The 115,343-nt window shown below is 46.9% G+C and carries 89 protein-coding genes and 2 tRNA genes (2 of these 91 cut by a window edge); 36 read left to right on the forward strand and 55 right to left on the reverse strand.

The genetic code is table 11. From position 1 onward, the window contains the following. Positions 1 to 376, forward strand: the end of a protein-coding gene (locus V7S65_RS25800; RefSeq protein WP_079473593.1) for an ArnT family glycosyltransferase. The gene continues 1,247 nt to the left of window position 1, outside the view; 376 of the gene's 1,623 nt are visible here — the last part of the coding sequence; its start codon lies off the left edge, out of view; it ends in the stop codon at positions 374 to 376. 78 nt (positions 377 to 454) lie between these two features. Here V7S65_RS25800 and V7S65_RS25805 read toward each other — a convergent pair whose 3' ends face one another. After that, the gene (locus V7S65_RS25805; RefSeq protein ID WP_079473592.1) at positions 455 to 1,183 is read right to left on the reverse strand and encodes a superoxide dismutase; all 729 of its coding nucleotides are present in this window, start codon (positions 1,181 to 1,183) and stop codon (positions 455 to 457) included. Between the two features lie 449 nt (positions 1,184 to 1,632). On the opposite strand from V7S65_RS25805, the gene V7S65_RS25810 reads away from it, so the two are divergent. From V7S65_RS25810 to V7S65_RS25835, 6 genes are all read left to right on the forward strand, one after another. Continuing rightward, positions 1,633 to 2,730 (forward strand): Rv1355c family protein, encoded by a 1,098-nt coding sequence (locus tag V7S65_RS25810; RefSeq protein WP_079473591.1) that lies wholly within the window; start codon positions 1,633 to 1,635, stop codon positions 2,728 to 2,730. Between the two features lie 86 nt (positions 2,731 to 2,816). Next, on the forward strand, positions 2,817 to 3,467 hold the full coding sequence (locus tag V7S65_RS25815) for a hypothetical protein (RefSeq protein ID WP_227024684.1): 651 nt from the start codon (positions 2,817 to 2,819) through the stop codon (positions 3,465 to 3,467). Between the two features lie 69 nt (positions 3,468 to 3,536). After that, complete coding sequence (locus tag V7S65_RS25820; RefSeq protein ID WP_336389049.1) at positions 3,537 to 5,687, forward strand: sensor histidine kinase; 2,151 nt, start codon at positions 3,537 to 3,539, stop codon at positions 5,685 to 5,687. 20 nt (positions 5,688 to 5,707) lie between these two features. Then, positions 5,708 to 6,805 carry a sensor histidine kinase gene (locus tag V7S65_RS25825; RefSeq protein ID WP_079473588.1) on the forward strand — a complete coding sequence of 366 codons (1,098 nt, stop codon included), beginning with the start codon at positions 5,708 to 5,710 and terminating at the stop codon, positions 6,803 to 6,805. Next, on the forward strand, positions 6,789 to 7,208 hold the full coding sequence (locus V7S65_RS25830) for a response regulator (RefSeq protein ID WP_159454505.1): 420 nt from the start codon (positions 6,789 to 6,791) through the stop codon (positions 7,206 to 7,208). The genes V7S65_RS25825 and V7S65_RS25830 overlap by 17 nt, the downstream gene beginning before the upstream one ends. 56 nt (positions 7,209 to 7,264) lie before the next feature. Beyond that, positions 7,265 to 7,337 (forward strand) — tRNA-Ala (locus V7S65_RS25835). 53 nt (positions 7,338 to 7,390) lie between these two features. On the opposite strand, the gene V7S65_RS25840 is transcribed toward V7S65_RS25835, so the two are convergent. The 5 genes from V7S65_RS25840 to V7S65_RS25860 form a co-directional block, all read right to left on the reverse strand. Continuing rightward, the gene (locus tag V7S65_RS25840) at positions 7,391 to 8,674 is read right to left on the reverse strand and encodes a hybrid sensor histidine kinase/response regulator (RefSeq protein WP_111579951.1); all 1,284 of its coding nucleotides are present in this window, start codon (positions 8,672 to 8,674) and stop codon (positions 7,391 to 7,393) included. Positions 8,675 to 8,753: 79 nt separating this feature from the next. Then, on the reverse strand, positions 8,754 to 9,326 hold the full coding sequence (locus tag V7S65_RS25845) for a chemotaxis protein CheB (RefSeq protein WP_111579950.1): 573 nt from the start codon (positions 9,324 to 9,326) through the stop codon (positions 8,754 to 8,756). 19 nt (positions 9,327 to 9,345) lie between these two features. After that, the gene (locus V7S65_RS25850; RefSeq protein WP_227024683.1) at positions 9,346 to 10,173 is read right to left on the reverse strand and encodes a CheR family methyltransferase; all 828 of its coding nucleotides are present in this window, start codon (positions 10,171 to 10,173) and stop codon (positions 9,346 to 9,348) included. 2 nt (positions 10,174 to 10,175) lie between these two features. Next, on the reverse strand, positions 10,176 to 10,550 hold the full coding sequence (locus tag V7S65_RS25855; RefSeq protein WP_111579949.1) for a response regulator: 375 nt from the start codon (positions 10,548 to 10,550) through the stop codon (positions 10,176 to 10,178). Between the two features lie 5 nt (positions 10,551 to 10,555). Further along, positions 10,556 to 14,566, reverse strand: a complete 4,011-nt coding sequence (locus V7S65_RS25860; RefSeq protein WP_336389046.1) for a response regulator — start codon at positions 14,564 to 14,566, stop codon at positions 10,556 to 10,558. A gap of 135 nt (positions 14,567 to 14,701) precedes the next feature. Here V7S65_RS25860 and V7S65_RS25865 point away from each other — a divergent pair, with 135 nt between their 5' ends. Next, positions 14,702 to 15,124, forward strand: coding sequence for a response regulator (locus V7S65_RS25865; protein WP_133256265.1), 423 nt, complete (start codon positions 14,702 to 14,704; stop codon positions 15,122 to 15,124). 148 nt (positions 15,125 to 15,272) lie between these two features. Here V7S65_RS25865 and V7S65_RS25870 read toward each other — a convergent pair whose 3' ends face one another. Further along, positions 15,273 to 16,670, reverse strand: coding sequence for a S41 family peptidase (locus V7S65_RS25870; RefSeq protein WP_336389045.1), 1,398 nt, complete (start codon positions 16,668 to 16,670; stop codon positions 15,273 to 15,275). Between the two features lie 130 nt (positions 16,671 to 16,800). On the opposite strand from V7S65_RS25870, the gene V7S65_RS25875 reads away from it, so the two are divergent. Next, the gene (locus tag V7S65_RS25875) at positions 16,801 to 19,089 is read left to right on the forward strand and encodes a hypothetical protein (RefSeq protein ID WP_079473580.1); all 2,289 of its coding nucleotides are present in this window, start codon (positions 16,801 to 16,803) and stop codon (positions 19,087 to 19,089) included. Between the two features lie 67 nt (positions 19,090 to 19,156). On the opposite strand, the gene V7S65_RS25880 is transcribed toward V7S65_RS25875, so the two are convergent. Together V7S65_RS25880 and V7S65_RS25885 are read right to left on the reverse strand one after the other, a co-directional pair. Next, complete coding sequence (locus V7S65_RS25880) at positions 19,157 to 19,573, reverse strand: VOC family protein (protein ID WP_336389044.1); 417 nt, start codon at positions 19,571 to 19,573, stop codon at positions 19,157 to 19,159. A 60-nt stretch (positions 19,574 to 19,633) separates the two neighbouring features. Next, complete coding sequence (locus tag V7S65_RS25885; RefSeq protein WP_200817409.1) at positions 19,634 to 20,863, reverse strand: ROK family transcriptional regulator; 1,230 nt, start codon at positions 20,861 to 20,863, stop codon at positions 19,634 to 19,636. A 231-nt stretch (positions 20,864 to 21,094) separates the two neighbouring features. Between V7S65_RS25885 and V7S65_RS25890 the strand changes: the two genes are divergently transcribed. The 5 genes from V7S65_RS25890 (at position 21,095) to V7S65_RS25910 (ending at position 25,268) form a co-directional block, all read left to right on the forward strand. Continuing rightward, positions 21,095 to 21,176, forward strand: a tRNA-Leu gene (locus tag V7S65_RS25890). Between the two features lie 217 nt (positions 21,177 to 21,393). Continuing rightward, on the forward strand, positions 21,394 to 22,773 hold the full coding sequence (gene tig / locus V7S65_RS25895) for a trigger factor (protein WP_079473578.1): 1,380 nt from the start codon (positions 21,394 to 21,396) through the stop codon (positions 22,771 to 22,773). Next, positions 22,763 to 23,464: an ATP-dependent Clp endopeptidase proteolytic subunit ClpP gene (clpP, locus tag V7S65_RS25900; protein ID WP_079473577.1), complete on the forward strand. Its 702-nt coding sequence runs from the start codon at positions 22,763 to 22,765 to the stop codon at positions 23,462 to 23,464. Before tig ends, clpP begins: the two co-directional genes overlap by 11 nt. Before the next feature lie 217 nt (positions 23,465 to 23,681). Continuing rightward, entirely contained in the window at positions 23,682 to 24,926 is a 1,245-nt protein-coding gene (gene clpX, locus V7S65_RS25905) for an ATP-dependent Clp protease ATP-binding subunit ClpX (RefSeq protein ID WP_079473576.1), read from the forward strand. Positions 24,927 to 24,980: 54 nt separating this feature from the next. Continuing rightward, positions 24,981 to 25,268 (forward strand): hypothetical protein, encoded by a 288-nt coding sequence (locus tag V7S65_RS25910; RefSeq protein WP_079473575.1) that lies wholly within the window; start codon positions 24,981 to 24,983, stop codon positions 25,266 to 25,268. Between the two features lie 62 nt (positions 25,269 to 25,330). Here V7S65_RS25910 and V7S65_RS25915 read toward each other — a convergent pair whose 3' ends face one another. The 6 genes from V7S65_RS25915 to porX all read right to left on the reverse strand — a co-directional run bounded on the left by V7S65_RS25915 (position 25,331) and on the right by porX (position 31,605). Further along, the gene (locus V7S65_RS25915; protein ID WP_336389043.1) at positions 25,331 to 26,206 is read right to left on the reverse strand and encodes a c-type cytochrome; all 876 of its coding nucleotides are present in this window, start codon (positions 26,204 to 26,206) and stop codon (positions 25,331 to 25,333) included. Between the two features lie 419 nt (positions 26,207 to 26,625). After that, entirely contained in the window at positions 26,626 to 27,765 is a 1,140-nt protein-coding gene (locus V7S65_RS25920) for an acyl-CoA dehydrogenase family protein (RefSeq protein ID WP_079473573.1), read from the reverse strand. Positions 27,766 to 27,777: 12 nt separating this feature from the next. After that, positions 27,778 to 28,842: a ComEA family DNA-binding protein gene (locus V7S65_RS25925; protein WP_336389042.1), complete on the reverse strand. Its 1,065-nt coding sequence runs from the start codon at positions 28,840 to 28,842 to the stop codon at positions 27,778 to 27,780. A gap of 72 nt (positions 28,843 to 28,914) precedes the next feature. Then, positions 28,915 to 29,676: an MBL fold metallo-hydrolase gene (locus tag V7S65_RS25930; RefSeq protein ID WP_336389041.1), complete on the reverse strand. Its 762-nt coding sequence runs from the start codon at positions 29,674 to 29,676 to the stop codon at positions 28,915 to 28,917. A 25-nt stretch (positions 29,677 to 29,701) separates the two neighbouring features. Continuing rightward, on the reverse strand, positions 29,702 to 30,025 hold the full coding sequence (locus V7S65_RS25935; protein WP_079473570.1) for a hypothetical protein: 324 nt from the start codon (positions 30,023 to 30,025) through the stop codon (positions 29,702 to 29,704). Between the two features lie 26 nt (positions 30,026 to 30,051). After that, positions 30,052 to 31,605 carry a T9SS response regulator signal transducer PorX gene (gene porX / locus V7S65_RS25940; protein WP_079473569.1) on the reverse strand — a complete coding sequence of 518 codons (1,554 nt, stop codon included), beginning with the start codon at positions 31,603 to 31,605 and terminating at the stop codon, positions 30,052 to 30,054. 345 nt (positions 31,606 to 31,950) lie between these two features. Here porX and V7S65_RS25945 point away from each other — a divergent pair, with 345 nt between their 5' ends. From V7S65_RS25945 to V7S65_RS25980, 8 genes are all read left to right on the forward strand, one after another. After that, positions 31,951 to 33,195: an HD domain-containing protein gene (locus V7S65_RS25945; protein ID WP_079473568.1), complete on the forward strand. Its 1,245-nt coding sequence runs from the start codon at positions 31,951 to 31,953 to the stop codon at positions 33,193 to 33,195. A gap of 69 nt (positions 33,196 to 33,264) precedes the next feature. Continuing rightward, positions 33,265 to 34,314, forward strand: coding sequence for a UDP-3-O-(3-hydroxymyristoyl)glucosamine N-acyltransferase (gene lpxD, locus V7S65_RS25950; RefSeq protein ID WP_079473567.1), 1,050 nt, complete (start codon positions 33,265 to 33,267; stop codon positions 34,312 to 34,314). Positions 34,315 to 34,354: 40 nt separating this feature from the next. Then, on the forward strand, positions 34,355 to 35,770 hold the full coding sequence (locus V7S65_RS25955) for a bifunctional UDP-3-O-[3-hydroxymyristoyl] N-acetylglucosamine deacetylase/3-hydroxyacyl-ACP dehydratase (protein WP_079473566.1): 1,416 nt from the start codon (positions 34,355 to 34,357) through the stop codon (positions 35,768 to 35,770). A gap of 5 nt (positions 35,771 to 35,775) precedes the next feature. Beyond that, positions 35,776 to 36,576 carry an acyl-ACP--UDP-N-acetylglucosamine O-acyltransferase gene (gene lpxA, locus V7S65_RS25960; RefSeq protein WP_079473565.1) on the forward strand — a complete coding sequence of 267 codons (801 nt, stop codon included), beginning with the start codon at positions 35,776 to 35,778 and terminating at the stop codon, positions 36,574 to 36,576. After that, positions 36,560 to 37,177 carry an ABC transporter ATP-binding protein gene (locus V7S65_RS25965; RefSeq protein WP_079473564.1) on the forward strand — a complete coding sequence of 206 codons (618 nt, stop codon included), beginning with the start codon at positions 36,560 to 36,562 and terminating at the stop codon, positions 37,175 to 37,177. Before lpxA ends, V7S65_RS25965 begins: the two co-directional genes overlap by 17 nt. A 45-nt stretch (positions 37,178 to 37,222) precedes the next feature. Continuing rightward, positions 37,223 to 38,506 carry an MFS transporter gene (locus V7S65_RS25970; protein ID WP_336389040.1) on the forward strand — a complete coding sequence of 428 codons (1,284 nt, stop codon included), beginning with the start codon at positions 37,223 to 37,225 and terminating at the stop codon, positions 38,504 to 38,506. 41 nt (positions 38,507 to 38,547) lie between these two features. Continuing rightward, complete coding sequence (locus V7S65_RS25975) at positions 38,548 to 39,387, forward strand: MBL fold metallo-hydrolase (RefSeq protein WP_336389039.1); 840 nt, start codon at positions 38,548 to 38,550, stop codon at positions 39,385 to 39,387. A gap of 57 nt (positions 39,388 to 39,444) precedes the next feature. Beyond that, complete coding sequence (locus tag V7S65_RS25980) at positions 39,445 to 39,825, forward strand: co-chaperone GroES (RefSeq protein WP_235016102.1); 381 nt, start codon at positions 39,445 to 39,447, stop codon at positions 39,823 to 39,825. 83 nt (positions 39,826 to 39,908) lie between these two features. On the opposite strand, the gene V7S65_RS25985 is transcribed toward V7S65_RS25980, so the two are convergent. Both V7S65_RS25985 and V7S65_RS25990 read right to left on the reverse strand, forming a co-directional pair. After that, complete coding sequence (locus V7S65_RS25985) at positions 39,909 to 40,112, reverse strand: helix-turn-helix domain-containing protein (protein WP_079473561.1); 204 nt, start codon at positions 40,110 to 40,112, stop codon at positions 39,909 to 39,911. Positions 40,113 to 40,133: 21 nt separating this feature from the next. Further along, complete coding sequence (locus V7S65_RS25990; protein WP_079473560.1) at positions 40,134 to 40,616, reverse strand: DUF2975 domain-containing protein; 483 nt, start codon at positions 40,614 to 40,616, stop codon at positions 40,134 to 40,136. Between the two features lie 167 nt (positions 40,617 to 40,783). On the opposite strand from V7S65_RS25990, the gene V7S65_RS25995 reads away from it, so the two are divergent. Next, positions 40,784 to 42,337 (forward strand): helicase HerA-like domain-containing protein, encoded by a 1,554-nt coding sequence (locus V7S65_RS25995; protein ID WP_079473559.1) that lies wholly within the window; start codon positions 40,784 to 40,786, stop codon positions 42,335 to 42,337. Between the two features lie 50 nt (positions 42,338 to 42,387). Further along, complete coding sequence (locus tag V7S65_RS26000; RefSeq protein ID WP_336389038.1) at positions 42,388 to 43,434, forward strand: Gfo/Idh/MocA family oxidoreductase; 1,047 nt, start codon at positions 42,388 to 42,390, stop codon at positions 43,432 to 43,434. Between the two features lie 49 nt (positions 43,435 to 43,483). On the opposite strand, the gene V7S65_RS26005 is transcribed toward V7S65_RS26000, so the two are convergent. Beyond that, the gene (locus V7S65_RS26005) at positions 43,484 to 45,391 is read right to left on the reverse strand and encodes a RecQ family ATP-dependent DNA helicase (RefSeq protein WP_079473557.1); all 1,908 of its coding nucleotides are present in this window, start codon (positions 45,389 to 45,391) and stop codon (positions 43,484 to 43,486) included. 213 nt (positions 45,392 to 45,604) lie between these two features. Beyond that, positions 45,605 to 47,707 carry a heavy metal translocating P-type ATPase gene (locus V7S65_RS26010; RefSeq protein ID WP_336389037.1) on the reverse strand — a complete coding sequence of 701 codons (2,103 nt, stop codon included), beginning with the start codon at positions 47,705 to 47,707 and terminating at the stop codon, positions 45,605 to 45,607. A 204-nt stretch (positions 47,708 to 47,911) separates the two neighbouring features. On the opposite strand from V7S65_RS26010, the gene tsaE reads away from it, so the two are divergent. Continuing rightward, a complete protein-coding gene (gene tsaE / locus V7S65_RS26015; RefSeq protein ID WP_079473645.1) occupies positions 47,912 to 48,349 on the forward strand; it encodes a tRNA (adenosine(37)-N6)-threonylcarbamoyltransferase complex ATPase subunit type 1 TsaE in 438 nt (145 codons plus the stop codon). Between the two features lie 42 nt (positions 48,350 to 48,391). Continuing rightward, positions 48,392 to 49,609 (forward strand): alanine dehydrogenase, encoded by a 1,218-nt coding sequence (locus tag V7S65_RS26020; protein ID WP_079473555.1) that lies wholly within the window; start codon positions 48,392 to 48,394, stop codon positions 49,607 to 49,609. A gap of 71 nt (positions 49,610 to 49,680) precedes the next feature. Here the strand turns inward: V7S65_RS26020 and V7S65_RS26025 are convergent, their stop codons facing one another. The 3 genes from V7S65_RS26025 to V7S65_RS26035 form a co-directional block, all read right to left on the reverse strand. Then, positions 49,681 to 50,481: an undecaprenyl-diphosphate phosphatase gene (locus tag V7S65_RS26025; RefSeq protein ID WP_079473554.1), complete on the reverse strand. Its 801-nt coding sequence runs from the start codon at positions 50,479 to 50,481 to the stop codon at positions 49,681 to 49,683. Positions 50,482 to 50,556: 75 nt separating this feature from the next. Then, the gene (locus tag V7S65_RS26030) at positions 50,557 to 50,832 is read right to left on the reverse strand and encodes a DUF3098 domain-containing protein (RefSeq protein ID WP_079473553.1); all 276 of its coding nucleotides are present in this window, start codon (positions 50,830 to 50,832) and stop codon (positions 50,557 to 50,559) included. 36 nt (positions 50,833 to 50,868) lie between these two features. Further along, positions 50,869 to 51,741, reverse strand: a complete 873-nt coding sequence (locus V7S65_RS26035) for a cell division protein FtsX (RefSeq protein ID WP_079473552.1) — start codon at positions 51,739 to 51,741, stop codon at positions 50,869 to 50,871. Positions 51,742 to 52,002: 261 nt separating this feature from the next. Between V7S65_RS26035 and leuS the strand changes: the two genes are divergently transcribed. Then, complete coding sequence (gene leuS / locus V7S65_RS26040) at positions 52,003 to 54,768, forward strand: leucine--tRNA ligase (RefSeq protein ID WP_336389036.1); 2,766 nt, start codon at positions 52,003 to 52,005, stop codon at positions 54,766 to 54,768. Positions 54,769 to 55,261: 493 nt separating this feature from the next. Here the strand turns inward: leuS and V7S65_RS26045 are convergent, their stop codons facing one another. The 4 genes from V7S65_RS26045 to V7S65_RS26060 all read right to left on the reverse strand — a co-directional run bounded on the left by V7S65_RS26045 (position 55,262) and on the right by V7S65_RS26060 (position 58,036). Beyond that, the gene (locus V7S65_RS26045) at positions 55,262 to 55,531 is read right to left on the reverse strand and encodes a hypothetical protein (RefSeq protein WP_336389035.1); all 270 of its coding nucleotides are present in this window, start codon (positions 55,529 to 55,531) and stop codon (positions 55,262 to 55,264) included. Positions 55,532 to 55,598: 67 nt separating this feature from the next. Next, entirely contained in the window at positions 55,599 to 55,865 is a 267-nt protein-coding gene (locus V7S65_RS26050) for a hypothetical protein (protein ID WP_336389034.1), read from the reverse strand. Positions 55,866 to 55,875: 10 nt separating this feature from the next. Continuing rightward, on the reverse strand, positions 55,876 to 57,285 hold the full coding sequence (locus tag V7S65_RS26055; protein WP_111579935.1) for a radical SAM protein: 1,410 nt from the start codon (positions 57,283 to 57,285) through the stop codon (positions 55,876 to 55,878). Then, positions 57,278 to 58,036: a prolipoprotein diacylglyceryl transferase gene (locus V7S65_RS26060; protein ID WP_336389033.1), complete on the reverse strand. Its 759-nt coding sequence runs from the start codon at positions 58,034 to 58,036 to the stop codon at positions 57,278 to 57,280. Before V7S65_RS26060 ends, V7S65_RS26055 begins: the two co-directional genes overlap by 8 nt. Positions 58,037 to 58,102: 66 nt before the next feature. Between V7S65_RS26060 and V7S65_RS26065 the strand changes: the two genes are divergently transcribed. Beyond that, a complete protein-coding gene (locus tag V7S65_RS26065) occupies positions 58,103 to 58,789 on the forward strand; it encodes a peptidoglycan DD-metalloendopeptidase family protein (RefSeq protein WP_111579933.1) in 687 nt (228 codons plus the stop codon). Between the two features lie 83 nt (positions 58,790 to 58,872). Beyond that, positions 58,873 to 59,724, forward strand: coding sequence for an endonuclease/exonuclease/phosphatase family protein (locus V7S65_RS26070; RefSeq protein ID WP_336389032.1), 852 nt, complete (start codon positions 58,873 to 58,875; stop codon positions 59,722 to 59,724). A 69-nt stretch (positions 59,725 to 59,793) separates the two neighbouring features. Here the strand turns inward: V7S65_RS26070 and V7S65_RS26075 are convergent, their stop codons facing one another. The 3 genes from V7S65_RS26075 to V7S65_RS26085 form a co-directional block, all read right to left on the reverse strand. Continuing rightward, entirely contained in the window at positions 59,794 to 60,555 is a 762-nt protein-coding gene (locus tag V7S65_RS26075) for a hypothetical protein (RefSeq protein WP_336389031.1), read from the reverse strand. Between the two features lie 139 nt (positions 60,556 to 60,694). Then, positions 60,695 to 62,008 (reverse strand): M20/M25/M40 family metallo-hydrolase, encoded by a 1,314-nt coding sequence (locus V7S65_RS26080; RefSeq protein WP_336389030.1) that lies wholly within the window; start codon positions 62,006 to 62,008, stop codon positions 60,695 to 60,697. Between the two features lie 8 nt (positions 62,009 to 62,016). Continuing rightward, positions 62,017 to 64,428 (reverse strand): TlpA family protein disulfide reductase, encoded by a 2,412-nt coding sequence (locus tag V7S65_RS26085; protein ID WP_336389029.1) that lies wholly within the window; start codon positions 64,426 to 64,428, stop codon positions 62,017 to 62,019. Positions 64,429 to 64,530: 102 nt separating this feature from the next. On the opposite strand from V7S65_RS26085, the gene ruvB reads away from it, so the two are divergent. Beyond that, on the forward strand, positions 64,531 to 65,559 hold the full coding sequence (ruvB, locus tag V7S65_RS26090; protein WP_079473644.1) for a Holliday junction branch migration DNA helicase RuvB: 1,029 nt from the start codon (positions 64,531 to 64,533) through the stop codon (positions 65,557 to 65,559). A gap of 74 nt (positions 65,560 to 65,633) precedes the next feature. On the opposite strand, the gene V7S65_RS26095 is transcribed toward ruvB, so the two are convergent. The 3 genes from V7S65_RS26095 to V7S65_RS26105 all read right to left on the reverse strand — a co-directional run bounded on the left by V7S65_RS26095 (position 65,634) and on the right by V7S65_RS26105 (position 68,268). Continuing rightward, complete coding sequence (locus V7S65_RS26095; protein WP_079473643.1) at positions 65,634 to 66,335, reverse strand: response regulator transcription factor; 702 nt, start codon at positions 66,333 to 66,335, stop codon at positions 65,634 to 65,636. A 124-nt stretch (positions 66,336 to 66,459) separates the two neighbouring features. Beyond that, a complete protein-coding gene (locus tag V7S65_RS26100; RefSeq protein ID WP_079473541.1) occupies positions 66,460 to 67,251 on the reverse strand; it encodes a DUF3108 domain-containing protein in 792 nt (263 codons plus the stop codon). A gap of 9 nt (positions 67,252 to 67,260) precedes the next feature. Continuing rightward, positions 67,261 to 68,268, reverse strand: a complete 1,008-nt coding sequence (locus tag V7S65_RS26105; RefSeq protein WP_159454504.1) for a lysylphosphatidylglycerol synthase domain-containing protein — start codon at positions 68,266 to 68,268, stop codon at positions 67,261 to 67,263. Between the two features lie 13 nt (positions 68,269 to 68,281). Here V7S65_RS26105 and ruvC point away from each other — a divergent pair, with 13 nt between their 5' ends. Beyond that, a complete protein-coding gene (ruvC, locus tag V7S65_RS26110; protein WP_200817408.1) occupies positions 68,282 to 68,842 on the forward strand; it encodes a crossover junction endodeoxyribonuclease RuvC in 561 nt (186 codons plus the stop codon). 186 nt (positions 68,843 to 69,028) lie between these two features. Next, complete coding sequence (locus V7S65_RS26115) at positions 69,029 to 69,724, forward strand: response regulator transcription factor (protein WP_111579992.1); 696 nt, start codon at positions 69,029 to 69,031, stop codon at positions 69,722 to 69,724. A gap of 3 nt (positions 69,725 to 69,727) precedes the next feature. On the opposite strand, the gene V7S65_RS26120 is transcribed toward V7S65_RS26115, so the two are convergent. From V7S65_RS26120 to rsmA, 4 genes are all read right to left on the reverse strand, one after another. Beyond that, positions 69,728 to 70,117 (reverse strand): HIT family protein, encoded by a 390-nt coding sequence (locus V7S65_RS26120; RefSeq protein WP_079473539.1) that lies wholly within the window; start codon positions 70,115 to 70,117, stop codon positions 69,728 to 69,730. Positions 70,118 to 70,199: 82 nt separating this feature from the next. Next, entirely contained in the window at positions 70,200 to 70,673 is a 474-nt protein-coding gene (gene greA / locus V7S65_RS26125; RefSeq protein WP_079473538.1) for a transcription elongation factor GreA, read from the reverse strand. A 184-nt stretch (positions 70,674 to 70,857) separates the two neighbouring features. After that, positions 70,858 to 71,787, reverse strand: a complete 930-nt coding sequence (locus V7S65_RS26130) for an NAD(P)-dependent oxidoreductase (RefSeq protein ID WP_336389028.1) — start codon at positions 71,785 to 71,787, stop codon at positions 70,858 to 70,860. After that, positions 71,784 to 72,539 (reverse strand): 16S rRNA (adenine(1518)-N(6)/adenine(1519)-N(6))-dimethyltransferase RsmA, encoded by a 756-nt coding sequence (gene rsmA, locus V7S65_RS26135; protein ID WP_079473536.1) that lies wholly within the window; start codon positions 72,537 to 72,539, stop codon positions 71,784 to 71,786. Before rsmA ends, V7S65_RS26130 begins: the two co-directional genes overlap by 4 nt. 131 nt (positions 72,540 to 72,670) lie before the next feature. Here rsmA and pdxA point away from each other — a divergent pair, with 131 nt between their 5' ends. Further along, positions 72,671 to 73,732 carry a 4-hydroxythreonine-4-phosphate dehydrogenase PdxA gene (gene pdxA / locus V7S65_RS26140; protein ID WP_079473535.1) on the forward strand — a complete coding sequence of 354 codons (1,062 nt, stop codon included), beginning with the start codon at positions 72,671 to 72,673 and terminating at the stop codon, positions 73,730 to 73,732. Between the two features lies 1 nt (position 73,733). Here the strand turns inward: pdxA and V7S65_RS26145 are convergent, their stop codons facing one another. The 11 genes from V7S65_RS26145 to V7S65_RS26195 form a co-directional block, all read right to left on the reverse strand. After that, complete coding sequence (locus tag V7S65_RS26145) at positions 73,734 to 74,030, reverse strand: winged helix-turn-helix domain-containing protein (RefSeq protein WP_079473534.1); 297 nt, start codon at positions 74,028 to 74,030, stop codon at positions 73,734 to 73,736. Positions 74,031 to 74,137: 107 nt separating this feature from the next. Continuing rightward, positions 74,138 to 74,785 carry a hypothetical protein gene (locus V7S65_RS26150; protein WP_079473533.1) on the reverse strand — a complete coding sequence of 216 codons (648 nt, stop codon included), beginning with the start codon at positions 74,783 to 74,785 and terminating at the stop codon, positions 74,138 to 74,140. A gap of 11 nt (positions 74,786 to 74,796) precedes the next feature. After that, positions 74,797 to 76,953, reverse strand: coding sequence for a TonB-dependent receptor (locus V7S65_RS26155; RefSeq protein ID WP_336389027.1), 2,157 nt, complete (start codon positions 76,951 to 76,953; stop codon positions 74,797 to 74,799). Between the two features lie 111 nt (positions 76,954 to 77,064). Then, positions 77,065 to 92,232: a T9SS type B sorting domain-containing protein gene (locus tag V7S65_RS26160; RefSeq protein ID WP_336389026.1), complete on the reverse strand. Its 15,168-nt coding sequence runs from the start codon at positions 92,230 to 92,232 to the stop codon at positions 77,065 to 77,067. A 444-nt stretch (positions 92,233 to 92,676) separates the two neighbouring features. Then, the gene (gene atpA / locus V7S65_RS26165; protein WP_079471013.1) at positions 92,677 to 94,254 is read right to left on the reverse strand and encodes a F0F1 ATP synthase subunit alpha; all 1,578 of its coding nucleotides are present in this window, start codon (positions 94,252 to 94,254) and stop codon (positions 92,677 to 92,679) included. 82 nt (positions 94,255 to 94,336) lie between these two features. Beyond that, positions 94,337 to 94,897 (reverse strand): ATP synthase F1 subunit delta, encoded by a 561-nt coding sequence (gene atpH / locus V7S65_RS26170; protein WP_336389025.1) that lies wholly within the window; start codon positions 94,895 to 94,897, stop codon positions 94,337 to 94,339. Between the two features lie 55 nt (positions 94,898 to 94,952). Then, positions 94,953 to 95,447 (reverse strand): F0F1 ATP synthase subunit B, encoded by a 495-nt coding sequence (atpF, locus tag V7S65_RS26175; protein WP_079471015.1) that lies wholly within the window; start codon positions 95,445 to 95,447, stop codon positions 94,953 to 94,955. Between the two features lie 126 nt (positions 95,448 to 95,573). Next, entirely contained in the window at positions 95,574 to 95,831 is a 258-nt protein-coding gene (atpE, locus tag V7S65_RS26180; RefSeq protein WP_079471016.1) for an ATP synthase F0 subunit C, read from the reverse strand. A gap of 94 nt (positions 95,832 to 95,925) precedes the next feature. Then, a complete protein-coding gene (gene atpB / locus V7S65_RS26185) occupies positions 95,926 to 97,074 on the reverse strand; it encodes a F0F1 ATP synthase subunit A (protein ID WP_235015958.1) in 1,149 nt (382 codons plus the stop codon). Positions 97,075 to 97,307: 233 nt separating this feature from the next. Continuing rightward, positions 97,308 to 99,068: an ABC transporter ATP-binding protein gene (locus tag V7S65_RS26190; protein WP_336389024.1), complete on the reverse strand. Its 1,761-nt coding sequence runs from the start codon at positions 99,066 to 99,068 to the stop codon at positions 97,308 to 97,310. A 135-nt stretch (positions 99,069 to 99,203) separates the two neighbouring features. Then, positions 99,204 to 101,402, reverse strand: coding sequence for a hypothetical protein (locus V7S65_RS26195; RefSeq protein WP_336389023.1), 2,199 nt, complete (start codon positions 101,400 to 101,402; stop codon positions 99,204 to 99,206). A gap of 379 nt (positions 101,403 to 101,781) precedes the next feature. Between V7S65_RS26195 and V7S65_RS26200 the strand changes: the two genes are divergently transcribed. Further along, entirely contained in the window at positions 101,782 to 102,465 is a 684-nt protein-coding gene (locus V7S65_RS26200; protein ID WP_079471020.1) for a response regulator transcription factor, read from the forward strand. Positions 102,466 to 102,639: 174 nt separating this feature from the next. Further along, entirely contained in the window at positions 102,640 to 103,689 is a 1,050-nt protein-coding gene (locus V7S65_RS26205; protein WP_168771500.1) for a sensor histidine kinase, read from the forward strand. Positions 103,690 to 103,694: 5 nt separating this feature from the next. On the opposite strand, the gene V7S65_RS26210 is transcribed toward V7S65_RS26205, so the two are convergent. Then, entirely contained in the window at positions 103,695 to 104,942 is a 1,248-nt protein-coding gene (locus V7S65_RS26210; RefSeq protein ID WP_336389022.1) for a porin, read from the reverse strand. Positions 104,943 to 105,195: 253 nt separating this feature from the next. Here V7S65_RS26210 and V7S65_RS26215 point away from each other — a divergent pair, with 253 nt between their 5' ends. Then, on the forward strand, positions 105,196 to 106,116 hold the full coding sequence (locus V7S65_RS26215; protein WP_079471022.1) for a helix-turn-helix transcriptional regulator: 921 nt from the start codon (positions 105,196 to 105,198) through the stop codon (positions 106,114 to 106,116). Positions 106,117 to 106,122: 6 nt separating this feature from the next. Here the strand turns inward: V7S65_RS26215 and V7S65_RS26220 are convergent, their stop codons facing one another. From V7S65_RS26220 to V7S65_RS26250, 7 genes are all read right to left on the reverse strand, one after another. Next, positions 106,123 to 107,607: an MBOAT family O-acyltransferase gene (locus V7S65_RS26220; protein ID WP_079471023.1), complete on the reverse strand. Its 1,485-nt coding sequence runs from the start codon at positions 107,605 to 107,607 to the stop codon at positions 106,123 to 106,125. Then, entirely contained in the window at positions 107,594 to 108,880 is a 1,287-nt protein-coding gene (locus V7S65_RS26225; RefSeq protein ID WP_111579921.1) for a GDSL-type esterase/lipase family protein, read from the reverse strand. Before V7S65_RS26225 ends, V7S65_RS26220 begins: the two co-directional genes overlap by 14 nt. Then, positions 108,852 to 110,126: a hypothetical protein gene (locus tag V7S65_RS26230; protein WP_336389021.1), complete on the reverse strand. Its 1,275-nt coding sequence runs from the start codon at positions 110,124 to 110,126 to the stop codon at positions 108,852 to 108,854. Before V7S65_RS26230 ends, V7S65_RS26225 begins: the two co-directional genes overlap by 29 nt. Before the next feature lie 146 nt (positions 110,127 to 110,272). After that, positions 110,273 to 110,848: a glucosaminidase domain-containing protein gene (locus V7S65_RS26235; protein ID WP_159454356.1), complete on the reverse strand. Its 576-nt coding sequence runs from the start codon at positions 110,846 to 110,848 to the stop codon at positions 110,273 to 110,275. 305 nt (positions 110,849 to 111,153) lie between these two features. After that, a complete protein-coding gene (aspS, locus tag V7S65_RS26240; RefSeq protein WP_079471027.1) occupies positions 111,154 to 112,905 on the reverse strand; it encodes an aspartate--tRNA ligase in 1,752 nt (583 codons plus the stop codon). 144 nt (positions 112,906 to 113,049) lie between these two features. Further along, complete coding sequence (locus V7S65_RS26245) at positions 113,050 to 114,084, reverse strand: NAD(P)/FAD-dependent oxidoreductase (RefSeq protein ID WP_336389020.1); 1,035 nt, start codon at positions 114,082 to 114,084, stop codon at positions 113,050 to 113,052. Between the two features lie 74 nt (positions 114,085 to 114,158). Next, positions 114,159 to 115,343 carry the end of an alpha-2-macroglobulin family protein gene (locus V7S65_RS26250; RefSeq protein WP_336389019.1) on the reverse strand. Its footprint extends 4,839 nt past the window's final position, so only the last 1,185 of its 6,024 coding nucleotides appear in the window; its start codon lies off the right edge, out of view; the stop codon is at positions 114,159 to 114,161.

Consider the following 115,343-nt stretch of genomic DNA (forward strand, 5'->3'; position numbering starts at 1 on the left):
ACGCCGCAAAATCAGCAAAGGGTTGTTGTGTTTGTTTATCAGCTCCATCCTGGTGATCCAGGTAACAGTGGTACACTTTGTACCCAAGATAGAAGCCTATTCACAGCGTGCTGCAATAGATTACTTTATTTCCCTGCAGGGTAAAGACGTATATGTGAAGGCGTTAGCCTACCACAGTTATGCACAGCATTACTATTCCAGGGAGTTGCCGCATTCCAATAAAAACTATTACAATGAAGACTGGCTGCTGAATGGCCAGATAGATAAACCCGCCTATTTCATTTGCCGTATTACGGACAGTGAGCCTTACCGGCATCATCCTAACCTGGAGGTGATTGGTGAGAAGAACGGGTTTGTGTTCCTGAAACGGAAGTAGCCGTAAATTATTTTTAATAAAGAAGAAAGCCCTTCCGGACCGGAAGGGCTTTCTTCTTTATAGAATAAATCCGTTAAGTTATACGGCTGCTTTATATCTTTTCTCTACTTCATCCCAGTTTACAGCGTTCCAGAAAGCATCGATATATTCCGGGCGTTTGTTCTGATGTTTCAGATAGTAGGCATGTTCCCATACGTCGAGTGCCAGGATGGGTGTGCCTTTATCTTTCACGATATTATGCATCAGCGGATTGTCCTGGTTAGGGGTATTGATGATGGCCAGTTTTTTCTCCGGGGTAACGATGAGCCATGCCCAACCGGAACCGAAAACAGTTTTTGCGGCATCATTGAATTTTGTCTGGAATGTTTCCCAGCTGCCGAAAGCACTGGTGATGGCTGATTTCAGCTTATCAGAAGGTGTTTTCTTTGTGGGAGATAATAACGTCCAGAAGAGGGAGTGATTATAATGTCCACCGCCATTATTGCGAACAGCTTTATCTTTATCTGTTACTTTGTTCAGGATTTCTTCCAGCGACAGTGTTGCAAAGGCAGTACCGGCGAGGTTATCGTTCAGATTTTTCACATAGGCAGCATGGTGCTTATCGTGATGAATTTCCATAGTGAGCTTGTCGATATGAGGCTCCAGGGCATCATATGCATAAGGCAACGCAGGTAGAACAAAGGGTGCTTTAGGATCGGCAAAGGCCGGCTGTCCGGATACAGAAGAAGTGGCCAGGCTGCTCAATGGCCCGCTCAGGATGGCGGCGCCGGCAAGACTGGTAAGCTTGAGAAATTCTCTCTTATCCATGTTTTATTATTTAAATATATTATTGAGTAATAAAGATCGAGTCAGGCGGGGAAAGCCGCAAATATTAAACCAAATCTCTTTGGTGGGGAGAGATGAAAAGTAATATTAAAAGTAAGGTAAAAGTATAAAAATGAGGATTTAATATCAAAATAAAGGGAAACTTTTACTTTGTTTTCATATTAAATTACTATTTTACCATACATTCATATCATGATTGCAATGATGAATTGTAGTTAATTGTATGATTGCCAGATATATTTATCCCGGGCCTGGCAGGCAAACAAAGAAACCTGTTCATTAACCCGCCAATACGCCAACGTAATAACCGATCACATATATAATTAATATTTTAAGCGAATACTAAAGAGCAACAGGAATTGCTTTACACACGATGATATAGCGTAATCCAGTGCAAGCAATCCTGGCCCAACCTCGATAAAGCAGGAAACATGATACAAGAGTACCTAAGGAAACAACAGGTTGAAAACAATGACTATAAGCCTGTTTTTTATGATTTGAAGAAGGCACAAGACCTTCAGTCCTTCGAAACCCTTCTGAAAACCCGTCCGCACCTACGAATTAACGACCATATCGACTCTCAGTTAAAGGAGCTGATGAAAATCAGGAATCCTACTAAACGCTTGACTGCCGCGGAGTACGAGGAAAAAGTACAGGCACATCTTGCTGGAGTTTCCCCGGAAAAATATGGGGTATGGGTATATTATCCCTGGAGTGATCACGTAGTACACCTGGTAAATGAAGCGGAGTTTATTGAGTTACGTACCAGCAGGAACCAGCATAAAATTACGGCAGAAGAAATTGCGGTATTATCCAAAAAGAAGATCGGCATTGTGGGCCTGTCGGTTGGTCAATCCATCGCACTAACCCTGGTGATGGAGCGTATCTGCGGCGAATTACGGCTGGCGGACTTCGACCGGCTGGAGCTGACCAACATGAACCGGATCCGTTGCGGGGTACATAATATCCAGTTGCCGAAAGTGGTAATAGCCGCCCGGGAAATTGCGGAGCTGGACCCCTTCATCAAAGTAAGCATTTACCAGGATGGCATGACTGAAGCCAACATGGACGACTTCTTTACCAATGGCGGTGTGCTGGACATTTTCGTGGAAGAGTGTGATGGTGTGGATATTAAGATATTAAGCAGAATAAAGGCAAAGGCACTGAAGATACCAGTTGTTATGGAAATGAACGACAGAGGTATGATAGATATTGAGCGGTTTGATCTTGAACCGGACAGGCCGCTTATGCACGGTCTGATACCGGAGGTGGATATTGACACCTTAAAGGGTTTGACGGATGCGGAGAAACTTCCTATTTTCAGCCCCATGCTGGCGCTGGACAAGGCATCCTCCAGGATGAAATTTTCCCTGGGTGAGATTGGTAAAACCATTACCACCTGGCCCCAGCTGGCCTCTTCAGTTGTACTGGGAGGAGCACTGGTGGCCGACACATGCCGTCGCATTGCCCTGGATCAGTTAAAGAGTTCAGGCAGGTATTACATAGATTTCGAGCAGTTGATTGTTTAACATACTTATGCCTTGTATAAGCGCTATTCCGCAATGTCATGATTAATGTAAGGGTATTTAGGGCTCCGGATGATCCTGAGGCTTGCATGAGATTTTATACCGGTCACCTCAAGTTGCTGGAAATCTATTTCGGTATTGCCCAGGTAACATCCGGCAGTGCTGACTGGATGCAACATGAAAATACAATAGTGATCATAGTGGAGGACGATACTCGTACCAAAACATATGGTGGGGCACGCGTGCAGATTGCTGACGGCGTGTTGCCACTGCCCATTGAAACGGCGATAGGCAAATACGATCCAAAAATATATTCATACGTAAAAAAAGGTAGTGCTGAGATCTGCGGAATGTGGAATTCCAAAGAAGTGGCCGGAATGGGAATCGGCAGCCAGGTACTGGCAAGAGTGGGTGTTGTATTGGGCGCACAGCTACCAATAGACACCTATCATGTATTGTGCGCTCCTATCACCACCCGGGTAGGAAAACGCGTAGGTTTTGTAATAGATGAATCACTGGGAAACAATGGTACGTTCTTTTACCCGAAAGACGACTTCCTGGCTACCGCTATGGTGATCAACGATTGCTACGACCTGCCACATGCCGATCCAAAAGAAAAATTACTGATTTCAGACCTGCGTGAAAATCCAATGCAGTCTAAAATAGAAGTGGGTCCAAAGGGTTCCTACGAGGTAAACTATAGCCTCCGGATCCCTACACACGCACATTTTACCCCATAAACAATTAATCGGGGCCGGTATTTCTGAAAAAACATATAAATTCAAGCCTGATACTTAATCTATTTCGTGATGCTGTCCAAGATTGTTGGTTTATGGTCAATCTTTACCCTGTTAGTCCTGTTTCATGTAACGGCACAACCTGTTGTGTTCAAAAACAGTAGATCGCTGCTGCAGATAGGTGGATATCTTGAGCTGTATACCGACAATGCAGACACCCTCACAATCGCCTCCGCTCCCATGCAGGCATTTAAAGTTTCCGGACAGGAGGTACCTAACCTGCAGATCACACCCTATACGCAATGGGCCAGGTTTTCCATCAACAACCAGTCGAAAGCCGAGAAGTTATTGCTGGAAGTAGAATACCCTATTATTGATGATATCACGCTATACGAACTGTTGCCGGACGGCACTATCAGGCAAACACGCCTGGGGGAGTTTACCGCTTACAAAAACCGGGGATATGATCATCAGAACTATCATTTCCCAATACGGCTGCTGCCCAATGAAACGCGGCAGTTCTATCTGAAAGTAAAGGCAGGAGAACAGTTACAGCTACCTATTTACCTGGGCACCCCGGAAAGCATCTTTGAAAAGAACAACAAACGGGAGCTGATTTTTGGTATATACGTGGGCGTTATCCTGGCGATGGCCTTTTATAATCTCTTCATTTACATATCTACCCGCGACAACAGCTACCTCATTTACGTGAGTTATATTATTTGCGTGGGCCTTACCCAGGTAACGCTGCAGGGGTATTCCTTCCGTTTCCTGTATCCTAACAGTCCGTGGCTGGCCATGCATGCCACGGTACTGGTGCCGGTATTCAATGGTCTTACGGCGCTGGTGTTTATTCAGCAGTTCCTGTCTACCAAAGTGAATTACCCGCTGGGGCATAAGCTGATGAATGCAGTGATTGTACTGTACCTGCTTTGCTTTATACCTACTTTCCTGGACATGTATAATTACGCGCAGATACTGGTGCAGCTGGATGCTTTCCTGGCGGCGGTAATGGCGTTTGTTGTTGCCTACCGTATCAGCCTGAAGGGGGTAAATGCAGCGCGTTTCTTCCTGATAGCCTGGTCAATATTCCTCATCAGTATTTTCGTTTTCGTACTGCGCAATTTCAATGTCCTGCCATATAACAACTTCACCTATTATGCGCTGCAGATCGGTTCCGGTGTGGAAGTACTGTTGCTGTCGTTTGCACTGGCGCATAAGATCAATGTGTTTAAGGCGGAGAAAGAAGCATCGCAGCAAATGGCACTGGCTATTTCTCAGGAAAATGAAAGACTGGTAAGGGAACAAAACATCATACTGGAAAGTAAAGTAAAAGACAGAACTGAAGACCTGCAGGCTACCAACCTGGAACTGAACAATGCGTTAACAAACCTGAAAGATGCCCAAACCCGGCTGGTGGAAAAGGAGAAGATGGCATCGCTTGGTCAGCTTACGGCTGGTATTGCCCATGAAATCAATAACCCGATCAACTTTGTTACTTCCAATATCAAACCGCTGAAACTGGATATTGCTGATCTGAGAGAGCTGTTAAACCGCTATGATGAATTACCTGTGAGTACCGATATCTCAAAATCGCTGGCTGATATTGCCCTGTTCAAGAAAGAAATTGATATTGATTATATCCACGAAGAAATTTCTTCGCTTATCAAAGGCATAGAAGATGGTGCAGCGCGCACCGCAGAAATTGTGAAGGGGTTACGCACTTTCAGCAGGCTGGATGAAAGCGAGGTAAAATCCATCGACATCCATGAAGGACTGGATTCTACGCTGGTATTGCTTCGCAATGCCATACCGCCTTATGTGAACATTATAAAGGATTATGCGGGCTTGCCGAAGATAGAATGTTACGCCGGTAAAATAAACCAGGTGTTCATGAACATTTTCAGCAATGCGCTGAACGCTATCAAAAGCAAGAAGGAACATCATAATGAATTTATCTCCATCACTACCAGGCAGGAGAACAGTTTCATTGTTATTACCATCAAAGATACCGGTATTGGTATGTCGGAAGCCGTGCGGGAAAAGATCTTTGATCCTTTTTTCACCACCAAAGATGTAGGGGAAGGTACCGGGCTGGGATTATCTATCGTATTCAGTATCATTGAGAAGCATAAAGGGAAGATAGTTGTGAATTCGGCGCCCGGTGAAGGAGCGGAATTTATTATATATTTACCACTCAGTATCGCAAATCATTTATCGTAATTAACCATAAGGGTCTTTTAATGAAAGAAAACCGCATAAGAATATTATACATAGATGATGAGATTCATAATCTGAATGCGTTTAAAGCAAGCTTTCGCAGAAGTTATGAAATTTACACGGCTACTTCGGCACAGGAAGGAAAATTGCTGCTGAAGGAGATCATGGTGCATATTATCATCGCAGATCAGAAAATGCCAGTATCTACGGGTGTGGAATTCTTCAATGAAATTAAAGATACCCTGCCTGACCCGATGCGTATTTTGCTGACCGGTTATACCGATGTGGAAGATATTATCGATGCCATTAACAAAGGGCACATCTACTCTTATATTAAGAAGCCCTGGGATGAGCATGAGCTGCATAAAACCATTAATAACGCTTACGAAATATACCGTACACGGAAGCAGCTCCGGGAAAAGATAGAAGAGCTGGAGAAAACGAACGATGAACTGAACCGGTTTATTTATTCCACCTCACATGACCTCCGTTCCCCGCTAATGTCTGTGCTGGGTATTATCAATCTGTCCAGGCTGGATAATTCTGTGGTGGATCCTAATGGTTATATAAACATGGTAGAAACCTGTGTGTTAAAGCTGGATGATTTTATCCAGAAGATCATTGAGTATTACCGCAATTCCCGGCTGGAGATAGAATATGAAAGAATTGATTTCAACACGCTGCTGAACGACTGCATCACTGCGTTTAAACCGCAGAATACCCAGATCCGTTTTCAAACCAACGTGGAGCAGGCGGTTGATTTCAGGGGAGATACCTTCCGGATCAGTGTTATTTTAAACAATCTTATTTCAAATGCTGTTAAATACCAGAAGCCGGAGGAAACAAATCCAATGGTCAACCTGGCGGTTAAAGTGGAACCTCACAAAGCAACCATCTGTATACGTGATAACGGGATCGGAATTTTAAGTGAACATCTGAACAATATTTTCAAGATGTTCTTCCGGTCCAAAAATAATAATAAACCGGGCAGTGGTATTGGCTTGTATATTGTTAAGGAAGCGCTGAGTAAGATAGGCGGTACCATCAATGTAGAGTCCAAGTATGGAGAGGGCACCCAATTTGAAATTACCATCCCTAACAGAAATGAATTCGATACCTGACCTGCGAGTCATATTGATTGATGACAATGAGATTGATTTGTTGCTGCATGAGAAGTTGATCGGATTTCAACAAATCAGCAGAACGGTGATTTCGTTTGTAAATGCCAATAAGGCACTGGAATTCCTATCTTCCAATATTGCCCTTCCCAAAATTCCGCCTACTGTAATCCTGCTGGATATCCAGATGCCGGAGATGGATGGCTTTGAATTTCTGCAGGCATTTGATTCCTACCCCAGTAAGATTAAGTCCCAATGTCATATCGTAATGGTGTCGTCCTCCCTGGATTATGGAGATATTACCCGTACCAACGCGAATCCTATGGTAATTAAATTGCTCCGGAAACCCTTATTGTTAAAGGATTTAAAGGAAACTGTGGAAGGAATTTTCAAAGATTTTCTATAAAATGTTGGTGTTTACAGGAAAAAATATATTTTTGCATCCCGAAGAAAGCAATAAACGGGGGATTAGCTCATCTGGTAGAGCGCAAGCATGGCATGTTTGAGGTGAACGGTTCGAGCCCGTTATCCTCCACCCGTAAAGCCTGACACAATGTGTCGGGCTTTTTTTATGTGTGTACCCGGCGATCAGGCAAATGCATCGCTCAAACTGGTGGCCACGGGCCTGGTTTGTTTCAGAGGTAATACGATGATGAAGGTAGCGCCCTCTCCTTCCCTGCTCCTGGCGGTGATAAGTCCGCCGTGTTTATCAATTACTTTTTTAGCGATAGCCAGCCCGATGCCGGTCCCTTCATAAAGATCGGAAGTGTGGAGACGCTGGAAGATGGTAAATATTTTAGAGAGATATTTTTCATTGAACCCGATTCCGTTGTCGCGGATAACGATGCGGCAGTATTGACCTCCTTCAAAGGCCGCACTATCGGGGTTTAGATCCGTTACGATATCTGCGGTGATATCTATCTGAGGGGGTATATCTTTCCGCGAAAACTTTAATGCGTTGCTGATGATGTTTTGAAACACCTGGCGTATTTGCCCCGGAACCGCTTCAATCTGAGGCATTTTTTCCACAGTGATAACCGCATCCCGTTCAACAATCATCAGTTCCAGGTCCACCAGGATCTCCTGAATAATTTTATTGAAGTCGGTAACTTCGTTTATGCTTACCCCGGATAAACGGGAATAGTTCAGCAGGTCGTTGATGAGCCTTGCCATGCGTTCTGACGACCCTACAATCCTTTCCATATAGGAAAGGGCGTTAGGGTCTGTATGCAGAAACTTGTCTCTTAAAATAGCGCCGAAAAGCTGAATTTTCCGCAAGGGTTCTTTCAGATCATGAGAAGCAACGGACGCAAACTGTTGCAGGTCGTGGTTACTGGCTTCCAGCGATTTATTAATCTCTCTCAGTTCTTCTGTTCTTTCCCTTACTTTCTGCTCCAGCATTTCATTTACCTGCTGCTGGTGTGCAATCAGTGCTTCCTGCGCGAGCTTTCTTACTTCTACTTCTTCTTTGAGCGACTGATGCATTAACTTCAGTTCCTGTGATTGCTGATAAAGACGGGAGAATGTTTTTACTTTCATCAGGAGGATGTCAGGATCTACCGGCTTGGTGATATAGTCGATCCCCCCGGAGTCATATCCTTTTACAATAAAGCGTTTGTCTTTATTTACGGCCGACAGGAATATAATCGGAATGTCTTTCGCCTTACTGTGTCCGGAGAGTGCTTCCGCTACTTCAAAGCCATCCATGCTGGGCATCTGCACATCCAGGATGATAAGGGTATAATTATGTTTAAGTATTTTTTTCAGCGCTTCCTCACCAGACAGCGCAGTGTCCACTTCGAACTGGTATAGTTCAAGGGTTTTCCTGATAGACAGTATATTTTCCGGCTTATCATCTACAATTAAGATCATATAACATACTCGTTATAACAAGAGGGCGACGGGTGGAAAACGGCCCAATGTATTCTTTTAAACATTGACAGCTCAATAATCATACCTCTGCCATTCGGTTTATGAAGGCAGCCATTTCGGATGGCTGCAGGATAATATCAACGGGAGCGTGCAGGATGGCTTGTCTTGGCATATAATCCGAATCCGCAGTGGCCGGGTCCTGCACGGCGGTGGTGCCGCCGGCATCGTGTACATCTATTAATCCTTCGGTACCATCGGTGTTGGCGCCCGAAAGCAGTAAGGCGGTCATCCTGCTGCCATAGGCCAGCGCTGCGGATGTAAAGGTAACATCAATACTCGGCCGGCTGAAATTCACCTTCTCCGAATCATCCAGGGAAAAGGTATGATCTGTTTCTATCAGTAAATGGTAGTCGGCCGGCGCAATGTAAATAGTAGCCGGTAACAATGGTTCTTTTTCTGAAGCCTCTTTAACCGGCAAAGTGGATTTAGCCGACAGCAGGTCTGTTAGTACAGATTCATAATGGCTTTGGCGGTGCAAAACAATTAAAATGGCTGCAGGAAGCGATGCAACAAGTCCTGGCAATAAAGTCAGGATAGGATGCAATCCTCCGGCGGAACCGCCTATTACAATTAAGTATGGTGCTGTGGTCATATAGCCTCTTGTTTTGTTATTACAGCTGCACCTTTCGCCAGATCTTCTCCCGGTTTTCCAGTTGTTTGAATTTGCCGGTTACGCTGGTGAAGTTAAGTGTTTCCTTACTTCCCAGCGCCAGGAAGCCCAGCTGTTCCAAACTGTCACTGAATAGTGTTAATACCCTGTCCTGTAATTTTTTACTAAAGTAGATCAATACATTGCGGCAGATGATTAACTGGAATTCATTAAATGAGCCATCTGTTACCAGGTTATGCGGAGAAAAAATGATCTTCTCCCCGAGGTCTTCCCGGAACTTGGCATATTCATAATTGGCCGTATAATAGGATGAGAAATCTTCGCGGCCACCGGACTCCATATAGTTGCGGGAGTATTGCTGCATTTGCGAAAGCCGGAACATTCCTTTGCGGCCCTTTTCCAGTACGCCCGCATTGATATCGGTAGCATAGATCACTGCTTTGTGCAGCAGTTTTGCTTCTTTGAGCAGGATGGCAAATGAATATACTTCCTCACCGGTGGAACAGCCGGCATGCCATACCCGGATAAACGGATAGGTGGCCAGCACCGGCAATACCTGGGTACGCAATGCCTGGTAGAAAGAAGGGTCTCTGAACATCTCTGTTACATTTACCGTTATTTCTTCCACAAAACGTAATGCGTATGCCGGATCCGAAATAATACGGTACCGGTATTCGGCAAAACTGGGAAAGCGGTCTACCTGGTACAGATGATTTACCCGCCGGTTAATAGAAGCGGGGGCATACTCTGTAAAATCATACCCATATCTTTCCAGTATATCATTCAGCAACAGGGATACTTCCTGTTCGCTTATCAGGTTCCTGCTCACGTTTACTCAGATAAATATTGTTGTAGCTGCAACAGTAACTCATCTACATCAATCGGTTTGGAAATATAGTTATCGGCGCCTGCTTCCAGGCATTTTTCACGATCACCTACCATTGCTTTTGCTGTTACTGCAATCAGCGGCAGCCGGCTATTCCAGGGCATGGCACGGACAGCAGAAATAGTTTCATAGCCATCCATATCGGGCATCATGATATCCATCAATACAGCTCCTATTGCATGCTCTGCTGATAACACCTGCAGTGCTTCCGCACCGGTGCTCACAGATACGCATGGAATATTCCTGGATCGCAATACTGCCTTTAACGCAAAGATGTTGCGTGCGTCATCATCTACAATTAATACCTGTTTCTGTTCCATACAAACTATTTCATGGCTTTATCGTATAACCATACCCGTAGTAATGATAACAACTGATCTACATCCACTGGTTTGGAAATGTAGTCCGAAGCGCCCGCCTGCAGACATTTCTCCCGGTCGCCCATCATGGCTTTTGCAGTAACTGCAATCACCGGCAATCCTTTCAGCCCCGGTTGTTTCCGGATAGCAGCAATAGCATCGTAACCGTCCATTTCGGGCATCATCATATCCATCAGCACAATGTCTACCGGATGTTCCTTCAGCTGCTGCAGCGCCTCTTTACCATCAATGGCAGACAGTACCTTCATCTGGTGTTTCTCCAGTGCTTTTGTTAAAGAGAAGATATTGCGCACATCATCATCTGCCACCAACACGGTTTTATCTTTCAACACTTCATTCAATACGCCCATCTTCCCATTTCCGCCCTGTGCTGCCGGCGCATTTTCAGATACCAGGTGCAGGAACAGGGATACTTCATCCAGCATACGCTGATAGGAATGCGCCGTTTTTATCACGATAGAATCAGCATACTGGCGGATTCGTTGTTCTTCTGCCTTTGATAAACTTTTACCAGTGAAAATGATAATCGGGAGATTTTCCAGTCCCTTTATTTCCTTCACCATTTCCAGCGCTTCATAAGCCTGCTGATCAGGAATTCCCATATCGAGGATCACACAGTCCACGTCATGCTGCTGCAGCAGGGATACACCTTCTTCCACGTTATTGCTGATTTCGGAACTCACCTGGTAGTTACTGAGGAAATAAGCCAACGCTTTGGCGTGTTTCGCATTTTCTTCCAGGATCAATACTTTTTTGGTGGAACGCTGCAATACAAATTCCATTTTTTCAAAGATCAGCTGCATGCTCTCCGGATCTACCGGCTTGCTGATAAAGTCGACTGCGCCTTTCAGGAGACTTTCTTTTTTTGCTTCCATGGAAGACATGATATGCACGGGTATCGGTCTGGTGGCCGGATCACTTTTCAGTTCTTCCATTACCTGCCAGCCATCTTTTATAGGCAGCTGGATATCCAGCAGGATACCGACCGGCTTGTAGATACGCGCCAGCTCTGCAGCTTCATCGCCTCGCACGGATACAATTCCTTTGTATCCTCTTGCATGTGTGAAGTCGAGCAACGCCTTTGCAAAATGCGTATCATCTTCCACGATGAGTATTACAGAATCGCCGGTTTCAATAAGGCCGCGGTCATCATAAACATCTTCCGGAACGGTAAGTGAAAGGAATCTTTTCTTTTGCCCGCCGTTGGTTTCTTCCACTACCGGTGACGGCAGTACGAAAGGTTTATTTACGGATGTTTCTGTTTTGCGGACCACCGGGATGGCAATGATGAATTCACTGCCCTCATTGTTGTTGCTGTTCACGGTAATTTGTCCGCCGAGCAGTTTCGCCAGTTCCCGGCTGATAGACAGTCCCAGGCCGGTACCACCGTATTTCCGCCGGGTAGATCCATCTGCCTGCTGAAACGCTTCAAAGATCACCTGTTGTTTTTCCGCCGGGATACCGATGCCGGTATCTTTTACTGCAAAGCGGATTGTTTGCGGCGCTTCTCCTTCCAGTACTTCCATCCGGACAAATCCCCTCGCAGTAAATTTCAGTGCGTTGGATAACAGGTTTTTGAGGATCTGTTCCAGTCGCAGCTGGTCTGTTTCAATGCTGGCGGGCACAGCAGCGTCCTGATGGATTTGCAGCTGCAGCCCTTTTTCTTTGGCAATCGGTTCAAACAATGCCTGCATATTGGAACAGATATCAGCAATGGACACCTGGTTAAATTCCAGTTCCATTTTGCCGGATTCTATTTTTGAGAGGTCAAGTATTTCGTCTATCAACGTCAGCAGCCCTTTACCCGAGCTATTGATCACCTGTGCATATTCGACCTGGTCGCCATTGAGATTGGCATCGTGATTTTCAGAAAGGAGTCTTGATAACAATAAAATCGAATTCAGCGGCGTACGCAGTTCATGCGACATATTGGCCAGGAACTCTGATTTGTAGCGGGTGCTGAGGGCCAGCTCTTCTGCTTTTTTATGTATATCCAGGTTCCGCTCCACGATGATCTGATTTTTCTCTTCAAGGAGACGGCTTCTTTCTTCCAGTTCTACATTCGACTGCATCAGTTCTTCCTGTTGCACTTTCAGTTCTTCTTCTGATACCTGGAGTTTTTGTGTCTGGGCTTCCAGTTCTACGTTCAGGCTTTCCAGTTCACTGTGTTGTGTTTGCAGCTCTTCTGCCTGGGCCTGGGTTTCTTCCAGCAGTTCCTGCAGGCGGGCACGGCTCCGGGTGCTTTGCAGGGCGATGGCGATATTAACGGCAGCCTGTTTCGCAAAATCGATCACATTATCTTTAAAAGGGAACAGGGAGCCTATTTCTATCACGCCTTCCGTGATGCCTGCATGAATGAGCGGAATGATGAGTACATGGCCGGGTTGTGCGGAAGCCGCAACACCGGCGATATGCAGGAAATCGTCTGGTGCTTCCCGGATATATAGCGGCTCCTTTTGTAGTACGCTTTGGCCGAGCAGGGTTTTGCCTACTTCAATTACGGGTGGCGCCGGATGGGCCGGCGACAGTGCAAATTCAGCGGATAAGCGCAGTTCACCGGAATACCGGATATACAATACGCCTGTTTGTGCGCCGGTGTATTGTACCATATCTGTTAATGCGTCTTTACTGAGCGAATCCATATCCTTTTCACCGAGCAGCGTTTCGCTGATGCGGTTAAGCCCTGTCTGGATCCATATTTTCTGGTCGGCATGATAACGGAATGTTTTCAGATCTGCGGCCATCTGCACTATTGCGTGGCCAAGTACATCGCCTTCGCTGCGGGGCTTCACATCAATATTAAAATTGCCCTTACCGATACTATCGGCTGCAGTGGCCAGTTCCTGGCTGGTTTCGTCGATAACGGCGAAAGAACGTGCCAGGCTGCCAATAGCATCTTTTGCGTGTACCTCCGGCGCTGATCCGGGTACCCCTTTTGCAATATTCACTGCCGCAGCCCGCAACAGTTCCAGGCTATCGGTAATGCCCTTAATAGTATAAGAAATAAATACTACCACCAATACGATGATACCTACCAATATCAGCAGGTAGCGGGTTTTCAGATCATTTTCTTTTTTGGAGATAATTTTTGCATCCCGGCCTACTTTATCCATCACGGAGCGCTGCAGTTGTTTCAGCTGATCTACTGCTAAAGAAGAGTTATCCCACCAGGAGTCTGCGTTGAACAGGGTATCAATTTTACGGGAGGTGATAGTGCTTTTAATGAAATCATCTGTGATGGTCATTTCATTGGAGGATTCCATTTTAAGATAATCCTTTGAAACGGCGGGAGAGGCTTTGTCTACCAGCTCTGCGCGCAGGGCGGCATACATGTCGGCATTGTTTTCTATGCGGGCAAAATCTTCCGGCCACACTTCTTTTTTCAGCATGAAATAATAAATATCCATGCGGATCATTCCCTGGTAGGCTGCCATCTGTGCCAGCAGGTATTGTGCATTCATATCCTGCTGAACAGCTTTTAATACCGGGATATCCGGGGTGTTGGTATTGGCCAGGTCGTTCAGACGGAAAATAAGGTTGGAATAATAATCGAGCACTTCCCGTTGCGGCATGCTTTTGTTATCGATGTCCTTTCTTTTTTTGGGAAGTGTATTTAGCAGTGAGTATTGGAAGAAACGGCTGTCATTGGCCAGCAGTCTGCCTTTTACAGCATCGATGGCGAGATCGGTTTTAGCGCGTTGCATAAGCAGGTCGTTCAGGCTTCCGGTCAGCATCACATAGTTTACGCTGTTCCTGCGCTCCATATGGATTTCATCGGCTACTCTCATGATAGTGGTGGCAGTGGTAATTTTCTGCACCAGGTTATCGATGGTATTGATATCTTCACTCTGTTTATTGAATACAGCTATACCAAAATATACAAGGCATGCCAATGGTATTACAGCAACTAACATCAGCTTCCTGGGAAGAGGGAGCTGCATAAAGTATTTCTTCATTTGCCTGAGCTTGTTTAATTTTTATGGGGATACTGTCCTGCAATCTATGCTTACAAAGAGTTTGAGCAAATTTTACTTCAAACAGTATCCCTAAAACGAATTATGTGATAATAAAATAACAACAAAATCTTAGATTTGTCTCTATTCCAAAACGATATGCCCGATAGTTGTAAATATACCTCAGTACTTTTAATTGACGATGATATAGATGACAGAATGATATTTGGTGAAGTATTAAAAGAGCTGGCACCGGATATTATTTACCATGAAGCTATAAACGGAGAAGATGCACTATTTAAGCTAAACAACAACCTGGTGCCCGACCTCATCTTCCTTGACCTGAATATGCCGAGAATAGACGGGAAACAGTTTCTTGCAGAAATACAGCAGCAGGATCATTTAAAACATATACCTATAGTCATCTATACCACTTCTTCACATGAATCTGATAAGAAAGAAACCCGGGAGCTGGGAGCCTCTTATTTCCTGACAAAGCCCAACAGTCTTCACGAGCTTACACATATACTGGTAGATCTTTTACAACAAAAGTTGTTTTAATAAAGAAGCCTCACAAAGAATTGTGAGGCAGTTTTTCTACCATTGTTACTATTTTTAAACCCTATATATGCGTGAGCATATGCTTTGTATCTCAAAGATGGGTTTTAAATGATGTTCAAGTGTTAACCGGATCTTAACGACTCCCGCATTAAAATTGTCTCACTACTTCTTCCAGCCAGCCGGCCGAATGGAAATTTACTTTCACTGCAGGCTGAATGCCCTTGTTATCAATGCCTTGTCCTGCTGCAACCCTGCGGGAGCGGGTAACGGGATAGTCTATTGAGAAATCAGGCGCTGAAAACTTTACCCTGGCTACATTGGAGTAATCCAGCGCTCCTGCTGTGGGCGTGCCCATGAGTTTTACTTTCTGGCTTTGTGCGGCTTCCAGTAAAAACTGTTCTGTAGTATTGCTGCATTTACCGTTGATGAGTATCGCTACTTTGGCCGGAGCCGGCAGCGGCGAAGGCAGGATCATGTTTTCATCCGGTCCCATACTCACCAACCGGCCCTGTAAGCCACTACCCTGTTCGATCGCAGCCCGGATCTGTTCTACGTATTCTTCCGGTAGTTTTCCGGTTTGTTCGTCCAGGACATGTCTCCATGCGGCAATATTATCGGGTGTGGCATAAAAGTCGGCCCCGGTGATCCTCACGGGTTGGGTATACAGTAAAGGCCGCAGGCGTTCAATCAGTTTATCGGCGCCCAGGCCGCTGTTACGTACATCAATTACCAGGTTGGGGTTTCTGCGCAGGTATTCATCGTTTGCATTCAGTACGGAATCTGCCAGTGGATAGAATGCCGCATCAAAGCTGCTTATGCGCAGGTAGCCGGTACTGTCGTTTACCTGCCGGAAAAAGAAGGGCGCGGGCATATCGGCGAAGGCGGGTATTTCTGCCGGTGTGTTGCCGGCTTTCTGCAACGATGCCGCAGCGGGCTTCTGCCACCCCAATGCGGAAAGGCCATCACGCTGCTTTCCGATGGTGAGGGTATCAAAATTCACCTCCTGCGTTACATAGCTGATCATATCAAATTTATCCGGTCCGGTAGCGGCCAGTTCAAACAACACGTCGCCGGGTTTCCAATCCGGCGAAGCCGATTCCATAATCACGGCAGCATAGGTACGCAGCCCCCGCAGGTTCTTTACCAGGGCTACTTTGTAAAGGGAGTCGGCCTGGTAGATTCCGGCTACGCCACTTACCGGTTGTTTTTGCAGCAGGTCCAGCTGCTGGGGAGTGAGGGCAATTTTTTCTTTTAAGGGCGTGTAGCCAATGTGCAGGGCGAGGTGCTGGTCTTTGAAGAAGCGCAGGTAGCGGTTTACCAGCAGGAGGCAATGAGTGGCGCCTTTGATAGTGGCGGCCTGTAGCCGGATTTTTGTGAGCATGGCAGTATAAGCCTGCTGCGTAACCGGGGTTACTTTGTCGATAAACCCTACATAATTCTTTCTCAGATACACCTGTACGCTGTCAAATTTCTTCCTGCAATCGCACTCCTGCGCGTTTACAACTGTATTACACAGGAGTAATAACAATACTGCTATTGCTTTCATGGCAAAGGATTTGAATGTTTCTGGCTGATAATAAATGGTCTTTAAATATATATATTCGGGAGGAAACTACCAGAAAATATTTATCATCGTCCACCAATATTAATAAATTACATGTCCTAATAAAGCGCATATGCATTTTGACGAACTGGAAAGGCTGTATAATGAACAGGCATATACTGAAGCAATTACCCAACTGGAAATATACCTGCAGGATAACCCCGGCGAAGCCCGGGGCTGGCAACTACTGGGCTTATCCCAGCTGGAAAATGCCAAAGCCACTGACAACAGGGACCTGGCCACCGCCATGTACAACGAGGCCTACGAGGCATTCAGCCAGGTACTGATCATTGATCCCACGCATGTGCAGGCCCGCGTACACCGCGCGTATATGGGCGCCAATATCATGGCCGACAAAGGAGATGAAACAATCGGCGATTGTGATATCCTCATTGCCGGTGGCGATGAAGAACTGACTACCAAAGCACTACTGTACCGCTTCCAGGTATGGGTGCTAAAAAATGAAACGGAGAAAGCACTGGCAGATATGCAACGCAACCTCGAGGTGTATGGATCACTCTACGCCGATGATCTGCCCCAGCTGAATGTTGCGCGGTTCCAGTGCTTTACCCGTATAGGCGATGTATACTATCATACGGAAAACAGACCCGCTGCACTGGAATACTATAAACAAGCCTTTGAATGTACGGTGTTTAACAACCGCCTGCTGTCTACCACCTGGTTTGCACTGGATATGGCGGATTATGACTTTGCCGCCAGCATGCTGCAGATCATGATCACCGCAGGAGAAAATACAAAAGATGATATGCTGCGTTTGCTCCGGCACATCCAGCAGCTGCTGGCAGATGGTGTGCGGAACGCTGCGCTGGCGAGGGAGTTCTGCAAAGGCACTACCGAATTCTGGCAACAGTTTTTTGGAGATGATGATGACGAAGGCACCCTGGAACAGATCTCCACCGGCAAACGTTTTATTGCGGAATATCCCGGTGAAGCTTATTTCTATCATTATACCGCCACGGCATTCTTCAACATCGGCAGTTACCAGGAGGCATTGCCGTGGTACGAAAAGTCGCTGGCCATTAAGCCTTATCCATTCAGCGTAGTGAGGTGGTATTTCACGAGTTACAAAGTAAACGGGCAATTCCCCGAAAGCTGGCCGGATGTGGAGCATAACATTCCGTACGACTGGTACGCAGCGGGTGTTATCTTCAGTGAAATTATTCAACTGGAAAAAGACAACGGCGTAAAACAGGCGTCCACGGCCCTGAAGCGCTTCCTGTATAAAAAAGCTTTTGATATTTACCATGCCTACTGGTATGAGAATTCGGGCAACTCTTATGCAGGCCATCCGCATCATTTTGCCATGTGCTGCAACAACTACGGTATTGCTTTGTATGAAGGCGGTATCTTTGTGGAAGCAGCGCATGTACACACCATCGGTTACAATATGTCGCCTTTCTGGGAGCAACTGGAATCCAGGGCAGATGCATATCACAGCATGGGTAAGCTGGCCGAGGCTATCGCCGACCGGCATACCATCCTGGAAAATTTCACGGAAGTATTGCCGCTGATGTACTATGTGTCTATCCATGAACGCATGATCGACGACCTGTGTACATTAGAGAAACATGCCGAAGCATTGGATCTCTATGAAAAAATACTGGGAGAATATAATACCTGGATTGCAAAGGATATGCAGGAACTGGAGGACTACGACCGGGAAACCATTACGTATAACATTGACCGTATTAAAACCGGCCGGGCCTTTATCCGCACCAATAGCGCCGATGATTTGTCTGAACGTATACTGGCGCTGGAAACACACCTGGTGGAAAAGCCCGACGACAGTGATGCCTACTTCAACCTGATGTACCTGTATTTCGATAATGCACAGTACGAACATTGCATAGGCGCTATCAACAACCGTATTTCCATTGGCGGCATCACCAAACTGCCGGTGATTTCACAAATGAAAATCTATTACTTCCGGGGAAAGGCGGCGCTAAAGCTGGGCCGTTATAAAGCTGCCATTACAGATCTGCTGCATACGCTGCAGATTATGTCCAACGGCGATGCGGCAGACAATGCACCCAACTACCGGTTTGGCGTATACGCTTTTCTTGCAGAGGCGTATCTCGGTGAAAAAGAATACGATGAATGCCTCGCATATGCCACACAGTGTTTAAACATTTACGCCAGCAATAACTGGGCGTGGGATACAGAGGCTTCTGCGGTGAGATATACGATGGCACTGGCTTACGAAGCAAAGGAAGATCCTGCCACCTGCAAAAAAATCATTGACCTGATTGTGGCGAATGATCCGGAATTCCGTCCTGCGGCAGAGAAGAAAAACGAATTGAGAGGAGGAGGATTATTTTCTTTTTTCAGGAAGAAGAAATAAATAATTCAGCTGTTTATTTTCTGCATGATATGGAGAAAGTAAACAGCTGAAAAAAGATGATTGTCTTTTACATGGGCTTGTTAAAGCTCACCATCCAGGGGAAACCATATTTATCGGTTAACATACCAAAACGGTGTGCCCAGAAGGTTTCAGCCAGTGGCATGGTTACTTTTCCTCCGGCAGATAACGCATTGAATAATTTTTCTGATTCTTCATTTGATTCCGTGCCCAGTGTGAGCGTAACGGTATCCCCATTTTTAGGTGTTTGCCCCATCATGCTATCGGAGGCCATTAGCTCAAAAGAAGATGTTTTCAAAAAAGCATGCATCACAAGGTCTTTCGATGCAGCAGGTACGTTTTCGCTTTCAGGCGCTTCGCCCATTGTCATGATGAACAGTTCTCCTCCGAAGACGCCTTTGTAGAAGTTCATGGCTTCGCGGCAGTTAGTTCCAAACGTGAGATAAGGTGTTAATGTGGTGGACATAACAATCTTTTTTTAGGGTAAGAAGATGGAATTCAGGTGAATAATAAAGTTAGGCAAAAACTAACTTATCAGCACCTTATTTCTTACCAGCAGACAGGCTCCGATAATACCGGCGCTTTCACCGAGCCGTGACATTTTCAGTTTGGAATCATTACTTACCAGGCTGAGGGAATACTTTTTCATAGCGCTTTTTATGGGCAGGCGGATGTGATCCTGTGTAGCGGCCAGTGCGCCGCCGAGTATCACCAGTTCGGGATTGAAGATGTTCATGAGCAGGGCAACGCCGCGGCCCAGGTTCTCTCCTACTTTGGCAATCAGTTCAATGGCCAGCATATCGTCGTTGTTAGCAGCGTCTATAATATCATGCAGGTGGATATCTTCAGGTGATTGATGGGTGCGGCTGAGCATAGAGGAAGAACCTGCAGCCAGCTTTTGCCGGAACATGTTTACCAGCGCCCATCCGGAGGCTTCCGTTTCCAGGCATCCTTTTTTTCCGCAATGGCAGATGATTTCGTTGTCGAACATCGGGATGTGCCCCACTTCCCCGCTGTAGCCGGATTTACCGTAGTACAGTTCCCCGTTGATGAGTACGCCCATACCTATGCCATAGTCGAGGTTGAGGAACAGCACGTTGCGTTCACCGTTCACCAGGTCGGAGCAAAATTCTCCGTAAGCCATTGCCCGTGAATCATTCTCCAGGAAAACGCGGATACCCACCTTGGCAGCGATGACTTTGCTGAGTGGTTCGTCGTCGAAATAGAAGAGGCTGTAGTTGTAGCCGGTGGCGTAGTTGATGCGTCCCTGGATATTGATACCGATGCCGAGGATCTTTTCTTTGGGAACGGTGAGGCCATCGATAAAGTTATTGATCAGGAGGCACAGTTGTTCCAGCGAGGCTTTGGTATTATCCAGTTCGTAGGGCAGTCCTTCCACGGTGGTGACCAGGTTTTTGTGAAGATCCGACAGACCCAGGTTGAGGTGGTCGTGTTTTACGTCCACCCCGATGAAGAAGGCCGAATCCGGTACCAATCCGTACAGGTTGGGCTTACGGCCGCCTGTGGATTCTATTTTGCCATAGTCCATCACAAGGCCATCGGCAATGAGGTCGTTCACCAGGTTGGTTACTTTGGGTGTGCTGAGGTTCAGCTCTTTGCACAGATCAGCGATAGTGGCATTGCCCGAATTGGCAAAGTAGGCCAGTGCGGCCTTTTTCAGGTTGATATTCTTATAGGCTACACCGGTAGCATTTGCGCTGTTTAATTCTTCAAAAAAGGTTTTAGCCATAGCCATCAGATAGACTTTTACAGTAATTGCTCACCAATTTAACAGCTTAATTCTGATTTTTTTAAAATTAGGGGCAGAAACACGCGGAATGTTCTCTATATAAATGATTTTGTTAATTCACAAAAAATAATACCTTTGCAATCCTTTTTGAGCTAAAAAGGGGCTCTTGTCATGTATAGCCGGATGGGGTTTCCGGGGCCGGGACGATACAGGGAGAGTAAGTTCTTTTTATTTATTGCGGATGTGATGAAATTGGTAGACATGCCAGACTTAGGATCTGGTGCCGCGAGGCATGGGGGTTCGAGTCCCTTCATCCGCACATATAATATTATGTGGCAATGCGTCAATATGGCAACGTGATAATGCTATGCTCTCCCTCACTTTCATTGTCACTCCTGTCTTATTCAGACACAGTTTCACCTGATTTTATTCAAAAATAGTTTCCTGCCATTCCTACTTGCCGTTGTGACTTCATGGCAGAAAAATAAACAAGGAATCATTATTGCTTCTTAAAGAACACTTTATACAATTCAATTATGGCAACCGTTACGAGAGAAAACATTGGTTTATTGAACGATAAGATCACTGTGAAAGTGAGCCAGGAAGACTACCTTCCTAATTTTGACAAAGCAGTAAAGCAATTCAGCAAAAATGCGAACATACCAGGCTTCCGTAAAGGAATGGTACCTGCAGGTATGGTTAAGAAGATGCACGGTCAGGCTATCTTTGGCGACGAAATTCTGAAAACTGTTGAGAGAGAATTAATGGGTTATGTGCAGACAGAGAAACTGGAAATCTTCGGCCAGCCACTGTCCCTGGAAAAACAGGCAAAAGACCTGGATTTCAACAAACCTGCTGATTATGCCTTCGAATTTGAAGTGGGTCTGAAACCCAGCTTCAGCGTTACTCCCCTGGAAGATAACAAAACCACCCTTACTAAATATAAAGTAACCGTTACCGATGAAATGGTGAACGATGAAGTACAGCGTTTACAGCTGAAAGGTGGAAAAACAACAGAACCTGAAACAATTACTTCAGAAGATAACGTGATTAACGTTAAATTCGAAGAGTCTGACAAGAAAGGTAATGTAGTAGAAGGCGGTATCGTAAAAGAAAACTCCTTACTGGTAAAATACTTTTCACCGGCCATCCAGGCTGAGCTGCAGGGTAAAAAGAATGAAGACAGCATTGTATTCCAACTGGCTACTTCCTTTGATGAGCAGCGTTTGGGCTGGATCCTGAAAGATCTGGGCTTTGAAGCTGGCGACAAAGAAGCGGCAAAGAAATATTTCAAACTGACTATCACCAAAGTTGGTTTGATTGAGAAGAGAGAACTGAATGAAGATTTCTTCAAAGAAGTTTATCCGGGAGAAGAAATCACTACTGAAGAAGCTTTCCGCGCTAAACTGAAAGAAGAGATCGGCAAATACTGGGATTCTGAAAGCCGTAACCACCTTCACAACGACCTGTTTGAAGTACTGGTACACGAAACGCCGATTGAATTGCCAAAGGATTTCCTCAAACGCTGGCTGCAGGTAGGCGGTGAAAAGCCAAAAACTGCGGAAGAAGCGGAAAAAGAATTCCCTGGTTTTGACCATCAATTACGTTGGACACTCATCAGCGATAAACTGGTTAAAGAAAATAAACTGGAAGTTTCTTTCGAAGATCTGAAGGAAAATGCCAAACAAAAAGTATTAGGCTACTATGGCGGCGCCGCTGCTGATGGAGCAGAATGGTTAGACAGCTACCTGGATCGCCTGTTACAGGATGAGAAATTTGTAGACCAGACTTACCGTGAAATGATCACTGCCAAGTTATTTGACTGGGCTGAGGCTAAGGTGAACGTGAAAGAAGAGGAAATCAAAGCAGAAGATTTTGTTAATTTACCTCATAAACATCACCATCATGAACATTAATAATGAATTCAGAAAATATGCCATCCAGCATCGGGGAATCAGCAGCCTGGTAGTAGACAGTTACACCAAAAGCCACCAGATCAACAGTCTGACTCCTTATATCCTTGAAGAACGCCAGATGAATATGACCCAGATGGACGTTTTCTCCAGGTTGATGGCTGATCGTATTATTTTCCTGGGAGATCCCGTGAACGACTACGTGGCAAACGTAATTACCGCGCAGCTGTTGTTCCTCGAGTCTTCCGACCGTAACCGTGATATACAGATGTACATCAATAGCCCCGGAGGAAGCGTTTACGCCGGCCTGGGTATTTATGATACTATGCAGATCATTTCTCCCGATGTAGCTACTATCTGTACCGGTATGGCCGCCTCTTTCGGCGCTGTATTGCTGGTAGCAGGTACAAAAGGAAAACGTACCGCGCTGAAACATGCACGTGTAATGATTCACCAGCCTCATGGCGGTGCAGAAGGCCAGACTTCAGACATCGAAATCACTGCGCGTGAGTTCGTGAAATTGAAAAAGGAACTCAACGAAATCATTGCCGGCCACTGCGGACAACCGGTTAAAAAAGTGGAAAAAGATTCTGACCGTGACTACTGGATGACTGCGGATGAAGCAAAAGAATACGGCATCATTGATGACGTACTCCAGAAAAATCCAAAGAAAAACCTGGAAACGCCTCAGTAAAAGCTTAAAGCTCAAGGCATAAATAAGCTATTGTAGCGAAGATTACAGCGATACATATAAAAAAACGCTACTATCTTCACTACAATAGCTTTTATTTTGTGAGATGATAAGCTTTACCGTATTAAGACTTACGCTTTCGGCTATTTAGTGTAAATTTGTAACCCTGCAATATCAATGCAGGCAATGATAGTTTCGTAGAAAAATAATCTATTCCGAAATGAAAGAATCTAAAATCCGATGCTCCTTTTGCAGCCGCTCCAAAGAAGAAGTGCAGATACTGATCGCAGGCGCTGAAGGACACATCTGTGAAAACTGTGTAGCCAACGCGCAGGAGATAATTGACCAGGAGTTATTCACCCCCGGCAAGAAAGCAGCTGCAGCCGTAGCTCCCAACTTCGCACCCAAAGTGTCCAAACCAATTGACATGAAGAAATTCCTGGACGAATACGTAATCGGTCAGGATGATGCGAAAAAAATACTGGCAGTAGCTGTATACAACCACTATAAAAGACTCAACCAGCAAATTGGCGATGACGAGGTAGAGATTGAAAAATCCAACATCATCATGGTGGGTGAAACCGGTACGGGTAAAACCCTGCTGGCCAAATCCATTGCCAAACAATTAAACGTTCCCTTCGCTATTGTGGATGCTACCGTATTTACAGAAGCAGGCTATGTGGGTGAAGACGTGGAAAGTATCCTCAGCCGCCTGTTACAGGTTTGTAACTACGATGTGGAAGCTGCCGAACGCGGCATTGTTTATATCGACGAAATCGATAAAATCGCCCGTAAAAATGATAACCCTTCCATCACCCGTGATGTAAGCGGCGAAGGCGTTCAACAGGGTCTCCTGAAATTACTGGAAGGCACCGAAGTACTGGTACCTCCACAGGGCGGCCGTAAACACCCTGAACAGAAACTGATCAAGCTGAACACACAAAATATCCTCTTCATCTGCGGGGGCGCATTTGATGGCGTGGAAAGAATCATCAGCAGAAGAGTACAAACCCACTCTATCGGTTTTACCGTTAACAAGGAAAAAGAAGAAGAAAACAGGAAGCAGATCCTGCGTTATATCAACTCACAGGACCTGAAATCCTTTGGTCTGATTCCTGAATTACTGGGCCGTTTACCGGTGGTTACCTATCTCAACTCGCTCGACAGAGATACCCTGAAACTGATTCTTACCGAGCCTAAAAACGCGCTGGTAAAGCAATACAAGAAACTTTTCAAGGTAGAAAATATCGATTTACAGATAGAAGAAGAAGCAATAGACTATATCGTAGACAAAGCAATGGAATACAAACTGGGTGCGCGTGGATTACGCTCCATCTGTGAGGTAGTGCTGAGTGACGCGATGTACGAACTGCCGTCTGCCAACGAAACACACTTTCATCTTACCAGGGAATATGCACAGGCAAAACTGGAGCAGTCTACCCTCATTAAACTGAAAGTGGCATAACTGTTCCGGTGATCCGTTAACAGCAACACTATCTCTAACCATAAAACGCTATTTATGCAGGAACTCATTCAGCAATTACAGGAAAAAGCCGGACTTACAGCCGAACAGGCCGCACAGTCCATCGATGTGATCAAAGAATATGTGAAGGGCAAATTACCTCCTTTTATTGCCGGTACCGTTGATAACTGGTTTGCAGGCATGTCAGACAAAGCCGAAGGAAAAAAGGCAGGTCTGATGGATCAGGCAGGTGATTTCCTGGATAACGTGAAAGATAAAGCGGAAGATTGGGCAGAAGAAGCAAAGGATAAAGTGTCCGACTTCTTCAACAAGGATAAAAAGTAGTTTTAAATACAGTGAAGAAGGGCTTTCCGGAGATATACTTTCCGGAAAGCCCTTCTTCTTTTTTAGAGGCTTCTGAGATAAAGATACAACGCGGTTAACTCTTCATCCGTGTACTGTGCAGTCATGTTCCACGGCATATCTTTTACCTGCAACTGCTTTCCTTCCGGTGTTTTACCGGTACGCAGCGTAGTAATAAAATCGTGCTGGCTCCATTTTCCCACATGCCCGGTAGAGGTGATATTGGCTACCGGTACAGCGCCCGGCACCGGGTTATCCCCGCCGGTCAATGCAGGCTTGTGGCAACCGGTACAGGATACCGCCAGGTATTGGCCGTATTCTTTGGTAGCCGCCTTTGCCACCTGGTTGGGCTGTTCCTTGTGATGATCAATTTTCTCTGCCGGAAACAGCGGTATTTTGCCCATTACAGACAGGATTTTTCCCATTGGTCCCATCTCTATGGGAACGGAAGGCGCATCTATTTTTGGCTGTGCCCTGCAAAACGCAATTATAGCCGCAATATCGTGATCATCCATCCGGGTGAACTCCTCTGAAGGCATGAGCAATAACGGCTTATTTGCGGTATTTAAACCGTGCCGTAATGCCTTTAGCCAGTCGGTGTTGTCATAGCTTTCCGGCAACCCTCCTGTTCCATACGTAATATTGTTGCCGGCAATGCGGCCAATGGCCGGATCATCCACCACCACTTTCCCACGCAGGTCTGCACCGTGGCATTCGCCGCAACCCTTTATTTCATAAAGGTGCCGGCCCTCTGCAATAGTGGCTGAATCGTTGGGGATGGGAATGTTTCTTACGGTAACTGTATATTTTTTGCTGGCATGCTGACGGAAGATAAAATTAAAAACGCCGTACACCGTCAATACGATCACTACCAGGCCCAGCACAATACGTGCGGCCCATTTTAGAACTTTGGAGAACATAACAATAAGGAATAATTTCAGCTGTAAAAGTAATAGGGATAAATATTACAGGTATCAGTAGAACTACTGAATTAAAGAAGAATCATAACGTGGATTACAGGCTTCACATTTTTACTAAGCATCTTTATACGGGATAAACCAGTTCAGACCCGGTATAGAAAAGCACCCGTATTACAGGGTGCTTTTCATTGCGTAAATGTGTTTCAAATCTTTCTTGATTTTGTGTGTTAAGGTTGATAAACGGTAAAGAGTGATGAATTAACCCAAATTTAACGTTCCTTTTGCAATATTCAATAACACTAAAGGGGTAATATTAAATTATTTTGAAAAAATGATGAGCGGCTTATAAATGCTCTTTTCATAAATTATAAAAATCCTGCTATCTCAATAGAATCAGTATCAATTGCAAAATCGTTATTCTATCTTAGTGCTTCCCGGGCAATTACGATCTTTTGAATCTCGGAAGTTCCTTCCCCGATGGTGCATAATTTTGCATCACGATAAAATTTTTCGACCGGAAAGTCCTTTGTATAGCCATAACCCCCAAAAATCTGTACGGCGTCGTTGGCTACCCTTACCGCTACTTCCGACGCATAATATTTAGCCATAGCGGCCTGTTGGGTCATTTTCACCTTACGGTTTTTCATGTCTGCCGCCTGCATGGTAAGTAATTCCGCAGCGGCTATTTCTGTGGCCATATCTGCCAGCTTAAAGGACACGCCCTGGAAGTTGGAGATGGGCTGATCAAACTGGTGCCGTTCCTTTGAGTACTTCAATGCGGCGTCCATAGCGCCTTTGGCGATACCGAGCGATAACGCGGCAATGGAGATCCGGCCGCCGTCCAATACCTTCATGGATTGGATAAAGCCGTCGCCTTCCGCGCCAAGCATATTTTCCGCAGGAATGCGGCAATTATCGAATATCATTTCTGCGGTTTCAGAGGCCCGCATACCCAGTTTATTTTCTTTCTTGCCGCCGCTGAAGCCCGGAGTGCCCTTTTCCACGAGGAAGGCGCTCATACCATGACTGTCGCGCACATCCCCCGTACGGGCTATTACCACCGCCACATCGCAGCTTTTGCCGTGGGTGATCCAGCATTTGGTGCCGTTCAGTACCCAGTCGTTGCCATCCTTTTTAGCCACGCACTTCATATTCATGGCGTCAGAACCGGTGTTGGGTTCTGTTAATCCCCAGGCGCCAATCCATTCGCCGGTGGCCAGTTTGGGCAGGTAACGCTGCTTTTGCGCTTCATTGGCGAACTGCATCGTATGACCGGTACACAATGAGTTATGGGCAGCCACGCTTAATCCGATTGCCCCGCAAATGCGTGAAATTTCACTCACCACGGTTACATACTCCAGGTATCCCAACCCGCTCCCACCGTATTCCTGGGGCACAAGTACGCCCATCAATCCCAGCTCTCCGAGCTGTTTGAATATATGTACCGGAAACTCCTGCTGCTCGTCCCATTCCATCACGTGAGGCTGAATATGTGTTTTCCCGAAATCCCGGATCATTTGTGCAATCTGTTGTTGCATTTCCGTAGGCGCAAAGTTCATAAACGTGTGGCTTTAATATTTGATCTCAATGTAATGTTCAATTTTACGATAAATAATCTCATCCACCAACGGCAGGCTGCGGAGGTCGGATACCGACCTGAAACCCGCGTGGCTACTGCGATACTGCACAATGAGACGGGCCAGTTTATAGCGTATGTATGGGTGAGCTGCCAAAGATTTTTCATCTGTGAGGTTGAGGTCTAGTTTTTTTAGAGAACTGCTACCGATCTGTAAGAACGGTTGAATTTTTTGAAATGTGGAGTCAGGTAAGCCATAACATTCTGCCACCTGTTCCACTGCATAAAAACCTCCTAGCCGGTCGCGGAAGGCAATAATCCGTCGCGCGAAGCCTGCTCCGATGCCTGGGAGCGACTGCCAGGCGACGCTGTCTGCCGTGTTAATATCGATCGGTGCAGCCGGTGGTTTCTTACGATAACGCGTAAACGAAGCATCGTCGCGGGCGCTGTCCCGGTAATAGAAGCGTCCTTTGTTTTTACTTCCCTCATACAGCACATTACTATCTCCATGATAGTACGAGCCCCTCCCCCAACCACCGCTATAGTCTTTATTTCCAGGTCCGTAGCGCGGTCCATATCTCCCGGAAAACCTGTTCCCGCCTTTATCCGCAATGCGCACATAAGGTATTAGCTGTGCGCATAACGCGGGAGGCAAACTATATATCTTCTCCAGATCAGCCGGCACCCGGAAATGCCCGCCCCGGGCCAGGTATTTACCAATGGTAGTGGCGGTGCGTTCGCTTACCCCCAACTGCGGCCAGCCGCTTGCGGGCAAAGTGTTGGGATCAAAATAAAACAAGACGGCCTTCTCCGGATCTGCGCCGGTATGTACATAGCGTCCCCTCGTCAAAGCCGGTTCTTTTTCAGCGGCTGCCAGTCCGGCTTCAAAGGCGGTTACCGCCGCTTTCAGGTCATCACTACCGGTAACGGGCCTACGCTGAAAATAAAAGAGCAGGTCGGGCAAATAGCTGGTTAGTATCATGAGTAACGCCAGCATTAATATACCATGCCGTTCTTTCCGGGAAAACCGCAGATATTCGCGGGCAAATGATTTCCACATGGGTCAACAACAATTTTTGCCCCAAGCTAAGTTTATCTGTACGGTGTTTTGTTAACAGAAATAAAACGCTCCTTAAATTTCGAGAGAGAGGCCGTCGTAGGCCAGGTGGGTACCAGGCGGCAGTTCCGCGGATACCGCCTCATGCAATCCGAGCTGGTGGCTGATATGTGTGAGGTATACTTCCGGTACATCCAGTTCCTTTCCCAGCGCAATGGCTTCTTCCAGGGTAAAATGAGAGATATGCTTTTCGCGGCGTAGTGCATTCAGTACTAGGATCCTTGAACCACGGATCTTCTCTTTTTCCTCCGGCGCAATATAGTTGGCGTCGGTGATATAGGTAAAGTCGTGGATGCGGAAGCCCAGCACGGGCATCTGATGATGCATAACATGTACCGGCGTAATGGTTAGTCCGTTTACATCGAAAGGATCATCAGCAATAGTTTTCAGATTTATTTCCGGGATGCCGGGGTATTTGAAATCAGAAAAGGCGTAGGCAAACTCGCGTTTGATCACGCTTTGCGAAAACTCGGTGGCATATATATTAATAGCGCTTTTCTGGAAATAGTTAAAGGCGCGGATATCGTCCATGCCAGCAATATGATCTTTATGGGAGTGGGTGATGAGTACGGCTTCCAGGTGCCCAACCTTTTCGCGCAACATCTGGTAACGGAAATCCGGCGTGGTATCCACTACGATATTGCCGGCGGGCGCCGAGATCATAATACTGCTGCGTAAGCGTTTATCTTTTTTATCGGCCGAGGAGCAAACTTCGCAACCACAAGCTATAACCGGAACTCCCTGCGACGTGCCTGTACCTAAGAATGTAACTTTCATCCCAACATCATTTGTCTGTTTTTGCCTATTCTGCCGCGTGTTCTTCCGGGGCCCCGCCTTCTTCTTCCCCCGCTTCCGGGATCGGTTTGCTGGCCTGTATCTGTTTATAGAGTTTGTGCGACTCTGCCGTCAGCGCTTCTTCGTCCAGCGGCAGGGTCGTTAAAATATCGATCAGCGTATTGATACGCCCTTCGAGGTTCAGGAATTTATTGATCACTACCACCTTCTTATGTTCCAGGATGCAGTAACCGGACAGGAAACTACCTTTTTCGAAGCGCAGCACATATTTGGCCTCATCAAAGATTTTTTCCAGCTTAGTCAGGTTATTAGGTGTGATTTTGATATTCATGTCGCAAAAATAGCAAAAAGCTGTTGTTACTTTGTTACCATCCTGGCAAAAGGTACAATCATTTCTTCCAGGGAAATACCGCCGTGCTGGAAGGTATTCCGGTAATAGTTTACAAAATAGTTATAGTTGTTGGGATAACACAGATACCCGTCTCCTTTTGCAAAGATGTAGGAAGAGTTAACGTTTGGCTTTGGCAGCCCGGCATCACGGGGATCGCGGAAGGCCAGTACCTCTTTCGGATCATAGTTCAGATTGCGGCCGTGTTTATAGCGCAGATTGGTGGTGGTTTGTTTGTCGCCGATCACTTTCACCGGTGTTTTCACCCTTACACTGCCATGATCCGTGGCGATGATCAGGTTTATTTTTTTATCGCTGATGCGTTTCAATGCCTGATGCAGCGGGCTGTGTTCAAACCAGCTGGCGGTGATAGAGCGATAAGAGGCTTCATCGCCGGCCAGTTCCTTCAGTACTTCCATTTCCGTGCGGGCATGACTGAGCATATCCACGAAGTTATATACAATCACGCTCAGCGGATAGTCCAGCATATTATGGATGTTATTGAGCATGGTTTGGGCATCGGCATGATTGGTCACTTTGGTGTATGAAAACCGGGGATCCATCTTCATCTGCTTCAGCTGGGCAGCAAAAAAATGTTCTTCATACAGGTTTTTCCCGCCTTCTTCATCATCATTCTTCCATTCCTGGGGAAACCGGTGTTCGATATCTATGGGCAGCATGCCGGCAAAAATGGCATTGCGGCTATATTGTGTGCTGGTAGGCAATATGCTGTAAAACGATTCTTCCTCCACAAGCCGGAACGATTCCTGGAAAATAGGCTGGATCGCCTTCCACTGATCGTACCGCAGGTTGTCGATAAGCAGGAATACGTTGGGTACGTTGGGGTCCAGGTTAGGCACAACCTTATCGCGGAACAGGGTATGCGACATAACCGGGGCTTCCTTTGTTTTTGGATGGAGCCAGTCGCTGTAATTACGGCTGATGAACTTGGAAAACTCGTTGTTGGCCTCGGTTTTCTGGGCATTGAATACTTCCAGCATTTCCGGGCTGTTGGTTTTGGTCATTTCCATTTCCCAATACACCAGTTTCTTGTAGATGTCCATCCACTCGTTAAAGTCGGGGTTGGAGCTCAGGGCCATAAACAGGCTGCGGAATTCCTGCTGGTAGGCGGTGGTGGTTTTTTCGGCCACCAGTCTTTTGTTATCAATTATTTTTTTGAGAGATAATAATACCTGGTTTGGATTTACCGGTTTGATGAGATAGTCGGTGATCTGGGACCCGATAGCGTCGTCCATGACGTTTTCCGCTTCGTTTTTGGTGATCATGACCACGGGGATCTGCTGATCAATTTCCTTGATCTTACCGAGGGTTTCCAGGCCGGTGATGCCGGGCATGGATTCGTCCAGTAACACTACATCTACCACCTGTTCTTTCAAAAATTCGAGTGCGTCGTATCCGTTGGTAAGAGCCGAAACTTTGTAGCCTTTGCTTTCCAGGAAGATAATCTGCGATTTCAGGGACTCTATTTCATCATCTACCCATAGTATATTTATCTGACTCATAATATGATTTAAGGTGCCGGTAAAAAAAGGAAATTACCCCTAATTTTTTGCAAATATCATTCCCCGTCTATCATTTGCCGGTAATTATATGTTAAAAAGGGCTGAACACGGTAAAATGATAGCAGGAAAAAGTGAACAGGCTGATAAAGTTATTTACCTTCGCATCCATAAGATTAATTACCTGTAACCTACCAATTGTTTTGAACTGTCATAGGGGTATCGTGGATGCAGCGCGTCATTATAAGTAAAAAAATTACATATAATTAATTTCGGGTGTAGTTTTGCATACAGGCACCAGGGATTCAGACGCGGACGCCCCCGTCTGAAATCGTATAATTAAATGCAATGACCGAACGCAAGCGAAAAATTGTTAATGATCCGGTGTATGGCTTTATTACCATAGATCACCCGTTGATTCTTAACCTCATTTCACATCCATATTACCAGCGGCTTCGCCGCATACACCAGATGGCGCTGGCGCACCTGGTGTATCCTGGTGCTATGCATACGCGGTTTCATCATAGCATGGGCGCTTATCACCTTATCAGTATGGCCCTGCAGGAGCTTCGCAGCAAGGGGGCAGACATTACCCCGGAAGAGGAAGTGGCTGCAAAAATGGCCATTTTACTGCATGACATAGGGCATGGGCCTTATTCCCATGCATTAGAGAACGGCATTATTGAGGGGGTATCTCACGAAGAGATTTCCCAGTGGCTGATGGAAGCATTGAACAGGGAAATGAACGGCGCCCTGTCGCTTACGCTGGATATTTTTAACGGACGTTATCATAAGAAATTCCTGCATCAGCTGGTGTCGAGCCAGCTGGATGTGGACAGAATGGATTACCTGAACCGCGACAGCTTCTTCACGGGAGTGGCGGAAGGCACTATCGGGTACGACCGCATCATCAAGATGCTGATTGTACATAAGGGGGAGCTGATGGTGGAAGAAAAGGGAATTTATTCTATTGAGAAGTTTATCATAGCCCGGCGGCTGATGTACTGGCAGGTATACCTGCATAAAACGGTGCTCAGCGCCGAAAACATGCTGGTAAAGATCCTGACCAGGGCGAAATCGCTGGCACAGGAGGGAAAGGAGCTGTTCTGCTCCCCTGCCCTGGCATATTTCCTGTATAATACCGTTACGAAGAACAATTTTGAATGCGGTCCCGAATGCCTGGAGTTATTTTGCCAACTGGATGACTATGATATAATGGGGGCTATTAAAGTTTGGACAACGCACGAGGACAAAGTTTTGTCGCTTTTATGCAAATGGCTGATAGACAGGAACTTATTTAAAGTTGTATTAAGCAATCAGGCGTTCGACGGAAGTGCAGCACTATTATTGAAGGAGCAGGTGAAGCAAAAATGGGGGATTGAAGGCGCTGACCTGGATTACTTTGTTTTTTCCGGTGCAGCCTCGCTGAGGGCGTATAACGTTAACGACGAGAAGATTAATATCCTATTCAAGGATGGAACTGTAAAAGACATTTCCTCCATCGACAATGCACTGATTAGCCATACACTGGCGATACCGGTAAAAAAATTCTACATTTGTCATCCAAAAATTCAGGCTAACAACGTTTTATAAGGAATAAAATGTTAAATAAATAAGTTCATACTATCCGGTGTAGCCTGGAAAACATTACAATTTTAAACTATGCAGTTTAGCGCATTACAATTAGCTACCATGTTAGATGGTAAGCTGGAGGGAAATCCGGACGTAAAGGTGAGCAACATCGCCAAGATTGAGGAAGCTGGCGAGGGCATGCTCAGTTTCATAGCCAATCCTAAATATGAAGAATTCATATATACCACCAATGCCTCCATTCTGATTGTGAATGAGAGCCTGGTGATTGAGCGTCCGATCAAATCGACCCTGATCCGGGTAAAGGATGCCTATAGCAGCTTTGCGTTGTTATTGGAGCAATACAGGTACCTGACCGGCAATAAGTCTGGTATTCAGCAACCTTCTTACATTCCTGCATCTGTAAAGATGGGGGAAAACGTGTTTGTGGGTGCTTTTGCGTACCTGGGTGAGAACGTGGTGCTGGGCAACAACGTAAAAATATATCCCGGCGTATACCTGGGTGATAATGTGATCGTTAATAACGATTCCATCCTGTACCCGGGCGTAAAAGTATACGATAACTGTATTGTAGGCAGCCGCGTAATGCTGCATGCCGGTTGTGTGATCGGTGGCGATGGCTTTGGCTTTGCCCCTCAGCCGGACGGCTCCTATAAAAAGGTACCCCAGATTGGCAACGTAGTAATCCATGACGACGTGGAAATTGGCGCCAATACTACTATCGACCGGGCTACTATGGGTAGTACGGTGATCCGTAAAGGTGTGAAACTAGATAACCTGATCCAGGTGGCACATAACGTAGACATCGGCATTAACACGGTGATTGCGGCACAAACCGGCGTTTCCGGCAGTACCAAAATCGGCCAGAACTGCGTGATTGGCGGCCAGGTTGGGATGGTAGGTCATATCCACATCGCCGACAACACCAAAATCAATGCACAGAGCGGCTTATCCAAGTCTATTACAGTGCCCAATACCTCTCTCACAGGCTCTCCGGCGTACGATTATAAAAGTTCGCTGAAAAGTCAGGCAATTTTTAGAAATTTGCCGGACCTTGAAAAGCGCGTAAAAGAGCTGGAAGAGATGGTTAAACAACTGCTGCAAGAACGAGCGGGTGTATAAATGATTACTGGTTAAATAGTTACATATTAGTTAGCTTATTATGGAAAATCAACAGTTGCAATACCAGCATACCCTTAAAGGTGAGATCACCTTGTCGGGTATTGGTTTGCATACAGGCGCCTATGTTAATATGACCCTTAAACCGGCAACGCCGGGTCATGGGATTAAATTTCAACGTGTAGACCTGCCGGGACAACCCATCGTGAAAGCAGATGTGGATTATGTAGTAGAAACAACCCGCAGCACTACACTCGAGCACAACGGCGCCAGAGTGAGTACCGTAGAACACATTATGGCTGCTTTGGCAGGAACCGGTGTGGACAACGTGCTGGTGGAACTGGATGGTGGAGAAATTCCTATCATGGACGGAAGCGCCTACGCTTTTATTGAAGCAATTGAAAAAACCGGCCTGCAGAACCAGGATGCCAAAAAAGTATACTATACTATTGATACCAACATCAGTTATTATGATGAGAAGAAAAAGGTAGAAATGGTGGCGATGCCGGCACTGGATTACCGCATTACCTGTCTTATCGACTTCAACTCACCGGTATTGGGTACCCAGCACGCCAAAATGAAGGGTATCGAAGAGTTCAAAACAGAAATTGCGCCCTGCCGTACCTTCTGCTTCCTGCATGAACTGGAATACCAGCTGTCGCTTAACCTGATCAAAGGTGGCGATATCAACAACGCTATTGTGGTGGTAGACAAGCCGGTAACGGAAGATGAGCTGACCCGTTTAGCCAAGGTATTTAACCGGGAAACCATTTCTGTACAGAAAGAAGGTATCCTGAACAATATAGAATTACGTTTCCCGAACGAACCGGCACGTCACAAACTGCTGGATGTGGTAGGTGATCTGGCCCTGATCGGTTACCCGATCAATGCGCATATCATTGCCAACCGTCCCGGACACGCATCGAACGTGGAGTTTGCCCGCGCGATCAAAGCATATATCAAGAAGAACAAACATAATAAAGACGTACCTGTTTACGATCCCAATCAGCCACCTGTATTTGATACGCCGCGTATTGAAAGAACATTGCCGCATCGTTACCCGATGCTGCTGGTAGATAAGATCATTGAACTGGGAGAAGAGAAAGTAGTAGGTATCAAGAACGTTACCTTCAACGAACATTTCTTCCAGGGCCATTTCCCTTCAAACCCTGTAATGCCGGGCGTTCTGCAACTGGAAGCGCTGGCACAGGTAGGCGGTATCCTTGCATTGAACCGTGTACCTGATCCTGAAAACTATGATACCTATTTCCTGAAGATAGATAATTGTAAATTCAAACAGAAAGTAGTTCCGGGCGACACCATGATCCTGAAAATGGAGTTGCTGAGTCCTATCAGAAGAGGGCTTGTGGAAATGCGGGGGACAGTATTCATCGGCAACAAAGTAGCTACTGAAGCCGACATGATAGCACAAATTATAAAAACAAGAGAAGGCAAATAATAGCAATGATCCACCCGCTTACATACATACATCCGGACGCCAAAGTTGCGCCTAATGTAAAAATTGATCCATTCACCGTTATACATAAAAACGTAGAAATCGGTGATGGTACCTGGATAGGTTCCAACGTAACTATTATGGAAGGAGCCCGCATCGGCAAAAACTGCCGTATTTTTCCGGGCGCTGTTATTTCTGCCATCCCCCAGGATTTGAAATTTGCGGGCGAAGAAACTACCGTTGAAATCGGCGACAACACTACTATCCGTGAATATGTGACGATCAACCGCGGTACCAAAGACAAATGGAAAACCAAAATCGGGAATAACTGCCTGATCATGGCATACAGCCACATTGCACACGATTGCGAAGTAGGCAACTACTGCGTATTTTCAAATAATACTACCCTTGCCGGTCATATTACCGTGGGCGACCACGTAGTACTGGCTGGAATGGTAGCCATTCAACAGTTCTGTAAAGTAGGCGATCACGCATTTGTAACCGGTGGTTCCATGGTGCGTAAAGATGTGCCTCCTTTCGTAAAAGCAGCACGCGAACCACTTTCCTATGTGGGCGTAAATTCCGTAGGACTGAAGAGAAGAGGCTTTTCCCTGGAAAAGATCAACTCTATCCTGGACATTTACCGTGTCATCTTTGTAAAAGGTTATAAATTATCAAAAGCCGTGAACATCATCGAAGCAGAATTTCCTGCTACCGATGAAAGAGATGAAATCCTGTCGTTCATCCGTGAATCAGGACGTGGTATCATGAGAGGCTATACTTCCAGAACCAATGACGATATCTCTTAACCAGACAGGTAAGCGTTTTAACTACGACTGGATCTTCCGTCGGGTAACCCTCACCTTTAGTGAAGGCCAACGTTATGCCATACTGGGTCCCAATGGTTCAGGGAAATCCACTTTATTACAGGTAATCAGCGGCGCCATTCAACACAATGAAGGCGCCGTTACCTATAGCACGCCGGAAAAGCCCATCGCTCCCGATGCGTTTTTCCAGTATTGTGCCATCGCTGCTCCTTATCTTGAACTCATCGAAGAGTTTACCCTCACAGAAATCATCCAGTTCCATCAACAGTTCAAAAGCTTCCTGCCGGGGATTACACCCGCCATTGCCATGCAACTGGTAGGACTGGAAAAAGCCGCCAACAAACAACTCCGCAACTTTTCTTCCGGGATGAAACAGCGTATCAAGCTGGCCCTCGCCATACTCTCTGATGTTCCTGTTCTCCTGCTGGACGAACCCTGCACCAACCTCGATGCAGCTGGTATCGCCGTGTACCAGCAACTCATCAATGACTATGGCGGCAACCGCCTTATTATTGTAAGCTCCAACGATGAACAGGAATACTTCATGTGCCGCGAGCATATCCATATCATGGATTATAAATAGATAAAATCAACGGGAATATTATCTTCGTGAAAAGCTAAAAGCTATATGAAGACTGCCAGTAAGAAAGTGATTAATGGCTGGGCAATGTACGATTGGGCCAATTCCGTGTACAACCTCGTTATCACCACTACTTTTTTCCCTATCTATTTTTTAGCGGTTACAGGTGAACACGTTTCCTTTCTCGGGATGAACTTTGTAAACTCCGCATTGTACAATTATTCCATGGCAGCTGCTTACCTGCTGGTAGCCTTTGCCTCTCCTATCCTGTCGTCTATTGCGGATACCAGGGGTAATAAAAAGAATTTCCTGCGCTTCTTTACCATAGTGGGTTCGCTCTCCTGCTGCGCGCTTTACTTCTTCGACGGGGACCATCTCCTGCTGGGCGTAGCCTGCTTTATCCTTTCAACTATCGGGTATTGCGGCGGACTGGTATTTTACAACTCCTACCTGCCTGAAATTGCAGCGCCGGAAGACAGGGACCGGATCAGTGCCCGGGGTTACAGCCTGGGTTATGTAGGCAGCGTGATTTTACAACTGCTGGGCTTTGGCCTGGTGGTGCTGGGACCCAAAATGGGCATGGGTAAAAGTCAGCCGGTACAGCTTACCTTCCTGCTGGTAGGTATCTGGTGGTTTGGCTTTGCACAGATCACGTTTGCCCGCCTGCCAAAAAGCATCGCTACCGCAACCAAACATACCGGCAGCGCATTCACAGAAGGATTTACAGAATTGCGGAAAGTATATGCCCAGGTAAAACAACTGCCTGTACTGAAAAGATTCCTGCGTGGATTTTTCTTTTACAGCATGGGTGTACAAACCGTGATGATGGCGGCTACTATTTTTGGTGGTAAAGTATTAAAGCTCCCTGATGAAATGCTGATCGTTACCGTAGTAATTATCCAGATTGTGGCTATTGCCGGTGCCTGGAGCATGGCCCGGCTTTCTACCCGGTTTGGTAATCTACGTGTATTGATTGCCGTTGTAATATTCTGGATAGGCATCTGTATTGCCGGATACAAAATGCAGACAGCTATGCATTTTTATTTACTGGCCACTGCGGTGGGACTGGTAATGGGTGGTATCCAATCCCTCAGCCGTTCTACCTATGCCAAGCTGATGCCCGAAACAGAAGATACCACCTCCTTCTTCAGTTATTATGATGTTACCGAAAAACTGTCCATAGTAATTGGTATGTTTTCGTTTGCCTATATAGATGACCTTACCGAAGACATGCGGAATTCCGTGCTGGCGCTGGTGGTGTTTTTTGTGATCGGGCTGATATGGATCATTTCTGCCCTGCGCAAACAAAAGCAGCTGGCTGTAGAGAATTAGGTATCTTTCAAAGCAGAACTACCCGATAAAATTCAAGGATAATGAAATTATACACCATTGAAACAGGATTCTTTAAACTGGACGGCGGCGCTATGTTTGGCGTAGTGCCCAAAACCATCTGGAATAAACTGAATCCTGCAGATGAAAACAATTTATGCAGCTGGGCCATGCGTTGCCTGCTGATTGAAGACGGCAACCGCCTTATCCTGGTAGACAATGGCATTGGCGATAAACAGGATGCGAAATTCTTTAGTCATTATTACCTGCATGGAGATGCCACCCTGGATAAATCACTGGCGGCACATGGCTTCCACCGGAACGATATCACCGATATGTTCCTCACCCACCTGCACTTTGATCACTGTGGCGGCAGCATTATCCGCCAGGGCGACCAGCTGGCGCCGGCCTTCAAAAATGCTACCTACTGGAGCAATGAAGATCACTGGAAATGGGCTACACAACCCAACGACCGGGAGAAGGCATCTTTCCTGAAAGAAAATATCCTGCCTATCCAGGAAAGCGGTCAGCTGAAATTTATTAATCACCTGGAAGGCGTAAACCTTACGGATAATATTTCCATCCGGTTTGCCAACGGGCACACCGATGCCATGATGCTGCCACAGATCAGCTATAAGGGTAAAACCATTATTTACATGGCCGACCTGTTGCCATCCACCGGTCATATTCCCCTGCCCTATGTAATGGCGTATGATATGTTTCCGCTGAAAACATTGCAGGAAAAGAAAAGCTTTTTACAGGAAGCAGTAGATAAAGAATATATTCTTTATTTCGAGCACGACCCGGTAAATGAATGTTGTGTACTGCAACAAACTGAAAAAGGCATCCGGGCGGGTGAAACTTTTTCACTCAGCAGTATTTAAATTACTGTCAGTCTGTCACTATTATTGCTGCTGCATTATATTTGATAGATACAGTGCATGGCTATACACATAACAACAGATAATAAATTGAAAAAACTGATCGTTGTGGGCGACCGCGTGCTGATAAAGCCAGCTACTCCCCACGAGCGCACCAGCAGTGGATTATACCTGCCTCCCGGGGTTCAGGAAAAGGAAAAGGTTCAACGTGGCTATGTTATTAAAACAGGTCCGGGGTATGCTATCCCTGTACCGGTCGACAGTGACGATGCCTGGAAGCCGGAAGAAGAGAAAGTAAAATATATTCCGTTACAGGTGAAAGAAGGCGACCTGGCTATTTTCCTGCTCAGTGGTTCTACTGAAGTAGTGTACGAAGAAGAAACGTATTATATCGTACCACAGGCCGCTATCCTGATGCTGGAAAGAGAAGAAGATCTGTAGATCATCTTCTGTTATCTTATAAATAAAAAAATCTGCTAACGAATAGCAGATTTTTTTTTGTCTATCATGTATGAAAAAGCAATCTATTCCTTGTATTCCAGTATATCGCCCGGCTGGCATTCCAGTACCCTGCAGATCTCTTCCAGTGTGGAAAACCGGATGGCTTTTGCTTTGCCACTTTTTAGTATACTGAGATTTGCCATCGTAATACCCACCTGCACACTCAGCTCCGTCAGCGACATCTTCCTTTTTGCCAGCATCACGTCCAGATTGACGATTATCCCCATTGCATATTGTTATTTAGATCATTAAATGGTCAACGCCTGTTCTTCCTTCAGGCTTACCGCCCTTTCAAAAACGATGGCCAGCGCCAGGATCACCATAAAGGCCATCAGCAGTTCCCAGGTGGCGCCCAGTACGCTCAGCAGCCGGAAATAAAGCCGGTTGTTATACACCTTTATGCTATCGCCCGCTATCCAGGCAAAAACAATTTTAGTGAGCAGCAATCCCGATAAAACAAACAGGATTCCTTTTACTGCACTGAGATTTTTCCGGGAGATAATATCTTCACTCCCCGCGCCAATCAATAGCCGGAAAAGATACCAGGTCATTACCAGGTACAGTAAACCCAGTATGGTATTTTGAAGAACAGCCGCTTTTAAACCCGGCGTATCAGGGCTGAAACGCGATTGAAAAAAAGCAACACCATTAAAGATCGTGATGTAAACACTGATCAATACAGAAATGAGCAGCACGATTTTCAACGGAAGAAGATACTTACTGATTTTCATGTTACGCCCTGTTTAATACACCAAAGGTATTTTGATTTTATCGAAAAGCAAAATAAATTTATCGTTTATCAATAATTAATGATCGATAAACGGTACGTAAGCGCCGGTAATAATTTGAAGCTCAACCGCTTGTTGCTTTTTATTATCTTCATAAAAAAAATTACGTCATGGCCAATCAGGATGCATTTCTGGAATATATCAAAAGCGGCTATACTTTTAAAGGCGAGCATTTCAAGCTGGGTTGTGCCATGCTGAACGGTGAAGTAGTAACCGGGGCGGATGTTCTTCTACCGCTTAAAACGCTTAACCGGCATGGTTTGATCGCCGGCGCCACGGGTACCGGTAAAACCAAAACCCTGCAGGTGATCGCCGAAGGACTCAGCGATGCCAGCGTACCGGTATTATTAATGGACATTAAAGGGGATCTCAGCGGCATTGCTGCTGCGGGCAGCGACAATCCAAAGATTGCGGAACGTTATCAGAAAATAGGTGGCAGCTGGAGCCCCGCAGCCTATCCATCGGAACTGTTATCCCTCAGCCAGGAAAAGGGCGTACGCCTGCGGGCTACCGTCAGCGAATTTGGCCCCATCCTCCTGTCGAAGATCCTGGAGCTGAACGATACACAGGCCGGCCTCGTAGCTATGCTCTTCAAGTATTGCGACGATAACAAACTGCCGTTACTGGATCTGAAAGACTTTAAAAAAGTATTGCAATTTGCCGGTGATGAAGGCAAAGCAGAGCTGGAAAAAGATTATGGAAAGATCTCCACCACCTCTACCGGCACAATACTGCGTAAAGTAATTGAACTGGAACAACAGGGCGCTGAACTGTTTTTTGGAGAGAAATCTTTTGAAGTAGATGACCTGATGCGGATCAGCGACGATGGCCGTGGTATCATATCCATACTGCGTGTAAACGATATACAGGATCGGCCGAAACTGTTTTCCACCTTCATGCTCAGCCTGCTGGCAGAATTATACGCCACACTTCCGGAAGAAGGCGACCTGGATAAACCAAAGCTGGTGATGTTCATTGATGAGGCGCATCTTATTTTTAATGAGGCCAGCGACGCTTTACTGAAACAGATAGACACCATCATAAAACTGATCCGTTCAAAAGGTGTAGGCATTTTCTTCTGTACTCAAAACCCGATGGATGTACCTCCTTCTGTGCTGGGACAGCTGGGTCTTAAAGTACAGCATGCCCTGCGTGCCTTTACCGCCAACGACCGTAAAACAATCAAGCAAACTGCGGAGAATTACCCGTTATCAGATTTCTATAAAACAGATGAGTTGCTTACCCAAATAGGTATTGGCGAAGCGCTCGTTACCTGCTTAAATGAAAAAGGTGTTCCTACCCCGCTTGCCGCTACCATGCTGGTATCGCCACGGTCGCGTATGGATGTATTAACACCGGCGGAAATTGACGGACTCGTAAATAATTCCAAGCTGGTAAAGAAATACGGGGAGGAAATTGACAGCGAAAGCGCCTATGAAATCCTCACCGCCAAGCTGCAGGAAGCAGCTGATAAAACCGCAGCTACGGAAGCAGCGCCTAAATCTTCCGGAAAACAAAAACAGGAAAAGGGCGTTCTTGAGCAGGTGATGGATAGCTCTGTAGCCCGCCAGGTAGGCCGTACCGCCGCCAACATCATCACCCGCAGCTTACTGGGCGCGCTGGGCCTGGGTGGAAAAAGCAGTAAAAGTAAAAGCTGGTTTTAATTATGCAACGATAGCCATACGCTATCAGTTTACATCAATATATCAAAAGTATGAGTAGAATTATTAAAACGGGCGTATGCTCGTACGGCATGTCTGGACAGATATTTCATGCCCCGTTCCTGCACGTAAACCCGGGATTTGAATTTACAGCGGTAGTGGAAAGAAGTAAAAACCTGGCGCAGCAACGCTACCCTAACGTTAAAGTATACACGAGCGTGGAGGATATGCTGGCAGACAAAGGCCTGGAACTGATCGTAGTAAACACCCCCAACTACACACACTTCGATTTTGTAAAAGCCGCACTGGAAGCAGGAAAGAATGTTATTGTGGAAAAGCCTTTCACTGTACATGCAAAAGAAGGTGAAACACTTGCAGCCTTAGCGGCTGAGAAAGGTTTACTGCTCAGCGTTTACCACAACCGCCGTTACGACAGCGACTATAAAGTAGTAAAAGAAGTGCTTCAATCCGGCCAGCTGGGTGATGTACTGGAAGCAGAAATACATTACGACCGTTTCAAGGAAGAGCTGAGTTATAAAAAACATAAAGAACTGGGAGGCCCCGGTACCGGCGCCTTATACGACCTGGGTTCCCACCTGATTGACCAGGCCATTACCCTGTTTGGCATGCCAAAACGTGTATGGGCCGACATCCGTGTAATCCGCCGCGATTCTGTTGTAGATGATTATTTTGAACTGGTGCTGTACTATGATAACCTGCGGGCGCGTGTAAAATGCAACTACCTGGTGCGTGAAGCCCTGCCTGCTTACCAGCTGCATGGCCGCATTGGCTCCTTCATCAAAACCAAATCCGATATACAGGAAGCTCAACTGCAAAGAGGGCTTTTCCCCAACAGCCCCGACTGGGGCGCAGAACAGCCACATGAATGGGGTTTACTGCACACGGAGATTGATGGTAAAGTAGTAAAGAAATATGTTCCGGGTACTAACGGTAATTACATGGACTACTACCAGGGCATTTATGAAGCATTGGTGAATAAAGCCGCTAACCCGGTACCGGCGCAGGATGCCATTAAAGTGATCAAAGTGATTGAAGCTGCTTTTGAAAGCAGTAAAGAAGGCAAAGTGATTGATCTTTAACATAGATGTTGTCTTTCTCAGGGTAATCCTGGGAAAGACAACCTTCGCTCTACCGCGTGCAGGAAAGCCGCCCGGCCTCATCTCGCACTACAATGCCCTCTTCATTCAGGAACTGCAGCACTTCCATCAGGTCACTTCTTTTTACATCGGGCAGTTTGTTTTGCAGCATATTGAACAGCAGCGGTTCTTCTTTCAGCATGGTAATAACGTGATCGGATATACGCTTAAACCCCGCCGCATCCATTGGCTGTGATTTCTTTTTTAAACAGATATCGCACACGCCGCATGGTGTGGAATCCTTCTCCCCGAAATAGGCCACCAGTTGCTGTGTACGGCACATATCACGGTTACGCACATACGCAAACATGGCGGCGAGCCTGTCGGCATAAACCTTTTTACGCACTTCCACCCTGGCCATATTGATGCGCAGGTTTTGCGCGGACACCCGCTCCTGCAGGAAGCATAGCTGGGGTTCGTCGCGGCGTGGCTGATAGTGCAGGATGCCGTATTGATGCAGCTGGTGCAGCTGTGCAGCAATGTCGTCATCTTCCATCAGCATGATGCGGCCTATCTGCCGTTCATAAATTGGTACCGCATTATCGAAGATGCCTTCGTAGGTACGCAATAATGTTTTGATAATTTCTTCCAATGCCGGGTACGCGTTTTCAAACTCGTACAGGGATTCTTTATTGGTAACAAATTCTGCCCGGGAAGGGAGGAATACGCTTTCGCTGAGCTGCAGCACGCCTTCCTGTTCCAGCAGGCGCACAGCGCTATAAGCAATGGTGAGGTTCAGGTGAAAGGTGCGGGCAAAATCGTTGATATCAAAATCGAAATACATGCCTTCTGCGCTGCCCACCGGCACCTGGAGATAGTTAACGATGCCCTGGTATACTTCACGGATCTGCTCCAGTGTGGGAAACTGCAACGCAATTCGTTCGTGCATATCCGTTAGTTCCTCTTCATTATAGAGCAACACGGCATATGCTTTTTGTTCGTCCCTGCCGGCGCGGCCCGCCTCCTGGTAGTAAGCTTCCAGGCCGTCGGGCATATCGTAGTGCACCACTATGCGTACATCCGGTTTATCGATCCCCATGCCAAAGGCATTGGTACAAACCATGATGCGTGTTTCATTATTGATCCAGGCTTCCTGCCGGGCGGCCCTTTCTGCCTGTGGCAAACCGGCATGGTAATAACTGGCAGGGATACCCTGTAATTCCAGCAGGGAAGCAATTTCTTTGGTGCGTTTACGGTTACGGCAATAAACGATGCCGCAGCCGGGTACGCGGTCCAGTATATGTTTTACCTTATCAATTTTAGTGGATTCTTCCAGCACACTGTAAGAGAGGTTGGAGCGGGCAAAGCTTTTGGTAAAAACTCTGGCGTCCTTCATCAGCAGCTTTTCACAGATATCTGTTTGCACCCGTGGCGTGGCCGAAGCCGTGAGCGCCAGTACCGGCGCTTCCGGGAAGAAGCTGCGGATATCTGCGATCTGCAGGTATGCCGGGCGGAAATCGTATCCCCACTGGGAAATACAATGCGCTTCATCAATAGCCAGCAGGTTTACCGGGAGGCCATCACAATAGGTTTGAAAAAGTTTGCTTTGTAATCTTTCGGGAGATACATATAAAAACTTGCATCCACCGCGGCGGGCGGCTTCCAGGACTCTTTCCACTTCCTGGTAAGGCATACCGGAATAGATAGCATAAGCGGTGATCCCTCTTTTTTTGAGATTGGCCACCTGGTCTTTCATCAATGCAATGAGCGGGGTAATCACCAGGCATAGCCCTGGCTTCATCATGGCCGGCACCTGGAAACAAATGGACTTACCACCACCTGTGGGCAGCAGGGCCAGTGTATCCTGTCCTTCCAGTACAGCATTCACGATATCTTCCTGTAACGGGCGAAACTGTTCGTATCCCCAGTATTGCTGTAATATGGCTACGGGCGTACTCAAATAAAAATTTAATGGTTAATGCGAAGATACGCGATTAGAGCGGATGTTGTCTTACTCAGGATTACGCTGATTTAACTGATTATATTTTCTTAAATGATTTTGGGAGATATAAGCGGGTATATTCGCCTATATCTCCCAAAATCATTTAAAATCCCAAAAGTCAAATCCCTAAATCAATAAAATCAGCGTAACCCTGAGTAAGACAAAATACGCTTAGATCACATTTTTATACCGCAACCGGATGGAGTTCACAGCCAGCACCACATCGGAGAGGCCCATCACACCGGCGCCCACAATAGGGTTCAGGAACCCGAGGGCGGCTACCGGTATCGCCACTACGTTATAAATAAATGCCCAGAAAAGATTTTGTTTGATGGTGAGATAGGTGTGTTTTCCCAGTCCCAGCGCCAGTGGCAGCGAGCCGAGGTTGTTATTGAGCAATACAACGTTGGCGCTTTGCATGGCCACCTGGGTGGCGTCGCTGAGGGAGATACCAATGGTAGCTTTAGCCAGTGCAGGCGCATCATTGATACCATCGCCCACCATAGCGGTAGGTGCGGTTTTCATGAGGGCGTCTATCTTCTGTAGTTTTTGTTCGGGCGATTGTTCTGCATATACTTCAGTAATACCCAGTTTGGCGGCCAGTTCCCGGCACTTGCGGGTGGTGTCGCCACTCAGTAAAATGGATTTGATACCGGATTGCTGCAGTTGTATAATCACCTGGGCGGCTTCGGGCCGTATTTCATCTGTAAAATCGATCCAGCCTGCCAGCAGCCCGTTCTTCAGGAGATACAGGTTATGGCTGTCATCTTCCGTTATACCATCTGCCATACGGAAAGAGCCTAATTGCCACTGGTTGCCTGCTTTATCGCTGGCACGCATACCAAGACCTTTATGTTCGCGTACCTGCTGCAGCGGCACTTCTCCGGCAGATTTCCAGAGCGAGGCAATAGAGCGGGCAATAGGATGGGAAGAATATTTTTCAAGACTGTAAACTACCTGTTTAAAATCTTCTTCCGGCATATCAAAAAAGCGGTATTCGCCCAGTTGTAACTTCCCGGTAGTGAGGGTGCCTGTCTTATCAAAAACTACCTGCCGGATATTCTTAAACATTTCCAGGGTATGGCCTCCTTTGATAAGGATCCCGTTGCGCGCGGCGCGGCCAAGTCCTACCATCACGGCAGCTGGTGTGGCCAGTCCCATTGCACAGGGGCAGGAAATAACCAATACGGCTACACTGCGCATCATGGCGGTGGCCAATGTAGTATGGCCGATGAAATACCATCCGAGGAAGGTAACCAGGGCTATGCCGAGTACCAGCGGCACAAATATGGCGCTGATACGGTCGGCCAGTTTCTGCATGGGTGGCTTATCGGACTGCGCCTGTTTTACCAGTTCTATGATGTAAGACAGCACGGTGTCTTTACCCGTAGCCGTAATATATACTTTGATGCTGCCATCTTCCAGTATGGTACCACCGATTACTTTGTCCTTTTCTTTTTTGCTGACAGGGGCGCTTTCGCCGGTGATCATAGATTCGTTGGCATGGCCGCTGCCCCAGTAGATGGTACCGTCCATTGGTATTTTATCGCCGGTATTTACCAGTACACAGTCGCCCGTGCGCAGGGTGCGGTTATCCACTTCGTGAATATGTTCGTGACCGTGGTCGGTGTTAATGAGCCTGGCAGTGGTGATTTGTAAATGGGCTAGTTCTGCGATAGCGGAAGTAGTTTGTTTCACGGACCTTTCCTCCAGCATATTTCCCAGGAATACCAGGGTGATAATGGCTGCCGTGGTTTCGTAGAACATATAATCCGGGTTGCCGTATACTACGGTTCCTACAAAGCTGTATACAAAGGCTGCGGTGGCGCCCAGCGATACCAGCACGTCCATATTGGCCATGCGGTTGATGATGGAGCGTACCGCGCTGCGGCCGAAATGCCACATTCCCACAAGGTATACCGGCAAGGTAAGCCAGAACTGCACCCAGGGATGATGTAACCAGGCCCAGCTAACCCACATATGCAACAGCAGGGGCAGCGTAAATATGAGACAAAAAATAAATTTGAATGTAAGGGTGGTATATATTTTCTTCTCTGCGGGTTTATCTTCCGGCATTACCACGCGATATCCCATCTGGGTAATACCGTTGAGTATTTCCGTTGAGTTGGCGCCTTCCGGTGCGGTGAAACTCACTTCTTCTGTGGCAAAGCTGACGTTAACGTCCTGCATTCCTTTTTTCTCCAGGTATTTGGAAACACCGAGCGCACAACTGGTGCAATGCATTCCTTCCACCTTGCAATTAATAGCTGTCATCTGACATCTTTCCTCCTTATACAAAGTTAGCAGCGGATGAAATAGACAGGTAAAATATTAATGCAACGAAGCGGCAGAAGTGTCATAAAGGTACCCCGAAACAGGCCGGACAAGGGCTTTACCCGATTTTTGACGCATTGCTGCAACTTTTGCAAAATCTGGCAGCAATCGCTTTTGCTTTCCGCTTTCTCCTTATTTTTGGGGATGCAATGGACATTTACGCTGGATCAACTGCCGGAAACTGCCCGGCAGTTCTGGGATCATTTCGCCGGTAAACAGGTTTTTACCCTTGAAGGCCCGATGGGGGCAGGAAAAACCACCCTGGTAAAGGCTTTATGCGCCGCCAGAGGAGTGCAGGACGCTACTGCCAGTCCCACGTTTTCGATCATTAACGAATATGCCTACACCGACGCGCAGGGGGCGCCCCGCCGCATTTTCCACCTGGACCTGTACCGGCTCCGGGATGAAGACGACGCCATCAGCGCCGGCGTGGAAGACACCCTTTACCAGGACGCCATTTGTTTTGTGGAGTGGCCGGAAATAGTAGCGCATATGCTGCCGCCGGGTACCATTCACCTCCAGCTGGAGGTACAGCCGGATCAAAAAAGGGTCCTGCGCGAAACTGCTTCATCTCTCAAATGATGTATCTTTGAATACTTCGATTTAAAAAAACTGAACACGCATATGGAGCAGAGGCAAAAACCTGTAGTAAGTGCTGGGTTTACCTATTCACCGCTGGAAGAAACGTTGGATATTCCGCAGAAAAATTCCCGTTTGTTTATAGGTATCCCGAAAGAAACATCTTTCCAGGAAAACCGGATTGCCCTTACGCCCGATGCAGTCAGCATTCTAGCGGCACACGGACATCACATAGTAGTAGAACATAAAGCCGGCGACGGGTCGCATTATTATGACACCGACTATTCAGAGGCCGGGGCGGAAATTGTGTACGACAAAAAGGAGGTCTTTAAAGCAGAGATCATTGTAAAGTCCGCACCGCTGAACGATGAGGAAATAGAGCTGCTGCACCCGCACCAGATCGTTATTTCTCCCATCCACCTGGCTGCCCTGAAGGCGCCACAGGTAGAAAAAATGATGGATAAGCGTATCACGCTGTTGTCTTTTGAAAACCTGAAAGATGATGCGGGCACCTACCCTATTGTAAGAGCCATGAGCGAAATTGCGGGAGGCGCCTGTATGCTGATTGCCGGACAATACCTGAGCAACGATAACAAAGGGAAAGGAATCCTCCTGGGAGGAATTACCGGCATTCCGCCAACGAAAGTAGTGATCATAGGCGCTGGTATCGTGGGTGAGTTTGCAGCCCGTACTGCACTTGCATTGGGATCTTCCGTAAAAGTATTTGATAATAACATTTACAAGCTGAAAAGACTGCAAAACAATATCGGGGTACGTGTATTCACCTCCGTTATCCAGCCCAAAGTGCTGGCAGAGCAGCTCCGCAATGCCGATGTAGCCGTAGGCGCATTATCGTCGCAAAGCGGGCGGACACCGATTGTTGTCAGCGAATCAATGGTGAGCAACATGAAAGCCGGCTCCGTTATTGTAGATGTGAGCATCGACCGGGGTGGCTGTTTTGAAACCTCGGAGATCACTACACACGAAAACCCGGTGTTTAAAAAGTACGATGTAGTACATTATTGCGTACCCAATATTCCATCCGGATTTGCCCGTACCGCCTCTGAAGCCATCAGTAATGTGCTGATGCCTTTACTCGTGGAAGCAGCCGACGATGGCGGATTTGAAAACCTGGTTTGGATTAAACGGGGCGTACGTAATGGTATCTATCTTTATAAAGGTGCATTAACCAACTACCACCTGAGCGAGAAATTCAAGCTGAAATATACCGACCTGGAATTATTACTGGCGGTGAAAGGATAACTCCTGGTAAAACATAAAAAAAGAAAGCGCCCTTCCGGTCCGGAAGGGCGCTTTCTTTTTTTATGCTGAAGCTACACCTCGAGCTGGTAGCCCATTAATATAGCTGCTATGATGATAATACCTACCACAATACGATAGTATCCCCACATTTTAAATCCATACTTCTTCACTGCGCCGATAAAGAATTTAATAGCGCCCAAAGCTACCACGAAGGCCACGATATTACCAATCAGCAGCAGTTTCAGGTTTTCGGGATGCGCGGTCAGCAGCTCCTTCCCTTTCAGCAGTTTGTAGCCGGTGGCAGCTGCCATTGTTGGTACTGCCAGGAAAAAGGAGAATTCGGCCGACACACTACGGGACAGCTTTTGCTGCATACCACCAATAATGGAAGCAGCACTGCGGCTGGTACCCGGAATAAGCGCGAGGCACTGGTAAAAGCCTATACGTAAAGCAGTAAAAATGTCTATTTTTTCTTCTGTGAGAATGGTGGGTTCTTTAAACCAGTTGTCTACAAACAAAAGGACGATACCACCTACCAGCAGCGTGATACCTACGGTTAGCGGACTTTCCAGCATAGCGTCGATCTTTTTGCTGAAAAGGAAACCGAGGATCAGCGCCGGAACCACGGCTACAGCCAGTTTCAGGTAAAAGTTAAGCCGGTTTTTATCAAATACCAGGAATTTTCTCCAATAAAATACCACTACGGCCAGGATCGCTCCCAGCTGGATCACTACTTCGAATAACTTGGTAAATTCATCTTTACCAATACCCAACAGCGCGCTCACAATGATCATATGCCCGGTGGAGGAAACGGGCAGGAATTCCGTTAGTCCTTCTACGATGGCAATAATGATAGCCTGAAAAACATTCATCGAATTTAATATGGTTAAAAGTTAAAAAAAAAGCGATGAGGGATCATCGCTGTTAAAATACTTTTATAGAAGCAATTATGCTTTCGGTTTCGGACGGTGCATAATAGCGTACACTTCTATCACGAGGCCCAGTACAATAACGATGGGCGCCAGGGTGATTCTGCGGAAGCTATATACCTGTTCGGGTTTGAAGCTGTTGGGATCACTGGAATCTCCTCCCATCATAAAGAGGAAGCCCAGGATAATCACCACAATACCAGCCAGCATAAATTTGTAGTTTTCTTTTGGAAAAATAGGGCGGCTGTCGGCCAATGTGTTTTCTGCCTCCTTATTTAAAGCTGTTTTAGCCATAGTGTTTGGTATTATATCTTCGTTAAAGATTTAAAGTTAATACAGATCGTCCAGTTTCAGGCGCAGGTATTTCATTACGGAGCGGTGTGTGCTCACCAGGGAAATACTGATCCCGATAAGGATCATGCCTATAAAGAGGAATGCGATCATCAGGTTATCACGTAATCCTGCCAGTTCCGGCAATAATTTATCGGATACCGACATGATACCGATCAGCCCTGCGATAGCGATTACTGCGGCGATGGCGCCATTGGCAATACTGCGCAGGTCAAAGGGTTTGGCAATAAACCAGCGGGTAGCTCCCACCATTTGCATGGTTTTGATGAGGAACCGGTTGCTGAACATGGCTAAACGAATGGTATTGTCGATCAGGAATATCACCACCAGGCATAATAACCCGCTGATGATCAGGATAATTAATCCGATCCTGTTTACGTTTTCGTTCAGTTTGCTCACCAGCATACGCTGATAGGATATTTCCCTTACGATGCTTTGCTGCGACAGGTTATTTTCAATGACCTTCAAACTATCATTGTTTACATAATTGGCGTTTGCCTTTATGTTGATGCTGCTGTACAGCGGGTTGTATTGCAACAGGGAGATAAAGTCCTCCCCGAAATCCTTTTTGAACCGCTGTGCCGCCATGTCTTTCGACACATATTCAATTGACTTAATATATGGCCTGTGGGCCATAGAATCGCGCAGGGCCGTGGCCTGTGCTTCTTTCACGTTATCCCGGAGGATGACCTGTATCTCTATGCTTTCCTTAAAATACACACTCAGCTTGTTAGCATGTATTACCACCAGACCCAATGTGCCCAGTAAAAACAATACCAGTGCCACACCAATGATGGAGTACAGGTAGGATGGTTTCGACTTCTTTGCTGATGATTTCCCGGATTGCGCCATTAATCTGCAGTTTATCGGCGAAAATAATAAAAATTAATAGTTATGTGTTTAATTTTGCCAACCCGGTCAGGTAATACACCCTTTCCGGACAATAGAACGGCAATATATAGAGATGTTGGGGAATGACATTGGAGTATTAATGAATTTAACATTATTTTGCTGAACAGGCATTAGAACAACTTTTTAAATTATAACTGATAACGCCTTAATGACCGGACGTATTGTTTATATCCGGACAATTAAGGTTCATCTACAACAGATATGGAATACAATTTCAGGGCAATCGAAAAAAAATGGCAGCAACAATGGGAGCAATCGCATGCTTACCGTGTGAGCAATAACAGTCCCAAGCCCAAATGTTATGTACTGGACATGTTCCCCTATCCTTCCGGAGCCGGCTTACACGTAGGCCACCCGCTGGGATACATTGCAACAGACATCTATTCGCGCTATAAAAGACTAAAAGGCTTTAACGTGCTCCATGCAATGGGATATGATGCGTTTGGTTTGCCAACAGAACAATATGCCCTTGAAACAGGTCAGCATCCCGCAGTAACCACCGAACAAAATATCAAAGCCTTCCGTGAACAACTGGATAATATTGGCTTTTGCTACGACTGGGACCGCCAGGTAACCACCAGCGACCCTTCCTATTATAAATGGACCCAATGGATCTTCCTCCAGATCTTTGAAAGCTGGTATAACCGCAGCACAAAGAAAGCAGCACCCATCGCTTCCCTGGTAGCTATTTTTGAGAAAGATGGTAATGCCGGTCATATCTGCCCCGGCGACCGGAGCATACAATTTACTGCCGCCAACTGGAAAAGCTATAGTGAGCAGGAACAGCGCAACATACTCATGCAGTATCGCCTGGCCTACCTGGCGCATGCCGAAGTTAACTGGTGCGCAGCACTGGGCACCGTACTCGCCAACGATGAAGTAGTGAACGGCGTGAGTGAACGTGGCGGCTATCCGGTAGTGAAGAAAAAGATGAGCCAGTGGTTTCTGCGTATCACCGAATACGCCAACCGCCTCCTGGAAGGACTGGAAACAGTATCCTTCAGCGATGCCATGAAAGAAATGCAGCGCAACTGGATCGGTAAAAGCCAGGGAGCCGAAATTAAGTTCGCCCTGAAAAACTCCACTGAACACGTGGAAGTATACACTACCCGCCCGGATACCATTTTCGGCGTGGACTTCATGGTAGTGGCGCCTGAACACGAACTGGTATCCCGGATCACCACCCCGGAACAACAATCCGAAATTGATAAATACCTCGAATACGTGCAAAGCCGCTCCGAACGGGAACGCATGGCCGATGTAAAACAAATCACCGGCTGCTTTACCGGCGCATACGCCATCAATCCGTTTGATGGCCGCGAAATCCCCGTGTGGATTGCGGAATACGTGCTGGCCGGCTACGGTACCGGCGCTATTATGGCGGTGCCCTGCGGCGATCAGCGCGACTTTGGCTTTGCCAAACATTTCAATATCCCCATCACCAACATCATCGGCGATGCCTTCAACGGACAGGAAGCCAATCCTACCAAAGAAGCCAAACTGCAAAACAGCGGCTTCCTCGATGGCATGGACATGAAACCCGCTATGGATGTGGTGATCACCAAACTGGAAGAACTGGGAATCGGCAAACGCCAGATCAACTATAAAATGCGCGACGCCGGCTTTAGCCGTCAACGTTACTGGGGCGAACCTTTCCCCATCATCTATAAAAACGGTATTCCTTACGCAATGGATGAAAAAGACCTGCCGCTGGAATTACCGCATGTGGAAAACTATAAACCCGGCGAAGAAGGCGAAGGCCCCCTGGCCAACATTACCGATTGGGTAAACGTGGCCCCCGGCGTGAAACGCGAAACCAACACCATGCCCGGATACGCCGGCAGCAGCTGGTATTTCCTGCGCTACATGGACCCGCATAATGATAAAACCTTTGCCGACCGCAAAGCTACCGACTACTGGAACCAGGTAGATGTATATGTAGGCGGTACCGAACACGCCGTAGGGCACCTGCTCTACTCCCGTATGTGGACCAAAGTGCTGTACGACCTGGGACATATCGGTTTTGATGAGCCGTTTAAGTCGCTGATCAACCAGGGGATGATTGGCGGTAGCTCCAGACTTGTATACCGTGTTCGCGGTACGCATCAATATGTTTCACATGGTTTGAAAGATCAGTATGAAACTGATGAACTGCACGTAGATGTAAATATCGTAGACGGCGTAGAACTGGACACTGAAGCGTTTAAAAAATGGAAGCCCGACTTTGCAGATGCAACATTCATACTGGAAGACGGTAAATACATTTGCGGCGTACAGCTGGAAAAAATGAGCAAGCGTTTATTCAACACCGTTAATCCAAACGACCTGGTGGAAAAATACGGCGCTGATACTTTCCGCATGTACGAAATGTTCCTGGGCCCGGTGGAACAATCCAAACCCTGGGATACCAAGGGTATTGAAGGTGTACACCGCTTCCTGAAAAAACTATGGCGCCTGTTTGCCGATGAGCAGAAAGGCATCCTGGTAAATGAACAACCAGCCACACCGGAGGAACTGAAAATACTGCATAAAACTATCCAGAAAATAGATCACGATACTTCCAGCTTCTCCTACAATACAGCGGTGAGCCAGTTTATGATCTGTGTAAATGAACTCGCTACCCTGCGTTGTCACAAACGCAGCATCCTGGAGCCATTGCTGATCCTGCTCACACCCTATGCGCCCCACCTGTGTGAAGAACTGTGGCAATACATCGGCAATAATGAAAGCATACTGAATGCACTTTACCCGGTGTATGAAGAACAATACACAAAGGAAAGCGCCTTCAATTACCCGATAGCTATTAACGGTAAAACCCGCTCTGAAATGGGCTTCTCACTGGATGCGGCTATTCCTGATATTGAAAAAGAAGTACTGGCCAGTGAAGTAGTACAGAAATGGCTGGAAGGGAAAGCGCCTAAAAAGGTGATTATCGTAAAAGGAAAGATGATTAATGTGGTGATATAGCGGAGATTGTCTCTCCCAGGATTCCCCTGATTTTACTGATTAACTTTTTGTGATTTTGGGAAATTAGGGGGATAACAGGGATTGCTTAAAGATTGACTGGGGAATGCTTCATCTATACTTAGCATATGCTTAGGACATGCTTAATACATGGAGATTCCCCGGAGGTGACGTGGAGGGGACGTGGACTTGATCATGTAACCCTTTACCACAGGGCTTTACAGACGAAAAAGTACAGGGCGCTTATGCAGGCGCTGCCATATAAGTGAAATGGCATATATATCAAATATACTGGTGTAAGTAATTGAGCGGCATTTAATAAATCATTGCAGTTAAATGCCGCTCACCTTATTAAATTATTTAAGGAATGACGTAGGTGAAGCCTCTGAATTTCACTGAATTTTCCAAAAATTCCATAAAACGCAAAAAATAAACCAATTTTCCGTAGAAAACACTGGATATTTAATAAAATCCGGCCAGCGCATAACGGACCTCTTTATGCTATGCCGGTGTAGGAAATTAATGCTACTATAAAGGATGCAATGGTTCCAATAATCAATACTCCTCCGGCAATCAATAACGACTTACCCAACTGCCGATCTCCTGTAAACAGCAATACTAATCCCACAATGATATATCCGCCTATCAGGTATTTAAAAATGCCCAGGTGCTCCATAGTGGCCTGCGGCTCTACAGCAAACAATAATGCAGTACATACCACAGGAATTAATATTAAAAGCAGTACTTGTTTTAAGGTTTTATTCATCGTTTAATTTATTAGGAAGCAGCTACACCAATGCAACATGTTTTAAAATTCTTCTCATAAACATAGCCTACCGTACACTCAAACCGCTTAAAATAAGCCCGCAGGTAGACAACCCCACCAGCAAAATAATCCCGGACGACAATAACAACACTTTCCCCATATGATTCTTATTAACAATGACCAGGATGAGGCCAATCACAAAATAGGCCGCTACCAGGAACATCGCTATCAGTCCGGCAGCAATGATACCTTCATCGCCGGCTATGCACATCACCAGGAAAATGCCCAGTGGTATCAGGGTAAATAAGAGTACATCTTTGAAAAATTTATTCATATACAATCATTTAAACGATAGGAATAAAGGTCCGTTCTTCCTGGAGTTGTTTTAAATAGGCTTCTTTGTCATCGCGGTAAAACAGGTTCATGGTTTCAAACGGGATGATGCGGCCATCTTTATGTACAATATGCACGCACGATTTTTTAATGGCACGCACATCAAAATCGTAGGCATCCAGGAAACGCATGATCACAATGCGGAACAGGTTCGTATAGTCGAGACCGGGAGCCTGTACCTGTGGCAGGCAGCAAAGCAGCGACTGCATATCATTTACGGCAGCATCGGTAGAGATGCCGGTACTGAATATTTTCAGGATGTGCTGATGCAGCCTTTCGTCCTGTTCATACACGATGGTATTTTTTGAATTATTCAGTAGTACAGCGGGATCTACGTAGCGGGTGAGCGGATATACCTGTCCGTCTATTTTGAGTGCATAAGCCATTGCCAACGCATCGGGGTTGCAGGGAACGGGAATAATGTCGTGATCGTTCCAGATGGGTGATTGCTCCAGGATACGCTGCCGTACTTCTGTAAGCGTAATACGATCCGTAGCGGGGTCGAAGCCATCGGTGCGGCCTGCCACCTGTACCGGTTGAAACGTAACGCCACGAACGCAGGGTTGCTTCAGGGCATAGTCGATAATGGCGCCCATTTCATCTTCATTCACGCCGCGTTGCAGGGTAACCACTAATGTGGTGCTGAGATTTACTTCATTGAGATTTTCCAGCGCCTGTTTTCTTACATCCGTCAGATCCTTTCCACGCATACGTTCCAGCGCTTCCGGCTTAAAGCTGTCGAACTGAAGATACACTTCAAAATCCGGCATATAGGTGGCTAGTCGTGCGGTGAATTCTTTATCTTTTGCGATACGCACACCGTTGGTGTTGATCATAAGATGGCGGATCGGTTTTGTTTTGGCGATATCCAGTATTTCAAAGAACTGTGGATGGATAGTAGGTTCTCCCCCGCTGAGTTGCACCACATCCGGTTGTCCTTCGTTTTCCACGATGATATCCAGCATCTGTTCTATTTCTTCCAGGGTGCGGTGCCGGCCGTAGTGTGGCGAGGACATCGCGTAGCAGGTAGGACAGGTAAGATTACAGCGGTCTGTTACCTCAATCACGCTCAGGCAGGAATGCTGCTCATGATCTTTACAGAGGCCACAATCATAAGGGCAACCGTAATGTGTGCTGGTATTGGTTTTCAGCGGCGCTTCGGAAGGTTTGTTATAGTTGCGTGTATTTTTGTAGTAATCGATATCGGTAGCGATTAACACCTTTTCTTTTCCATGATGCGGACAATGCTTGATCATGAAAACCTTTTCGTCTTCAAATATCACCTTCGCGTCTACACGGCGTAAACAGGTACTGCAGATGCTGAGTGTAAAATCATAGTAGGTGTAATTTTTTTCAGGCATATTGTTTTTGTGTTAGTCGTGAAGGAAAAATAATCACCGGCGAATAATAGAGTAATCCGGCCAAACAGGCCAGCTGTATGGATCCCAGCCCGAAAGCGAAGCGATATCCCGGCTTGATAAAATCCAGGCCGAAACGGAACAGCAGGTAGGCAATCATGAAAAGTTTAAACCGTGCGCCGTTTACCAGGGAATAGCGGTGGCTGATGCCGGTTAACATCTGCCATAATAATATTAAAAAAATAATTTCATAGAGAGATACCGGGTGCCGGGGGATGCCATCGCCCAGATCCATGCCCCAGGGCAATGAGGTGGGCAGTCCGTAGGTTTCTTCATAAATACCCATCGTAAAACAACCTATACGGCCTATGATCATGGCCAGTATCAGGGGATACACAAACAGGTCGCCGGTGGAATGCTTTTCGCCGATTATTTTCTTGATCAGCTCCACCCCGATCAGCCCACCCAGCAATCCTCCCACGATGGTTTTATTCTGATAGATATAAAAAAACAGGTTATTGGCCTGATACAGGCCCGGCGGGTTTTCCAGCGCACCTAACAACCGGCTTCCGAATAAAGCGCCGAAAATGGCGCCTATAATGGCCCAGAGGCGGTTACTGCTTTCTATCCGGTCGCCCTGCTGCCGGCGCAGGTATAAAAAATACCGGAAGCCGATAAACATACCCAGGGTTTCCGTTACAGCGTGCAGCGGAAAATGTAAGGAAAACAAATTGATATAGATGGGGAACTGCAAAGGACCAGCATTATTTAATACACAAATTAATATTTATATTTAGACGAAAGTCAAGCATCACAAAATATGTTACAGGAGGTATTAAAGAAATATCAGTCCACCTTTAAGCCGGTTATTCCGCTTTTGGGAGATCATGAATCCCTGCTGGTAATGGATTTCACCGCCAATAACACTACCCTCACCAAAAACATACTGCAGGATATTAACCGGTTTAGCCGGTATATCGACAATACGCTGGAGCAAAGCGGCTGCCGGCTGGGTATCGGCGGCTATGCGGAGCATCGTACTATTTATGCGGTAAGCCCTCATTTTGATGCCGGGGAAGAACCACGGCGCTTACACCTCGGTATTGATGTATGGGGAGAAACCGGCACCCGGCTTTATGCCCCTATGAATGCGCATGTACATAGTTTCCGTTTTAATGATCATTTCGGGGATTATGGCGCTACTATCATTCTTCAGCACCAGCTGGACGGATACACCTTCTATACCCTGTATGGTCACCTCAGCATTTCCAACCTCCAGGGGTTGTATGAAAATATGCCCATCACTGCGGGACAGGCGCTGGCTCATTTCGGTACACCGGCTGAAAATGGCGGATGGCCGCCACACCTGCATTTCCAGGTAATTGAAGATATGCAGGGTTTCCGCGGCGATTATCCCGGTGTATGCCGCTACAGCGAAAAAGAAAAATACCTGCAAAACTGCCCCGACCCCGACTTAATCCTTCAACTTAATCAGTATACCCACTAAGAATATCTTACTGATAAATTATTCCTGCTTCACTGGGATTTATGCTTCCCCGTGTTATTTTTACAGGCTAAAATTGAATTAGTATGAGAAGACTATGGCTGACAGTTTTTTGCTGCCTGCTCGTGAGCGCTCTTGCCGCACAGGTTCCATTGAAGGTGATGACTTTCAACATACGGTATAATAACCCGGACGACAGCGCTAATGCATGGCCACACCGCAAAGATAAAGTAGCATCCGAAATCCTGTTCCTGGGGGCCCATACGCTGGGTGTGCAGGAAGCACTGTACGACCAGATGCAGGATCTTCAGCAAAGGTTGCCCCAATATAAAATGATTGGTGTAGGCCGCGACGACGGAAAAACAAAAGGAGAATTTTCCGCGATATTCTATGATACTGCCCGTTTGCAATTGTTAAACAGCGAAACGTTCTGGCTGTCGGAAACGCCGGCAGTAGCCGGTCATATCGGATGGGACGGGGCCTGCGCCCGTATTGTTACCTGGGGAAAGTTCAGGGATAAAAAAACAAACAAGCTGTTTTATCACTTCAACACCCACTTTGATCACATGGGGAAAATTGCACGCAGGGAAAGCGCGAAGCTATTGCTGCAACGGGTACATCTCATTGCGGGAAAAGAGGCAGCCATTATTACCGGCGACTTCAACGCGGTACCATCTGATGAACCCATTCAGATTATTATGAATCCCAATGATCCGCTGCATTTAGCCGATAGTAAGGCAATCAGTAAAACGCCGCACTTTGGTCCTGCCGGCACTTTCAACGGATGGAATATCGCAGAACGGGACAACCAGCCCATTGATTATATCTTTCTCAAAGGAAAATACGATGTTTTAAAACATGCCAGCATTTCTGAAGCTTGGGAAGGAAGATATGCGTCTGATCATTTCGCGGTGTATGCGGAGATTATTATAAGATAGTAAAAAAATAACGGATCTGCAGAGAAGTGTATCTCTCCACAGATCCGTTATTTTAAAAGTTTTCGCTACTTAGTCGTGCGTATGTTCCACTGACATACTGTTTTCCAGTGCATCCACCACCTTGTTATGGAGGTTGCCGTTAACATCTATGCTGATCTGTAACTTACCATTGGCAAAGGAGCCGGTAAAGTCGCCGATCTGCAGTTTGGTGAGGATGAGGTCCATAGAAATTTTGAGGGAACCTTTCCAATCAATTTTGGTGTCGGTTACCACTACATCCTTTCCATGAGCCTGCAATTCAATCTTGCCGGAAAGCAGGATTTCAACTGGAATTTTCTTGCTGTCCCAGGTGATAAAACCTTTCAGTCTTACTGCAGGATCTTGCTTATCCCCTTCTACTCTTGCATACACTTTTACCTGCTGGTAAGTTCCTTTAGGAATTTTAATAGCACCTATTATAGCAGGTACTTGTTTCAGGTCAATCTGCCTGTCTGTTTTTAATTTGAATTCCACTTCATCTTTACCACGTCTGGCATCGAAGCGGATTTCTCTTAAACGTGCAGTGGCAGTGTCCCAGGTGATGTCGAAACCTCCAGAGGCTGCTTTAGCCATAGCTGCATCTCCGGTGAGAGCAGATAAGCGTCCTGAAGCATCAGGTGATAACGTGGCAGTTGGGTTGATCGCTGAAATTTCATAGTTCACGCTGGCAGCATCCGCGTTGTCGATTGGTTGATTGGTATCTGGTTTAGCCATGTCCGTATTGGCACACGACGATAGTAAGATACTTGCAATGCCTATAGCACCGCAGAAATGTAGGATTCCGGTTTTCATTATCGATATGGTTTTAAATGACTAATTGGGAAAAGTCGTGCAGTAAATTTAACAAAGAATTTGGAGAAAAAAATAAGTTCACTGTTAATTAAAAAAGAATGATCCGGTTGAGCTTCGTTCAACCGGATCAATATATGAGTTATTTTCTCAGCAATGCCTTCTCAATTCGTGTAGGCGTATCCGTACCATTCACAATAGTACCGGCGCTGATGGCAATTGCTTTAATAATATCAGTAATGTTTTTAATATCAAGTGTAGCCAATTCGTCTTTCACGGTGTGATAGAAGTGGTCTTTATCTATCTGCGTAGTGGAAATTGTATGTGCCGGAACGCCTTGCCTGGCAAGGGTGGCATTGTCTGACCGGTAAAACAGGTCCTGCTCCGGGTAAGGATCGGGATGGAAGGTAAAGTTCGATCCTTTCAGGTTGCGTTGAAGGATAGGGCCAAAGCTGGATCTTTCAAACCCGGTGATAAAGGCGCTGTTCTTCCCGAATTTGGACTCCTTACCAATCATCTCAATATTAAACATGGCCACTACTTTCTCCGGATCCTGGTGTTCTGAAAAATAACGTGATCCATGTCCGCCGGATTCTTCTGCTGTAAAGGCTACAAAAATCACGGAGCGTTTGGGAGGGTGTTTCTTAAAATACTTCGACAGCATGATTACCGCTGTGGTACCCGATGCATCATCATCTGCGCCATTGGCGATACTGTCGCCTGCCTCGGAAGGTAATATACCCAGGTGATCGTAGTGACCGGAGAAGATCACGAACTCATCTGGTTTTGTGCTTCCTTTAATCATACCGGCTACGTTGGCAAAGTGCTGCCCGGTAATTTCGCGGCGGAGATGAAGGCTCCAGGAAGCGGTATCTGCCACTGTCTCTTTTGCGAATACGAGTATAACCTGCTTTTCAGCAGGTGGTACTGCTTCCAGCTCACTCTGTGTATCATAACTACGCTCTGAAAAGGAAGCGGTGATATTGCTGATGTAACCGGCCATTGCTGCGCCTACCCAAACGAGGGTATTCTTTTGCAGCGCTGCCGGGTTACGCAGTATTTTCATCAGCTCAGCCGGTTCGTTGGCATAAACGGTGTTGTAACTGCTGTCTTTTTCCCAGTCGAAGCTGCGGCCGGTGCCTACAGCAGCCACGGGCCAGTCTTTAGTTTCCCCGCTAACGGTAAGGGATACACTGGAAGTTTTTAAGCTGAACTTGCCGAATTCCTGCAGGAAGTTTTTTTCGCCGGGCAATGGTTGAATACCTGCTTTGGCAAACTCGCTGCTGATAAACTGCGCAGCCTTTTCTATACCGGGTGTGCCGGGGTAACGTCCTTCCATGTCGTCGGCAGCCAGTGTGCTGATCACGCGGGCTACTTCCTTTTCTTTGATATCCTGTGCATAACCGGTAGTGGAAAGGCTGCCGGCAGCCAGTAATAATAACAGTGATTTCTTCATATAAGCGGTTAATCCTTTTTCTTGTTGTCTATTTTGATGGTGGATGGTTGTTCTTTTTCCTGTGTGAAATAGGCATTGCTATATGCCTGCAGGATGGAAGCATAGTCTGCTCCGAATTGCAAGTCTAACATTTTCCCATCAGGCGAAACTAACACTTTGGTAGGATAACCTTTTATTTTGTAAGATTTTTCGATCTTATCGTCGGCGTGGGCGGCCGGGAAAATGTATTTATTGGCGGTAATGAAACTGCGTGTTGTTTCTATTGGCTCGCGGCAGGAAACGGCCAGGATGGCGTTCCCGGGATACTTCCCGGCATTTATTTCTTCCGCCAGTTGATTGAGGTGTGGTAAGTCTTTCCGGCAGGGTGCACACCAGGTACCCCAGAAGTCGAGCAGCAGCCATTTGCCCCGGTAATCTGCCAGGCGGATATTTTCATTGTTCATCCCTTTCAGCGTGAAATCAGGTGCATCTTCCCACTCCTTCAGTAATACATCCCGGAAGTAAGCGTTGAAAGATTTACCAGGAAAGTGTGCATTAAAAAAGGCGCGGGTACTGTCCAGCATATCCGGCTGGGCGGTAAGCTGCTTCGATAACACTCTCATGGCTTCTTCCGGTTTGCCGAGTGCTTCCAGTTCTTTAGCGAAATGAGCGCTGTAATTTTCTTCCGAGTGGAGAAAATGGCGATCGTAAAAACTTTCATGAGCTTTTTCCGCGTTGCTTTTCGGGGCAATGCCGGCCGCCAGCGCGAGGTAGTTCAACGCTGTTTTTTTATCGGTCGCCTTTGTATGTTCGTATTTAAGATAATAAGCGTGTGAAAGGATATTTTTATTCGCTGCTTTTTTACTTTTCAATTCCGGATGCGCTGTCCAGAAAGCGGTATCGGCCTGGTTATTTTTAAGATCGGTTAATGCCTTGTCCAGCAAAGCATCTGCGGCCGCCGGCATATTGGCTTTGCGCAGGATATCCTGCACCAGCAATTCATAACGGGCCGCTTTACCCAGCGTCATTTCCGCCGGACTTATTTGCCCGAAATCTGCCGCAATACTTTTTAATATAGCCGTATCCGTTGTATACATGGCTTTATTCCATAACGACATGGGGCGTAAAGATACCTGCAAAATACTGTCCTTTTCGGCCATCATCCTGGTCATCAGCAATTGAGCGCCTGCAGGCGCTTTCCTGCTTTCTTCAAATATTTCTGCGATGCGCGCTTCGCTGACACCTCTGCTGCGAAACTCCTGCCTTGCTTCCGTGGTATCAAAATCATGTTGTGGTAAATATTGCGCAAAGGATTGATCGAGCCAGGAGTTGAGCATGCTTCCGTCGGCAGACAAAAGTTTCAACAGTACCATTGCACTATCCGGATTTTGATAGTAAGTATTCTGCAATTTATTAAACAGGTGAGAAGATGATCCTGCCAGTGCTGCTGAAGGAAGATCTTTCAGTGCGTGCTGGTATTGCTCATACATGTATTCAGAACCGCTGCCATAAATATCCAGCTTTGCCAGTTTAAAAGCCAGCCGGTTGCCGTACTTAGGCGTAGTCACCGCGAGGAACTGTGCAATTTTTGCGGAATCAGATTCCCCGTTTACCTTCAGCGAGTTACTCAATCCGCTCATACGTACCAGTGTGTTAGCCCAGGCTGTATCAGCCGGCAGTGCTTTAGGAGGAGACGGTAATATATTTACATCTCTTGCCGTTAACACCTTGCCGTTTCTCGTCGCCTGCCGGCTTATGGATCTGAACTTCTGCACATTCCCCTTGTTACGGGAAAGGGTATACGAAATGGCGCCTGTTACCACCACGCTGTCGCTGTTGTTCTCTTCAGGGGTACCTGCTACTTCCACCAGATCCTTTTCTGCGTTCACAACCCTGAATTTCCAGGGACTTTCTTTCCATTCATCATTTACAGCCAGCTGTTTGGGCGATGTGGGGAACAGGAATTTCAGTTCCACCTGCAAAAACTTCCAGTTGCCGGCAAGAGCATCCTCCATTTCGCTGGTCAGCCCCAGGGAGGCTGCTGCTGCTTTAGCAACAGCAGCTGTATTACCGGGTTCACTGATACTGTCGTTGGGAAATATTTTAAATTCCAGCGGCTGATGCAACAGCTGCATAAACTCCATGATTCTCCATTCTCCGGCATAAGTATCCGGATCTGCTGAATTAAAATTAGCGCCCGATCCGTGGACGGCTACACTCTCCAGCACATATACTGCATTGGTGCTGCCATCCGGGTTGTTGCCGGTAATAGTAACCCGTACTATTTTCTCCACTTCCTGTACAATGTGTGGTGGAAAACTATCTTTTACGATTAACTGGTACCGCCAGGAATCATTCTTCTTAAATTTTAACTGGGCAATGGTCGCAACGGGGCTGCAGGCAAGGGCTAAGTAAACAAGGAGCAACAGGTACTTTGGCATATCAGGGGGTGGTTTTAATCTCTTAAAATAAGCATATAAAAACGAACATACAATAGCTGCCCGCTACCTTTGAATATTTGTGTATTTTTGGCATATACAATTATGTCCAATCAGCCTTTAAGACCAGAAGAGAATAAGCTCAGCGCCGCTGAGAAAGAGTTCGAGAATAGTATACGTCCGCGGGAGATCCTCGATTTTTCCGGGCAGGACCAAATTATCGAGAACCTGAAAATATTCATTAAAGCGGCGAAAATGCGTGGGGAAGCGCTTGACCATGTGTTGTTCCACGGCCCTCCGGGTCTTGGTAAAACCACGCTGTCGCGTATTGTAGCGAATGAACTGGGCGTAAATATCCGCGAAACTTCCGGGCCGGTGATTGAAAAGCCCGGCGACCTGGCCGGCCTGCTGACCAACCTGGAAGACAAAGACGTGTTGTTTATTGATGAAATTCACCGGTTAAGCACCGTGGTGGAGGAATACCTGTATTCCGCCATGGAGGACTACCGTATTGATATCATGATTGATACGGGCCCCAGTGCGCGTGCCATACAGATTAACCTGCAGCCGTTTACGCTGATCGGGGCCACTACCCGGTCCGGGTTGCTTACTGCCCCGCTGCTGTCGCGGTTCGGGATCAAATCGAGGCTGGAATATTATAATGCCGCCACGCTGCATAAGATCCTGTGGCGGGCTGCCGGTTTGCTGAATACAAAGATCACTTCCGATGCGGCCAGTGAAATAGCCCGCCGGTCACGTGGTACGCCGCGTATTGCCAATGGGTTGCTGCGCCGCGTGCGCGATTTCGCCCAGGTAATAGGCAATGGGGTTATTGATATGGAAATAGCGCTCCTGAGCCTGAAAGCGCTGAATGTGGATGAATATGGCTTAGACGAAATGGATAACCGTATTCTCAATACAATCATTGAAAACTTCAAGGGAGGACCGGTAGGTATCACCACTATTGCCACTGCGGTAGGGGAAGAAGCGGGTACCCTGGAAGAAGTATACGAGCCATTCCTGATACAGGAAGGGTTTATTAAACGTACCCCGCGGGGCAGGGAAGTAACAGAGAAAGCTTATATCCACCTGGGGAAGACGTCTTTCCGGGGAGGAACAAATATGTTGTTTTAACGGTTCATGTCAATAAAAAAAGCAGCAGGGATAGGTATCCCTGCTGCTTTTTTTATTGAATACTGTTGAAGTAATTATTCTTTCACTACCAGTCTGAAGCCGTTACCATGAATATTCACGATTTCAATATTGGTATCGTCTTTCAGGTATTTGCGCAGTTTGGCAATGTATACGTCCATGCTGCGGCCGTTGAAGTAGGTATCGCTACCCCATATTTTCTTCAGTGCCAGTTCGCGTGGTAAGAGATCATTTTTATGTTCACACAACATGTGCAGCAATTCGTTTTCTTTAGGGGATAACGTATGTGTTTCACCGTTATGGGCCAGGGTGCGCAGGCGGGAATTGAAGGCATAGGATCCGATCACGAATTCGTGAATTTCTTCTTCCTTGCTATTCAGTTCCTGATTGCGTTTCAGGATGGCTTTGATTTTCAGCAGCAGTAATTCGCTGTCGAATGGCTTGGAGATATAATCATCTGCGCCTAATTTGTAACCCTGGATAATATCTTCCTTCATGGTTTTAGCGGAGAGGAAGAAGAGGGGAATATCGGGGTCTACGTCCCTGATTTCTTCCGCCAGTTTAAATCCGTCCATATTGGGCATCATAATGTCCAGCAAACAGATGTCAAATTTTTCGCGGCGGAAGGCTGCCAGGGCCAGGATACCATCGCGGCATAATTCCACATCATAGTCGTTCAGCTCCAGGTAATTTTTCAGCACCATACCCAGATTGGTATCATCCTCAGCCAATAATATTTTCGGTTTACGTTCTTCCATAATCATAAAGGGTTGATTACAACAAATATAAAGTTTTTCTGCGGCACGAAAGGTCGGTAAAATTTGGGCGCCAGCCCTCAAATGAATTGTTAAACTTATGATGATGGGTGGGGCTTAAGCCTTATTATTTCTTGTTTAGCAGCGAAGTGAAGGGGTAACGGAGGTTGGTATAATTGATCATATCTACTATGATATTCCCTACAGATATGGGGCTTTCAATGCGTAAAGGCACTTTGTTGGCGTCGTCGCTTACCCACACAGTCATTTTCTCACCGCCTTCGAAGATGGTGCCTTTGATAAGGAGGGGCTTGAACTTGATGGCCCGGAACTTGCCGAACTTGGTATTTACTTCTTCCTTACCCATGTATCTTATGTAGATATTGTATACCTGGTCGTCGAGGAACATGGCGAAGGGGATCTTATCGCCTGTGTTGTATTTGTTAAAGTCGATGTTACGGGCGTAATAGATGGCGCTGATCACGTCCTGTACGCAGGGAGGCACTGTAAAGGTGCCATTTGTGCTGATGGCCTGGTGGCCGGCCTGGTTAAACACTACGTTATTAAAGATCTTGTAGCCGCCTTCATTTACGTTCCGGATAAATTTGAGGGGTTGGAGGGTAGCGGTATCTATGTAGCTTTCGTACCTGTCGCGCACTTTAAAGATCCAGTCGTATGCCCGGTAGGTTTTGCCATCGCCTACCACATGATAAACATCGCGGTTGGCAAAGCGTTCCAGGGCCACGTTGAAAGTAGCTTCTCCTGCGCCAACGTACATTTTACCAAGATTATAGAATACTTTCAGGGTAATACTTTCACCAGCATTAAAGCTGCTGTTACGGATGGAGCAGAAATCGGTTTGTGCTTCAACGGGTTGAATACAGGATAGTCCTAAAATTATGAGTAGCAAATACTTCATTGATGGAAGCTATTTTTCCTTAAAAATTTTTACCCCTAACAACAGCACACTTCCCAAAACGGCCGGTATTACCAGGTTTATCAGCCATATACCTACGGTGGCGGCTACGATGGCCACGGTATTGGAGCTAAGCAACCCAAGAAAAAAGATACTCACCTTTCCCCGAACTCCTAATTCAGCGATAGCGATGGTAGGAACTCCTGCCATTACCAGGTAGATGACACTGTTCAGTAAGAAGGCCTGCCACCATAGAAATTCCACGCCAAGTGCGTCCAACAAAATCAAATACTGTGCCGAGAAGACTATGTACCGGAGGGCTGAAAGCAGCAACAGGTAACGTAAATCGCCGGATGAGTACTTAACAATGATCTGCACAAACACCTTCGCTTTACGAAGGAAAGGTATCTTTTCAAATACAGACAGAATTATTTGTAACCGAAAATATAACAATATCGTCAGGCCACAAATTACTGTACCGGTAATCAGGACTAATTTCTGCCACAAAGAAGGCGTAAGGAAGGCGCTTTCTTTTGCCAGTGCGTAGTTGTTGATATAATAGAGCAAACCAATTAACCCAAAAATAATAGTGACGATCAGCTGGCTGAAACTTCCTACTATAGTTGCCGCGATGGCTTTCAGCTTATTATGGTTTTTCAGGTAAAGTATGCGGCCACCGTATTCGCCTACACGATTTGGGGTGTTTATAGAGAGAGATACGCCGGAAAGGATGGCACTGAATGAGCGCAGGAAAGATACTTCTTCCAGGGGTTTCACCAGCTTCTGCCACTTTCGGGCTTCGAGTCCCCAGTTGAACAGCATCAGTACCGTTACGAGGAAGATGCCCACCCAGCCTTTCTCCTGCAATACACCCCACATGTGCTGCACTGATTGTTGCAGGTTATCACGATGGATGAGTTGCGAGTAGATAGAGTATGCCAGCCAAGTAAAAAGCCCTGCCCCTAATAAGTAATTGAGAATTATTTTGGTACTTTTGTTCAGACAGTCAAATTTTGGCAAAAATAAACTCCTGTTGGCAAACAAGTCAAAAATAATTCTCGGCATTGACCCTGGCACCCTTGTAATGGGCTATGGGCTTATACTTATCGAAGGAAAAAAGGCCAGCCTCCTGGAGATGAACGTACTGAAACTCTCTAAATTCAAAGATCACTACGAAAGACTACAGCTGATTCATTGCAGGGTACAGGAACTTATTCAAGAGCATAAACCAGCCAGTTTTGCCATTGAAGCGCCCTTTTTTGGCAAGAATGTGCAAAGTATGCTGAAACTGGGCCGTGCCCAGGGTGTGGCTATTGCAGCGGCTATCCAGGCTGGTCTGGAGGTCACCGAATATTCCCCGAAAAAAGTAAAACAATCTGTTACAGGTAACGGTAATGCTGATAAAGAACAGGTTTGGCTGATGCTGCAACGCATCCTCAATATCTCAGAACGCCCTGATTACCTTGATGCTACAGACGCTCTCGCAGTGGCCGTGTGCCACTTTTACCAGGAAAGTAATCCGCTCGCAGGAATAGGCAAAGCAAAAGGCTGGGAGAAGTTCCTGCAGCAGCACCCCGAAAGGATTTCCAGATAAAAAATACCGGGGTAAAAGGTTATTTCATAAATCCGTAAATTGTAGTTACTTTGGTTGAAATTCAACAACCCATTTAAAGCTAACGGCCATGTGTCCGGATAACAGCTTAACTATGAAAAGTGACCATCATTTGTTATATGGAAATTGTATAACAAGCTTTTTTATATTAATCAGCATCAGGCAGATATGAAAGCAAGAATCCTATTGGTGGAAGATGATCAAAATATTGGTGCGGTTACGAAGAAACGATTGGAAGAAGCGGGCTATGATGTAGTGCACAGTATAGACGGCCAGGCAGCATGGGAGCAGTTCCAGTTACGCTCATTCGATATCTGCTTGCTGGACGTGGTAATGCCCAAAAAAGACGGCCTACAACTGGCACAACAGATCCGCGAACTCAATGACCACGTTCCTATATTATTTCTCACTTCTAAGAATGAAAAAGAAGACCGAATAGCCGGACTCCAGACCGGTGCGGATGATTATATCAGCAAACCTTTCAGCATGCAGGAACTGATCCTGCGCATAGAAGTTTTCCTGAAAAGGACCATGAGCCGCGGGAAAGACAAGTTAAACCTCTATACGATAGGACAACTTACCTTTGATTATGAAGATCTCCGGCTCTATACTTCCAATGGAGATATATCCATTTCTGTTACGCAAAAAGAAGCGGACCTGCTGAAATACTTCTGTAATAATCCCAATAAAACACTGAAAAGAGAAGACATACTTTCCAATGTGTGGGGGAAAGACGACTATTTCCTCGGACGCAGTATGGACGTATTTATCACCAAGCTGCGGAAACATTTCAAATCAGATCCGCAAATAAAACTGGAAACCGTGCATGGCGTGGGATTCCGTTTCAATATCCCCTCGAAATAACCGTTACATGGCGGCGACAATCTGCGCCTGTATTGCCTTAAATTCTTCTACAGACAGCTTCAGCTTACTGCGGGAAAAATTCATATCGTCTGCCGAATTAATCGGGATCAGGTGCATATGCGCATGCGGCACTTCCAGTCCTACCACACTAACGCCTATACGATTACAGGGAATTACTTTTTCTATGGCCTGTGCAATTGGCTTGGCAAACAATAACCACTCCTGCAACAGGTTATCTGCCACATCAAAGAACTTGTCCGTTTCTGTTTTAGGTATCACCAGGGTATGCCCTTTTACCAGCGGGAAAACATCCAGGAAAGCATAAAAATGTTCGTTCTCTGCTATTTTATAGCTCGGAATCTCGCCTTTGATAATTTTCGTGAAGATGGTCATAGTATGTAGTTCTTAGTAACATGATAAAAAAACAGGGGCTGCAAATGAATGCAACCCCTGCAAATATCATGAAAAAGTAGGCTTATGCGGTTATATTATCAATCTTAAATTTAATCTGCCCGTTTGGCGCCTGTACTTCAGCTACCTCGCCTACCTGCTTGCCCAGCAGGCCCTTGCCTATCGGGGAGGTCACCGAAATTTTGCCAGCCTTCAGATCCGCTTCGGTTTCAGAAACAATCTGGTAAGTAACAGTCTTCTTATTAGCTACATTAGTAATAGTTACCTTACAAAGGATAGACACTTTTGAAGTATCAATTGCATCTGCACTCACTATCCTGGAAACTGCAATCGCATTTTCCAGTGTGGCAATCTTCGCTTCATGCAAACCCTGCGCTTCTTTGGCGGCATCATATTCGGCATTTTCCTTTAAGTCACCCTTCTCCCTGGCTTCTGAAATAGCACGTGCAATCTCTGCCCTTCCTTTGGTTTTAAGCAAGGTCAGTTCGTTCATCATTTGATCAAGGGTTTCTTTCGTAACGTAATTTATGCCAGACATAACCTGTTGTGTTTTTTTGGTTATAAGAAAAAAAAATCAACGCCTCCATTTGCACAGAAGCGTTGTTTACTGGTATTATTGCAAATATAATGAAATTTGTATAAAGAAAAAAGCTCCTTCTTTCGGATGCATATAAATTGATAATCAATCATTTATATCCGAAAAACACACCCATTGGGCTGGGTTAAAGTATATTCAGTTTCTCTAATACAATACGGGCCATTTTGATGCTTGCCTGATGCGAGTACCCTGCAATATGCGGGGTTACTACTACATTGTCAGCCTTCAGCAACCAGGCCAGTTGTTCTTTTTCTTCTTCGTTATAAGTAGCTAGTTTTTCATTCTCCAACACATCCAGACAGGCACCCGCCAGCACCCCATTATCGAGTGCGGCGATCAGGTCGCGGTTATTTACCAGCTTGCCCCTGGCCACATTCATAAACCATACCGGCCGGGCAAAAGAGGTAAAAAAGGCCGAATTCCCGAGGTGTTTTGTTTCGGCGGTCAGTGGCAGGTGTAAGCTTACCACATCCGCTTCCCGGAATATTTCTTCCATGGTGGACTCCTTCACAGCCGCTGTACCAAAACCTGTTTTATATTTATCGTACGCCAGGATATTAACGTCGAACCCCTGCAACTTATGCGCAAAGGTGCTGCCCGTGTTACCATAGCCAATGATAGCCACGGTTTTACCGTTCAGTTCATATCCGCGGTTACCATCGCGCTCCCAGATGCCCTGCCGCAACTCCAGGCTGCTTTTCAGCACATTGTTCAACAGGCACAACAGCATGCCCACGGCCTGCTCGCCCACCGCATCCCGGTTGCCTTCGGGGCTGCTCACACAACGGATGCCTTTACTTTCTGCATAAGGCACGTCGATCAGCTCCATGCCCGAACCCAGGCGGCCGATCCACTGCAGGTGTTTAGCCTGGTCGATCATCTGCTTGTCTACGTGGATACGGGTGGTAACAATCAGTCCTGTACACTCACCGATCTCACGATATACTTCATCATATGTAACAGCCGGCAGGTAAGTAACTTCATACCCTTTGCTTTCCAGCTGTTCAATCAAATACGGATGTGTTTTTGCCGTAACTAATACTTTCCTGCTCATATCATCTTATGGGATAATGCTGCAAAATCAGCCACACTCAGTTCCTCTGCCCTTTTTGTAAAGATGGGGTCCTGTGCTAACAGTTCCTTGTCAAACATCGTTTTCAGCGGATTGCGCAACTGTTTGCGCCGTTGACCGAAAGCCGTTTTCACCAGTACAAAAAATTTGCGCTCAGAGGCAATATCTACCGGTTGTTCCAGCCGGGTAAGGCGGATTACGGCAGATTTTACTTTTGGCGGCGGATTGAAGCAGTTTTCATGTACTTCAAACAAATATTCAATCTTATAATAAGCCTGTAACAATACGCTCAGGATACCATATTCCTTGTTCCCGTGCGGAGCAGCAATACGTTGTGCCACTTCTTTCTGGAACATTCCCACTACCACATCCACCTGCTGACGCCAATCGAGCAGTTTAAACATGATCTGGGTAGAAATATTATAAGGGAAATTGCCAATGAGGCGGAACGGGCCTTCAAAAGGCAGGGCGGCATCCAGGATGCTTTCGTTGATCAGCTTGCCCCTGATATCGGGGTACGTTTTTTCCAGGAACTCCACCTTTTCCCTGTCCAGCTCAATTGCCTTGAAATGAATGCCTGGCAGCTGCAACAGGTATTTTGTGATGGCGCCCCCGCCGGGACCCACTTCCAGCACTTGCTGGCCGTCAATTACAGGTAGCGACTCCACAATTTTCCTCGAGATGTTTTCATCTGTGAGGAAGTGCTGGCCGAGTGATTTTTTTAGTGTATACATTGTGAAGCGCAAAGATAAAGCATTTATTAGCTTTTAGCCGCTGCCTTTTAGCTTTTGAAAATGCCGCCGGCTAAAAGCGAAAAGCTAACCGCTAAATACTTTATATTTGCCATTCATTGAGGCAATTCAGCATGAGTACTACCCAGATCAACAAACCGGTAATCGGCATCACCATCGGTGATATCAACAGCATAGGCGCCGAAATTATCATCAAAACGTTTATGGACGCGCGTATGATGGAATTTTGTACGCCGGTGATTTTTGCATCCAACAAAACCATCAACTTTTACCGGAAGCTGATGAATGAAAATAATTTCAACTACCAGAGCATCAAAGACTTTACCCGCCTTAATCATAAGCAGGTGAACGTATATAACTGCTGGGAAGAAGAAGTACAGATCACCCCCGGAGTACTGAATGAAACCGGTGGCAAATACGCCGCACGGGCGCTCGAAGCCGCCATCAACTGTTTGAAAGACGGATATATCACCGGCCTGGTGACAGCCCCCATCCATAAAAACAATATTCAAAGCGAAACTTTTAACTATACCGGCCACACGCCTTACCTGAGGGATTCCTTCAATGCTAAGGACGTGCTCATGTTCATGACTGCCGACAATATGCGCGTGGGCCTGCTCACAGAACACGTACCCCTGGCAGATGTAGCAAAATATGTGACCAAAGAAAATATCCTGGGCAAGCTGCATCTGATGAGAGACAGCCTTGTAAAGGATTTCGGGGTAGATCAGCCACGTATTGCTGTATTGGGGCTCAACCCTCATGCCGGCGACGACGGACTGATAGGCCGCGAAGAAATTGAACACATTGCCCCTGCCATCAGGCACGCGAAAGGCAATGGTATCCTGTGTTTTGGACCATACAGCGCAGATGCCTTCTTTGCAAGGGAAATGTTTAAACAATTCGATGGCGTACTGGCCATGTACCACGACCAGGGCCTCATACCATTTAAATCACTGGCCAGCGGCAACGGTATTAACTATACCGCCGGACTGGGCATTGTACGCACCTCACCGGATCATGGCACCGCATTCGATATTGCGGGCAAAAACCTGGCTGACCCGGATTCTTTCAGACAGGCCATCTTTGCCTGCCTGGAAATACTGGAGCAGCGGGAACGCTATGCCGAGAACACCCGGAACCCACTGAAGAAAACAGAACTGGCGTCGGAGTAACTCAGTGCTTACCCGCTTTCAGGTAGGATTGTATGGAAGTAACGTAGTTTCCAAAGGCTTTTTTGCCGGTGGGAGTTATTTTGCAGATGGTTTGCGGGTAGTTGTCCTTAAACTGTTTCACCACGGAAATATATTCCGCATCGCGTAGTTTATTAATCTGCACACTCAGATTACCTGCGGTGGCATTTGTTTTTTCTTTCAGCAGCGTAAATTCTGCTTCTTCTTCACTGATCAACACGGACATAATAGCCAGCCTCAACTGTGAATGTAATACCGGGTCCAGATCTTTAAAGTCCATGAGCTTAATTTTCTTATACAGCTATTTTGATATTTAGCTATTTTGTTTCAGTGGTTTATCTGTCACGGAAACAAAATAACTAAATATCTGAATAATATATTCCCTGATTATTTCTGGCTTTGTTCCAGCAGCTTGCGGGTATATGGTTCCCCCCAATGCGGAGCTATGCTGCTTTCCGGCTTAAAGGCGGCAAACTTTTGCAATGCCAGCTCCAGTGTTGTTTTCGCTTTTGATTTACTGCCACCCCATTGTTCAGGTGTAAATAATAATGATTGTCCGCGTAACATGTAAATGCGCGGGTTCTCCGGATTGAATTCTGCCGCCTGTTCCAGCAGTGCTGCTGCTTCGGGGCCATACTTCATACCGCGTGTCATAGGATCCACTGTTAACCGGGCCGTAGCTATCAATGAACGGATACAGGCAATTTCAGAATTCTTTGGGCTCAGCGCTTCTGCCTTGTCCAGGTTGCCTTCTGCCCTGTCGGCCAGCGGATCTATCTGGCTTTTATCCTGCAGTATAAGTGCCTGCATCACCTGTGCATAGGCAGCATAATAATAAGGCAGCCACTGGCTTTTTTCGGCATCCGCAATACGTTCAAAAGTGTTGGCCTTTTGTTGCAGGCCATCGGCAGTGAAAGTGCCGCTGCTATCCAGTTCAGACGTTTGCTTCGTCATGGCGTCGGTATATTGCGCGCTTTGTGCCATTGCAGTAGCCAGGCTACCGGTAAATAAAAAAGCAAGAAAGAATCGTTTCATATTTATTGTGATTAGAGGTTATTAATAACATCCTGTCTTCTGTCGATACCAAAATTCATGAACATACCCAGGTAAATAAATCTCGGTACGTTAGGCACTACTTCATCCCTGCGCATCCCATCAGTAGAATAATGATAGCCGAATACCTGTTTATTGCCCAGCACATTGCTCACCGACAATACAAAAATGGTGAATGCTTTCCGGATACTGGTAAGGTAACTGGCGCTTACGCCCACGGAGTTATAAGTCATTGTTCTATCAGACATGAACTTGTCCGTAGGCTGATTGGGATTGTAATAAGGACGGCCTGTAGCAAAAGAATACGTTAATCCAAGATTGGTACTGAGCTTTGGCAGAAAATGTTTGTATACAATGCTGGCAGTATGATTGGCGGCAAAGTCAGGCTGTACCCGGAACGGATAGTTCAGGTAATCGCGTTTGGTATCCAGGTAAGAATAGGATACCCAATAGTCCACATTCTTAAACGTTTTCCGGTCGCGCCAGAACAGCTCTATTCCCTGCGCATAGCCACTGCCGTTGTTGTTATACGCAGGGGTTGTTTTTACCAGGTCGGTATACTTCTTATAAAATATCTCTGTACGGAAAGTATAATCCATTGCCACACGTTGATAGCTGAGGATGTAATGGGTAGCTTTCATATAGCCCAGGTTGCGGCTGAAGCGGATATACTGTGGTTCTGGCTTCTGGTAATAATCGCCGTAGGCCACGGAAAACTGGCTGAAGTTATTCATTTTATATGCCAGCGACACGCGGGGTGCAAAATTCATTTCTCCCAATACCGAACTATATTCCGCACGGCCACCTACGCGTCCTACGAAACTGGGGGTAAAGTAAATATCTCCTTCTGCAAAAGCGGCGGTGTAGTTGTCGGTGAAATTGGCTTTATTTTCATTAAAGGCAGATCTTTCTTCCGCATACTGATACTCTCCTCCCAGCCGCAATACAGAAAAGCGTCCGAGGTTCTTATAAAACATAACCCGTGTCTGGCCCAGGTCTGAGCGCACTTTGATCAGCGAGGGCGCCGGATTTTTCAACAGCGTGTCTGCATCGATATTGTCCGTGTTGCTACTGAAAGAAGCACCGATATACAGGTGCCAGTCGTGGCCAATATTTTCCCGGTAGGTCAGATTCGTATATACGTTATTGTTATGCAGTTTAAACGACTCCGTATAACCCGGATATTCCAGGCTGTTGGAGTTAAACCCCATTTTGGTCCAGTTGCCATATCCGTAAAATTTGAGCATGCCCGTACGGGAAGTTTTACGACGGAAATTGACGGAGGTACCAATGATTTCCGGTCCCAGGTTTGGCGAGTTTTTGGGCTTAACAATGTTGAAGTAGGGCGACAGGTTTGTATAATCTGCCTCTATCCCGTAGGATGTTTTTTTATCTTTTGAAAGATTATCCAGCCCGGCGCTTACACCTATTACAGATACCCCGACCGAAGAAGAGGAACGCTCCGGTAAATCGATAGATTCCAGGATCAGCGCGGACGACAGCCCCTGGCCATATTGCGCAGAATAGCCGCCGCTGCTGAAGGTGGTTCCTTTAAACAGGAACGGAGAAAAGCGGCCACGTCCCGGAATGTCCGGCAGACTGCTGTAAAAAGGATTCCTTACCAGCATGCCATCTATCAGGGTTTGCGTTTCATAGCCGGTACCGCCACGTACAAACAGGCCCTCGCGGTCGTTGGTTTGCTGGGCGCCCGGCAATGTTTTAATGGCATTGGCAATATCGGCGCCCGCACCGGCTGTGGTTACAATATCCAGCGGCTTCAGCACGGTGCCTTTCTTATCATCGCTGGCTTCAAAGCTGCCGGCAGAAATGGTTACCACCCGTAAAGCATTCACTGCATTTTTCAGCACGATGTTCAGTTGTTCGCCTGCAGCGGTATTTATTTTCAGTTCCAGTGTCTGGTAATTGGTGAGCGTGGCTGATAATAACTGGTCGCCGGTGGCGGTGGTGGTAAAGGAAAAAGAACCGTCTGCTGCGGTGGTGGCGCCATCATAGGAACCTTTCACAGCGATGTTCACACCGGGTAAAGGACGCTTTTTTGTATCGGTCACCTTGCCGCTGATCTTATTCTGTGCCAGTGAGAATAAGGGTGTAAAAATGAAGAGACATAGATAGCGGTTGATGTTGGACATATTCAGGGATTAATTATACATCAAACATAAACTAGTTTACATTATAAACCAAATATTATAAAAGAAAACCGGGCAAAACGCCCGGTTTCTTCCGGAATTATTAATTTTTACCTATCGCAGGAGTTCAATCCAGCCTTTATAGCTTCTTTCTCCTGTGGGGGTATTGAGTTTGAGTATGTAATAATAGGTGCCTTCATTCAGGGAATCGCCGGTCCATTCGTTCTGGTAATTCTTTGACTGATACACCATATTTCCCCAACGGTTATAAATAAACAGGGAAGAATTAGGGTATCGCAGGATGCCGGTGATAATGAACTTATCATTCTTTCCGTCGCCGTTAGGCGTAATCACGTTCGGGATCATGATATCATCGCCGGTAACGGTAACTACCTTGCTCACCGCAATATTATTGGAGCGATCCGGATCCGGCAACAGGGAAGTAGCCGTTGCACTGTTTATTACATCTCCGGTATTGGTGATGCGGGTAGTATATTTCAGTGTAGCCGTTTGCGTGAGGGAGAGGCTGTCCAGGCTCCAGATCAGTATCCGTGTGGCCGGATCATAAGTTACCTCCCCGATGCTTGCATCAAATCCGTTGATAATATCCAGGTTCTCTTTCAGGGTATCTCTCACCACCACCTGCGTAGTATTAAACGGACCAGCATTAGTCAGCGTTAACGCAAAGTCGGCTTTGCTGCCCACCTGCATTGGCGCCGTATTAAGCAGCTCTTTCTGTAACCGCAGATCCGACGTTGGAATAGGCGATACTGTAGTGATAACAGTGGCACTGGTATTATTACCTGTAGTTGTATCTACAGTGCCCGCCGGGGCTGTAATAATAGCCTGGTTACGCAATTCTATGGTGCTGTTTACCTTACCCGTAATGGCCAGGGTAATCACCCCTCCTGCCGGGAACGTGCCGATAGTAGTTTTTACCACATTTCCGGTGTTGGTAGTTTGTACACCCGCAACACCACCGGTAGCAGATAATATCTGCACATAAGATCCTTCAATATTTGCCGGCAGGATATCTGTAATCACCGCACCATCTCCCGCAGCCGGACCACCATTTTTAGCTACAATGATGTAGGTAATTGAATCATTGTTGGTGAGTTGAGCCGGACCGGATTTGGTGACAGAAAGATCCAGTTTCTTAATACCCGGTACCACTTCCGTTACCACCGGATCAGATGAAACAGGCGTACCAGTACCCTGCTTCAGTGTAGCCGTATTGGTAACACCGGTAATAACTGCATCTGCCGGAATAACGCCTTTAATATTCACCTGTATGGTATTGCCGCTACCTGCATCCAGGTTGCCGGTTACAGATACATTATTGCCACTGCCTGTTGCGCCGCCGGTTACCTGTGAAGTACCATTAGCGGTGGTAGTCCACGTTACCTGTGTAATAGCCGCAGGCACCGCATCGGTAATATTGATACCTGCTGCCGCAGACGGTCCTGCGTTGGAGGCAATGATCACATACCGGATAGTGTCTCCGGCATTGACACTGGCAGGGCCGGTTTTGATAATACTCAATTGTGAACGGCTGCTTACCTGGGTGGTAGCACTTGCTGTAGTGGTATTATTATTTGCATCCTTCGCACTGGCGGTATTGGTAATGCTGCCCGTAAAGGCAGTATTGATTTTACTGCTGATCTTTATGTTAATGGCGTTACCTGCGCCTGCGCTGATGTTACCATTCAACAATACATCACCGCTTCCGCTGCTGCTGCCGGTGATCTGTGCAGCACCCGTAGTGGTAGCTGTCCAGCTCACACCACTCAAGGTATCGGATACAATATCGCTGATCTGTATACCAGCGGCATCAGATGGACCATCGTTGGTAACCGTGATGTTGTAGTGTAAGCTGTCGCCTGCAATAGCTGTTGCCGCTGCCTGTTTCACGACGCGCAACGACGGTTTCTTTGTTACCGTGGTAATCGCCGGTGTGCTCGGAATAGAATCTCCTGTCGGCGGTTTCAGCGTTGCCGTGTTGGACAGTGAAGTGACTGTAGCATTTGCAGGCACCACACCGGTAATATTTATCACGATGCTGTTGCCCGGACCCGCAGCGATATTGGCATTTACTGATATGTTATTACCACTGCCTGTAGCTGCGCTGATGACCTGTGAAGTACCGCCCGCAGTGGCAGTCCAGGTCACCTGGCTGATAGCTGCCGGTACTATATCGGTGATGTTCACGCCGGTAGCGTTGGAAGGTCCTGCATTGGAAGCCGTAATCACATAGCGAATAGTATCGCCTGCATTTACCTGGCCACTGCCTGTTTTGGTAATACTCAATACTGATTTACTGATTACCTGTGTAGTTACTTTAGATGTAACTGTTTTGCCGGCAGCATCTGTTGCACTGGCAGTGTTCACAATACTATCTGTGAAGCCCGGCGCAATTTTTCCGATGATGCGGATCTGAACAGTATTACCATTTCCGGCGGCGATATTTGCTGTCAGGTTCACAGGGCTGCCCGTACCTGCAGCTGCGCCAATGACCTGCGCGTTTCCGGCTGTGGTGGCCGTCCAGCTCACATTGGTAACTCCCGCAGGAACTATATCACTGATCTTTACATTGGTGGCATCTGACGGCCCTGTATTGCCTACCGTGATCACATATTGCAAACTGTCGCCGGCATTCACCGTTGGCGGCGCCACCTTCGAAATACTAATGCCCGGCGCATGCTGAATGGTTGTTGTTACGGTTGGAGAAGTGATAGTAGTTCCGTCTCCTTTAGTTCCGGTAGCGGTGTTGGTAATTGCAGTTGTTGTTACGTTTGCCGCGATGGTGCCATTCACTGTGATCTGTATCACATTACCCGCGCCGGCGGCGATGTCGCCCTGAAGCTGTATGTTATTACCCGTTCCGGCGGCCGGTCCGGTTATCTGTGTATTACCGTTGGCCACGGCTGCCCAGCTTACATTGGTTACTGCTGCAGGCACTACATCGGTGATCACAAATCCTTTTACATCAGACGGTCCCTGGTTGGAGGCGGTAATCACATAGCTGATACTGCTGCCGGCCTTAACGGTGGCCGGTCCTATTTTATCCAGTTTAACAGCTGCTTCTTTGGTAACTGTCATACTGGTAACGGAAGTATATTCATTACCGGTGCTATCGGTAGCCTTAGCAGTATTGGTGATATTGCCTTCGTAATCGGGATTTACCCTTCCGGTGATGGTCACCTGTATGCCGTTGCCCGTACCTGCCGGTACGCCGGCATTAAAGGAGATCCGATTACCCACGCCTGAAACCGGGGTGCCGGGAGCCAGGGTGGCACTGCCTTTCAGGGCAATAGTCCAGTTTACATCCGTTATTTGCGGCGGCACTACATCTGTTACAGCAGCATTGATCAGATCAGATGGGCCATCGTTTGCGAGCGTTATTACATAACTGATGTTGTTACCGGCGATGGCTTTCTGCGGACCGGATTTTGTGAATTGTACGCCCGGTTTGTTGAGGATATGCGTATTAACAGAATCTCCGGAAACTATATTTCCCCGTATACTTACCTGCGCCTTGTTTTGTACGATACCTGATAATCCCGGTGCGATAGTGCCGGTAATCGTTACCAGGATATTATTGCCTGCTCCTGCCGGAATGCTTCCGCGTACATTGATATTGTTACCGGTACCGGATGACGCACCTATCAGCGTACCACCTGTAGCCACTGCATTCCACGTTACCTGTTGCACTGCAGCAGGCACTATATCTGTAATAGTAACGCTATCGGCATCGGATGGACCATCGTTGGCTACCAGCAGCGTATAATTAATTATACCTCCTGCGGTCATAGAATCCGGCGCTGATTTATTGATTCTTATTGTTGCCCGTTTCTCTACTACTGTAATCACCGGTGGTGTATTTGTGGTCACCGTATTCAGAGTATAAGCAGCGGTATTAGTAATATTTCCGGAGAAGGAAGCGGCGATACTACCACTCACGTTAACCACTATACGATTACCTGCACCTGCTGGTACGTTAGCTATCAAACTAACATTGCCGGTTCTGTTTGTAATATTGCCACCATTAATAGCGGCGGCGCCCTGCGCCACGGCAGACCATACCGGGTTTTGCAATTCAGCCGGAAGCAGGTCGGTTACTGTTACATTCGACGCATCAGATGGACCGTCGTTGCTCAAAACAAGGCTATAACTGATAGTACTGCCAGCAGCGGCTTTTGGCGGACCAGACTTGATCAGCTGTAATCCCGGCTTACCGGTTACCTGTGTTACTACTTCGTTAGACGGATAATCCACTCCGCCGGTATGTGCATTGGCCTGGTTGCTTAATGCCCCTGTTTGAGAAGAAGGAATAGTAGCGGTAATCACTACATGTATCACATTCGCAGCGCCTGCCGGAATGTTGGCGGTGAAGCTTACATTACCTGGTTGTTGTTGCAGGTTGCCACCGCTGATAGCAGCCGTACCCGCCGCAGTAGCCGACCACCGCACATTTTGCAGACCTGCCGGCAACGTATCTGTTACCAGGATATTGGTTGCATCGGACGGACCATCGTTATACACATCTACCGTATAAGAAATGGTGTTGCCTGCTGCTGCAGTATCCGGTGCTGCTTTCACCAGCCTGACACCACTAACGGTGGTGATCACCGTGGTTACTGTATCTGTGAGTGCAGCGCCTGTAAGAGGTGTTACCGTGGCTACGTTTACAAGCGTACCGGAAGCAGCAGGATCGGCTGTTCCATTTACCATTACCAGGATAGTATTGGCGGCTCCCGGCGGTATAGTTGCCTGGAAGTTCACATTGCCGGATTGATTGCTGATGTTACCTCCGTTGATAACGGCGCTGCCACTGGCGGTAGCAGACCACAACGCATTCTTCAATGCAGGTGGCAGCACATCACTCACGGTAATTCCCTGCGCAGTAGAAATACCGGTGTTGGTTACAGCGATAGTGTATGCTACCTGCGCGCCGGCAGCCACGGTGGCCGGGCCGGATTTACTGATACCAATACCTGGTTGATTAATAATCTGTGTATTTACTTCATTACTTAAAACTGATTGTCCGTTACCTTCAGCTACTGCCCTGTTCATAATATTACCGGTAAATGCAGGATCGGAATTACCCGTAATAGTTACTCTTATGAGTCCCCCTACCGGGATGTTGCCCGTCATATTCAGGGAATTACCGGCGCCGGTTCCTCCGCTGATAATAGTGGCATTGACAGCGATGGCAGTCCATTTCACGTTTTGCAATTCAACAGGAACAGTATCCCTGATGCTTACACCGGTGGCACTGGAAGGTCCGTTATTCCGGATGTCGAGTGTATACCTTACGGTGTCGCCACCGGCTATTTGTGCGGGTCCTGATTTAAGGATTGATAATCCTGGTACCGCAGTTACCTGCGTATTTACAGTCACCGTACCCGGTGTTGGATCTGTTACGCCTGTTGGTGGTGTAGCAGTAGCTGTATTGCTGAGTACCCCGCTGAATGCAGGATCTATAATACCTTTTACCGTAATGGTTATAACACCACTGTTTGCCGGGATATCTCCTGTTAATGAAATGGCATTGCTGTTACCGCTGCCAGTGGCTACAGTAGCGCCACCGGCGCCTATGGCTGTCCACTGCACATTGGTAATACCCACCGGAATATTGTCTGTAATCACGGCCCCTGTTACGTTTGCAGGGCCTGCGTTATTTACTGTAATCACATAAGTGATTTCTTTACCCGCGGCTATTGTTGCAGGAGCGGTTTTATTAATTCTCAGGTCAGCAGAATTGTTAATGGAAGTAACCACCGTACTTACTTTAGTGGTGCCTGCAGAAGCGGTAACGGTGTTAGTGATGGTACCAGCTGCAGCCGGACTCACATTACCGGTGATGGTAATGATAATAGTACCGCTGTTGCTGCCGCCCAGCGATGCCCTCTCATTGTTGATAGAGCCACTGCCGCTGAGGTTGACCATAGAAGCATTTCCACTTACCACTGCAGTCCACGTTGCTCCCGTAATTGCAGCAGGAATGTTATCTGTAACAAATACTTCATTTGCATCAGACAGCCCGTTGTTGCTCAGTACAATAGTATAAGTGATCTGGTCATTTACATTTACACTTGCCGGTCCTGATTTAGATACCTGCAAACCCAGATCGGTAGTGATGTTGGTGTGAATACTGCTGGTGTTATTGGCAGGATTGGTTTCCGTTACGGTAGCCGGAACTCCTACTACAACAGTATTGGATATTGTACCGGTAGCCGCAGGGTCTACAGTACCTGTGATGGTAACCATCACATTGTTACCCGGACCTGCATCTACGCTGGCATTCAGGCTGACCGTGTTACCGGTTATCACAGGGCTGCCCGCAATTGCATTTCCACTTGCCAGTGCGTTTACACTGGTGATATGGATTACGCCCGGCACTACATCGGTGATAGTGGCAACATTTACATTGGAAATACCATTGTTGGTGATTAACAGCTTATAGGTAATTTCCTGTCCTGCTGCTATATTGGCCGGGCCGGATTTCACAATCACCATGTCCGCTTCCTTGGTTACATTGGTGATAACACTGGCGGTAGCAGGGTTGGTATTCGTCATACCCGGCGGCGGTGTTACTGTAACGGTATTAGTAACGCTGTTACCACTTACGGTAGCAGGGTCCAGCGTACCATTTATCACGATGTCAATACTACCCGTGCCGGCAGGTATATTAGCCTGCAGGGTCACATCTCCGGTACCACTACCTGCTGATGCAAAACTTCCTGCACCATTGGCAACAGCAGTCCATGTTGGTTGAAGAATACTGGTTGGAATAACATCCGAAATAGTAGCGCCGCTTATATTGGATGGTCCTTCATTGGTAACCGTAATGGTGTAACTTATTTTTTCACCGGCTACTGCGGTAGCGGGTCCACTCTTCACCACACGCAAACTGGCCTTGCGGCTGGTAGCTGTGGTTACATTGGAAACAAACGGCGTATCACCCGGAACAACGGCGGTAACGGTATTAATGATTTCATCACCGGTGAATTCCGGATCCAGTTTACCCGTTACCGTTATATCAACTGCATGTCCGGAAGATGCCGGAATATCAGCAATGAGCTGCACATCCCCTGCGCCGTTATTACTGCTCACGGTAGTGCCGGCGCCGCTGGCTACTGCAGTCCATACCGGTTGAAGTATGGCCGGGTTAATAACATCAGTGATGTTGATGCTCTTCGCATCGGATGGGCCGGCGTTGGACAGGCGGATGGTGTAAGTAATAGTATCGCCGCTGAATGCACTTCCCGGGCCGTTCTTAGTCAGCACAAGACGCGCAAGCGATACTACTTTGGTAATCAGTGTATCCGTTACCGTTACTGGCAGATCAGGAGAAGTAACGTACGCCGTATTCCGCAACGGTACTCCCGTGTAGGCAGGATCAGTCGTTCCTTCAATCGTTACCACTACTCCGTTGGTAGCGCCGGCTGCAATATCTGCAGAGATGTTCACCAGGTTACCGGTGTCCAAAGCATTACCATGTATCACCGCATTTCCTGTTGCAACTGCCCTCCAGGTTACATTACCGATAGCAACCGGCACGGTATCTCTCAGTTGTAAGCCGGTAGCATCCGATGGACCGTTGTTATGCAGTGTGATCTGGTAAACAATCTTTCCGCCGGCAGGTACTTCTGCAGGTCCCGTCTTGCTTAAAATCAAAGCAGATTGTTTACCTATATGCGTAGTAGTTTCATTAGAAGTAACCGGTGTATTTCCGGCCGGTGTAACCGTAGCGGTATTCTTAATATCGCCGGTAGCTGCCGGGTTCACTGTTCCATGAATGGTCAGTGTAATACTGTTGCCCGCGCCCGCAGCGACAGCTCCATTCAGGGAGATACTATTTCCGCTGCCCGCGCCTGTTTGTACAGATGCGTTACCAGCTGTTACAGCCGACCAGGTTACATTTTGCACCGCTGCCGGTACAATGTCTGCAATGGTAACGGCCGGCGCATCTGATGGACCAATATTGGTTACGGTGACCGTAAAGGTGATGTTACTGCCTGCAGGAATAGTGTCCGGAGCGCTCTTCACCACCTGGATGCCAGGTGCATTGATCACGGTGGTAATAATGCTGTCGCTCCTCGCCGTGTCTTTACCCGGCACCACTACAGATGCCGAATTAGTAAGGATTCCTGTATAACTGGCCGCCAGTTTACCGGTTATATTTACAAAGATGTGATTAGCGGTACCCGCAGTCAAATCTGCATCCAATGTTACATTATTGCCAGTACCGGTAGCGCCGCTGATAATATTTCCACTGCCGGTAACACTGCTTGTCCATTTCACATTGGTGATGGCAGCCGGCACAATATCCTGTATAATGATGCCGCGCGCATCAGACACACCAAAGTTGGTGATCACCAACTGGTAGCTCACTTCTTCGCCCGCCTTCATTTGCGCAGGACCTGTTTTGCTGATATCTATCGCAGGATCATTGGTGATTAAAGTAGTTACTGTTGCGTGTACCGTTGGGGCGCCGGTAACCGATGCGGTGGCGGTATTTTGCAGCGTTCCCGCAGCAGCAGGACTAACAGTACCATCAATAGTAACCGTTACCATACCACCGGCAGGAATGTTCGCTGTTACGGCCACTATATTACCATTACCGGTAGCGCCGGTGGTAATAGCCGCACCACCGCCGGTAGCGGATGTCCAGCTGACATTCTGTACAATAGCATTTACGCTGTCTGATATACTCACCCCTGTTGCATCGGACACACCAGTGTTTTCTACCTGTAAAGTATACCGGATCCTACCACCGGCGGAAACATCCGTTGCACCTGTTTTGGTGATCTGCAACACCGGCTTGCTGGTAATATGAGTTTGTACCGTATCTGATGTAACCGTGTTGCCGTTAACAACTGCTGTAAAATGATTAGACAGATTTCCCGTAGCGGATGATGCCAGCGTACCCTGCACTGTAATTACGATCGTTTCACCCGCACCCGCAGGAATATTACCGGTAACATTCACCGTATTACCGGTGCCGGTTGCACCGCTGACAATAGTGGCGCCTCCCGTGGTAGTAGCAGTCCACTGCGTATTTATTAAAGACGCCGGCACCACATCAGTGATGGCTACATTAGTAGCATCAGACAAACCATTGTTGGTGGCTACCAGTGTATAGGTAACCATTTGCCCTGCCACTGCGGTATCCGGAGCGCTCTTCAATAATACTATGCCAGGATTACTGCTTACGGTAGTAACAACAGGATCTGATGTTACGGGTGTACCACCCACGGTACCAACAACAGCCCGGTTAGTAATTTGTCCGGTGAAAGATGGATTGATTTTACCTGTTACATACACCAGGATGTAGTTGCTGTCGCCCGCAGGAATATCGCCAATCAATTGTAATACGCCGTTATTAATATCCGCAGTAAAGTAAGATGCACTGCCATTCGTTACTACTTTTAACACCGGGTTCTGGATGGCTGCAGGCAGCGTATCATTCAGTGCTGCCTTAAACGCATCGGAAGGACCGCTGTTATTGATTTGCAGGAGATAGCTGATAGTGCTGCCTGCATCTGCGGTTGCAGGGCCGCTCTTCGTGAGTATCAGGCCCGGCGTGTTATTGATCTTCGTAATAATTTCGTTGGAATTAACAGGTTGCTGACCGGTTACACCTACCTCCGCAATATTGTTGATATTGCCGGTTGCGCCGGAACGCACCGTACCATGTACTACAATAGTAACGGTGTTATTATTTCCGGCCGGAATGTTAGCGTTCACTGTTAACGTATTGCCGTTACCGTTAGCTCCACTATTGATCACGGCACTGCCGGAGGTAGTGGCGGTCCAGGTCACATTAGTCAGGAGTGTGGCTCCTACCTCATCTGTAATAACCGCCTGCAGGGCATCTGAAGGACCGGTGTTAGTAACGGTAATCGTGTACGTGATGTCTGTTCCTGCATCCACTGTTGCGGGACCCGCCTTTACTATCTGTAGTCCGGGTTGGTTATCCACCACCGTTTTATTAACGGCAGTAACTGTAGTATCACCCGGCAATGCTGCGGTAGCAGTATTCGTTAGTGTATCCTGCGCACCGGATTCCACGGTACCATTGATTTGTACGATGATAGCATTGCCTGCACCGGCAGGAATGTTCACCACTGTACTCACATTATTGCCCGTACCTCCTGATGCCCCTCCTGTGGCAATAGCTGCCGTACCGGTGGCCGCAACCGACCAGGTAGTACCAGTGATCGCAGCGGGTACTACATCCGTTAGTATTACACCTGTTGCATCTGAAGGACCAGCATTCACCAACCGCAGCACATAGTTGATAGCCTCACCAGCCGCTACACGACCTGTTGCCGGGCCTTGTTTAACCAGGGTAAGACCAGTACTATTTATCAGCGTGGTATTTACTGTATTGGAAGAAACCGGGGTGCCTGCCGGAGGCGTGGCGGTAGCTGTATTAGAAAGATTTCCGGTAGCAGCGGAATTTATAGTACCGCTGATATTTACAATGATGGTATTGCCCGCACCTGCAGGTAAACCAGCAGTGAAATTAACGGCGCCATTACCACCGGTTACGCTGGCGGTGGTGCTGCCATTGGTGGTAACTGTCCATACCGGGTTTTGTATCTGCACAGGTACCTGATCTGCAATCACTACGCCTGCTACATCGGAAGGACCGTTATTGACAATCGTTAACTGGTAACTGATACCGGTGCCGGCTGTTCCGCTGGCAGGGCCGTTTTTTGTCACTTCGATATCCGTTTGCGGAGCCGGTGTATCGGTATCTGTTGCACTGTTGCCGGCCGGATTAATATTGTTGTAGCCAGACGGAATAACAATGGTGGCCGTATTTGTGAGCGGGCCGGTGTAACCGGATGGTATATCTATCGTTAACGTATATACGATTTCACTGCCTGCCGGGAGGTTCACCGGTTCATTAATGGGTCCGGAACCGGATTCTTTGGCCTGGGCTCCTCCGGAACTATTGGCGCTCCAGGAGGCAACAGTAATACCTGTTGGGAGCGGATCCTGGAAGGTAGCACCGGTTAAATCCGATGGTCCGCTGTTCAGGATACTGATCTGGTAGGTGGTAGTAGTTCCCGCAGTATAAGTAGTAGTATTATCTGTTTTGGTAACCTTTACTTCCACCGATTTCGTCACTGGGGTAACTACCGTAGTAGTAGCCGGAGTAGGATCTGTAGTAGTGGCAGGCGGTGTTGCCTTTACACTATTGGTTAAGCTGGCACCTGTATATTGCGCCTGTACCTCGCCGGCGATGGTGAGCGTTACTGATTTTCCGGGCGTCAGCAGCGCTCCTGTCCAGTTGCCGCTATTGCTTGAATATGTGCCCTCAGACGGGGTATAGCTGTTGGCAATGAAACCATCCGGTAAAGAATCTGTTACCGTAAATGTTTCCGCTGCCAATACGGTAGAAGGCCCGTTATTGGTAACCGTAATCGTATAAGTAAGCGGCGATCCTGCAGTTGCGTTAGCCGGGGAAGCAGTTTTAGCAATGCTCAGATCTATTATTCCCATCTGCACAGTAATATTTACCGTACCTGTTGCACACGCGCCCTGGTTATCACATACCTGGTACCGGTAAAAATCAACACCAACGAAGCCTGCCTGTGGAGTATAGGTAAAGGTGCCATCCGTATTCTGCACAACAGCTCCATGAGCCGGCTGTTCAATCAAGGTAGTTGATACGGTAATAGGTTGATTTTCGGGATCGCTGTCGTTAGTCAGCACATTGCCACTTACCGGTACATCCCTGGTGGTGGTATAATTATCTGTTACTGCCACCGGTGGGTTATTAGGCACTATACCACTAACTGTTGAAGTGTTATTGGCAGCAACAGGATCGGGCATATCTGCCGGGCTCACAACAGAAGCCGTATTCGCGATGGTATCACCACCAATAGCTGTAGCTGCTACATTACCGGTTACAGTAATAACAATTTTATTACCTGCCGCAAATGGCAGATCACCGGTTGGATTCACAGATGTACCTGTGCCGGTAGAAGGCCGTAAGCTAACACCCGCACCACTTACAGCAGAAGTCCAGGAAGCGTTCTCCATTTTTGCCGGTAGCAGATCCTGTACCTGGAAGCCCGAAACATTGGAGGGGCCCAGGTTTTCGATGGTGATGGTATAAGTAAGCGGGCTGCCGGTTTTATAAGTGTTGCCTGCGGCAGATTTGGTAATGGTCAGATCCGCCTGGCGGGTATACGTTAATATTACCGTATCGCTTGCAGCAGCGCAGTTTCCGTTGGAGATAGTCCAAACGAGTGTAGCACTGGTATTGGGCTGCAGCGTAACATTGGTATTGGGATTACTATTATCCGCAATCGCGGCAGTGCCGCTGATCTGTGTCCAAACACCCGTACCATTTACCGGTGCGTTCGCACTCATCACAAAGCTGCCGCTGTTATTTTTTGTTTGATCGGGACCAGCATTGGCTGCATCCGGCTGCGCATATATGTATATCTGTACTGTATCTACAGATGGTGCGCAGGAGCCATTGCTGATGGTCCAGGTAAGTACATAATTACCTGGCGTAAGGTTTTGTATACCCGTATTCGGTAGCGCCGCATCTGCAAATGTAACGGCGGCGGGCCCTGCTACCTGCAACCATGAGCCGGTACCAGTAGTGGCTGCATTAGCCGCCAGCGTAGTGGCGTTCACGTTACACAACTGCTGATCCGGCCCTGCATTTGCCACAGTAGGCAAGGCATCAATCTTAACGGCTACAGTGTCTGTAATTACATCGGCGCAACCTGATCCTGCACTACTCACTACCCTGCGGAACCAGGTACTTTGGCTCAGCACCGGCGCATCGTATAACTGTTGAGTGGCGCCGGCAATATCTGTAAAGTTGATACTGTCTGTTGATGATTGCCAGCGGTAAGCATACGTTCCTGTTCCACCGTCAGGCGCAACAGGCTGACTGAATGCCACTGGATTACCACTTCCGCAAAACACCTGGCTGCCGCTGATTACGCCTGGTGTAAGCGTTGGGTTTACTTTAATCATTACCGCCAGGCTTGTATCACTGCAACTTCCTGCTGTAACTACTCTCCTGAACCAGGTAGTTTGCTGCAAAGCTGTTGGCGTGTAGTCTTTACCGTTAGATACACCCGGTACAGCTGTAAAACCGGCGGTAGCACTGGCAGTGCTGCTTTGCCATAAATATACCGGCGTTCCGGAAACGGCGGTGCCAATTAAAGGTGCGGGCGTATTGCCAAAACAAATGGACTGTTCAGCAGTCACTGTATTACTTCCGATAGTAGGAGAAACGGGAATAGAATTCGTTAAGATGTTATTACAACCGGCACCCGATGGCGCACCGCTACATTCCACGTCTGGATCTGTAGGCGAAGTGCTGGTGGCATTGGTGGCATCGGGATCTGTTACATCGGCGGGACGGAGTATGCTGGATTTAGTTGCCAGGTTTCCTCCTGGTGGAACTGCCGACACTGTACCTGAAATAACATAAGAGATCACTGCACCGTTGTTCATATTCACCGTTGCGCTGTATGCATTACCAATAACGCCACCGGATACAATCGTAGCGGTGCCGGTAATAGTGGGTGTTACCGTAACACCCGTTAATGCCGCAGGGAAAGAGAAGTTAAACTTCGCTCCCAGCGCGGTATCCGGCCCGTTATTTCTTATGCTGGTGGTAAACGAAATCCTGCTGCCAACACAAATAGCGCCCACACTGGGATCGTTGTTTACTACCTGCAGATCTGCCTGAAGTTGCCGTACCGTTACCGTTGCCGAGATAGGTGCACTGAAAATATAAGCCCAGGTATCCAGCAAACTGTTATCGCCATAACTATTCGTATATTTATGACCGTTAGTGCTACTGTTAACTCCCGGACTGGCAGATGCGTTAATCGGTACCGGTGCGCCGGCGCCGGCTCCCAGCAGTTCATCATTCCAGTAAACGGTAGGATCGGGCGCATTGGAGCCATTGGTGCGTGTGATAACAATACCATTCGGATTGTTTTCCACATCCATGTACGGGAAATGAACTTCACCTGAAAACAATACTACCGATATATTAACGGTGGCGCCATTGGCTACATCTCCTCCCTGTCCGTTTTTACCGTCCCATAAAATGCTGTTAGCGCCTGAAACAGATGATCCTGTGATGATGCGGTCTATCGGATCATTCGTACTTCCGTTATTATTTACATCTATTGAAATTCTGAAATTACCATTCTGATTAGCGGTAAAACGGATATAACCACCGGCCAGGGGTGGTGTGCCGGATTGACCGGGTGTGCCTTCTTTTCCGGTAAAAGAAACATCGGTAACAGTAGGTACAACAGGGGTGCTGATCAGCCAGGTAGATGCTGCGGCGGTGCCCACCCAAACCGGAGCCGTGGTTGGCAGCGTATTATCCGGCGGGTTATAAAACATCTTCTGGGTAATATTGGTGGCGTCGTCCGGTAAAGTGGGATTGTGAAAGGAGTAGGCGCCACCGGCGGATGTAACCTGGACAAGGTCTACACTTTTATATACAGGTACTCCTGTTGCTTTATCGCGGGTGCCCTTGTTATTTACAAAAAAAGCAAAGAGGAAAGGTTGTATGCCGTTACCGGTGGCGGTATAGGTAAAGCCATCTTTTGTGAGTATATTAAATTTACCATAAAAAGCAGAGCTGGCGGTACCGGCGTTTGCGGTAAAAATATTCAGGTATACACGTCCTGGTTTTTGTACCCCGGCGCTTGCTACGGTGATGTCCCAGGCCACGATGAGCGCCAGTGTACTCACTGCGGTTTGATTGGCGGTTGTCCAGTTGGCATTTGCAGCGGGAGGAGTATACCCCGTGCCTAACGCGGAAGAAGGATTGGGTGGGGTGAATTCAACGGTCCATATACCTTCTTCAGCGGCCAATACGGTTCTGTTGTAAGCGCTGTAACCACCGGCGGTGAGGGCAGCAGGCCCGGCGAGTTCTTCTGCCCGGCTGTTGATCCGTCCTGTGGTAACGGAAGTTCCCGTAGTATATACAGCACCGTTAGGGGCTATCAGCCTGGTGGTGCCCGATCCGATGCCCTGTGCACTGGACCCGATATAGATCACCTCTCCCGCTTTCGCATATACGAACATTCTTCCGGGATTGATGATATTCCCGATAAGCGCGCTGGTATTGGTAGAAGAACTGGTCATATAGGCCCTGTTTCCCTGGGCGCCTGAAGGATACATGTCCTTACTGCCTTCTGCCAGGCAACATACAGTAGGAAATAAGGCGAATAATACGATGGAACAAAGGGTCAAAAGTTTTCTCATAGAAACATTTTGCATCTCAGGCAACTGCTGAACAGACACATTTTCTAATCGCATTAACCCGGGGTTCAGGCAACTGTATTCGATTTCCAAAAAAAATAATACTGAAGAAAAAAAGACGAACTACTTGCTTACAGACGGCGCACGGATTCAATTTTGGTGTTTACTTGCTCCTAAGTGGCGAGGTAATGAACAGTACTCTTAGCGGGGATTATGAACTTGTCAGGAACCCTGACGAATTAGATTTTGGATACGGACTATAGTAGCAAATGTATAGCGACCTCTCCATATAAAATGCAGCCCAATTATATTTTCTTTTTTAAAAGATTTATAAAAAATAATATAATGACATTCTTATATAAAAAGACACAAGGGTATCAACACAAAAAAAGCACCCTTCGCCTGACGGCAAAGGGTGCTTATATTTTTAGCGATGAACGCTGTTATTTATGCGAATCTTGGCTTCAGTTCATTAGCCAGGGTAACCATTTTCTTGATGCCATCTTCAGGCAGGTTACCTTTCTTGAATTCAGCGAGTACTTCCGGTAAGCGCACCTGCATTTCATTCAGGAAGGCTTCTTCAAAAGCACGTACCTGTTTAACAGGAACATCACGCAGCAAACCGTTTGTACCCAGGTAAATCATAGCTACCTGTTTTTCTACGGCGTACGGGCTGAACTGAGCCTGTTTCAGGATTTCCACGTTACGGGCACCTTTATCGATAACTGCTTTGGTAGCAGCATCCAGGTCACCACCGAATTTGGAGAAGGCCTCCATTTCGCGGTATTGAGCCTGATCGAGTTTCAGGGTACCAGATACTTTCTTCATGGATTTGATCTGTGCGTTACCACCCACGCGGCTTACAGAGATACCTACGTTGATCGCAGGACGGATACCGGCGTTGAACAGGTTACCTTCCAGGAAGATCTGACCATCGGTGATGGAGATTACGTTGGTAGGGATGTAAGCAGATACGTCACTCGCCTGTGTTTCGATGATTGGCAATGCTGTCAGGGAACCACCACCTTTTACCAGGTGTCTGATAGATTCAGGTAAGTCGTTCATCTGTTTTGCGATGGCATCATTGCTGATGATTTTCGCAGCACGCTCGAGTAAACGGCTATGCAGGTAGAATACGTCACCAGGATATGCTTCACGGCCAGGAGGACGTTTCAGCAGCAGGGATACCTCACGGTAAGCAACCGCCTGTTTGGACAGATCATCATAAACGATCAGTGCAGGACGACCTGAGTCACGGAAGAATTCACCGATTGCAGCGCCGGCAAACGGAGCGTAGAACTGCAGCGGTGCAGGATCAGCAGCATTAGCCGCTACGATGGTAGTGTAAGCCATAGCGCCTGCTTCCTGTAATGTTTTCATTACACCGGCAACAGTAGATGCTTTCTGGCCAATTGCCACGTATATGCAATAAACAGGTTTACCTGCATCATAAAATTCTTTCTGGTTGATGATCGTATCAATACAGATCGCTGTTTTACCTGTCTGACGGTCACCAATTACCAGCTCACGCTGACCACGACCAACAGGGATCATCGCATCAATTGCTTTTACACCTGTTTGCAGTGGTTCTTTTACTGGTTCACGGTACAGAACACCCGGTGCTTTACGCTCCAGCGGCATTTCATACAGTTCACCTTTGATAGGGCCTTTACCATCGATAGGCTCACCCAGTGTATTGATTACGCGGCCAACAACACCTTCACCCACGTTAATGGAAGCGATCTTCTTGGTACGACGTACTTTATCACCTTCTTTAATACCTGCTGACTGACCCATCAATACCACACCCACGTTGTCTTCTTCCAGGTTCAGTGCAATTGCTTTTACGCCATTGCTGAATTCAACCAGTTCACCATAACCTACATTGCCTAATCCGTATATGCGGGCAATACCATCACCCACCTGTAATACAGTACCTACCTCTTCCAGGTCGGCAGAAGCATTGAAGTTGCTTAACTGCTGGCGTAAAATCGCCGAAATTTCATCAGGTTTAATATCAACCATAATTATGATTTTAAAAAAAGTCGTTAGAGAAAATTAGTATAACGACAACAGCTTTGCGTGTACGCAGCGGCTGCTGTATAGATTAACGTAAGTCAGATACGTAAATGTTCTTGTTAAACTGTTGTTTAATATCTTTCAGATCACGCAGAATAGAAGCATCGAACAACTGGTCGTTGGCTTCCAGTACGAAACCGCCAATCAGGTCAGCATTCACCGCTGCTTCCAGCTGGATCTGCTGCGTTGTTTCGCTGGCAATTTTCTGTTTGATCACATCCAGGGTGGCATTATCCAAAGCAACAGCGGTAGTGATTTTCACCGGGCTGATGTTTTTCAGTACCATGTACTGGCGGGTAAACTCAGTGGTCATTTCAGCCAGTGCGCTTTCACGGCCTTTGGTCACCAGCAGGTTGATAAAGGAAATGGTGGCAGCACTGATGCGGCCTTCAAATATGGCGGCCAGTATCTTCTGCTTTTTATCGGCCTTTATGATAGGGCTTTTAAGCAAACTCACCACATCGGGGTTGCTTTTCATCACCTGTTGTAAGAACAGCATGTCTGTATGCACCACTTCCAGCTGGTTCAGTTCCTGAGCCAGTCCTATCAATGATTTTGCATACCGGGATGCTAAACGGGGATTCTGCATATTAAAAAAGCTTTTAGCTTTTAGCGGTTAGCCTGTAGAGCTAATGGCTAATATCTTAGTTCAATTTGATTTCTCCTGCCAGTTGTTTCACGTAACCTTCCTGTGCTGTTTTATCAGCCAGTTCTCTTCTCAGCACTTTCTCTGCTACTTCAATCACGAGGTTACCTACCTGGTTTTTCACATCCGTTAACGCAGCCATTTTCTGGTTTTCGATAGCGGTGTAAGCTTCACTGATGATCTTCTTTGCTTCTGCCTGCGCTTGTGTTTTGGCTTCGCTGATGATCATATCTTTCGCGTCTTTAGCTTCTTTCAGGATCTTGCTTCTTTCAGCTTTAGCTTCCGCCAGCACATGTTCATGTTCAGCTTTCATCTGGGCCATTTCTTCCTTTACTCTTTCTGCAGTAGCGATAGATTCAGTGATGGAACCTTCCCTTTCCTTCAGGGTAGCGAGGATGGGAGTCCATGCGAATTTTTTCAGAATCAGGAAAACGACGATGAAAATGAATAATGAAATAAGAAACAAGCCTAACGCGGGTTGCAACAGATCCATATAATTAGAATTTTATTATTTTTTTGATGTTGATATTTTCTGATTTCAGGTAGTTTGATGATTTGTCTGTAACAAAAGATTACTGCATCCATTGCCCTGTGCGCCGGATGCAGTAAAAAGTTTGGCTTACAGAACTACCGCCAACAGACCAGCGATTACACCGAAGAGAGCAACACCCTCAACCAGCGCAGCAGCCAGGATCATGTTCGCACGGATGTCGTTAGCAGCTTCTGGTTGACGAGCGATAGACTCCAGAGCGCTCTTACCGATGTTACCAACACCAATACCAGCAGCGATAGCCGCGATACCAGCACCAACAGCACCACCAGCTTTAGCCAGACCAGATGCAGCAGCAGCCTGCAATAAAATAGACAAAAGTGCCATAATGAATATGTATTTGAATTATAAAAAATTTCGATTTAATAAAGCGGTTGGTATTTAACTTTTTGGCAAAGGCTAAAAGCTAATTCCTGTATGCTTAGTGGTGTGCCTCATCGTGTGCACCTTCCATTGCCTGGCCAATAAATACAGCTGTCAGGTTAGCAAAGATGAACGCCTGGATAAATGCTACCAGCAATTCCAGCATCATCATTACAATGTTGAACAGAACAGTGATAGGCAGGAAGCCATAACCGGCTGCCTTATTTAAAGATCCGAAGATGAACACCAGGGATATAATACTCAGGATGATAATGTGACCTGCCAGGATATTGGCAAATAACCTGATCATCAGTGAAACCGGCTTGGTAAATACACCGATCAGCTCTACCGGCGCCAGGATAAACTTAACGCCAAACGGAACCGGAGGATTGAAAATGTGACCCCAGAAATGTTTGTTGGTGCTGAACATAGTGGCAATAAAGCTGATGATAGCCAGTGCCGCCGTTACCGCCAGGTTACCTGTTACGTTGGCAGAACCAGGCAACAGACCCAACAGGTTGTTTATCAAAATGAAAAAGAATATCGTCAGGATAAAAGGCGTATACCTTTCTGCATGCTTACCGGGAATATTAGGCTTTACCACTTCATCGCGCATGAAAATGATCACCGGCTCCATCAGGCTCTGGAAACCTTTAGGGGCTTTCTTGGAACCACGTACCCTGTAAGCCTTCGCTACATTCAGCATCAGGATTACCAGCAATACCGCGGCAATGATCATGGAAGTGATATTCTTGGTCATGGAGAAATCATAGATCGGCTCGTCGGTTGGATTGCCATTGGCATCCACTGCGATCACCTTGCCATCCATGTATTTGGCCGGATCCAGCCCTTTCTCATGCAGGTAGTGCGCGTTTACCAGCTGGTAACCATCATACGCCGCATGACCATGCTCAAATTTAGAAGACGAAAATACGGACGTGCCGCGTGCAGGATTGTAAATGATCACCGGTAACGGAACAGTTACGTGTTTTTCACCAATGCTGAACAGGTGCCAGTCGTGGGCATCCTTTACGTGTCCCAGAATTACTTCCTTAGCATCAAATTTTTTAGGCTCACCTTCTTCTCCCCCCTTACCTTCTTCTCCTTCATGAGGGGCAGTTGCTGCCGTTTCATGGTGGGAAACTTCCTGTGCAAAGGAAAAATTACTAAAACTGTGCAGGCCTAAAACCAACACAAGTGCTACCATTCTATGTTTGAACCAATTGAAAGAAATCACCGTTTTCTGAAATTTTGCGCAAAGATACTCGTTTTTATCTTCAAAATTAAGCGACTACGGAAAAAAAGTAAGATATATCGTAATTATACTGATAACCAGCTTCTTGTAACTAAAAAATGACTGTTTTTTTTCCATAAAAAAAGGCTGTTGAAATCAACAGCCCGTTAAAGTATTTCATATTAATATTTTCTTAATTCATTTTCCTATACCTTACTCACGTTAAACTGCATACTATGCAGCTTGAAGTAAAACCCTTCCTGCTTCAGCAACTCCTCGTGGGTACCCATCTCCTTAATTTCCCCCTTATCCAGCACGATAATTTTATCTGCCTTACTGATGGTGGAAAGACGGTGCGCAATAATAATAGCGGTACGGTCGGCAATCAGCTTGTCAATCGCCTGCTGGATCATCATTTCCGACTCGGTATCCACAGATGACGTAGCCTCATCCAGCACCAGGATGGCCGGATCGTACAGCAACGCCCGCACAAAGGAGATCAGCTGACGCTGCCCCAGGGAAAGGGTGCTGCCCCGCTCCATCACCTGGTAGTCGTACCCGCCAGGCAGCTGCATGATAAAATCATGGATCCCTATCAGCCGGGAAGCCTCTTCCACCTTCGCCCTGCTGATATTGCTGTTGTGCAACGTAATGTTATCATAAATAGACCCGGCAAACAGGAACACGTCCTGCAACACCACCCCTATTTTGCTGCGTAACGATTCCAGCGAGTAAGCCGGCAGCTCAATATCATCGATCTTAATACTCCCTTTCTGAATTTCATATAACCTGTTCAGGATACTGATGATGGTAGTTTTACCGGAACCGGTATGCCCCACAATCGCCACCGTATCACCCGGATTTGCATGAAAGCTGATGTTTTTCAGCACATAACGATCATCTATATACGCAAAACTTACATTATCAAAGGTGATAGCGCCTTTCATCTTCTCAGCGCTCTGATGCCCCCTGTCCGGGATATAGTCCTGGTTGTCCAGTACTTTAAATACCCGTTCGCTGGCCACCATACCCATCTGCAGCGTATTGAACTTATCCGCCAGCATCCGCAGCGGGCGGAACAGCATATTGAGGTACATGATAAACGCGATCATCACCCCCTGGGTTACTTCGTAATTCAGCACCTTGTTGGCGCCCCACCATACCATTAATCCCAGGGAAATAGCCAGGATAATTTCCACTACCGGGAAGAAAACGGAATAAGCAAAAATGGCGTCAATATTCGCTTTGCGATGCTCCCTGTTAATATGTTTGAAACGGGCAAACTCCCTTTTCTCCGCCGTAAACGCCTGCACCACTACCATCCCCGTGAGATGCTCCTGCACAAAGGCGTTGAGCGCCGACACCGCATTACGGACCCTGTAAAAGGATTTATTCACACTTTCTTTAAAGATATAGGTAGCAAAGATCAGTATCGGGAAGGGCGACAGGCTAATGAGCGTCAGGCGCCAGTCTTCCATAAACATCACTCCCAATATGGCAATGATCATCAGCAGATCTGCCACAATAGAAATAATCCCTTCGGAAAACACATCATTGATCGCCTCAATATCATTGATCGTTCTTGTAGTGAGCGTGCCAATAGGGGTTTTATCAAAAAATGCCAGGTTCAGGTGTACAATCTTTTTATACACCGTTACGCGCAGGTCTTTCACCACAGATTGTCCCAGCCAGTTGGTGAGGTAGGAAAAATAGAACCGGACCACTGTCTCCAGCAATAACAACCCTATCTGTACAACAGTAACCAGGATCAGCATCTGCATCAGCTGACCGGCTATATATTTATCAACCGTTACCTGGATCAGGTAAGGGCGTAACGGGGAAATAGCGGCCAGTACAACCGTTAATATCATGGAGATGTAGAAGGATCGTTTGTAAGGGGCCGCGAATGAGAATATGCGCCGTAATAAACTGAAATCAAATACTTTCTTTACCGCAAGATTTTCCAATGTGCCAGGTTTAAACTACTCAACAAACGTACGATAAAAAATAATTACGCCGGAGGGTTTACAGGCCACCCGGGATATACAAAAAAGAAAGGCGCAGGAATCCTGCGCCTTTCTGTAATATGCTGATAAAATACGTTACTTCTTTTCGTCTTTCATAATTTGCTTGTAAGCTTTAATGAATATGGCGCCGAGGTTTTTATGAGGCGGTACATAATCACTGAAAAGGTCCTTGTTACGGGCATCTCCTGCAAATTTCTTCGTGAGCTGCGCCCACATGATCACCCAGTCTACATTTTTACCGGAACGTACCTGGTCTTCCAGGCTGTGAATGATCGGTTCATTTACAAAACGGGTACCTACCTGTTTGGAAGAAATGATATGCGCTTCCGGTGATTTCTCCAATACGGTAGCCAGGTTATGATAACCGCCACAGGAGCCCAGCACTACGATCTTAGCGGAGCTCTGGAGATTTTCCAGTGTGGTATTGATATGATAACTGTGGCCACGGTGAATGAAAATGGTAGGATGGATATCGTTTTCATCCAGGTATTCAGACAGTTTGGAAATCGCCTCTTTATCCGCAGGTTCTTCTGTGGGCAGGTTTGCATAAATGGTAGTGGCTTTTCCTTTCAGCGAAGTGATGGTAGCCCAGTATTTATTTTTGCTCACTCTCCAGTCGGACGAAGGGAAATTGGTCATGAAGCTGGCGAAAGATTCCTGTCCGTCTTTATCTCCATAAAAAAATACCTGCTGGTATACCCGGCCACTGTCGCTTTCCAGCGTATTATAGGTGACATAATTGATTGGCGGCAGCTGGAGCTTGGCAGCCATATCGGTGGCTTTGGAAGAATCGTTTTCTGATTTTGATTCGGTTTCAAACAGGCTGCTGAGCAGTTGATAGATAACCGTACCGCGTTTATCACTATGTTTTTTTACGTAGTTCAGGTTCTTCTTCACTTCCACACGGAGGAATTCCAGCAGTTTCTCGTCGCGGATACTGCCAAAGGAATTGGCTACGTCCACCGCATCTTCCAGGTCTTCGGTTTTTTCCAGGTTCTGCACATATTTCTGCATGAGATAGTTGGAATTTTCCGGGGCCATAGATTTCAGGAAGTGATCCAGGGTATTGAAGCCGGCAGCCATTGCGATGAACTTTTTGAAGCGGTCGAAATTCACCACCATCAGTAAGCTGTCGCCACGCGGAGGTTTCATGCGAAGAATCATCTGGTCGTATAAACCGGCGTTGCTGTGATTGGTATAGCTGGAGGTATACAGTTCTTCCTGGCCGTTGATGATCAGGTAGTAGAGTTCTTCCGGCGTAAAGTTTTTAACGATGGCGAACCTCACCGGGGCTGGTTCTTCATGCAGGTCGTTTACCGAGCGGATATACAGCAGCGATTTTGCCTGCATGTTTTCCATCATGGCTTTCAGGCCGAATGGATTTTGCCCGTCGGCTTTCAGTTTCTGCAACGCGATGGTGGACTTCACCATTTGTTTGAAGTACTGGTAGTCGTTGTCTACAATGGCTTCCAGTTTATCAACAGTGGTGGTGCCGGCCAGGAGTTCATCTATAAAAGGTAATATCTTGGTGCTTTGGGGCGACTGTCCGATGCGTACAATCTGTTGTACAATAGGATCCTGGTTACGCTTGATGGCATTGGCCATTGGCGTGTAGGAGGTAGCGTAGGTAAGTACCTGGTTGGGGTATTTACGGGCTACAGCGGCCACAATGGAATCGGTGCCCGGATAGTTGAGATAATCTCCCAGTTTGGGCATTACGGTTTCAAGGTTGCTGAAAGCATATTTTGTGAATACCTGTCCCCTGGCTTCTTTGTAGCCGGGGTTATCCCGGAAGGATTCGATGATCCTTTCGGAGGCGTCGTAAGAAAGGTTATTGATATAGGGCAGAATGCTTTGTCCTTTGATATCCGCATGCATCATATTGCGGAAGGCGGCTATCATAGCGGGCGCTTCTTCCGGGTCGATGTTACGGCGCGAACGTTTCTGATTATAATCTTTCAGCGTTACATAGATGGCAGAAAGGTACTTTACTTTCAGCCGGTGATCCAGTGAATCGTTGTCTTCTATCTCCTGCTGCATGTCGTCTACCTCCTTGATCAGGGCGTTGGTTACCTGCAGGTTGATAGTCTGGTCATCAGATACTTTTACGAGGTCATCTGCTTTGCCATCAAATTTGGCGGCAGCGGCCTGTTCTTTATCGATGTTGTCATGAAATCCCTGTCTGCTGATTGGAATCGGATGGTGGCTGCTTTGTGCCTGCATTTGGCTGACCGCCAGGACCGTCAGCGTCATTATTAATAAAAATCTTCTCATACTAAAGTGATCTTTTCGCAAGGACCAGATAGCAAATTTACAACCAAATACAGAGTTTGCCAGCACTTCGTTGCTATCTTTTGTTTTTTAGCGGGAAATATATTTTAATTATTCTATCTATAACTAGAACTGTCGTTTGCAGCCTGTGACCGGTTCAAAATAACCGTGAAAAAGAAGGTGGTTATTCAGTATGATCATAATCACCGCCCTATGAATGTTGAATAATTGGCATATTGATACAGCATTGTTATTTGGCGTACCTTGCCTTGGAACGCGGAAAACCAGTCTGATATTGAATTAACAATTTCATAATGTTAATTTTCCATTAATCACGGAGATGGCTTTATAATTTTGTCCCGTCTTTTTAAAAGCAAAATTTATGATAGACCAAGCGGTTGCAGGAAAAATTCTGGTAGTAGATGACGAATTGGATATTCTGGAAATTATCAGTTACAATCTCAAAACAGCGGGTTACGATACCGTAACAGCGAAAGACGGCAGCGAGGCTATCCAGAAAGCAAAAATATTCAGACCGGATCTGATTATGCTGGATATCATGATGCCGAACAAGAACGGGATCGATACCTGCCGCGAAATCAGGAAGATCCCTGAGTTCAAAGACACGATGGTATTGTTTTTAACTGCGCTCAATGATGAAAAATCTGAAGTAGACGGGCTGAACATGGGAGCGGATGACTACATCGCCAAACCCATTAAACCCAAATTGCTGGTAAGCCGCATCAACGCGCTCTTCCGCCGTTTGCACAAACCAGAGGAAACCCGTGTAACACTGGGCGACCTGATCATCGACCGGGAGAAATTCACGGTGACGTACAAAGGACAGGAAATCATCCTGGCGAAAAAAGAATTTGAACTGCTGCAGTTACTGGCTTCCAAACCCGGCCGTGTATTCCTACGCAACGAAATCCTTAACCAGGTATGGGGTACTGAAGTGATTGTGGGCGACCGCACCATCGATGTACATATCCGTAAAATACGCCAGAAAATAGGGATCGACCTGATCACTACTGTAAAAGGCGTTGGCTATAAATTTGAAATGTAGCCACCAGCCCCGTTAGCCTTTGGCTGTTGGCAGTACAGTGCCGGCAGCCTGTTCAAATCCCACCAAAACATCGTTCTCCGGCAGGTAAATGCCGGCGGTCAAAAGCTATTACTGTTGTCAAGTAAAAAATTTAAAGTAATTTCCCATTATTACCTTAATTACTCACTTTGGAGTATGTTTAAAGCAAAAAACCTGTCCCCTCAGAAGTTAGCGGGATTTACAGCCCTGGTGATATCAGCCGTTATTGCACTGGGCAGCCTGGTGATAGATGGCAACTGGAAAGTAGTAGTGGGGGCCTTTGTGCTGACTTTCCTGGTATCATATTACCTGTACCTTTATACCCTGCAGAATTTTATTTACAGGAAGATAAAGCTGATCTATAAGTTCATTTACCAAACGAAAGCGTCCAAGAGAGAAGAGTTTTTCCAAAAGAATATTCTTCCCCTGAAAACTATTGAAGAAGTAAGTGAAGATGTGGAAAAATGGGCCAGCCAGAAAAAGGAAGAACTGGACAACCTGCGCCGGAACGAAGAGTTCCGTAAAGAGTTCCTGCTGAACCTTTCCCACGAGCTGAAAACGCCCATTTTTGCCGTTCAGGGCTATATTCACACCCTCCTGGATGGCGCGCTGGAAGATCCCAACGTAAATAAGCTGTTCCTGAAAAACGCCACCAAAAACATCGACCGCCTTTGCCGGCTGATCGATGACCTGGATGAAATATCCAAACTGGAAAGCGGCGAAATGACGGTTAATGCCGAAGTATTCGTAATCCAGGACCTGATCAAAGATGTGTTTGATACCCTGTCGCTGAAAGCCAATACCAAAGGCATTAAGTTCAGCATCAAGAAAGGTTGCGAAGCACCGCAGCCGGTATACGCCGATAAAGAAAAGATCCGCCAGGTACTCATTAACCTGGTAGATAACTCCATCAAATACGGCAAACCGGACGGGCATACCATTGCCAGCGTTTACAGCATGGATGGAAAAAGAGTGCTGATCGAAATTTCCGACGATGGTATCGGCATGGCAGAAGAACACCTGCCGCGTGTATTTGAGCGGTTTTACCGTACCGACAGGGCGCGCAGCCGCGATATTGGCGGTACCGGCCTCGGACTCGCTATCGTAAAACACATTGTGGAAGCCCACGACCAGTCCATTACCGTGCGCAGCAAGCCCGAAATAGGCAGTACGTTTGGGTTTACGATGGAATCCGGAAGAGAATAAAGTAATCAGAAACGATACTGCATCCTGCAGGTAAGCACATTATCTTTCAGGTCGTCCTTGTAACCATCCAGTTCAGTGCTTTCGTTGGTTACCCAGTCGTAATACACCATGAACTTCAGGTGTTCGTTTGCATAATACAGGTAGCCAATACCCACGGTGTTATAGCGTATATCCGCGGGGGTGAGTCCTGCGCCCGGTGCGCCGATGTCTTTCCCTTTCACTTTTGTATTGGGGTCGTACCAGTCGTATTTCAGTACAGCCTGGTGTTTTATGCTACCCAGGTTTTGAATATAATAGAGATAAGCCCCGTCGAAATTGCGGATGTAGAGGGGTTGCAGCCTTCCGTCGGCCTCCACCGGTATAACGCCCGGCGTTTCGGTAGTTAAGGCAGTAGCTGTTTGCCGGCCGCGGAGATACTCTGCCCTAAACTGGGTAAACCCCTTCCCTTCTCCGTTGGAGATCTTCCATTGCACATCTGCGCCGTAATAATGCCGGGGCGCAATTTTCCCAACATTGGATACCGAGGAATCTATCATAAAAGCAGGCTTGCCGCCGGTGGTCCCCATCGTGCGAATCTGCTTTGTAAACTGCTGCATACCGCCGTACAACACGGAAACCCCACCGGATAACTGGCTTTTTGTACCCTTTATTTTCCGTGGCTTTATGGCGATGCGGCCTATAAAATCTTTATGGCTGTCGAAGTCGGTAGTGGCCGTGAGTCCCTGCCCGTTGAAAGCCCCCACATCTATTTTGAGGAAACGCAGGGGATGATCCTTACGGCGGGGTTCAAAAGATACCATTGCCCCGAGGTCACGCTCTGTCCGCATCAGGATCTGTGACATCCGCCCGCGCTCGGGGGTTTCACGGTCTGCCGACGACAGGTTTACCTCATAACCAAAAGGACGGGCAAACATCCCTCCCACCAGTGAGAACAAATTGAATTTCGTCTCAAAAAAACGACCATAGAAATCGCGGATATTTACACCTCTTTCTGTTCCGTCGAACTGAAAAGCAAACTGCACTACCGGCATATCCTGTTTGTTGTAGCGCTCATAATCCACCCGAATACGTCCCCGTCGCAGGGTAAAGCGATTATCCGAGGCTGCCGGAAAATTTCCCCCCGCGTAGCTCTGGGCACCTCTCGACTGCGCCATCTGGAATTGGGGCTGGATATAGCCGCTAAAACGCAGCGCATCGTACTTCATATACATGGATATCATCCCCTTTCCCATTTCAGTGGTAGTGTCTATCATATCCATGAGGAATTGCGCACGGGCAGTTCCCGTGAAACATAACATCAAAATAACGATCGGAAAAATTCTGGCAGTGCGCATCAGGTTCTGAAATTATTGCGCAAAAGTATAGAATTAGCCTTTATTTAACCCAGTTGTTTAACACCGGAGGGATTAAATCGTTAATCGCTCGTTAATCCGGTCCTGTTCCGGCCCGCTCCTCTGTTGCCGGCAGACTTTCCCTTAAATTCGGCATACTCCAAAATATGCCTCCATGAAAACATCAACATTTAACCATTGGGAGAAGAAAATCCAACAGGCCATTGCGCTATCTCATGACGATCCGCAGGGCGATCGCGGACTGAAGGAAGTAGCGGCGCTGATCAGCGAATCTGTTGACAACTTCTCGCACAAGTTTGCGGAAATGTATGGGATGTCGTACATCCATTTCACCAAAATAAGGCGGCTGGAAGCAGGCGCAGGATACCTGCGGCACAGCGATTACAGTGTGGGAACAATCAGTGAATTGTGCGGGTATACGCAATCCAGTTTCAACAAGGCATTCCGGGAATTCTTTCACGAAGCCCCCATCAGCTTCCGCAACAGGCTTTACCTGGTAAACGAAAAGAATACACTGGCACGCACCAAAATTGCTTCTAATCCACATGACGACCCGCAACACGTTATTTTCACCCCGGACCGGACCGAAGATATAAAGCTGCAGGATTACATGTTGTATTATAACATCCTTCCACGGAACAGTGATCCTGTGAGAACAATGGTAGACTACCTGGGCAATTACCAGAAGCAGCTGTATGCTATTAAAACGTCGCTCGAACTGCCTGGCGCCATGATTATCACCGGCACATTGGACATTGTACCTGTTACCGACTATTCAAGGATGCTGATGTATGTGGGGATTATGATTCCTATGCATAACGAGTACGACAAAGCGCACAACCAGGTGCGGAGCTCTTTCCAGGAACCATTCAGTCTTTTTACCAAACGTGTTCCGGCAGGCAACTACAAAAAGCTGCCTGTGCCCATGAACTTTGCAGCAGCAGGATTGCCCATGTATGAATTCATTAACAACAGCTGCCGGTCAGGATATTTCAAAATGAGCGGCAACCATTTCTTCATCTCGCTCACAGGCGAAAATGAATCTGAAATCTATATCCCGTGGCAAAAACGGTAAATCAGGTTAGAACTGGAAGTAAATCGGGATCATAGGTTGCGTGCTTTTTACCTGCACCAGCAACCAAATGAAAGCTACCATGATGGCTACGCTACCTGCTACCGGGATACGTCCCAGTATTTTCTCTACAGAAAATTCCACTTTTGAAGGCAGGAAATGTAATATGAAGCCAAGTATCATCACCCAGAATACAGCGGTGTAGCCGTTGTACAGCTCCAGCGCAATTTCTGGCTGGAAGTCATATACCACCTGGTGGATCAGCGACCACGCATCGTGGAAAGTAGATGCCTTGAAGAATACCCAGCAGAAACACACAAAGTGGAACGTGATAAGCACACCGAGGACCTTCAGGAAACTGGCTTTCCACCCGGTGATCACTGTTTTGCTTTTCTTCAGGTAGTCGATACGCACTTTGTCGAGCGCCAGTGCACCGCCGTGCATCGCTCCCCAGAAAATAAAGTTCCAGCTGGCGCCATGCCAGAAGCCACCAATCAGCATCGTCAGCGCCAGGTTAACATACTGGCGCACCTTGCCTTTGCGGTTACCGCCCAGCGGTATATACAGGTAATCCCTCAGCCAGCTGGACAGGGAAATATGCCAGCGGCGCCAGAACTCTGTAATGGAAGAACTCTGGTAAGGAGAATCGAAGTTAGGCGGAATTTTAAACCCGGTCCAACGGGCAATACCCAATGCCATATCAGAATAACCGGAGAAATCGCAATAAATCACCAACGCATAGCCATACACGCCCATCAAACATTCCAGGCCGGTATGCTTGCTGGGGTCATCAAAAATATATTGTACGAAGTTCTGATAAATGAAATCCGAGATCACAATCTTTTTGAACAATCCTCCCATGATCAGGTACATCCCCTTGCCAATATCCTCGGAGCTGAGACGGTAAGGCATCGAGATCTGCGGGATAAAATCTGCCGCACGCACAATAGGCCCCATCATCAGTTTCGGGAAGAAAGACAGGAAAAAAAGATAATCCATGAAATTATCTACCGGCTTAATTTCATCCCGGTAAACATCTATGGTATAGCTAAGATTTTCGAAAGTATAGAAGGAGATACCAATAGGCAGGATCAGCTTCAGCGTGGAAATATGCCCCGCTGTGATGTCGTTGATCATCCCTATAAAGAAGTTGGTGTATTTGAAATAAAACAGGAGCCCTATATTCAAAAAGATACTTAGTACCAGCAGGGATTTCTTCACTTTTTTGTCGGGGCTTTCATGGATCCATCTCGACAAATTAAAATCCACAATCGCGGAAAGTATCACCAGTCCTACGTAATAGCCGCAGGCTTTATAAAAGAAATAGAGGGAGAATACCGTATACACCCATACCCTGGCGGTTTTATTCCTGCTTACCAGCAGGTAACACATCAGGAATATCGCAAAATAATAAAAGAAGAACCCACTGTTAAAAAGGACCGGGTCTGACTCATGGTACGACAGTTCGTATAGCAGTTTATTAATGTCGATCATTGGAGGTTACTGGATTTTTCTTTGTTTGCTGTAGATAATGTGTATAAGAACGTTGCAGGGCTTCATATAATAATTGTCCCTGTAACTGATATCCTCTTGCATTAAAGTGAATATGGTCGGGCGCCCATGCTCCTGCAAATCTACCTTTCTGCGCTTTATTCACCGCATTAAAATTCCAGCAGGCAATGCCATGCTGCCGGGCATATCCCATGATTTGCTGCGTTACCATAGAGATATACGGATTGGGATAATACGCAGTATGGTATATCGTTTTGTATTTCTTTTTACCTACTTTTTTCCGGGTGGCTTTCCGCACCGCACGCATACAATCCGGTGGCGTGGTAAGCAGGATATTTACGGAAGGATCCTGTTCCCGGATGAGCGTTACCGTTTTATCTATTTCATCCCTGAAGGCCAGCGGGTCCATTCTGCCGCCATAGGCTTCATTGGTGCCCAGGGAAATGATGACCAGTTTGGGTTTCAGCACGGCCATTTGTGCCAGCAGGATGTTGCTGATTTCATTGTAGTGTTGAAACATGGCGCCGTTGATGCCTACGCTGTGGTACAGCACCCCGTTGCGGCTGTTTTCCATAATGGCGCCGTAGAACCTGAAAGGACCGCTGCCGGTGCCTTCCCATCTTGCCTGGAAAGACTGCGACGTTTGTAAAAAATCGAGGGTTGCTTTGCTCAGGGTGGAAGAACCGGGAAAAGGTGCAGGCGTTACCGTTACAGTAGCATCCGGCACTACTAATGTGTTGTTGGTATTTCCGGCGTCATACAGCAGTGTTACTTTACGGAAGCTATTATCCATAGCACCATCTGTTTTACCGGCGAAAGACAAAGTAGGTGCATCATTCTGGGAAATGATGGCAATCGCGCCGGGCCCCAGTACATCAGACTTATTACGATCTACTACTCTTTCCGATGCCCATCTTACGGTGCTGTTCCACTTAAAATCTTCCGGGCCGTTGGTACCGGCCAGGTTGTAGGGGAAAACAAATCCCCTGCCTGCATAACCAAACTGGTTCTGCAACATAGAAGCAACCGTTAGTGGGAAATAGCCTGCCTGCACATGGGAGTCGCCCAGGTGCAGGATGGATATTACATTACTATCTGCTTCATAGAGCGAGGAAAAAACACGATACAAGGCAGTGTCCTGCTGGATAGCGCCGGCATCTGCCGATTGTTGTGCATAAGTTGTAAATCCGCTGAGTATCAGTAAAAGCACTGCCACCCATTTCGCGCTAAGGTTGTTGTGCCTGACTGTATTCATTCATAATAGCTTTGTAAAGCAGCGATCCCACTTTGGCTGCTCCCGTTCTGTTAAAGTGTGTATAGTCCTTGTTGGCCATCACAGTGTCTCCCTCTACCCACTTTACCATAGCGCCTTCTCCGCCCATAGCGGCGAAAAGGTTCCAGTAAGCTGTACCGTGGCTGGCGGCCAGGTTGTGCTGAACTTTCAGCAATGCTTCCACACCGGGTGCAGTTATATATTTGTCGGCTTTTCTGTAAGATTTATCGGCAGTACCAATGATCAGGAATGAAGTCGCCGGCAGATCCTGGCGAAGTGAGTCCATTACCTTCTTCATCGGGCGTTCATACCAGCTGTAGTCGGTGAGTTCCGGACGGAACAGCACATTGGCGCCGTAATGCATTACCACCAGGTCGTAAGGCCGTTCCTGCTGCATGCGACGGATCATATTGGCAGACAAGCGGCCCAGTTCCACGCCGCTGATACCTCTGAACGAATAGTTATCTACATACACACCATCCCCGTTTTCAAAGCAAACACCATAAAAAGGCATGGCGCTGCCGGCATTGCGGAGCGTTACAGACGTAGCGCCGGTATCCTGCTGCAGATCCAGCCTGTTCACCGGTTCAGTGCCTGAAAGCGTATAGGCTTTATCGTTAATAGTAATGGTGCCGGCTTCAGCAGGACCGTACAATACAGACACTTCGCTGAATTTATCAAGCAATGGCTTTTTCACAGGAGAATACTTCACCCAGCTGTTTCCGCCGGGATAAAAAGTATGTCCGGATAAACCCAGGGTGACATTAGATGGTGGTGAATTCTTATAGTGATAATCTTTCCAGTCGGTGGAAAAAGTATGCGTGATAGTAGTTCTGAAAGAGGCTACCACAGAGGTTACAGGAACAAATCCCACGCCTCCGCCACCGAAGTAATGCTGTAGGCTGTCGCGCAGATCGCCGGTGATCAGGTCGCCTTCAATCATGGAGTCGCCGAAATATGCAATTCTTACTTTGCGGCGCTTACCGGCTTTCAGTTCTTTGAGGGCGGTGAGGAATTGTTTCATCCCAACAATGGAATCGCCGGGCACCGGGGAAGCATATTCCATAATGCCGGTATACGACATGAAGTCGTGGGTATGATCCGGGTTAGGCACATTTGGATTAGCATGGGTGCTATCTAAACCAGAAAGCTTACTGCTGTCGTTGCCGGCTGCAGTAAGCTTTTGATCGTCCGGGGAAGTGGAATTTGTTCTCAGGTCTGATAACATATCCAGCCTCCGGAATTGAAAGTCTTTGTATGAAAAAGTGTAATTGAGCTGTGAAAGCCCTACTACACAAACTAAAGTTCCTAAAATAATATAAAACGGATAGGCAGACTTATTTTTGCCGGACATAGTTTATGATCTGTTGCACATCACTGATCGCCTGCTGCCGGCATGCCTACGGTTAACCATTTTTCTGATTCCGTTGCCACGCTATCCATACTTGCGTCCAGCTTATACAATTTATAGCGGTTAATAATATTTGTCACTCGTTTGATCCATTCATGGCCGGCAGATGAATAACCGCTATGGTTCATTTTTTTGAGCCACAGCGTAAATTCGGGGTTTCCCTTCATTTCGCCGAACCATTTCTTACGCGCCAGTACTTCCACAAAATGCTCATAGGAAGCCATGTCTGACACATATTGCTTGTACACTGACCGGGCTCCTGGCTTTGCCTTGGAAATGTTATTTTTCCCTACAATCCCGAAGTGGTTGTGCAGCACCTTTGCATTTCTACTTGTTCCGGTGCCTGATTCCAGCATAGCTATCCCCAGGATAACACTTGCCGGAATACCAGTTTCCTGCATCAATTCTACAGAAACCGGTTTAAATTTCTTTAAATAACTGTTTGTGGATTGTTGTGCAAACCCAACATTGCTGAGCATTAGCAATAATAACACCGCACATAACCATACTGTCCTCTTAAAGAATGTTGAAATTCTCATGGTAGTATTTTTTGATACAGGTGATAGTTCCTTCTTTGTTTTCAGCATCATTTCTTACCTCACATATCAACGATGATCACACCGCAATATTACTTTAAAAATTTAAACAATACGTTCTCCTCTTTTTCTTATCTAACCCGTTAATCTCTTGTTAAAAAAAATTGTACCTCTTATTTGTGCTAATCCCCTTTGATGCGGCACCTTGCCATATCAAAGGGGATTTTAGCGACAAAAGCATTCTCTTTTGCAAAGACCATGCCGGCAATAGCAGCTTCTGCCATTCAACTGGTGGCAGCCGTACTGAACTATTGCTTTACCAGACTGATCTTCAATTCGTTAAGCTGTACCTGGTCTATTGCAGCGGGTGCATCCAGCATTACATCGCGTCCGGAATTATTTTTCGGGAAAGCGATAAAGTCGCGGATACTTTCACTGCCACCCAACAGCGAGCACAGGCGGTCAAATCCAAAGGCAATGCCTCCGTGTGGCGGTGCACCATATTCAAATGCGCCTAACAGGAAGCCAAATTTATGTTCTGCCTCTTCCTTGCTCATTCCCAGGGCTGCAAACATTTTCTGCTGCAGGTCGCGCTGGAAAATACGGATAGAACCACCCCCTACTTCTGTGCCGTTTAAAACTATATCGTAGGCGTTAGCCTTAATTTTAGCGTATTGTGAAGGATCATCCATCAGAGCAATCTGCTCTGGCTTTGGTGACGTAAACGGATGGTGACGGGCCACCCAGCGGTTTTCCTCTTCGGCGTATTCAAATAACGGAAAGTCTATAACCCACAACGGTTTAAAGTCGTTTTTGTTGCGTAAACCGAGGCGTTCACCCATTTCCAGGCGGAGTTCGCTGGCAGCTTTACGGGTACGCTCTTCCTTGCCAGCCAGCACCAGGATGAGATCTCCGGGTTGCGCCTGACATTTTTGCGCCCATAACTTCAACTGTTCTTCGTCAAAAAACTTATCCACAGAACTCTTCAGTGTACCATCTGCGTTATACCTGACATAGATGAGCCCGCTCATGCCTATCTGCGGACGTTTTACCCAGTCGGTCAGTTCATCCAGCTGCTTGCGGGTGTATTCAGCACAACCTTTGGCTGCAATAGCCACTACCAGTTCTGCATCATCAAATACTTTAAAGCCTTTATTCTTTGCGGTATCGTTCAGGTTTACCAGCTTCATTTCAAAGCGGATATCCGGTTTGTCGTTACCATAATACTCCATCGCATCGTCGAAGGTCATCCGTGGGAAAGCGTCCGGGAATTCGATTCCTTTTATTTCCCTGAAGATATGCTTCAACATATGCTCAAAGGTGCTCAGAATGTCTTCCTGGTCCACAAAGCTCATTTCACAGTCGATCTGTGTAAACTCCGGCTGGCGATCTGCACGCAGATCCTCATCCCTGAAGCATTTTACGATCTGGTAGTAACGGTCGTATCCACTCACCATCAGCAATTGCTTAAAGGTTTGTGGCGACTGTGGCAGTGCATAGAACTCGTTGGGGTTCATGCGGCTGGGCACTACGAAATCGCGGGCGCCTTCCGGGGTAGATTTGATCAGGAAAGGCGTTTCAATATCCATAAAACCAGCGGTGTGCAGGTAGTTACGTGCAGCACGTCCTACCTGGTAGCGCAGTTCCAGGTTTTGTCTTACAATATTACGGCGCAGATCAAGGAAGCGGTATTTCATCCGCAGCTCATCTCCTCCGTCGGTATCATCCTGCAAGGTAAACGGCGGTGTTTTAGCCGCATTGAGGATGGTAAAATCGCTCACTGTGATTTCGATATCACCAGTAGGGATGTTTTTATTTTTATTGGAACGCTCGGTTACAGTACCTTTTACCTGGATTACAAATTCACGGCCCAGCGGCTGTGCGTCCAGTTTTGCATTCAGGCTTTCGCCGAACAGCAATTGAGTAATACCATAACGGTCTCGCAGGTCAAAAAAATTGATGCTGCCAAACTTTCTTACTGTCTGTATCCATCCGGCCAAAGTTACTTCCTGGCCCACCTGTTCCATTCGTAATTCCCCGCAAGTGTGCGTCCTATACATGCGTAAATAGTTGATTTAGTTAGTTTTATGGTTGAATTACGGGACAAGTAATCATCAATTGGCGACCACTATCCAGTTGTTCACTTATACCCATAAGGGGGGCAAAGATACGGTTTGGATCGGGCATTTTGTGCCCGATGTATGTTAAAAATATCGCCTGAGGTCTATTTCCGGCATCAGTGGCGCATCAGCAACCAGCACATCCCTGAAGTGGGCCGCCATAAAAGGCGCCAGCGAGCAGCCTTTTGTTCCAAGCCCGTTAAATAGTCCTACAGACGGCAACGCCGGGTGAAAACCGGCTATCGGGCGACGGTCGTTTCCCGATGGCCGCACCGCCGACAACTGGTCCACTATTTCATAAGGCGCCTTTAACAGCTGTACGAGGCTCTTCTCCAACACTTCCCGCTGCTTTGCCGTTGGATGGTCATCTTCATAATCCCACACGAAAGAAGACCCTGCCCAGAACAATCCATTGTCCTGTGGCACCAGCGTAATCCCTTTCTTTATAATGTCCCCGGTTTCCAGCCCTGGTATCTTCACCAGCAATACTTCTCCTTTATTGGGCAAAAATTTTATCTCCTTAAAAAAAGGAAGCCCGGTAGTACCTACCCCATCGCAGAAAATAATTTTACTGGCGGTAATATCTTTATAGGTAACTCCTTCTTCCGAAATTTCCAGGCCGGCCACATCCAGGTGAATTTCCAGCAGCGCTTCCTGCGCCTGTAAATGCTGCCGGTAAGCCGGCAATAAGGTGCGGAGATTCACCGTAGCGCCATGTACAACGGCCGCGCCGTAAGGCTGATCCAGGAAGGCTTCATATTTCAATGCCGCCGGTAACTCCGTATATTCATTACCGGTAGTTTTATTCAGAAAGGCTTCCCGCATCTGCAGCGAAGGAAAAACTGTCCATAGCTCACGCTCCGTAAAAACCGGTACGTGCAGCAAATCCGACAACTCCCTGTAAGTAGTTTTTGCAAAAGGGTAAATAGTGTCATACATCCAGGCTGGCTCAAACCTCCGGCCAGATACGGGGTTAATGATCCCCGCAGCCACCCTGGAAGCGCTGTTGGGCTTGGCATCATCGATAACAATTACTTTTTTTCCTGCCTGTAACAGGAACCAGCTTAACATGGTTCCTGCAATTCCCTGCCCTATGATAAGGTAATCTGCTTTCCTCATATCCTCAAAAATAGCAATAAAAAAAGGGCTGATGGAGATGTCCATCAACCCTTCTGAAACTATATGGCAATAATTTACTCGGTTACTTTTACATTAAGACCGCTGCTATGTGCCGAAAACTCCGGCGCATACATACACTGGGCGGTGCTGATACCGTTGGAAAATTTACCCTGGTGGGTAACAAACAACGAGTATTCAAACACATAAGTTCCCTTGGGCAGATAACTGAAGAAGAAATCTGTGGAGGCATCCCGGGTGCTTTCATAGTAGCTTAATCCATCCTGCCATTTGCTGGCGCTGATTACATTGACAGGCTCAAAACAGGCCGCCCGCATGTCTTTCAGGTGGATGTACTCCATTTGCCTGTCGGCGCGTAACACGATCCGCACCTTCACCTTATCTCCTACTTTCAGCTCATTGCCATCGGTGATTTTGGTAAGCACCGGTCCTTTGTCGCTGTTCACTTCTTTGAACAGTTCTTTTTCCAGCACCAGTGGTGTGGCGGCGGCGGTAATTTTATCGAGGTCTTCAAAGTACTGCCAGTACACGGCGCCCCAGGAAGGTTGTCCTTTGCTGCCGCTTACCGTTACACTGATGTTGCCCATATCCGGCTTTACTGCTTTGGCGTCTATCCTTTCTTTAAAATAGCCGGTACCTGCTTCTGTGGCGGCGGGTTTCACGGTAGTATTTCCAAGTTGTATAGTTACTTCCGGAGAAGCGGCCAACCAGTTACTGCCGTGCAGCAGCATAGCATAGCAGGCATCTGCAGTAGATTTGGTGGTATGCCAGTTATTGGTTTGTTTGTTTTTCAGCAACCAGGTTTTCATATCCGCCACTGCATCGGCGTCTTTCCCTGCCACCTGGAAGGCTTCAATCAGCAATGCCTGTGTTTCAATAGGCGCCTGGTACCAGTTGTAACCACCGGTTACATCTTTCCAGTACATACCCATTTCTTTACTGTTCATAGCATTTTCCTTCAGCGATTTTAATATAGCCGCCGGCGTTACCTGGTCGTTCTTTTTAAACTGCGATAACGCAATCATGCCTTGTGCATAGCGGCTTTGCTTTGTCCAGTATTTCTGCTGTTGTGCGTAGTAGAAGTCAAACGACTTCTTCATAGCAGCTGGTATGGGTTTGTCGAAGAAGCTGCGGGCATACAGGTAGTGGATCTGTATCTGGTCGATCTGTTCTTCTTTCAGGTTAGCCTTTGCTTTGATTAACTTATAATAATCTGCATCAAGCTCTTTATCGAGATAGTC

Origin of the sequence: Chitinophaga sp. CCNWYY40, from assembly GCF_037483205.1 — a bacterium.
Classification (GTDB): Bacteria; Bacteroidota; Bacteroidia; order Chitinophagales; family Chitinophagaceae; genus Chitinophaga; species Chitinophaga ginsengisegetis.

Excerpts from the sequence above, each read along its gene's own strand:
- V7S65_RS26235 (WP_159454356.1), bottom strand. The coding sequence starts at position 110,848 with ATGAGAATTTCAACATTCTTTAAGAGGACAGTATGGTTATGTGCGGTG.
- V7S65_RS26215 (WP_079471022.1), top strand. The coding sequence starts at position 105,196 with ATGAAAACATCAACATTTAACCATTGGGAGAAGAAAATCCAACAGGCC.
- V7S65_RS25870 (WP_336389045.1), bottom strand. The coding sequence starts at position 16,670 with ATGAAAGCAATAGCAGTATTGTTATTACTCCTGTGTAATACAGTTGTA.
- pdxA (WP_079473535.1), top strand. The coding sequence starts at position 72,671 with ATGAGTACTACCCAGATCAACAAACCGGTAATCGGCATCACCATCGGT.
- V7S65_RS25925 (WP_336389042.1), bottom strand. The coding sequence starts at position 28,842 with ATGTGGAAATCATTTGCCCGCGAATATCTGCGGTTTTCCCGGAAAGAA.
- tig (WP_079473578.1), top strand. The coding sequence starts at position 21,394 with ATGGCAACCGTTACGAGAGAAAACATTGGTTTATTGAACGATAAGATC.
- atpF (WP_079471015.1), bottom strand. The coding sequence starts at position 95,447 with ATGGATCTGTTGCAACCCGCGTTAGGCTTGTTTCTTATTTCATTATTC.
- V7S65_RS25910 (WP_079473575.1), top strand. The coding sequence starts at position 24,981 with ATGCAGGAACTCATTCAGCAATTACAGGAAAAAGCCGGACTTACAGCC.
- porX (WP_079473569.1), bottom strand. The coding sequence starts at position 31,605 with ATGAGTCAGATAAATATACTATGGGTAGATGATGAAATAGAGTCCCTG.
- V7S65_RS25915 (WP_336389043.1), bottom strand. The coding sequence starts at position 26,206 with ATGTTCTCCAAAGTTCTAAAATGGGCCGCACGTATTGTGCTGGGCCTG.
- V7S65_RS26155 (WP_336389027.1), bottom strand. The coding sequence starts at position 76,953 with ATGTCCAACATCAACCGCTATCTATGTCTCTTCATTTTTACACCCTTA.
- V7S65_RS26070 (WP_336389032.1), top strand. The coding sequence starts at position 58,873 with ATGAGAAGACTATGGCTGACAGTTTTTTGCTGCCTGCTCGTGAGCGCT.
- V7S65_RS26100 (WP_079473541.1), bottom strand. The coding sequence starts at position 67,251 with ATGAAGTATTTGCTACTCATAATTTTAGGACTATCCTGTATTCAACCC.
- V7S65_RS26120 (WP_079473539.1), bottom strand. The coding sequence starts at position 70,117 with ATGACCATCTTCACGAAAATTATCAAAGGCGAGATTCCGAGCTATAAA.
- V7S65_RS25965 (WP_079473564.1), top strand. The coding sequence starts at position 36,560 with ATGACGATATCTCTTAACCAGACAGGTAAGCGTTTTAACTACGACTGG.
- V7S65_RS26230 (WP_336389021.1), bottom strand. The coding sequence starts at position 110,126 with ATGTTATCAGACCTGAGAACAAATTCCACTTCCCCGGACGATCAAAAG.
- rsmA (WP_079473536.1), bottom strand. The coding sequence starts at position 72,539 with ATGTATACACTAAAAAAATCACTCGGCCAGCACTTCCTCACAGATGAA.
- V7S65_RS25840 (WP_111579951.1), bottom strand. The coding sequence starts at position 8,674 with ATGATCTTAATTGTAGATGATAAGCCGGAAAATATACTGTCTATCAGG.
- V7S65_RS25875 (WP_079473580.1), top strand. The coding sequence starts at position 16,801 with ATGCATTTTGACGAACTGGAAAGGCTGTATAATGAACAGGCATATACT.
- V7S65_RS25830 (WP_159454505.1), top strand. The coding sequence starts at position 6,789 with ATGAATTCGATACCTGACCTGCGAGTCATATTGATTGATGACAATGAG.
- V7S65_RS25975 (WP_336389039.1), top strand. The coding sequence starts at position 38,548 with ATGAAATTATACACCATTGAAACAGGATTCTTTAAACTGGACGGCGGC.
- atpB (WP_235015958.1), bottom strand. The coding sequence starts at position 97,074 with ATGGTAGCACTTGTGTTGGTTTTAGGCCTGCACAGTTTTAGTAATTTT.
- V7S65_RS26020 (WP_079473555.1), top strand. The coding sequence starts at position 48,392 with ATGGAGCAGAGGCAAAAACCTGTAGTAAGTGCTGGGTTTACCTATTCA.
- V7S65_RS26085 (WP_336389029.1), bottom strand. The coding sequence starts at position 64,428 with ATGCCAAAGTACCTGTTGCTCCTTGTTTACTTAGCCCTTGCCTGCAGC.
- tsaE (WP_079473645.1), top strand. The coding sequence starts at position 47,912 with ATGCAATGGACATTTACGCTGGATCAACTGCCGGAAACTGCCCGGCAG.
- ruvB (WP_079473644.1), top strand. The coding sequence starts at position 64,531 with ATGTCCAATCAGCCTTTAAGACCAGAAGAGAATAAGCTCAGCGCCGCT.
- V7S65_RS26075 (WP_336389031.1), bottom strand. The coding sequence starts at position 60,555 with ATGAAAACCGGAATCCTACATTTCTGCGGTGCTATAGGCATTGCAAGT.
- V7S65_RS26245 (WP_336389020.1), bottom strand. The coding sequence starts at position 114,084 with ATGAGGAAAGCAGATTACCTTATCATAGGGCAGGGAATTGCAGGAACC.
- V7S65_RS25880 (WP_336389044.1), bottom strand. The coding sequence starts at position 19,573 with ATGTCCACCACATTAACACCTTATCTCACGTTTGGAACTAACTGCCGC.
- V7S65_RS25945 (WP_079473568.1), top strand. The coding sequence starts at position 31,951 with ATGACCGAACGCAAGCGAAAAATTGTTAATGATCCGGTGTATGGCTTT.
- V7S65_RS26220 (WP_079471023.1), bottom strand. The coding sequence starts at position 107,607 with ATGATCGACATTAATAAACTGCTATACGAACTGTCGTACCATGAGTCA.
- V7S65_RS26115 (WP_111579992.1), top strand. The coding sequence starts at position 69,029 with ATGAAAGCAAGAATCCTATTGGTGGAAGATGATCAAAATATTGGTGCG.
- V7S65_RS26205 (WP_168771500.1), top strand. The coding sequence starts at position 102,640 with ATGTTTAAAGCAAAAAACCTGTCCCCTCAGAAGTTAGCGGGATTTACA.
- V7S65_RS25810 (WP_079473591.1), top strand. The coding sequence starts at position 1,633 with ATGATACAAGAGTACCTAAGGAAACAACAGGTTGAAAACAATGACTAT.
- V7S65_RS26065 (WP_111579933.1), top strand. The coding sequence starts at position 58,103 with ATGTTACAGGAGGTATTAAAGAAATATCAGTCCACCTTTAAGCCGGTT.
- V7S65_RS26030 (WP_079473553.1), bottom strand. The coding sequence starts at position 50,832 with ATGGCTAAAACAGCTTTAAATAAGGAGGCAGAAAACACATTGGCCGAC.
- V7S65_RS25935 (WP_079473570.1), bottom strand. The coding sequence starts at position 30,025 with ATGAATATCAAAATCACACCTAATAACCTGACTAAGCTGGAAAAAATC.
- V7S65_RS26150 (WP_079473533.1), bottom strand. The coding sequence starts at position 74,785 with ATGAAACGATTCTTTCTTGCTTTTTTATTTACCGGTAGCCTGGCTACT.
- atpE (WP_079471016.1), bottom strand. The coding sequence starts at position 95,831 with ATGGCACTTTTGTCTATTTTATTGCAGGCTGCTGCTGCATCTGGTCTG.
- V7S65_RS26195 (WP_336389023.1), bottom strand. The coding sequence starts at position 101,402 with ATGAGAAGATTTTTATTAATAATGACGCTGACGGTCCTGGCGGTCAGC.
- clpP (WP_079473577.1), top strand. The coding sequence starts at position 22,763 with ATGAACATTAATAATGAATTCAGAAAATATGCCATCCAGCATCGGGGA.
- V7S65_RS26160 (WP_336389026.1), bottom strand. The coding sequence starts at position 92,232 with ATGAGAAAACTTTTGACCCTTTGTTCCATCGTATTATTCGCCTTATTT.
- lpxD (WP_079473567.1), top strand. The coding sequence starts at position 33,265 with ATGCAGTTTAGCGCATTACAATTAGCTACCATGTTAGATGGTAAGCTG.
- V7S65_RS25820 (WP_336389049.1), top strand. The coding sequence starts at position 3,537 with ATGCTGTCCAAGATTGTTGGTTTATGGTCAATCTTTACCCTGTTAGTC.
- V7S65_RS26025 (WP_079473554.1), bottom strand. The coding sequence starts at position 50,481 with ATGAATGTTTTTCAGGCTATCATTATTGCCATCGTAGAAGGACTAACG.
- V7S65_RS26055 (WP_111579935.1), bottom strand. The coding sequence starts at position 57,285 with ATGCCTGAAAAAAATTACACCTACTATGATTTTACACTCAGCATCTGC.
- V7S65_RS25920 (WP_079473573.1), bottom strand. The coding sequence starts at position 27,765 with ATGAACTTTGCGCCTACGGAAATGCAACAACAGATTGCACAAATGATC.
- V7S65_RS26130 (WP_336389028.1), bottom strand. The coding sequence starts at position 71,787 with ATGAGCAGGAAAGTATTAGTTACGGCAAAAACACATCCGTATTTGATT.
- lpxA (WP_079473565.1), top strand. The coding sequence starts at position 35,776 with ATGATCCACCCGCTTACATACATACATCCGGACGCCAAAGTTGCGCCT.
- V7S65_RS25970 (WP_336389040.1), top strand. The coding sequence starts at position 37,223 with ATGAAGACTGCCAGTAAGAAAGTGATTAATGGCTGGGCAATGTACGAT.
- V7S65_RS26210 (WP_336389022.1), bottom strand. The coding sequence starts at position 104,942 with ATGATAGACACTACCACTGAAATGGGAAAGGGGATGATATCCATGTAT.
- atpA (WP_079471013.1), bottom strand. The coding sequence starts at position 94,254 with ATGGTTGATATTAAACCTGATGAAATTTCGGCGATTTTACGCCAGCAG.
- V7S65_RS26045 (WP_336389035.1), bottom strand. The coding sequence starts at position 55,531 with ATGAATAAAACCTTAAAACAAGTACTGCTTTTAATATTAATTCCTGTG.
- V7S65_RS26000 (WP_336389038.1), top strand. The coding sequence starts at position 42,388 with ATGAGTAGAATTATTAAAACGGGCGTATGCTCGTACGGCATGTCTGGA.
- V7S65_RS26050 (WP_336389034.1), bottom strand. The coding sequence starts at position 55,865 with ATGAATAAATTTTTCAAAGATGTACTCTTATTTACCCTGATACCACTG.
- V7S65_RS25860 (WP_336389046.1), bottom strand. The coding sequence starts at position 14,566 with ATGAAGAAATACTTTATGCAGCTCCCTCTTCCCAGGAAGCTGATGTTA.
- V7S65_RS25805 (WP_079473592.1), bottom strand. The coding sequence starts at position 1,183 with ATGGATAAGAGAGAATTTCTCAAGCTTACCAGTCTTGCCGGCGCCGCC.
- V7S65_RS26010 (WP_336389037.1), bottom strand. The coding sequence starts at position 47,707 with ATGACAGCTATTAATTGCAAGGTGGAAGGAATGCATTGCACCAGTTGT.
- greA (WP_079473538.1), bottom strand. The coding sequence starts at position 70,673 with ATGTCTGGCATAAATTACGTTACGAAAGAAACCCTTGATCAAATGATG.
- clpX (WP_079473576.1), top strand. The coding sequence starts at position 23,682 with ATGAAAGAATCTAAAATCCGATGCTCCTTTTGCAGCCGCTCCAAAGAA.
- V7S65_RS25990 (WP_079473560.1), bottom strand. The coding sequence starts at position 40,616 with ATGAAAATCAGTAAGTATCTTCTTCCGTTGAAAATCGTGCTGCTCATT.
- V7S65_RS26145 (WP_079473534.1), bottom strand. The coding sequence starts at position 74,030 with ATGGACTTTAAAGATCTGGACCCGGTATTACATTCACAGTTGAGGCTG.
- V7S65_RS25855 (WP_111579949.1), bottom strand. The coding sequence starts at position 10,550 with ATGGAACAGAAACAGGTATTAATTGTAGATGATGACGCACGCAACATC.
- V7S65_RS25980 (WP_235016102.1), top strand. The coding sequence starts at position 39,445 with ATGGCTATACACATAACAACAGATAATAAATTGAAAAAACTGATCGTT.
- V7S65_RS25845 (WP_111579950.1), bottom strand. The coding sequence starts at position 9,326 with ATGACCACAGCACCATACTTAATTGTAATAGGCGGTTCCGCCGGAGGA.
- V7S65_RS25930 (WP_336389041.1), bottom strand. The coding sequence starts at position 29,676 with ATGAAAGTTACATTCTTAGGTACAGGCACGTCGCAGGGAGTTCCGGTT.
- V7S65_RS26080 (WP_336389030.1), bottom strand. The coding sequence starts at position 62,008 with ATGAAGAAATCACTGTTATTATTACTGGCTGCCGGCAGCCTTTCCACT.
- leuS (WP_336389036.1), top strand. The coding sequence starts at position 52,003 with ATGGAATACAATTTCAGGGCAATCGAAAAAAAATGGCAGCAACAATGG.
- V7S65_RS26200 (WP_079471020.1), top strand. The coding sequence starts at position 101,782 with ATGATAGACCAAGCGGTTGCAGGAAAAATTCTGGTAGTAGATGACGAA.
- V7S65_RS25995 (WP_079473559.1), top strand. The coding sequence starts at position 40,784 with ATGGCCAATCAGGATGCATTTCTGGAATATATCAAAAGCGGCTATACT.
- V7S65_RS25815 (WP_227024684.1), top strand. The coding sequence starts at position 2,817 with ATGAGATTTTATACCGGTCACCTCAAGTTGCTGGAAATCTATTTCGGT.
- atpH (WP_336389025.1), bottom strand. The coding sequence starts at position 94,897 with ATGCAGAATCCCCGTTTAGCATCCCGGTATGCAAAATCATTGATAGGA.
- V7S65_RS25955 (WP_079473566.1), top strand. The coding sequence starts at position 34,355 with ATGGAAAATCAACAGTTGCAATACCAGCATACCCTTAAAGGTGAGATC.
- V7S65_RS26035 (WP_079473552.1), bottom strand. The coding sequence starts at position 51,741 with ATGGCGCAATCCGGGAAATCATCAGCAAAGAAGTCGAAACCATCCTAC.
- V7S65_RS25985 (WP_079473561.1), bottom strand. The coding sequence starts at position 40,112 with ATGGGGATAATCGTCAATCTGGACGTGATGCTGGCAAAAAGGAAGATG.
- V7S65_RS26095 (WP_079473643.1), bottom strand. The coding sequence starts at position 66,335 with ATGGAAGAACGTAAACCGAAAATATTATTGGCTGAGGATGATACCAAT.
- V7S65_RS25825 (WP_079473588.1), top strand. The coding sequence starts at position 5,708 with ATGAAAGAAAACCGCATAAGAATATTATACATAGATGATGAGATTCAT.
- aspS (WP_079471027.1), bottom strand. The coding sequence starts at position 112,905 with ATGTATAGGACGCACACTTGCGGGGAATTACGAATGGAACAGGTGGGC.
- V7S65_RS25885 (WP_200817409.1), bottom strand. The coding sequence starts at position 20,863 with ATGGCTATGGCTAAAACCTTTTTTGAAGAATTAAACAGCGCAAATGCT.
- V7S65_RS26225 (WP_111579921.1), bottom strand. The coding sequence starts at position 108,880 with ATGAATACAGTCAGGCACAACAACCTTAGCGCGAAATGGGTGGCAGTG.